The 88,825-nt window shown below is 43.8% G+C and carries 84 protein-coding genes and 1 tRNA gene; 48 read left to right on the top strand and 37 right to left on the bottom strand.

The features are described from left to right. The first annotated feature begins 327 nt into the window (after positions 1-327). The 3 genes from PHI47_RS11685 to PHI47_RS11675 are packed head-to-tail and all read left to right on the top strand — an operon-like array spanning position 328 to position 2,655. Positions 328-1,038 (top strand): Bax inhibitor-1/YccA family protein, encoded by a 711-nt coding sequence (locus tag PHI47_RS11685; RefSeq protein ID WP_299937551.1) that lies wholly within the window; start codon positions 328-330, stop codon positions 1,036-1,038. Next, entirely contained in the window at positions 1,019-1,450 is a 432-nt protein-coding gene (locus tag PHI47_RS11680) for a thiamine-phosphate pyrophosphorylase (protein WP_299937549.1), read from the top strand. The genes PHI47_RS11685 and PHI47_RS11680 overlap by 20 nt, the downstream gene beginning before the upstream one ends. Further along, entirely contained in the window at positions 1,447-2,655 is a 1,209-nt protein-coding gene (locus tag PHI47_RS11675; RefSeq protein ID WP_299937547.1) for a TIGR03862 family flavoprotein, read from the top strand. The genes PHI47_RS11680 and PHI47_RS11675 overlap by 4 nt, the downstream gene beginning before the upstream one ends. Positions 2,656-2,670: 15 nt before the next feature. Here the strand turns inward: PHI47_RS11675 and PHI47_RS11670 are convergent, their stop codons facing one another. Beyond that, complete coding sequence (locus tag PHI47_RS11670; protein ID WP_299937545.1) at positions 2,671-3,045, bottom strand: hypothetical protein; 375 nt, start codon at positions 3,043-3,045, stop codon at positions 2,671-2,673. 169 nt (positions 3,046-3,214) lie between these two features. Between PHI47_RS11670 and PHI47_RS11665 the strand changes: the two genes are divergently transcribed. Continuing rightward, entirely contained in the window at positions 3,215-4,468 is a 1,254-nt protein-coding gene (locus PHI47_RS11665; protein ID WP_299937541.1) for a protein kinase, read from the top strand. On the opposite strand, the gene PHI47_RS11660 is transcribed toward PHI47_RS11665, so the two are convergent. Genes PHI47_RS11660 through PHI47_RS11645 form a run of 4 tightly spaced genes read right to left on the bottom strand, consistent with a single transcriptional unit; the run spans position 4,449 to position 7,674 of the window. Beyond that, positions 4,449-5,144, bottom strand: coding sequence for a methyltransferase domain-containing protein (locus PHI47_RS11660; RefSeq protein ID WP_299937538.1), 696 nt, complete (start codon positions 5,142-5,144; stop codon positions 4,449-4,451). The two genes, PHI47_RS11665 and PHI47_RS11660, sit on opposite strands and share 20 nt — an antisense overlap. After that, positions 5,141-5,929: a metal ABC transporter permease gene (locus PHI47_RS11655; RefSeq protein WP_299937535.1), complete on the bottom strand. Its 789-nt coding sequence runs from the start codon at positions 5,927-5,929 to the stop codon at positions 5,141-5,143. The genes PHI47_RS11660 and PHI47_RS11655 overlap by 4 nt, the downstream gene beginning before the upstream one ends. Before the next feature lie 18 nt (positions 5,930-5,947). Then, positions 5,948-6,709, bottom strand: a complete 762-nt coding sequence (locus PHI47_RS11650; RefSeq protein WP_366882935.1) for a metal ABC transporter ATP-binding protein — start codon at positions 6,707-6,709, stop codon at positions 5,948-5,950. Further along, positions 6,700-7,674: a zinc ABC transporter substrate-binding protein gene (locus PHI47_RS11645; RefSeq protein WP_299937529.1), complete on the bottom strand. Its 975-nt coding sequence runs from the start codon at positions 7,672-7,674 to the stop codon at positions 6,700-6,702. Before PHI47_RS11645 ends, PHI47_RS11650 begins: the two co-directional genes overlap by 10 nt. 247 nt (positions 7,675-7,921) lie before the next feature. Between PHI47_RS11645 and secG the strand changes: the two genes are divergently transcribed. Genes secG through PHI47_RS11625 form a run of 4 tightly spaced genes read left to right on the top strand, consistent with a single transcriptional unit; the run spans position 7,922 to position 9,746 of the window. Further along, positions 7,922-8,242 (top strand): preprotein translocase subunit SecG, encoded by a 321-nt coding sequence (gene secG, locus PHI47_RS11640; RefSeq protein ID WP_299937526.1) that lies wholly within the window; start codon positions 7,922-7,924, stop codon positions 8,240-8,242. A 15-nt stretch (positions 8,243-8,257) separates the two neighbouring features. Continuing rightward, positions 8,258-8,815 carry a ribosome recycling factor gene (frr, locus tag PHI47_RS11635; RefSeq protein WP_299937523.1) on the top strand — a complete coding sequence of 186 codons (558 nt, stop codon included), beginning with the start codon at positions 8,258-8,260 and terminating at the stop codon, positions 8,813-8,815. 5 nt (positions 8,816-8,820) lie between these two features. Further along, positions 8,821-9,429, top strand: coding sequence for an orotate phosphoribosyltransferase (gene pyrE / locus PHI47_RS11630; protein WP_299937520.1), 609 nt, complete (start codon positions 8,821-8,823; stop codon positions 9,427-9,429). Continuing rightward, complete coding sequence (locus PHI47_RS11625) at positions 9,429-9,746, top strand: hypothetical protein (RefSeq protein ID WP_299937517.1); 318 nt, start codon at positions 9,429-9,431, stop codon at positions 9,744-9,746. Before pyrE ends, PHI47_RS11625 begins: the two co-directional genes overlap by 1 nt. Here PHI47_RS11625 and PHI47_RS11620 read toward each other — a convergent pair. Next, positions 9,741-11,348, bottom strand: coding sequence for a cation:proton antiporter (locus tag PHI47_RS11620; RefSeq protein WP_299937514.1), 1,608 nt, complete (start codon positions 11,346-11,348; stop codon positions 9,741-9,743). The two genes, PHI47_RS11625 and PHI47_RS11620, sit on opposite strands and share 6 nt — an antisense overlap. Before the next feature lie 142 nt (positions 11,349-11,490). On the opposite strand from PHI47_RS11620, the gene PHI47_RS11615 reads away from it, so the two are divergent. From PHI47_RS11615 to PHI47_RS11580, 8 genes are all read left to right on the top strand, one after another. Then, positions 11,491-13,119: a CTP synthase gene (locus PHI47_RS11615; protein WP_299937511.1), complete on the top strand. Its 1,629-nt coding sequence runs from the start codon at positions 11,491-11,493 to the stop codon at positions 13,117-13,119. Beyond that, on the top strand, positions 13,064-14,698 hold the full coding sequence (gene recJ, locus PHI47_RS11610; protein ID WP_299937508.1) for a single-stranded-DNA-specific exonuclease RecJ: 1,635 nt from the start codon (positions 13,064-13,066) through the stop codon (positions 14,696-14,698). The genes PHI47_RS11615 and recJ overlap by 56 nt, the downstream gene beginning before the upstream one ends. Beyond that, a complete protein-coding gene (locus PHI47_RS11605) occupies positions 14,695-15,162 on the top strand; it encodes a hypothetical protein (RefSeq protein WP_299937506.1) in 468 nt (155 codons plus the stop codon). Before recJ ends, PHI47_RS11605 begins: the two co-directional genes overlap by 4 nt. Before the next feature lie 6 nt (positions 15,163-15,168). Next, the gene (locus PHI47_RS11600; protein ID WP_299937503.1) at positions 15,169-16,212 is read left to right on the top strand and encodes a tetratricopeptide repeat protein; all 1,044 of its coding nucleotides are present in this window, start codon (positions 15,169-15,171) and stop codon (positions 16,210-16,212) included. Further along, entirely contained in the window at positions 16,187-16,621 is a 435-nt protein-coding gene (gene rnhA, locus PHI47_RS11595; protein ID WP_299937500.1) for a ribonuclease HI, read from the top strand. Before PHI47_RS11600 ends, rnhA begins: the two co-directional genes overlap by 26 nt. Further along, positions 16,621-17,301, top strand: a complete 681-nt coding sequence (gene rnc, locus PHI47_RS11590; RefSeq protein ID WP_299937497.1) for a ribonuclease III — start codon at positions 16,621-16,623, stop codon at positions 17,299-17,301. The genes rnhA and rnc overlap by 1 nt, the downstream gene beginning before the upstream one ends. Then, complete coding sequence (gene aroC, locus PHI47_RS11585; protein ID WP_299937494.1) at positions 17,298-18,371, top strand: chorismate synthase; 1,074 nt, start codon at positions 17,298-17,300, stop codon at positions 18,369-18,371. Before rnc ends, aroC begins: the two co-directional genes overlap by 4 nt. A gap of 62 nt (positions 18,372-18,433) precedes the next feature. Further along, complete coding sequence (locus PHI47_RS11580; RefSeq protein ID WP_299937491.1) at positions 18,434-19,897, top strand: PhoH family protein; 1,464 nt, start codon at positions 18,434-18,436, stop codon at positions 19,895-19,897. 92 nt (positions 19,898-19,989) lie between these two features. Here the strand turns inward: PHI47_RS11580 and PHI47_RS11575 are convergent, their stop codons facing one another. The 4 genes from PHI47_RS11575 to folE form a co-directional block, all read right to left on the bottom strand. After that, positions 19,990-20,964, bottom strand: a complete 975-nt coding sequence (locus PHI47_RS11575; RefSeq protein ID WP_299937487.1) for an iron-sulfur cluster assembly scaffold protein — start codon at positions 20,962-20,964, stop codon at positions 19,990-19,992. Positions 20,965-20,974: 10 nt separating this feature from the next. Further along, complete coding sequence (locus PHI47_RS11570) at positions 20,975-22,189, bottom strand: NifS family cysteine desulfurase (RefSeq protein WP_299937484.1); 1,215 nt, start codon at positions 22,187-22,189, stop codon at positions 20,975-20,977. 126 nt (positions 22,190-22,315) lie between these two features. Continuing rightward, positions 22,316-23,623: a flagellar protein export ATPase FliI gene (fliI, locus tag PHI47_RS11565; protein ID WP_299937481.1), complete on the bottom strand. Its 1,308-nt coding sequence runs from the start codon at positions 23,621-23,623 to the stop codon at positions 22,316-22,318. Between the two features lie 3 nt (positions 23,624-23,626). Next, a complete protein-coding gene (gene folE / locus PHI47_RS11560; protein WP_299937478.1) occupies positions 23,627-24,214 on the bottom strand; it encodes a GTP cyclohydrolase I FolE in 588 nt (195 codons plus the stop codon). 151 nt (positions 24,215-24,365) lie between these two features. Between folE and tig the strand changes: the two genes are divergently transcribed. From tig to PHI47_RS11530, 6 genes are all read left to right on the top strand, one after another. Then, entirely contained in the window at positions 24,366-25,661 is a 1,296-nt protein-coding gene (gene tig, locus PHI47_RS11555) for a trigger factor (protein ID WP_299937475.1), read from the top strand. Between the two features lie 5 nt (positions 25,662-25,666). Next, positions 25,667-26,263 carry an ATP-dependent Clp endopeptidase proteolytic subunit ClpP gene (clpP, locus tag PHI47_RS11550; protein ID WP_299937472.1) on the top strand — a complete coding sequence of 199 codons (597 nt, stop codon included), beginning with the start codon at positions 25,667-25,669 and terminating at the stop codon, positions 26,261-26,263. Between the two features lie 10 nt (positions 26,264-26,273). Then, entirely contained in the window at positions 26,274-27,311 is a 1,038-nt protein-coding gene (locus PHI47_RS11545) for a diguanylate cyclase (RefSeq protein WP_299937470.1), read from the top strand. Between the two features lie 7 nt (positions 27,312-27,318). Then, the gene (gene def, locus PHI47_RS11540) at positions 27,319-27,834 is read left to right on the top strand and encodes a peptide deformylase (protein WP_299937467.1); all 516 of its coding nucleotides are present in this window, start codon (positions 27,319-27,321) and stop codon (positions 27,832-27,834) included. 199 nt (positions 27,835-28,033) lie between these two features. Next, positions 28,034-28,273: a hypothetical protein gene (locus tag PHI47_RS11535; RefSeq protein ID WP_299937464.1), complete on the top strand. Its 240-nt coding sequence runs from the start codon at positions 28,034-28,036 to the stop codon at positions 28,271-28,273. A 72-nt stretch (positions 28,274-28,345) separates the two neighbouring features. Further along, positions 28,346-29,854, top strand: a complete 1,509-nt coding sequence (locus tag PHI47_RS11530) for a YifB family Mg chelatase-like AAA ATPase (protein WP_299937461.1) — start codon at positions 28,346-28,348, stop codon at positions 29,852-29,854. Positions 29,855-29,864: 10 nt separating this feature from the next. Here PHI47_RS11530 and PHI47_RS11525 read toward each other — a convergent pair whose 3' ends face one another. From PHI47_RS11525 to PHI47_RS11515, 3 genes are all read right to left on the bottom strand, one after another. After that, entirely contained in the window at positions 29,865-30,923 is a 1,059-nt protein-coding gene (locus tag PHI47_RS11525) for an acyltransferase (RefSeq protein ID WP_299937458.1), read from the bottom strand. Positions 30,924-31,165: 242 nt separating this feature from the next. Beyond that, the gene (locus PHI47_RS11520) at positions 31,166-32,269 is read right to left on the bottom strand and encodes a YeiH family protein (protein WP_299937455.1); all 1,104 of its coding nucleotides are present in this window, start codon (positions 32,267-32,269) and stop codon (positions 31,166-31,168) included. A gap of 86 nt (positions 32,270-32,355) precedes the next feature. Further along, positions 32,356-35,601, bottom strand: coding sequence for a DUF748 domain-containing protein (locus PHI47_RS11515; protein ID WP_299937452.1), 3,246 nt, complete (start codon positions 35,599-35,601; stop codon positions 32,356-32,358). Between the two features lie 97 nt (positions 35,602-35,698). Here PHI47_RS11515 and PHI47_RS11510 point away from each other — a divergent pair, with 97 nt between their 5' ends. Genes PHI47_RS11510 through PHI47_RS11490 form a run of 5 tightly spaced genes read left to right on the top strand, consistent with a single transcriptional unit; the run spans position 35,699 to position 39,476 of the window. Further along, positions 35,699-36,718, top strand: a complete 1,020-nt coding sequence (locus PHI47_RS11510; RefSeq protein ID WP_299937449.1) for a ribonucleotide-diphosphate reductase subunit beta — start codon at positions 35,699-35,701, stop codon at positions 36,716-36,718. Continuing rightward, positions 36,705-37,439, top strand: a complete 735-nt coding sequence (locus PHI47_RS11505) for a carbon-nitrogen hydrolase family protein (protein WP_299937446.1) — start codon at positions 36,705-36,707, stop codon at positions 37,437-37,439. The genes PHI47_RS11510 and PHI47_RS11505 overlap by 14 nt, the downstream gene beginning before the upstream one ends. Continuing rightward, positions 37,436-38,080, top strand: coding sequence for a protein-L-isoaspartate(D-aspartate) O-methyltransferase (locus tag PHI47_RS11500; protein ID WP_299937443.1), 645 nt, complete (start codon positions 37,436-37,438; stop codon positions 38,078-38,080). Before PHI47_RS11505 ends, PHI47_RS11500 begins: the two co-directional genes overlap by 4 nt. Further along, positions 38,077-39,021 (top strand): RsmB/NOP family class I SAM-dependent RNA methyltransferase, encoded by a 945-nt coding sequence (locus PHI47_RS11495; protein WP_299937440.1) that lies wholly within the window; start codon positions 38,077-38,079, stop codon positions 39,019-39,021. The genes PHI47_RS11500 and PHI47_RS11495 overlap by 4 nt, the downstream gene beginning before the upstream one ends. Further along, positions 39,018-39,476: a low molecular weight protein-tyrosine-phosphatase gene (locus PHI47_RS11490; RefSeq protein ID WP_299937437.1), complete on the top strand. Its 459-nt coding sequence runs from the start codon at positions 39,018-39,020 to the stop codon at positions 39,474-39,476. Before PHI47_RS11495 ends, PHI47_RS11490 begins: the two co-directional genes overlap by 4 nt. A gap of 39 nt (positions 39,477-39,515) precedes the next feature. Here the strand turns inward: PHI47_RS11490 and PHI47_RS11485 are convergent, their stop codons facing one another. The 3 genes from PHI47_RS11485 to purB all read right to left on the bottom strand — a co-directional run bounded on the left by PHI47_RS11485 (position 39,516) and on the right by purB (position 43,739). Further along, positions 39,516-39,887, bottom strand: coding sequence for a hypothetical protein (locus PHI47_RS11485; protein WP_299937434.1), 372 nt, complete (start codon positions 39,885-39,887; stop codon positions 39,516-39,518). Continuing rightward, the gene (locus PHI47_RS11480; protein WP_299937431.1) at positions 39,878-42,244 is read right to left on the bottom strand and encodes a ribonucleoside-diphosphate reductase subunit alpha; all 2,367 of its coding nucleotides are present in this window, start codon (positions 42,242-42,244) and stop codon (positions 39,878-39,880) included. Before PHI47_RS11480 ends, PHI47_RS11485 begins: the two co-directional genes overlap by 10 nt. A 166-nt stretch (positions 42,245-42,410) precedes the next feature. Beyond that, positions 42,411-43,739, bottom strand: a complete 1,329-nt coding sequence (purB, locus tag PHI47_RS11475; RefSeq protein ID WP_299937427.1) for an adenylosuccinate lyase — start codon at positions 43,737-43,739, stop codon at positions 42,411-42,413. Positions 43,740-43,819: 80 nt separating this feature from the next. Between purB and PHI47_RS11470 the strand changes: the two genes are divergently transcribed. Together PHI47_RS11470 and PHI47_RS11465 are read left to right on the top strand one after the other, a co-directional pair. Continuing rightward, on the top strand, positions 43,820-44,734 hold the full coding sequence (locus PHI47_RS11470) for an RluA family pseudouridine synthase (protein ID WP_299937424.1): 915 nt from the start codon (positions 43,820-43,822) through the stop codon (positions 44,732-44,734). Positions 44,735-44,739: 5 nt separating this feature from the next. Then, complete coding sequence (locus PHI47_RS11465; RefSeq protein ID WP_299937420.1) at positions 44,740-45,663, top strand: RluA family pseudouridine synthase; 924 nt, start codon at positions 44,740-44,742, stop codon at positions 45,661-45,663. Here the strand turns inward: PHI47_RS11465 and PHI47_RS11460 are convergent. Together PHI47_RS11460 and ruvC are read right to left on the bottom strand one after the other, a co-directional pair. Next, entirely contained in the window at positions 45,647-47,371 is a 1,725-nt protein-coding gene (locus PHI47_RS11460) for a lysophospholipid acyltransferase family protein (protein ID WP_299937417.1), read from the bottom strand. The genes PHI47_RS11465 and PHI47_RS11460 overlap by 17 nt on opposite strands. A 520-nt stretch (positions 47,372-47,891) precedes the next feature. Continuing rightward, complete coding sequence (gene ruvC / locus PHI47_RS11455; protein WP_299937413.1) at positions 47,892-48,395, bottom strand: crossover junction endodeoxyribonuclease RuvC; 504 nt, start codon at positions 48,393-48,395, stop codon at positions 47,892-47,894. Positions 48,396-48,504: 109 nt separating this feature from the next. Between ruvC and dnaA the strand changes: the two genes are divergently transcribed. From dnaA to queF, 5 genes are all read left to right on the top strand, one after another. Next, on the top strand, positions 48,505-49,833 hold the full coding sequence (gene dnaA / locus PHI47_RS11450; protein WP_299937410.1) for a chromosomal replication initiator protein DnaA: 1,329 nt from the start codon (positions 48,505-48,507) through the stop codon (positions 49,831-49,833). Positions 49,834-50,027: 194 nt separating this feature from the next. Then, positions 50,028-51,095: a DNA polymerase III subunit beta gene (gene dnaN / locus PHI47_RS11445; protein WP_299937407.1), complete on the top strand. Its 1,068-nt coding sequence runs from the start codon at positions 50,028-50,030 to the stop codon at positions 51,093-51,095. A gap of 118 nt (positions 51,096-51,213) precedes the next feature. Beyond that, positions 51,214-53,529: a DNA topoisomerase (ATP-hydrolyzing) subunit B gene (gene gyrB, locus PHI47_RS11440; protein ID WP_299937404.1), complete on the top strand. Its 2,316-nt coding sequence runs from the start codon at positions 51,214-51,216 to the stop codon at positions 53,527-53,529. A gap of 6 nt (positions 53,530-53,535) precedes the next feature. Then, positions 53,536-54,921 carry a GGDEF domain-containing protein gene (locus tag PHI47_RS11435; protein WP_299937401.1) on the top strand — a complete coding sequence of 462 codons (1,386 nt, stop codon included), beginning with the start codon at positions 53,536-53,538 and terminating at the stop codon, positions 54,919-54,921. A gap of 15 nt (positions 54,922-54,936) precedes the next feature. Next, positions 54,937-55,326 carry a preQ(1) synthase gene (gene queF, locus PHI47_RS11430; protein WP_299937397.1) on the top strand — a complete coding sequence of 130 codons (390 nt, stop codon included), beginning with the start codon at positions 54,937-54,939 and terminating at the stop codon, positions 55,324-55,326. A 116-nt stretch (positions 55,327-55,442) separates the two neighbouring features. On the opposite strand, the gene PHI47_RS11425 is transcribed toward queF, so the two are convergent. The 5 genes from PHI47_RS11425 to PHI47_RS11405 all read right to left on the bottom strand — a co-directional run bounded on the left by PHI47_RS11425 (position 55,443) and on the right by PHI47_RS11405 (position 63,221). Continuing rightward, positions 55,443-57,425, bottom strand: coding sequence for a TonB-dependent receptor (locus tag PHI47_RS11425; protein WP_299937394.1), 1,983 nt, complete (start codon positions 57,423-57,425; stop codon positions 55,443-55,445). Between the two features lie 56 nt (positions 57,426-57,481). After that, complete coding sequence (locus tag PHI47_RS11420) at positions 57,482-59,050, bottom strand: ATP-binding protein (RefSeq protein WP_299937391.1); 1,569 nt, start codon at positions 59,048-59,050, stop codon at positions 57,482-57,484. Beyond that, positions 59,047-59,583, bottom strand: coding sequence for a YfiR family protein (locus PHI47_RS11415; protein ID WP_299937389.1), 537 nt, complete (start codon positions 59,581-59,583; stop codon positions 59,047-59,049). Before PHI47_RS11415 ends, PHI47_RS11420 begins: the two co-directional genes overlap by 4 nt. Further along, the gene (locus PHI47_RS11410; protein WP_299937385.1) at positions 59,580-61,283 is read right to left on the bottom strand and encodes an EAL domain-containing protein; all 1,704 of its coding nucleotides are present in this window, start codon (positions 61,281-61,283) and stop codon (positions 59,580-59,582) included. The genes PHI47_RS11415 and PHI47_RS11410 overlap by 4 nt, the downstream gene beginning before the upstream one ends. A gap of 171 nt (positions 61,284-61,454) precedes the next feature. Beyond that, entirely contained in the window at positions 61,455-63,221 is a 1,767-nt protein-coding gene (locus PHI47_RS11405) for a GGDEF domain-containing protein (protein ID WP_299937382.1), read from the bottom strand. Between the two features lie 124 nt (positions 63,222-63,345). On the opposite strand from PHI47_RS11405, the gene PHI47_RS11400 reads away from it, so the two are divergent. Continuing rightward, complete coding sequence (locus tag PHI47_RS11400) at positions 63,346-64,065, top strand: hypothetical protein (protein WP_299937379.1); 720 nt, start codon at positions 63,346-63,348, stop codon at positions 64,063-64,065. A gap of 76 nt (positions 64,066-64,141) precedes the next feature. Here the strand turns inward: PHI47_RS11400 and pstB are convergent, their stop codons facing one another. Genes pstB through PHI47_RS11365 form a run of 7 tightly spaced genes read right to left on the bottom strand, consistent with a single transcriptional unit; the run spans position 64,142 to position 70,805 of the window. Then, positions 64,142-64,927 (bottom strand): phosphate ABC transporter ATP-binding protein PstB, encoded by a 786-nt coding sequence (gene pstB, locus PHI47_RS11395; RefSeq protein ID WP_299937376.1) that lies wholly within the window; start codon positions 64,925-64,927, stop codon positions 64,142-64,144. A 2-nt stretch (positions 64,928-64,929) separates the two neighbouring features. After that, positions 64,930-65,772 carry a phosphate ABC transporter permease PstA gene (gene pstA, locus PHI47_RS11390; RefSeq protein WP_299937374.1) on the bottom strand — a complete coding sequence of 281 codons (843 nt, stop codon included), beginning with the start codon at positions 65,770-65,772 and terminating at the stop codon, positions 64,930-64,932. Next, positions 65,769-66,620: a phosphate ABC transporter permease subunit PstC gene (gene pstC, locus PHI47_RS11385; protein ID WP_299937373.1), complete on the bottom strand. Its 852-nt coding sequence runs from the start codon at positions 66,618-66,620 to the stop codon at positions 65,769-65,771. The genes pstA and pstC overlap by 4 nt, the downstream gene beginning before the upstream one ends. 46 nt (positions 66,621-66,666) lie before the next feature. Continuing rightward, complete coding sequence (locus PHI47_RS11380; RefSeq protein WP_299937370.1) at positions 66,667-68,040, bottom strand: HD domain-containing protein; 1,374 nt, start codon at positions 68,038-68,040, stop codon at positions 66,667-66,669. Continuing rightward, positions 68,037-69,449, bottom strand: a complete 1,413-nt coding sequence (locus tag PHI47_RS11375; protein ID WP_299937367.1) for a HAMP domain-containing sensor histidine kinase — start codon at positions 69,447-69,449, stop codon at positions 68,037-68,039. The genes PHI47_RS11380 and PHI47_RS11375 overlap by 4 nt, the downstream gene beginning before the upstream one ends. Continuing rightward, positions 69,443-70,117 carry a response regulator transcription factor gene (locus PHI47_RS11370; protein ID WP_299937363.1) on the bottom strand — a complete coding sequence of 225 codons (675 nt, stop codon included), beginning with the start codon at positions 70,115-70,117 and terminating at the stop codon, positions 69,443-69,445. The genes PHI47_RS11375 and PHI47_RS11370 overlap by 7 nt, the downstream gene beginning before the upstream one ends. 16 nt (positions 70,118-70,133) lie before the next feature. Next, positions 70,134-70,805 (bottom strand): PhoU domain-containing protein, encoded by a 672-nt coding sequence (locus tag PHI47_RS11365; protein ID WP_299937360.1) that lies wholly within the window; start codon positions 70,803-70,805, stop codon positions 70,134-70,136. A gap of 149 nt (positions 70,806-70,954) precedes the next feature. On the opposite strand from PHI47_RS11365, the gene pstS reads away from it, so the two are divergent. The 3 genes from pstS to PHI47_RS11350 all read left to right on the top strand — a co-directional run bounded on the left by pstS (position 70,955) and on the right by PHI47_RS11350 (position 74,100). Beyond that, positions 70,955-71,953 (top strand): phosphate ABC transporter substrate-binding protein PstS, encoded by a 999-nt coding sequence (pstS, locus tag PHI47_RS11360; RefSeq protein WP_299937357.1) that lies wholly within the window; start codon positions 70,955-70,957, stop codon positions 71,951-71,953. 277 nt (positions 71,954-72,230) lie between these two features. Then, complete coding sequence (locus PHI47_RS11355; protein ID WP_299937354.1) at positions 72,231-73,592, top strand: hypothetical protein; 1,362 nt, start codon at positions 72,231-72,233, stop codon at positions 73,590-73,592. 112 nt (positions 73,593-73,704) lie between these two features. Then, complete coding sequence (locus PHI47_RS11350; protein WP_299937351.1) at positions 73,705-74,100, top strand: hypothetical protein; 396 nt, start codon at positions 73,705-73,707, stop codon at positions 74,098-74,100. Between the two features lie 2 nt (positions 74,101-74,102). Here PHI47_RS11350 and PHI47_RS11345 read toward each other — a convergent pair whose 3' ends face one another. From PHI47_RS11345 to PHI47_RS11335, 3 genes are all read right to left on the bottom strand, one after another. Beyond that, the gene (locus tag PHI47_RS11345; RefSeq protein WP_299937554.1) at positions 74,103-74,786 is read right to left on the bottom strand and encodes an energy transducer TonB; all 684 of its coding nucleotides are present in this window, start codon (positions 74,784-74,786) and stop codon (positions 74,103-74,105) included. 15 nt (positions 74,787-74,801) lie between these two features. Further along, on the bottom strand, positions 74,802-75,326 hold the full coding sequence (locus PHI47_RS11340) for a hypothetical protein (protein ID WP_299937348.1): 525 nt from the start codon (positions 75,324-75,326) through the stop codon (positions 74,802-74,804). A 78-nt stretch (positions 75,327-75,404) separates the two neighbouring features. Then, positions 75,405-75,480, bottom strand: a tRNA-Ala gene (locus tag PHI47_RS11335). Positions 75,481-75,589: 109 nt separating this feature from the next. On the opposite strand from PHI47_RS11335, the gene PHI47_RS11330 reads away from it, so the two are divergent. Beyond that, entirely contained in the window at positions 75,590-76,255 is a 666-nt protein-coding gene (locus tag PHI47_RS11330; RefSeq protein ID WP_299937345.1) for a hypothetical protein, read from the top strand. Positions 76,256-76,263: 8 nt separating this feature from the next. On the opposite strand, the gene PHI47_RS11325 is transcribed toward PHI47_RS11330, so the two are convergent. Next, positions 76,264-76,686: a hypothetical protein gene (locus PHI47_RS11325; protein ID WP_299937342.1), complete on the bottom strand. Its 423-nt coding sequence runs from the start codon at positions 76,684-76,686 to the stop codon at positions 76,264-76,266. A 116-nt stretch (positions 76,687-76,802) separates the two neighbouring features. Between PHI47_RS11325 and PHI47_RS11320 the strand changes: the two genes are divergently transcribed. Genes PHI47_RS11320 through PHI47_RS11295 form a run of 6 tightly spaced genes read left to right on the top strand, consistent with a single transcriptional unit; the run spans position 76,803 to position 84,263 of the window. After that, on the top strand, positions 76,803-77,909 hold the full coding sequence (locus PHI47_RS11320) for an HD domain-containing phosphohydrolase (protein ID WP_299937339.1): 1,107 nt from the start codon (positions 76,803-76,805) through the stop codon (positions 77,907-77,909). 7 nt (positions 77,910-77,916) lie between these two features. Then, positions 77,917-78,294, top strand: coding sequence for a response regulator (locus PHI47_RS11315; protein ID WP_299937337.1), 378 nt, complete (start codon positions 77,917-77,919; stop codon positions 78,292-78,294). Further along, a complete protein-coding gene (locus PHI47_RS11310; RefSeq protein WP_299937335.1) occupies positions 78,294-80,618 on the top strand; it encodes an ATP-binding protein in 2,325 nt (774 codons plus the stop codon). Before PHI47_RS11315 ends, PHI47_RS11310 begins: the two co-directional genes overlap by 1 nt. Before the next feature lie 11 nt (positions 80,619-80,629). Beyond that, positions 80,630-81,418 (top strand): HDOD domain-containing protein, encoded by a 789-nt coding sequence (locus PHI47_RS11305; RefSeq protein WP_299937332.1) that lies wholly within the window; start codon positions 80,630-80,632, stop codon positions 81,416-81,418. A gap of 35 nt (positions 81,419-81,453) precedes the next feature. Beyond that, complete coding sequence (locus PHI47_RS11300; RefSeq protein WP_299937329.1) at positions 81,454-82,578, top strand: FIST N-terminal domain-containing protein; 1,125 nt, start codon at positions 81,454-81,456, stop codon at positions 82,576-82,578. 8 nt (positions 82,579-82,586) lie between these two features. Next, positions 82,587-84,263 carry a PAS domain-containing sensor histidine kinase gene (locus PHI47_RS11295; RefSeq protein WP_299937326.1) on the top strand — a complete coding sequence of 559 codons (1,677 nt, stop codon included), beginning with the start codon at positions 82,587-82,589 and terminating at the stop codon, positions 84,261-84,263. Here PHI47_RS11295 and PHI47_RS11290 read toward each other — a convergent pair. After that, the gene (locus tag PHI47_RS11290; protein WP_299937324.1) at positions 84,260-84,949 is read right to left on the bottom strand and encodes a sulfite exporter TauE/SafE family protein; all 690 of its coding nucleotides are present in this window, start codon (positions 84,947-84,949) and stop codon (positions 84,260-84,262) included. The genes PHI47_RS11295 and PHI47_RS11290 overlap by 4 nt on opposite strands. A 121-nt stretch (positions 84,950-85,070) precedes the next feature. On the opposite strand from PHI47_RS11290, the gene PHI47_RS11285 reads away from it, so the two are divergent. Together PHI47_RS11285 and PHI47_RS11280 are read left to right on the top strand one after the other, a co-directional pair. Further along, positions 85,071-85,334: a cation transporter gene (locus PHI47_RS11285; RefSeq protein ID WP_299937321.1), complete on the top strand. Its 264-nt coding sequence runs from the start codon at positions 85,071-85,073 to the stop codon at positions 85,332-85,334. Positions 85,335-85,377: 43 nt separating this feature from the next. Next, entirely contained in the window at positions 85,378-85,734 is a 357-nt protein-coding gene (locus PHI47_RS11280) for a DUF805 domain-containing protein (RefSeq protein WP_299937318.1), read from the top strand. A 53-nt stretch (positions 85,735-85,787) separates the two neighbouring features. Here the strand turns inward: PHI47_RS11280 and PHI47_RS11275 are convergent, their stop codons facing one another. Then, a complete protein-coding gene (locus PHI47_RS11275) occupies positions 85,788-86,759 on the bottom strand; it encodes an argininosuccinate synthase domain-containing protein (protein WP_299937316.1) in 972 nt (323 codons plus the stop codon). Positions 86,760-86,863: 104 nt separating this feature from the next. Then, complete coding sequence (dnaG, locus tag PHI47_RS11270) at positions 86,864-88,507, bottom strand: DNA primase (RefSeq protein ID WP_299937314.1); 1,644 nt, start codon at positions 88,505-88,507, stop codon at positions 86,864-86,866. Positions 88,508-88,611: 104 nt separating this feature from the next. On the opposite strand from dnaG, the gene rpsU reads away from it, so the two are divergent. Continuing rightward, entirely contained in the window at positions 88,612-88,824 is a 213-nt protein-coding gene (gene rpsU / locus PHI47_RS11265; RefSeq protein ID WP_015652475.1) for a 30S ribosomal protein S21, read from the top strand. Position 88,825 lies beyond the last annotated feature (1 nt).

Below are 88,825 nucleotides of genomic sequence, written 5' to 3'. Positions count from 1 at the left end.
AAAGGTCAACGTCTTCGAGAAAGTCTCGAACCGTTTGACCTACTTAGTTTTCAATGATCTCAAACTCAAACTTAACTCTTCTTTCGAAGCGTCTCATCGTTTGTGGACGGGAATTATAGGGGATTTAACTGAGAATGTCAAGAGGTTTCTCGCCAAATATTAGAAATATGACAAAATAAATTTATTTTTTATTTCGCACTTGTAAATATGTAACATTATTACCCATTTTTGCACTCTGAAGTTCTACTTTTATCCCCATAATCAAATCAACGGTTAATCGAACTACTGTATAATCCCTTTTGTAAAAACCCTTATAAGGAAAAAGCAATGGCTTTATATGATCGCGAATACGCACGAGAAGGTGCTTTTGGTTACGAGAGCGCTTACAAAAGTGAAGCGCAGATCGTTTCGTTTGTTAAAGATACCTATAAATTGTTTGCCGCTTCTATGTTGGCAGGCGGTGTAGGTGCTTATGTCGGTATGCCGTTTGCGGGAATCGTTGCGGCGAATTATTGGTGGATTGCTATCCCGTGGATGCTCTTTGGAATGTTTGGTCTTCAAATGATCAAAAACAAACCGGGTATCAATATGATCGGATTGTTTACATTTACCTTTGCCAGCGGTGTTATTATCACTCCGCTTCTTAGCCATGTTCTTCACATGTCAGGTGGTGCGGCTCTCGTCGGAAATGCGTTTTTTATGACAGCGGCGTTGTTCGGTGGTCTGAGTTTCTTCGCTATTAAAAGCGCGAAGGACTTCACAACGTGGACAAAACCGATCATGATCGCTTTCTTTATTATATTGGCAGTCTCATTGATCAACGTCTTTTTCTTTAAAAGTCCGATGCTCTATGTGGCTATCCAAGGTATTTTCTTACTCGTTATCAGTGTAATGGTTTTGATTGATACTCAAAACGTCATTCGCGGTGCGTATGAAACACCTATGGATGGTGCGATTGCACTTTATCTTGATTTCTTTAACCTTTTTATCACTTTGCTCCAACTCTTCGGAATCTTCGGTGGCAGCAGCGACGAGTAACATCCTTCCTCCGGAGCTTCTCCGGGTGGTGGATGCCAACCTTAACCGTCTCAAAGAAGGAATCCGTGTGATTGAGGATATAGCGCGCTATGTTCACAATGACAAGGAACTTGCCACCACACTCAAAAAACTACGCCATTTATGCCGCATTGAACCCATAGAGGAACTCTTAGCATCACGAGATAGTGTCAATGATGTACTCCGCCCGACGATGCAAAGCGAAATGAACCGAACCGATCTACGTTCTATAGTAATAGCAAACTACAAACGGGGACAAGAGTCTTCGCGAGTTTTGGAAGAACTCTATAAAATAGTGGAACCTGCCTTGAGCGAACAATTTAAACAGATCCGCTACGAACTCTATACATTAGAAAAGAAAAACCTTTTAGACCTCGGTAATGAGCGTCGTTGAATCATAAGCATATCATTATCATTGGAGCAGGACCGGCTGGGTTAATGGCAGCAGATGTTTTATCTGCTGCGGGGATGAGTGTCGATGTTTATGAGTCGAAACCCTCGGTAGGTAGAAAGTTCCTCATGGCAGGCAAGGGGGGATTGAATATAACCCATAACGAGCCAATATGCGATTTTATCCGCCGCTATGATCAACCAGAGTGGCTAAAGCCTATGATCGACACATTTGATGCCACGATGATTAGAGCATGGATGGAAAGTTTAGGGGTCGATTCGTTCGTCGGGACATCGGGACGGGTCTTCCCCCTCGAGATGAAGGCGGCACCGCTGTTACGACGTTGGCTCTCTTCTTTGAAAAAACGAGGTGTTCGTGTCCATTGTCGCCACTATTGGCAAGGTTTTAACGATGATGGCAGTCTATACTTCAAGAGTGTTGATGGCGAAATAACCGCAACAGCCGATGCAACCATTTTAGCTTTGGGCGGCGGAAGTTGGGCCAGTTTGGGTTCAGATGGAGCGTGGGTAGATATTTTGGCAGCGAAAGGTGTAAAAATCAATCCTTTATCTCCATCCAACTGTGGGTTCAAGGCAACATGGTCTGAATTCATACAACCTCATTTAGGGAAACCGTTAAAAAATATATCGGGCTGGGTTGGGACCCCTGAAGAGGGTATCAGCTCTTCCGAAGCCGTTTTGACAACCTACGGTATCGAAGGGGGATTAGTCTATGCGCTGTCGCGTCCGCTTCGGGAGGAAGTGATCGCGAACGGCACGGCAACACTCTATTTAGACCTTTTACCCCATATCACTGAAGCCCAATTGGTGTCACGTCTCACCTCGTCCGGTAAACAATCTACCGATAACACGTGGCGCAAAGCAGGATTGGAGGGGGTTAAAGGAGCTATTATTCGGGAACTATTACCGAAAAATAAATGGTCTGACTCGTCCAGTGTTGCGGCATGTGTTAAGCAGTGCCCCATCGTCCTCACAGGAATGCAACCTATCGATGAAGCGATTAGTACCGCAGGAGGGGTGATGCGTGAGTCCATGAGCAAAGATCTTATGTTACATGCTCTGCCGAATGTGTATTGTGCAGGCGAAATGCTCGATTGGGATGCGCCGACGGGGGGTTATCTGTTAACCGCTTCCTTTGCCAGCGGAGTATTTGCGGCGAATGGTGTATTAAAAACACTCACGTCATAGCCGGAACAAGCACAATCAGTGACGGCACTCATTATCGATACAATGGCGTTCTTTTTCAATATATTCTTCAGAAACATGAAGATTACTGCATGAACCTAACAGTCCATAAAGCTCCATATCTGCTCCGGTGATGTGCCGAACGGTATTTCCTTCTCCGTCAATAAATACAAATATTTCATATTTATGCTCATTTTTTTTAATATGATGGGAAAAAATAACATATTCGGCCTTCTTAAGCTCAGGGAATTGTTCACAAGTGGCAATATATTTTTCACACTCTTTATCTATTTTTTTGATTTCCAAAAACTCTGACTGAATCGCATCTCGAAGCACAGGCATAAGATTTGGAATTACCTCTTTAAGGTTATCGTATTTTTCAATTCCTCGCATAATGTTCTCCTTCTAAAAATTCTATATTCGTTGAATACTATAACGCTTTACATGAAAAGTATACATTTTTTTTGATTTAACCTTTCCTGCTCAGCTTACAAATCACCCAAAAGCGCTGAAAGGTTCAGTTCGGTAAAATTTCGACAATAACCGATCTAAAAAGGGCTTTATGCAAACATTGGCACAACTTCGCTCCGGCAATCTCAAAGGGATTAAACGCTTAACACTCTGTGAAAACCTGAGCGTTTTCCCTGAAGAGATCTTTGATCTTGCCGATTCTTTGGAAATTTTGGATTTGAGTAACAATCTTCTCTCCTCGCTCCCCGAAGATATAAGCAGACTAACGAATCTGAAGATTGCCTTCTTCTCTAACAACCGCTTTACTTACGTCCCCTCTTTCAAAGGGTGCGAACACCTTTATATGGTAGGGTTTAAAAGCAATCAGATCGAAACGTTCGACGAAGAGGTTCTCCCTGAGACTATCAGCTGGCTTATCCTGACCGATAACAGACTCAAATCCCTCCCAAGGTCTATCGGGAAACTCCACAAACTGCAAAAATGCGCTCTGGCAGGAAACCGTCTCGAAACACTCCCTGACGAGATGGCGGCGTGCCGAAATCTCGAACTTCTCCGCCTATCCGCAAATAACCTCGAAACAATCCCCTCATGGCTGTGGAATCTGCCGAAACTCTCTTGGCTCGCCTTTTCAGGAAATCCGTGCAGCCCTAAAGCTCAGTTTGAGCTTCAAGAGACAGACTACGAATCATTAGAGATAAAAGAAAAACTGGGTTCAGGGGCTTCGGGAGATATTTACAAAGCCTATTCGAAATCTCACGAAGAGGAAGTGGCTCTGAAACTTTTCAAAGGCTCAATCACCAGTGACGGGTACGCGCACGATGAGATGAGTGCCTACATGAGTACGGGTGAGCATCCAAACCTCATCAAAGTCCTCTCGAAACTGCAAGGAGATGAGCGTCTAGGATTGGTACTCGAATACATCCCCAATGTTTACCGCAATCTGGGACTCCCTCCCGATTTTGAGACCTGCACGCGTGATACGTTCACTAAAGAAACCACCTTTACTCCTGAAACTATCTACGAAGTGGCAAAAGGGATCGCCTCCGCCGCCGCACATCTGCACGCGAGAGGACTCATGCACGGCGACCTCTACGCCCACAACATCCTCATCAACGACAATGACCACTGTTATCTGGGGGACTTCGGCGCGGCAAGTTTTTATGAACCACACCGCAAAGAGTTCGAGAGGATCGAAGTGCGAGCGTTCGGATGCCTGATTGAAGATATGCTCTCGCTCTGCTCTACCAAAGAGGGGTCTATCTATGAGATACTGGAAGAATTGAAAGAGAAATGTATGAATGAAAATGTGGAAGAGAGACCGCTTTTTAGTGAGCAGAGGTTGTAATAAACACAACCTCAAATTCGAGATAGTTTAACGGATAGGTTTCCATCAGTCGTTTCGTTTGTGCAAAATCGAGAACCCTGCGTCCACCACTCACACCGCTTCGTTTAATATAGCGAAACATCTCCCGTACCGAATCAAACTCTAACGTATAGTGAAGCACTTCAAAACGGGCATCCAAATGTTTCTCGGCGATAGCCATCACCTCATCAGAACTTCGAAGCAATGGAGTTACCTCAGCGCACTCGTGTAAGGTTTTAAACGTCCCTGCTGTGAAGATCGCCAGTGACATCGGGGTGTTCAGGGAAGCGAGAGACTCTATAACGCGATCCAAATCCTCCGCCCACTGCAATGCCGAAGCGGAGTAGATACGATCAAAGTGCTCACCACCCAGTCTCTCAAATAACGCTGGGTTGTTAAAATCTCCCAAGATTAACTCGACATTCGGGGATACAGGGTGATGTGAGAGCATGGAATCAGAGAAATCGACTCCGACGAAACGCTCAATCTCCCAATCGATCAATGAGAAGAGGGTTCCGTTTCCGCATCCCAAGTCCAAAATGCGACTCGGCTGATCGGAAGTGGAGGTGATCAGTTTATCCGCGACATGCCGCTGAATGACATTGCGGCTGCCGTACTCTGCCGCGTAGCGTGAAAACTCATGACAGGCACTGCTCATCGGCGGTTAACGACCAATGCGATAATAAAAATGAGCAAAAGGCACAAGACGATTGCCGCACCGCTGGGAAGCGAAAAAAGATACGATGCACTCAGTCCGATCACCACTGAAATCAAGGCAATAGCCATAGAGAGGAGCGTCGTCGGATAAAAACCCATCCCGAATCGGATCGCGGCAACCGGAGGGATCACCATTAATGCACCAATCAAGAGCGTCCCGACGACCCGAATCGAGAGAGCGATAATAATAGCTATCACGCTAACGAGCATAAAGTTCAACATCGTAACCCGAATTCCTCCCGCGCGGGCAACATCTTCATCAAAGGCGATAAAATAGAGTTCCTTGAAAAATACCAGCAGCAAGGCCATCGCTAATGAACCGAAAATTCCCATTACCCATAAATCTTCAACACTTACCGAGAGGATAGAGCCAAACAGGTAACTAAACAAAGAGGCATTAAACGATCCCGCCAACGAGACGATCACTATGGCAAGGGCAAGCGAACCCGATAAGAAAATTGCCAGTACCGAATCGGAGTACATCCCGTAAACGCTTCGCAAATACTCGATCAGCCATGATGCGACAAGGGATGCGATGACCGCCATCCATAAAGGGCTCATTCCGAATAAAAGTCCTACAGAGACTCCAACCAATGAGACATGGGCAAGTGTTTCACTCAGCAGTGAATAGCGGCGAAGGACAATGAATGATCCGCTCAGCGAAGCGAGAACGGCAATCATAAGCCCTGCGATAAAAGCACGCTGCATAAAGGGGTAATTTAGCATTTCCATCATCATTGATTCCTAATGGTTATGACACACGACATGAGCAGGGACGCCGTATAATCGGCTCATCTCATCACATCGGATCATTTCGGCAGGATTTTGGGAAACCAATAAAGTTTGGTTTACGAATAAGACACGGGTAATATCTTCTGCAATCACCCCGATGTCATGGGTTATAAAGAGGATAGAGAGTTTTTTGGTTCGGTTGAGAGTGCGAAGAAGCGTATAAAAACGGTGCTGAGATTCGACATCAACCCCCGTATTGGGTTCATCGACAATCAAAACTTCAGGGTTGGAAGCCAAAGCACGGGCAATCATCACCCGCTGGCGTTGACCGCCGGAGAGATTCCCGATAAGACGATCCGATAAATCACTCACACCCATCAGCTCCATTGCTTCGAGAATAGCGGTTTTGTCTTCGGCCGATTCAAATCCAAAAATTCCCCGTCTGGCATATCGTCCCATTCCGACGACTTCACGCACCGTAGCTGGGAAAGTACTGTCCACAAGAGCGGAACGCTGCGGAACGTAACCGATTCGGTTCCAATCGTGAAAGCGCTTTTGAGAAGTACCAAAAAGAGAAATCTCCCCCGATGTCGGTTTTTCCAGCCCCAGCAAAAGGCGGACAAGGGTCGTTTTCCCTCCGCCGTTGGGACCAATAATTGCGCAATATTCTCCCGGCAAAATACGAAAGGACACCCCTTTTAGGACTAAACTCCCTTGCCGCTCAAAGTTGAGGTTGTTCACTTCAAAAAGGCTAGGGGAAAATTTCAACGGCACTCCATCGCTTCTCGTAATTTTTTCAGATTCTCACGCATAATCGTAAGATAGGTTTGATGCGATTTTAACTCATCTTGGCTAATATTTTCCAGCGGTTGAAGCGGTAAGGCTTTTGCGCCTGTCTCTTTTGCAATGGTTTGGGAAACGTTATCGTTGATCAATTCTTCAAAAAAGATGGTTTTCATCCCGTGTTCTTTCACTACTTCGACAATATGCGCCATCACTTGTGCACTTGGCTGTTCATCGGATGAGAGACCGATCACCGAAATATTTTCGAGGTTATTGGCATGGGCGAGATATCCGAAGGCGTCATGATTGGAAATCAGCGTACGGTTTTTACACTCGGACAATCCTGAAGCATACTCTGATTTTAGTTTTTCGAGTTCGGTAATATAGACGGCTGAGTTTTTATGAAATTGTTCTGCTTTTGCAGGGACGAGCTTAGTGAACTCTGTATCCAGCGTTTGGGTCATTTTAATCATATTATCAATATCAAGCCAGTAGTGAGGGTCATACACTCCGTGATGGTGATGATCTTCATGAGTAATAGGTGCTTCATCGCCATGCTCATCGTGAAGTGCCTCTTCACCTTTTTGTAAAGCGACATGTTGACTCATATCGATTACCCCCGTCGTTGAAGGAAGGGTCGTTTTTAAATTCTCCGCCCATATCTCAAATCCCGCACCGTTAAAGACGAATAACGCTGATTTGGAGATGTCGGCTACTTGGGTAGGATTCGGGGAGAACATGTGGGCATCACTCCCCAAAGGGACGATGGAACGGACATCGATCGCATCACCTGCAACCGCATTGGCCGCTTCCAACAGCGAAAACGTACTCACAGAGACAACTACCCTATTGTCTGTTGGCGTCGTTGTTTTCTGAAGCTGCGGAGAAAAAAAACTCATCCCCATTACGATTGCGGCGATGATACTGCCAAAAACGATCAGTCGTTTCGTATCCATAAATTTATCTCTCTTTCACACGTAATACTATTCGTCTAAAATTACGAATACGTATAGTAATAGGCAATGGACGTCACAACAATACCGATAGCAAGCCCAAGCTTTTTCTTTAAAGTACATTTTGTACACACAGTGTTTCCTTTTCAAAAAGAGTATCTTAGTATCTCTCTTATTAAAAAAAGGCTTCATTCCTCTCTTATGAACACTATGCTATAATCGCGAACTTTTTAAAAACTCAAGGATAAACATGACAGGTATACTGCTCATCGTGCAGATCGTTTTGGTCGTTATGATCACCATCGCGGTACTGTTACAAAAAAGTTCAAGCATCGGGTTAGGTGCTTACAGCGGATCAAATGAATCGGTATTCGGGGCTAAAGGACCAGGAACTTTTTTAGCGAAAGTCACCTTCTTCCTCGGATTTATTTTCGTTGTCAATACAATCGCATTGGGCTATTTTTACGCTCAGCAAAAAAGTGCTTCCGTTGTGGATGCCATGGTAGAAAACAATGACGTTGCAGCTCCGACAATCAACGTCGTAAACGATATCAACAAAACCACTAAATAAGACAAGGGGGATTTCATGCTAAACGAAGTCTATCAATTTTGTGAAGAAAAAATGCAAGGGAGCTGCGAGCATCTCCTTAGTAACTTCCGCACTCTCCGAACCGGCAGAGTCACAACCAAAATTTTGGATAATGTTCGTATCGATAACTACGGGTCAATGACTCCTATCGATCAAGCGGCAAGCGTACTCGCAACCGATGCAACCACGATTACCATCTCTCCGTGGGACAAATCGATGCTCTCTGTCATCGAAAAAGCGATCATGAAAGCCGATATCGGGGTCAATCCGAACAATAACGGAACCGAAATCAAACTGTTTTTTCCTGCAATGACAGTCGATCAACGTCAAGATACTGCGAAAAAAGCACGCGGCATGGCGGAAGATGCCAAAGTAGCGGTACGCAATGACCGTAAAAAAGCAAACGATAAAATCAAAGTTCTCGAAAAAGATAAATTGGTAACTGCCGATGAGTCCAAAGGTGCTCAAGACAAAGTTCAAAAAATTACCGATAAATTTATCGCTAAAATCGAAGAATTGCTCAAAAGTAAAGAGCAAGATATCTTGACGGTATAATCACGATGGATATCAAACAAATCTATCTCGATGCGAGCGCGATGCTCGAAGGGCATTTTAAACTTAGCTCGGGCAATCACTCTGCTTATTACCTCCAATCGGCAAAAGTGTTGGAACAACCCAAAACGGCAAAGCTTCTTGCTGATGCACTGGCTGCCAATATTCAAGCAAACGGGATCGAAATTGATACCGTTTGTGCTCCGGCACTCGGTGGTTTGATCGCAGGTTTCGCTCTTGCAACCGCGCTTGATAAACGCTCTATTTTTGCGGAACGGGTAAACGGTGAGATGCAAATCCGTCGCGGCTTTGAAATCAGCGCGGGAGAGAGAGTCATCATTTGTGAAGACATCATCACTACCGGCGGTTCAGCAATGGAAGCGGCAAAGGCAATCGAAGCCCTCGGCGGAGTAGTCGTCGGATTTGCCGCACTTGCCAACCGTGGTTTTTGCAAACGGGAAGGTAGCGCATTGGAACGTAAAGTCAACTGTGCTTTACCAGACAATAAACCGCTTTTCGCTCTAGCCGATTTTGATTTTGAAATGTACGCACCGGACAATTGCCCGTTATGCGTCAATGGCTCTGAAGCAATCAAACCGGGTTCAAGAGGAAACTGATGTCCGCTAATCCTGATAATTTTAAAGTCGATATGCCGCATCTGCAAAAGGTGCAGCGAACACTTCGGAAAGCGGGAAATATTTTCCCGAATGAAAAACCTCTCATCGAGACGCTTGAAGATTTGATCATCAAAGCGCAAGATGACACCTCGCTCAATACATATTACTCTATGGCTCAATATTTGAAGCAACGCCTCAAAGAGCTAAAAGCGAATTTGGATCAGCCGCTCGAAGCGGTTGATACAGCATTGGAAGATTTGGATTGGTCAATCCGTTACCTCCAGTGGCTCGTTAACGAACAACCTTCACATTCATAACTCGCAGTGCAGTGCTTCGCTCACAAGGCGGGCTGCCACCTCACGTTTTCCATCTATCGTTACGCTGATGGGCAAATCACGCAACGTCCTTTTTTCCTCAAGACTGATTACTTTTACCACTACTTTTACTTTTGGCGCATGAGTCAAAACTGCTTCACAAATCAAACGCTTCTTTTCTAAATTATCCAGGGTAACAATGACACTTGCCGCCTCTGCTGCATGTATTTTATCGAGAATCGATATTTTCGACATATCGCCATAATAGGCTTTTTCCCCGTGGGATATCGCCTCTTGCACATGCTTATAGCTGTTATCGACAATGATGTAATTAACGCCTTGAGCGTGAAGCGCTTTTACCACAAAACGACCGACAACCCCATATCCGCACACGATGAAATGATTTTTCTCTTCGCTTAAGGTACTGAAATCCTCGATAGCACCCGGCTCTCGGAAGAAAAGGGAGCTGATTTTAGCAAGATTGGAGAGAATAAAAGGGGTAATCAACAAAGAGAGTACGATCGCTAATACCAACATTTGCGATAGCGACTCATCCAAAAGTTTATGATTGCTCGCCAATGCAAAAACCGCAAATGAAAATTCCCCCACCTGTGCCATCGCGATAGAAGCTTTGAACGCTGTTTTAGATTTAGAGTAGATATTGACGACACCGAATATAACGATCGCTTTTATCAGCATAATGGCAATTAATAATCCCATCACCTCCGCCGCATGGGATACAAAAAATGCCAAATCGATTTTCATCCCTACCGTAACAAAAAATGTCCCCAATAATAAATCTTTAAACGGAGCTATATCAGATTCGACTTTGTGATGGTAACGGGTTTCAGCAATAATCATCCCCGCGATAAATGCTCCCAGCGAATAGGTAAACCCAAAAGCATGAACCGCCAATGATGCCCCGACAACAATCAGAAGAACAGAACCCATAAACAGTTCGTCAACATTGCTCGATGAGGAGAAATGCAGCAGCCAAGCCATCACCTTTTTCCCGACAACAAAGAGCAAACTGACGATAACGATAGCACTCAGGGCCGTTTGAAGTAAAACCGACGCAATATCACCACCCGAACCTAAAAACCCGATCAATAAGAGGATCGGGATAACGGCGATATCTTGGTAAATTAGTATCCCCATCGACTTCTGCCCATAGGGACGGGTGATCTCTTTAGTCGATTTCAGATAACTCAAAACCACCGCTGTAGAGGAGAGAGCCAACGACATTGATACAATCAACGACGTCGCCAAATTGAGGTGAAAAACTCCGTAGGTTAGTGCTAAAAAAATAGCGGCAGTAATCGTCGTTTGTAAAAAACCGTTAAAAAATACATCGATCTTCATCAATGCAAGGCGCTGCAACGACATCTCCAGACCGATTGTGAACATTAAAAAAACAATTCCAAACTCTGCAATGGACTCAAGTGCATGCGTGTCAGCCATATGACGAAGATCAAACGCATACGCCACCACGACACCCGTCATGATGTAACCGATGATCTGTGAAATACCCAATCGCTTTAATATCAGATTAACAATAATCGATATTCCAAGAGCTGTTGTCACGTAATAAAGAGCTGATTCCACTAATTTCCATTTTCAAACGTTTTTATAAGTCTTAAAAGTATATAATACGTTCCTTAAGAAGAGCGGCAATTTGTCGACGTTTTGGATCATCACGACCCATTTAACCCCATCGTAAAAACGCTAAGCGCCAAGGAATGATTCAATGACCAAATATATTTTTGTAACCGGCGGAGTTCTGAGTTCACTCGGAAAAGGGATTACAGCAGCCAGTATCGGCGCCCTCCTCAAACACTCCGGCAAACAAGTCGGGATGCTTAAAATTGATCCGTATATCAATGTCGATCCAGGAACCATGAGTCCATTGGAACATGGTGAGGTATTCGTAACTCAAGACGGTGCCGAAACCGATCTCGACATTGGGAACTACGAGCGATTCCTCAATGATTCTTTTTTGCGCACCAGCAACTTTACAACGGGTCAGGTCTACAGCAGCGTTATCGAGCGTGAACGTACCGGCGGATACCTCGGACAAACCATTCAGGTCGTCCCTCATATCGTCGGTGAAATCGTCGATCGGATTAAAAAAGCGGGTGAGGGACACGAGATTCTCGTCGTTGAACTCGGCGGTACCGTTGGAGACATCGAAGGATTGCCGTTTATGGAAGCGATTCGTACCATGAAGCATGATGACGAGGTGGAGGGGACATTCTTTATCCACGTTACCCTCATCCCATTCATCAAAGCAGCCGGCGAGCACAAAAGCAAACCGACCCAACACTCCGTTCAAGAGCTTCGCCGTATCGGTATCACGCCTCAGATGATTATCGCCCGCAGCGAAGAAAAACTCCCGAAAACATTCAAGAAAAAACTTGCCCTCGCGTGTGACGTCAGCAACGACAGCATCATTGAAGCGATGGATGAGCAGACGATTTATGCCGTACCGCTCAGTTTTCTCCACCAAAATATCCTCGCACCGATCAGTAAAGAGCTAGGGTTGGGTGAGCTTAAACCCGATATGGAACAATGGGATACATTGGTCAAAAAAATCGTCTCCCCTAAATACCATGTCACCATCGGTTTTGTCGGTAAATATTTGGAACTTAAAGAGTCGTATAAATCACTTATCGAAGCCCTGATCCATTCGGGTGCCCATTTGGACACCCGCGTACAAATCAACTGGGTTGACAGTGAAAAGATCGAGAGCCAAGGAGCCGAAGCGCTCTTACGCGACTGTGATTCGGTTCTCGTTGCCGGCGGTTTCGGCAATCGAGGTGTCGAGGGTAAAATTCAGGCAATCCGTTATGCACGTGAAAACCGTATTCCATATCTTGGGATTTGTTTGGGGATGCAGCTCTCCATCGTTGAATATGCCCGTAATGTTTTAGGATTTGAAGATGCAAACTCAATCGAGTTTAACCCTACAACAACCCATCCTATGATTTATTTGATCGACAATTTTATCGACCAATCAGGCGAAAAGCAGTTGCGTACCCATCATTCTCCTATGGGAGGAACACTCCGTCTGGGCGAATATCCATGTGAAACCAAAGAGGGTTCCAACCTCCGTGCTGCGTATAACGGTGAAGCACTGATTCACGAGCGTCACCGCCACCGCTATGAAGCCAACCCAACGTACCGTGAAGCACTTGAAGCGGCAGGAATGACCGTTACCGGTGAATCACACGGCTTGATCGAAGCGGTTGAAATTCCGGCACACCCATGGTTTTTAGGTGTACAGTTCCATCCGGAATTTACTTCAAGGCTTCAAAGTCCGAATGCTTCTATCCTCGGATTTGTCAAAGCCAGTTGTTCTCATGCGAACCCTGCCTGAGGTACCCTTTCTCGACCATCATACGCTGGGGAATTTTTTAGCGCGCCGTTTTGAGGCGCAGAGCGAAAAACTCTCCGATATTCCCCATCCCAATCAGCTCAAAGATGCCCAAAAAGGTGCCGAACGTTTAGCCCGTGCAATCCGTAACGGTGAACGTATTGCGTTGGTAGGTGATTACGATGTGGACGGAGTCACCTCTACTGCTATCGTCAAACGCTTCTTTGACCTCATCCCCTATCCCCTATTCACCACCATACCGAACCGATTTACCGACGGATACGGTGTCTCTAAAAATGTTCTCGAACGGCTCGATGCAGATGTTATTTTTACGGTTGATAACGGTATCAATGCACTCGAAGCCGCAGAAGTATGTAAGAGCAGAGGGATTGATCTTATTATCACCGATCACCATACCCCCTCCGAGATTCTTCCTGATGCTTATGCCATCATCAACCCCAAACAGCTCGATTGCCCCTATCCGTTTAAAGAAATTTGCGGTGCACAGGTGGGATGGCTTCTCATGGGACTGCTCAAACAAGAGCTTGAACTCACCATTAATATGCGCCAGTTCTTCCCATTTCTCGCCCTCGCGATTATTGCCGATGTGATGCCGCTGGTGGGAATCAATCGCGCTATTGTCAAAACAGGGCTGGAGATGATGCAAAGTTCAACCCTCTCGCCCTTTGTCCTGATCCGCGATTTTCTGAACCGATCCAATGTCTCCTCAGAGGATATCGCCTTTCAAATCGCCCCCCGAATCAACTCGGCAGGACGGCTTGAAGACGCTAAAATCGCTTTGGATTTTCTCTTGGCTGACACCACTGAAAAAGCCTATCATCAGTTCGAACTCCTCACTGCCCTCAATACCCTGCGCAAAGAGACCGAAGCACAAACAACTGCCGAGGCGATGACACACGTCAATCCGAATGACACCGTTATCGTCGTAGCCGGCGAACACTGGAACGAGGGTGTTGTGGGTATCGTCGCATCACGCCTCGTAAACCATTTTCAAAAGCCTGCCATAGTTCTCAGCATCCATAACGGCATTGCCAAAGGCTCAGGGCGCAGTATCGGTGCGGTTGATCTTTATACCCTTATCAAAGCCCAAGAACATCTCCTCGCCAAATTCGGCGGTCATAAAATGGCGGCGGGGTTATCGATGAGCAGTGATATCGTCGAGCAATTTCGTCAAGGAATCAATGAAGCGGCAAAGCATGTCAATCCTGCTGATTTCATCCCCCATAACGAGATCGTCGGGGAGCTGGAACACGAGATGATCAATTTTCAGCTCTTGGAACTGCTGGAACGGTTTGAACCTTACGGCGAGGGAAATCCCCGCCCCCACTTTCTGATTCGCGATGCCGATGTTGTAGCGGTCAAACTTTTTGGAAGCGATCAATCCCACAGCCGTTTAGAACTGCGTCCCTCTCGGGTTAGTCAGAAAACACTTGAGCTGATCGCTTTTCGACGAACGTTGGAGTGCCCCGAAAATAAAAAAATGTCGTGCAGTTATACGGTGAATAAAAATGAGTGGAATGGGCGTGTCTCGATCCAGCTTATGATAGAGAGGGTATTTTGATCATCCGGTTCCTATCTCTGGCCATTTTTACCCTCATCATAAACGGTTGCGATGCTCCCAACGAGCCGCTACCGTATCCGCTTACCATCAGTGAAGAGGGTCTCGGTTCTATTCATCATAATACCCCTTTTGATCAGGTAAGCAGTTCCCTTAGCGGTTTTACGTTCGAAAAACTGAGTCAAATTTCCCCCGATCAGAATCAAATCATTTTTCAAATGAAACGGGGAAAGAGTTCCATAGCGGATATCGTCTCTGACCCGTCCGGCAAAAAAATTGCCGAAATTCAGGTGGTGTCGCCTCTTGTTAAAAACAAATACGCTCAAGGCATAGGAGATACCCTCCCTCTGAGCAAAACACTCCAATGCGACGATGATCTGTGTCACAACGAAAATGAACCCTCCGTGCACTACCGGATTGATCGAAATACGCGAACAATAAAAGAAATAACCTTTTCACGGCTATAATACGGTATGGACACATTTTTTATTGAATTTCGCGATCCTCTTTTCGGTGTCGTCGTTTTTTTTATTCTCCTTTTTATCCTCTCCTTCTTAAGCTATTGGTGGGGACGATATAAAGCAGCACGTGAGCATCGCAATCTCGAATCGTTTTTAGGCAAATTCGAATCGATCGGTGAGGGGGTCAAACTCACGGAGCAGGTACAACAAAACTCTCTTTCCAGCGAATCTTGGCTCCTTTTGGCACAGAGTTTTGAGCATCAGGGAAATTATGAAAAAAGCGTCGAGATCTATCACGCCCTCCTCTCCAAAAACCGTGACCCTATTTTCCAAAAAGATGCGCTGTTGCTGCTGGGAAAAAGCTTTTTCAAGGCAGGCTTTTTAGAGCGCTCCCGTCAAACGTTCCTTCAAATCCTCCAAAATCATCCCCGAACGCCGCAAGCCTTGCACTTTTTGATTTTGATTTACGAACATCTTCAACAATACGACAAAGCATTAGAAGTAACAGAATCTCTCCTTGAACTTTCTCCGGATACGATAAGCGAAAAGCTTTATCTCGAATGTCGTATCCTTATTGCTAATCATCGCATCGACATGGATGAGAAAGCCCAAAAACTGATCGAACTCTACACAACGCATCGTAAACTCGGCTACATGATTTTCGAATGGCTCTTTACCTATCGTCCACTGTTGGGATGGAAGCATTACGATCAATCTTTAAGCGCCCGGCTGAGCGATATTTTATGGCGTATTGGAGATGAAAATCTCGATTTGGATATAATTGCAAGCAACACCTATTTACGCGAACTGTTTAGCGCTAAAGGCTCAGTTAGTCTAGCGGAGGGGAGCTCGATTTTCGAACTCGATACTCTTATTGCACTACGCCGATGCGGTGCGGGAAAAGCTACATTGCAGTTTGAATATACGTGTGATAAATGTAATTCAATCTCATTTTTGCCGTTTCACCGCTGTCCACATTGCCATGCCATCGATTCCGTAAACGTGCTGATGAATCTCTCAAAGGAACGGTTTGAAGAAAATAACTCTCTTCAGTGACGGCTCGGCATTGGGTAATCCGGGACCGGGGGGATTTGGTGCGATTCTACGCTACGGTGATAAGGAACGGATCATAAGCGGCGGAGAAGCGCATACGACTAATAATCGTATGGAACTACTCGGGGTGATAGAAGGGCTGCGGGCACTCAAAGAGCCCTGCGATGTTACCATTATCTCAGACTCAAGCTATGTCATAAAAGGGATCAATGAGTGGCTGGACGGGTGGATAAAACGCAATTTTGCTAAAGTAAAAAATCCTGATCTGTGGCACGAATACATCACCGTTTCTGCTGGTCATCGCATCAACGGAGTATGGGTTCGGGGTCATAACGGTCATCCTGAAAACGAACAATGCGACCAAATCGCTCGTGAAGAAGCGGAAAAATTTAAAAAAGGAATAAAAGAGTAATGGATAACTTAACCACCCTGCAAGAACGTTTAGGGTACACATTTCAAAACCAAAAGCTCCTTATTGAAGCGCTGACGCACAAAAGCTACAAACAGCCCTACAATAATGAGCGCCTTGAGTTTTTGGGTGATGCGGTACTCGATTTGATCGTCGGCGAATATCTCTATGCCAAATTTCGAGATTTTGATGAAGGAAAACTCTCCAAAATGCGTGCTTCGCTCGTCAACGAAGGAGGATTTACCTCATTGGCCAACCATCTCGGACTCGGTGAATACATCTATCTCTCAAACGCCGAAGAGAATAACAGCGGCCGAACTAAAAGCTCGCTCCTTTCCAATGCATTTGAGGCACTCATGGGGGCTATCTACCTCGAAACCGGCTTGGGCAAAGTGCAAGAGATCACCATTTCTCTCCTCGAACATGTCCATCCCGATATTTCGCTTGATTCGCTCTTCAAAGATTATAAAACCTCTCTCCAAGAGCTAACCCAAGCCCACTACGGAACAACTCCGGAATATCAGCTCATCGCCGCACACGGACCGGATCATAAAAAAGAGTTCGAAGTCGCCGTCTTGATCGATGGAAAACGATACGCTGCCGCACAAGGAAAAAGTAAAAAACAAGCTCAGCAGGAAGCGGCGCAAATTGCCCTTGATATGCTGTCAAAGGAACTAAAATGAATCGGTTCGGGGAACGTTTTACCATCACCACGTTCGGTGAGTCACACGGAAAAGCGATCGGATGTGTACTTGACGGTGTCCCTGCAGGATTAGAGATCGATGAAGCCTTTATCCAAAGTGAACTTGATCGCCGCAAACCGGGACAAAACGAGTTCGCTACCGCGCGCAAAGAAAATGATAAAGTCGAAGTTCTCAGCGGTGTGTTCGAAGGGTTTAGCACCGGAACCCCGATAACCTTGGTAATCTATAACACCGATCAAAAAAGCGGCGATTACAGCAATGTCAAAGATATCTTTCGTCCGGGACACGCCGATTTTACCTATTTTCACAAATACGGTTTGCGTGATTATCGCGGCGGCGGACGCTCAAGCGCACGTGAAACGGCGGCACGCGTAGCAGGCGGTGCAGTCGCCAAGCTGATGCTCAAATCTCTGGGAATTGAATTTACCAGCGGTATCAGTGCAATTCACGGTATTGAAGCGCAAACCCTAGATTTTAGTTATCCAAAAAACAGCCCCATCTATGCTCTCGATAAAAACGTTGAAGAGGCTCAAAAAACAGCGATTTTAGAGGCGAAAAATGCTCATGACTCAGTTGGCGGTGTCGCTACTGTAAAAATCTCGAACCTTCCGATCGGATTAGGAGAGGGGCTCTACTACAAACTGGATGCCGTATTAGCCGAAGCAATGATGGGGATCAATGCCGTCAAAGCAGTCGAGATCGGCGAGGGAACTCACAGCGCTGAACTCCTTGCCAGCGAGAACAACGACCCTATCACCCCAAATGGCTTTAAGTCCAACCATGCGGGGGGTATTTTAGGCGGGATGAGCAATGGTGATGATATCCTCATTCGTGTCCATTTTAAACCGACCCCTTCAATCTTCATCGACCAAGAAAGTATCGATACCCATAACGAAAGCGTCCACGTCTCTCTTAAAGGTCGGCACGACCCTTGTGTTGCTGTGCGAGGGTCGGTCGTTGCCGAATCGATGGCGGCCCTTGTTATTGCGGATATGGTGTTACTCAATATGGGTCGTACTATGGATGGAATCAAAGGTTATTACCTATAATTTTTTATATTTAAGGTTTATTTCACTACCATAGAGAATTCCTACAAAAAGGGTTCTTTGTGATGAGTCCAACTCAAAACTGCTATCTCCTCGACACCTCAGTTATCCTTGATGATCCAACCAATATCTTACGAATCAGCGACGAAAACCAAAACGGTATTGTTATCACTAATATCGTTTTAGGCGAGCTTAACAGTAAAAAAGATGATATGCGCTCCGAAGCGGGTTTTCAGGCACGTGAATTTTTCCGTCTTGCCGACGCGGCATGGGGGGAACCGATCAGCTTTATAGAGCTTCCAGAATGCGTTCGTAATCATGTTGACATGGAAGAGTGCAAAAATGACCGTTACTACCGCTTAGCACTCAATTTTGACCGCTCTTTGCATGGCGGAGAGGCCAACCTTATCGATCTCTTTATCGTTCATCGTGAAAGCTACCGTGTTTCTCACAATTTCTCCGAACCCAAAGGGATCAATGATGCCAAAATCGCAGAAATCGCCGATGATTATGACCTCACGCTCCTCAGTAACGATATGTCGTTTCGAATTGCCGCCGAGATTCGGGGTATCCGAACGCAGAGCATCCGTAACAGCAGTGTCGAAGCACCGGAACAAATCGACTTTACTTATACCTATGAATACGAAGAGACACCCGTTCTTCCTACAGAAGTCGAGCATCATAATTTTGATCAAATCACTTTTGTCCAAAAAGCACTCAGCACCTCATCCGAGATGTACGAGACAGGGATACAACGACACGCATTTTGTTTCAATAACCAAATAGAATGGTGCGATTTCGATCGACGCTTCGGAGAACATTTCAGCGATGAACTCGTTCGTCCGCTGAATGTCGAACAAAAATTTTATTATGCAATGATGACCCATCCCCAAAACTACGTCACCGTCGTTGCCGGTTCAACCGGATCGGGGAAAACACTGGTCGCACTTCAAGCGGGATTGGAACTGGTCGAAGAGGGAATTGTAGAGGGGATCGTATACGCACGTAACACTGTCACGTCAAACGATCAGCAAGCCGAACTGGGATTTAGAAAAGGGGATGAGGAACAAAAACTCGGCTTTTTTATGTATCCTCTGTATGCCGCAGTTAACTTTACAATCGAGCACCAAAGCAAACGCTCTATCGATGCGCGAGTCGAGTACACAGGCAATACTAACTCCGTCAAACGGGAAAATGCGACCGAAGTGTTTATGAAAAAATACAATATCGAAGTCATGGATATTGCTCACATGCGAGGTACGACGATCTCACGTAAATTCGTTATCATTGACGAAGCGCAAAATATGACCAACGCCACCCTCAAACTCATCGGAACCCGTATGGGGGATGAGACTCGCCTCGTCGTCATGGGAGATCCGGGACAAATCGATCATCCGTTCCTCTCCAAGCGTCGCAATGCCCTCGTCAGTTTGCTGAACAAAGCACAGCATAATAATTTTATCGCGGGGATTCAGTTACGGCATACGATTCGTAGCCAAGTAGCCGATTGGTTTGATAAGAATTTTTAAGGATTTTTCCGTTCGCCCTGAGCACTTGTACCCTTTGGGTATGTCGAAGGGCAGTTCATGGTTCGACAAGCTCACCACGAACGGAAAGGGATTTAGATAGGTAATACTCGGATTTTCTGAGAAAGTTTCTCTTTGAGTGTCGCTTCGATCGCATACAATGTCCCCGTACTTGAACTAGCACAGCCGTTACACGCACCCAAATAGCGGATATAAACATCGATATAGTCCGGAGAATCTTTAATATCGATAACCTCCATATTTCCGCCGTCCATAACCAAAAACTGACGGATTGACTCATCCACAACACTATCAATCGCTTTGATCTTCTGAACCAGTGTCATCGCTTCGAAATCACCGTGACTTCCCGCATCAGCCGCTGAACGCATTTTCTCTTCATCCATCTCACGACGGACATCGGCCAAAATATCGACGAGATAGTACTCGCGTGCTTCATGCCCGCCCGGTTTGATACACGATTTACAGAATCCGCCCGCTTTGGTGTAATCGGTGATTTGCTCAACCGTTTTAAGGTCGTTGAGTTTAATCACTTCACGAAGTGTCCCCAAACTTACACGCGCACATTCACATACGATGATCTCATCTTCGAAACTTGATTCATCAACACCGAGATAAAGCCCTGCCGCTTTTTTGATAACGTCATATGCCATAACCGAACAGTGCATTTTTTGCGGTGGAACAGCAGGAGTTTCGGGATCATCTCGTAATGACTTTTCAACATCGATATTCGTGATTTTAACCGCTTCCTGAACTTTTTTACCAATGCACAACTCTGCCATCATATCTGAACTTGCGATTGCTGTACCACAGCCGAAACTTTTAAATTTCGATTTGACGATCGTATCCGTCGCTGGGTCAACTTCCCAGTATAAACGGACCGCATCACCACAGCTCTCCGCACCAAAATCGGCAACGATCAGCTTATGTCCGGCAGCGTCACACTCTTCTTGGGTAATTTCCCCTTGATTATTCGGGTTATTCATTAATGTGGTTACTTTGTTTGAGTACTGATCCCAAAGAGATCCGCCCAATAAATCATTCTTAGCCATAATTGTTTCCTTAGTGGTGAATTCCGCATGCGGTTGCTTCACCGCCCGCAGTAGGTTGTACGATCGCATACGAGCTCGAAATTGCTCGCAAGCGTTTTACCGCATTTTCAAATCGTTCAATAACGTAATCGATCTCTTCATCGGTTGTAAAACGACTCAGACTCAAACGGATCCCCGTATGTGCCAGTTCATTATCAGCACCGATCGCAAGCATAACGGTATTCGCTTCCAAATCTTCCGATGCACAGGCAGAACCGGTAGAAGCACCGATAAGAGCGTTATTAAGATCCCATAGCATCCCCTCGCCCTCAACACCGCGAATCGAGATCAAAATAGTATTAGGGGTACGGTTGTCACGATTACCGACCACCATTACATCACTTAGTCCTGCAAGCAGTGCATCTTCGAGACGATCACGCTTTGCACGAATAGAAGCCATTTTTGTTTCGATATTTTCGGTTGCAAGTTCAATCGCTTTGCCCATTCCAACGATATAAGGGACATTGAGGGTACCTGAACGGCGTCCCCCCATATGCTCTCCACCGTGAAGAAGGGGAGTAAGTATTTCAGAATTACGGATATAAAGAGCTCCGATCCCTTTTGGACCGTGAAATTTATGCGCCGACATCGACATAAAATCGACATGTACATCTTGCATATCAACAGGAATCTTTCCTACGGCTTGAACACCGTCGGTGTGGAAAAGAACCCCTTTTTCTTTACATATTTCACCGATCTCTTTAATCGGAAAAATCATTCCGGTTTCATTGTTTGCCCACATGACCGATACCAGCGCCGTTTTTTCAGTAATAAAACTGCGTAATGTATGCGCTTCCACAACCCCTTGATCATTTACTGGGAGATAGGTTACTTTAACCCCTTGCTCTTCGAGAAATTTACAGGTGGAAAGAACCGAAGGGTGTTCAATTTCCGTCGTAACGATATGATTTTTGTCACCGTTGAGGATCTTATCCACCCACACTGATTTGAGTACCCAATTATTTGACTCAGTTGCGCATGAGGTAAAAATAATATCATCTTTATCGCTTGCGTTGATCGCTTTATACATTTGGTTGATTGCTTTGGTGATCGCAGGATGTGAAGCGGTACCAAAACGGTGCAGTGAATTCGGATTACCGTAAATCTCACTGAAAAAAGGGACCATCGCCTCTACGACGGCTGGATCGACCATCGTTGTCGCGTTATTGTCCAAATAGACTTGCATTTCATGCTCCTCATGGGTTTCTAATAAAAGACTAAATTAGTCTTGTTTAACTTTTGGGATAATAGTGCAAACGATGTTATAGTAACCTTAAGGGGTTTTTATGTTTAACACTCTTTAAGGATTCGATCAACTCCCCATCAATGCGATCAGCTGATCCACCGTCTCTTGAAAGTGTGAGATACTCATTGACTCTTGGGAAAGAAATGCTTCCATTTTTGCTTTCTTAGCCATCGCTTCATCGAGTTCTCGGTCGGTTCCTTGGACATACGCACCGATACGGATTAACATCTCATTCTCTTTTAACAGTGTATAAAGGCGGCGAAATCGTCTTACGGCAGCAAGATGTTCCGGAGAGATAATATCATTCATAACACGCGAAGCGGAGTTGAGAATATGGATAGGAGGATAGATACCGAAATCGGTCAGTTCACGGGAAAGGACAATATGCCCGTCTAATATCGATCGCGACTGATCGGCAATCGGATCGCTCAAATCATCCCCTTCTACAAGGACGGTAAAAAAAGCGGTAATTGAGCCGTTCCCTTCTTCTTTACCTGCACGCTCCATCAACTGAGGTAACAGCGTCAGCGACGAAGGGGGATACCCTTTTGAGGTAGGGGGTTCTCCTAGCGCGAGACCAATTTCCCGCTGCGCCATCGCAAATCGGGTCACCGAGTCCATCATAAACAGAACATCATGTCCTTTTCCTTTGAAATACTCCGCCACACTCATCGCACTGAAGGCTCCGTATTTACGCATAAGCGGAGAATCATCACTCGTCGCAACGACTAAAACGGTATTTTCGAGATTGCCGCCGAGCGATTTTTCGATAAACTCGGGAACTTCACGCCCCCGCTCACCGATAAGGGCGACTACTTTGATCGGCGCATCGGCACCACGGACAATCATCCCCATCAAGGTCGATTTGCCCACACCGCTTCCGGCAAAAATGCCGAGTTTTTGCCCTTTTCCGCAGGTGAGCAATCCATCGATCGTTTTAACCCCGACACTAAAAGGCTCATCGATCATCCCACGCTTCATTGCCGCAATAGGTGCTTTGATGATCGCTTCCAAATGGGTACCCGCAACAGGACCCTTACCGTCGATCGGATTCATAAACGGATCAACCACGCGCCCCAATAGGGCATCACCTACCTCGATCATCATTCCGGTTTGATTGGGATAGACTTTATCTCCGGCACGAAATCCTTCGATAAACCGAAAAGGGGTGATAAAAAAGCGGTTCCGCTCTACTTCACTCACCATACCAAGAGCCTCTGCACCGTTGACCTCGGAGATCATCATCACGGTATCACCGATACTCACATGCAATCCCTCTGCGACAATGACGGTAGGGCTGATTTTGGTTACGGTGCCAAATACCGTCGTAAGCTTCTCAATACCCAAACGGCTGCGCAGTGCTTTTAGCGGCATAATTTAGTAACGATTCCCAGTAGAAGAGTTGATAAGACTAAAAAATTCCATCCGTGTCTTCTCGTCGCGTTTAAATAATCCCCGCAACGCACTTGACGTCGTCGTTGAACTGATTTTTTGGACACCGCGCATCTCCATGCACATGTGACGCGCCTGAATCACGACCGCTACCCCTTTGGGAGAAACCGCTTCCATTAACGCATCGGCGATTTGTTCCGTGAGCTGCTCTTGTATCTGCATCCGTCGCGCAAACACATCGACAACACGGGGAATTTTAGAGAGCCCGACCACTTTTCCATCGGGAATATAGGCGACATGAGCCCGTCCGATGATCGGAAGAAGATGATGTTCACACGTCGAATAAAACTCGATATCTTTGATCAAAACCATCTCATCGTTACTGCTCGCGAACATGGCTGAGTTTAAAATAATCTGCGGGTCTTCTTTATAACCGCCGAACATAAATTCATACGCTTTCAACACACGGCTCGGAGTTTTTTCCAGCCCCTCCCGGTTCACGTCTTCACCGACATAGCGCATCATGGTTTTGACGGCTTCTTCAAAGTTTTGCTGTTCATTTACTTGTGACATCGATTCTCTCATCATTCAAAATATTGGTCATTAAACTATCTTTATTACTCTATCACGACTTTGCTTTTATTTTAATTCAGCGTAGCGTTAACCCTTTTTGGATATTATTGCCACCATTTAGTCTAATACGAGACGTCATAAAAGGGATTCAATGCAAATTACAACGAACAAAATTGACTCAGCCAACGCGAAAATCAACGCGGCTATTACACGCGGTACCATCGATTCAAATATCGAAAAAATCGCCAATCAAATCTCAAAAGATGCAAAAATTGCCGGTTTCCGTAAAGGTAAAGTGCCTTTGAGTGCAGTGAAAAAACAATACGGTGACCGTTTGGTTCAAGATGCGGAAGCGCAAGCGTTACGTGATCTTTTAAGTGCTGCTCTCGTTGAGATGGAAATCGCCGCTGACAGTTTGATCGGTGAGCCTCAAATCGCTAAATTTGAAAAAAATGATAACGGGATTGATGTTGAAGTAATCATCGCTACCCGTCCTGCAATCGAACTCGGTGATTATGCGGCAATGGTTCCGGATGTTGAAAAACCTGCCGTCGATGATGCAGCGGTTATGGCACGTATCGAAGAATTGGCAAGCGCACAAGCAGCAATGGTCAACGTAGACGAAGACCGTGCATTGGTGAGCGGCGATACAGCACTCATCAATTTCGAAGGATTTGTAGACGGTGAAGCGTTCGAAGGCGGTAAAGCGGAAGATTTCGCGCTCCGTTTGGGCAGCGGTCAATTTATCCCTGGATTCGAAGACCAAGTGATCGGTATGAAAAAAGACGAAGAGAAAACTATCGATGTTACTTTCCCTGAGAACTACGGCGGAGCAAAACTCGCTGGCAAACCGGCACAATTCAAAGTAAAAGTAAACGCTATCCAAATGAAAGAAGCGGTTGTCGTTGATGAAGAATTGGCGAAAAAAATGCTTCCGGGTTATGACGATGCGAGCGTTGAAATGCTCAAAGAAAAAGTAAAAGAACAGCTTGAGAGCGAAGCAATGAGCGTTAAATACAACGACGAGCTCAAACCTGCCCTTATGGAAACTTTCGTAGCTGCATTTACGATCGATCTTCCTGAATTCATCGTAGAACAAGAGATGGATATGGCACTCAACAAAAAAGCGCGTGACTTAACTGAAGCACAACTCGAAGAACTTCGCAATGATGCTGAACAAGTAAAAGCAATGCGCGAAACATTCCGCGACGATGCATGCCGCGCCGTTAAAGCTACCTTTATCGTAGACGCATTGGCAAAAGCGGAAAATATTGCCGTCAACGAGCAAGAATTGATGCAAACGATCTATTACGAAGCAATGCAAATGGGTCAAGATCCTGCGGCAGTCTACAAACACTACCAAGAATCAGGATACCTCCCTGCGATCCAAATGGCGATGATTGAAGATCGCGTGTTGAGTAAATTACTTAACGACAAAATCAAGTAATCACGATGAGTTACATCCCTTACGTCATTGAAAAAACGGGGCGCGGTGAGCGCTCGTATGATATTTATTCACGTCTTCTCAAAGACCGTATCATTATGCTCAGCGGTGAAGTTAACGATCCTGTTGCTTCTTCGATCGTAGCACAAATGCTCTTTTTGGAAGCGGAAGATCCTCAAAAAGATATCTATTTCTATATTAACTCTCCGGGAGGTGTTATCACTTCCGGAATGGCGATTTACGATACAATGAATTACATCCGTCCCGACGTCAGTACGATCTGCATCGGACAAGCGGCATCGATGGGAGCATTCTTACTCAGTTCAGGCACAAAAGGGAAACGTTACGCCCTTCCGCATGCACGTATCATGATCCATCAGCCTCTCGGCGGTGCTCAAGGTCAGGCAACCGACATCGAGATCCAAGCCAAAGAGATTTTGCGTATGAAAGCAGAGCTGAATGAAATTTTGGCAAAAAACTGCGGACAAAGTGTTAAAAAATTGGAAAAAGATACTGACCGTGATAATTTCATGTCAGCCGCTGAAGCGGTAACCTATGGTATCATCGACGAAGTACTTGTTCAAAAAGAAAAAGAAGAGAAATAAAGGCTAATACATGGCAACTCTCGGTGATCCTAAACGTTCGCAACGCTCAAAAAGCAGTGAAGAAGGATTTATCAGTGCTAGCTCTTTAGGTGACCCTACCAGCGATCTTGAAATATTCGCTAAAGAGGTTCTCACCGCTCTTATCTCAGATAATCTCCCCCCTACTCCAAATAATTTTGCCCTCTATTTCGATCGTATTTTGGAAGAAAAAAGCGAAAGTCTCCGCCGCCAAATCGGCTCTATTTTAGAGCTTGAAGAGGATAACGAAGATGAAAAGAGCATTGAACTGGAAAAAACCCTCAAGCGCGGTTTTTCTTCCGTTAAAAGTATTCTACAGCTCAGCGCAACCCTCTACAAAAACATCTCCTTAATGGAGAAAATTTTGGACAAACGGAAAGAGGAGATCAAAAGTGTCCCCTCTTTGAGCGGAGCAAGCGATCTGCTTGCCTCGTTAGGGAATGATGTCGGAAAACTCAGCGGTATCCTGAAAAAACAGGTTACTCATATGAAAACTATCTATGAAGAAACTGCGACCATCGTCAAGCAAGTTGAAAATGAGACTATTTTCGACAACCAATACGGGGTTTACAATAAACGCTATCTTCTCACAAGACTCGAACAAGAACGCCATCTTATCGATGAATTCAAGCATAAAAGCTCTCTTATCACAGTACGCCTCTCTAAGGACACCGGAAGTGCGATTCAAAGTGAAAAAGCACAGCAGCTTATGGTACGTACTGTTGCGCGACTGCTTCTGAAAACGTCACGCCGAAGTGATATTGTCGCCCATTACGGTGAAGGTATTTTTGCAATGGTCTTGAAACATACCGATATCGATAGTGCGAAACGGGCGTCTGAGCGTCTGTTCGACCTCGTCGCCTCCAGTAACTTTTTCCTGGCTGAGCAGGAAATTCAACTGCGCATCGCCATCGGCGTCGCTGAACTCAACGTATCCGCAGGGGTTGAGCAAACCCTCGTATGTACACTAAATGCAATGGAAGCGGCAGACAAGGAACCTACCCTCCGCTACATGGTCTGCAATCCGTAAGGTTACTATGATTCTCCCGATTATCACTTATCCGAATAAACAACTCAAAACCCGTTCTCTCGAAGTCCTGAGTTTTGATGATGTTCTGCATCGCTTTTTAGACGATATGTATGAGACAATGATGAGCTCTAATGGGATAGGATTGGCCTCTATTCAAGTGGCAAATCCTATCCGTGCTATTATCCTCTGCATTCCTGATGAAGAGGGTCAACAATCCAAAGAGAACCTTCTCGAAGTTATCAATCCTATTATTCATACCCCCAGAGGGAATGTCCTGTATCAAGAGGGATGTCTAAGCGTTCCCGGTTTCTACGAAGACGTGGAACGGTATGAATCCCTTACCCTCCACTACCAAAACCGTCACGGTGAAGCCTGCGTTCTCCATGCAACCGATCTTCTTGCTATCGCAATTCAGCACGAAATCGATCATCTTGAGGGAAAACTCTTCATTGAAAAACTCTCCTATCATCGTCGCAAGAAATTTGAAAAAGAGTATAAAAAAGTTCTCAAAGAAAAAAAATAACCCTTCCATAAATATTGCATTACGCAATATTTACTTTTTCCCTCCCTACTTTTGATACAATTACCGCGTTAAATATAACTTTATCAGTTAACTGTAGTTATATTTAGAATCTTAAATTTTTTATTTGTACAGAAAAACAGTAATAGTATTTATTTTAAGGGCATTACAATATACCGATAATTCATTTTGGAGGTATGTTATGAAACTCCTGCTAAATCAAAAATACTACAACATCTATCTGGTTGCAGCTATTATCGCTGTCTGCTTTTTATTTATGGTTATCAGTACCGTTGTAGTTCTTAAAAATATCGGTGGTGGAAAAACAAGTGCAGACATAGCACTCGAAAAAGCCCAACAAAATTGCAATAGGAAAAAGGGCGAATTAGTACAATTGAGTAAACAAAACCCTCTCAATACGGTTTGTATAGCACAGAGGTAAGAAGGAATACTGAAAATTGGCCTACTCATTTGTTTCCAGCATCCTATTGTCCTCACAAGAAACGGAGTAGGAATGAAACAGCTGCAATGTGCAACATTTGAGGGGATTGACGCCAAAACGGTCGAAGTTCAATTCACCGCGACGAAAGGATTGCCGGCCTTTAGTATTGTCGGTATGGCCAATACCGCCATCACCGAATCCAAAGAACGGGTAAAATCAGCCCTTCTTAGCAATGGATTTACATTCCCACCCAAACGACTAACCGTCAACCTTGCACCTAGCGATTTACGCAAAGAAGGTTCTCATTTTGATCTCCCGATTGCAGCACTTATCGCTTTGGGTAATTATGAGGGGGATATAGATAATTGGTACGTATTCGGAGAGCTGGGATTGGATGGAAGCGTTACCGAGAATACCCTCCTCTACCCTATCATCCTCTCTTTGGCAAATCAAGGTTCGATAACTCGCGCCATTGTCCCTAAACTCAGCCTCCCTAAGCTCTCCAAAATACCGGGAATCGCTTTTTACGGTGTTGCCACCCTCACCGATGCTTTAAATCTTTTACGTGCTGAAGAAATTCCGGAAACGGCGTCCCATGTCAGCACCTTTGATTTTAATCACGTCACCCATAATAATAGAAACTACTACTATCATGAGCACTATCCTCTGGACTTTATCGAGATCAAGGGGCAAGAGCATGCTAAACGTTCCGCTTTGATAGCCGCGGCGGGGATGCATAATCTCCTACTTGAAGGATCTCCGGGAAGCGGAAAATCAATGATAGCCAAACGGCTTGTTCATATTCTCCCACCGCTTCATAACGATGAGATGCTTGAATGTGCCAAACTCGAAATACTCGAAGGGAAAGAGCCTACATTTACACCAATGAGACCCTTTCGATCACCGCACCACTCCAGTACCGGGGCAAGTATTTTCGGGGGGGGAACCCATAAAGCACAAATCGGAGAAGTCGGACTGGCAAATTCCGGAATTTTATTTTTTGATGAGCTTCCCCATTTTTCCAAAACCGTTCTTGAAGCGTTACGCGAGCCCTTAGAAGATCGCCATATCCGTATTTCACGGGTTAATACCAAAGTGACCTACGATGCCGATTTTCTATTTGTTGCAGCCATGAACCCCTGCCCCTGCGGAAATTTGTTCAGCACCTCAATCGCCTGCCGATGCAGTGATTTGGAGATCAACCGATACAAATCACGCCTCTCTGATCCCTTTTTGGATCGTATCGATCTCTATGTACAAATGCATGCGGTAAGTGCAGAGGACAAAGCAAGTGTCAGTTCCCACGAACTCCATGCAAAAGTACGTCAAGCTTTTTTACGGCAAAAACAGCGGGGGCAAAAGCGGCTTAACGGTGCGCTCAGCGATGCTGAAATTACACAATACTGTCCGTTAAATGCGGAGACTCAACCGATAATCGATCAAGCAATCGGGAGATATGGTTTATCGTTTCGAGCGGTGAGCCGTGTACTCAAGGTAGCACGAACGATCGCCGATATCGAAGGTGAAAAAGATCTCGGAAAAGCTCATCTTTTGGAAGCATTGAGCTATAGAAAGAGATAAAAACACTTTACTATGTTTGGCTATTATCGAGTCTCTTTCTCTTTAGATAGAAAGACTTTGCATAATTAATAATAGGAGTTTCAATATATTTATAACTAATCAATCCATACAACAAAGCTACAGTAATCATCACAGCCACCATCGTTAATTCGAAAATATGTCCATGAACCCAAAACTTAATAAATATTACTCCTATGGCATTTACAATAAAGAGATGAGATAAATAGATAGAGTATGAAGCATCCCCAAGTTTTATTAAAAATCTATGTAGAATAAATCCTTGTTGCTCAACTTCAATAGCAAAAAGTACGAGCAAGAAAGCAGGAATCCCGTATATAAGTATTCTGGGCCATCCTTCAATATCAAGCAAACTACCATGTTGATAATATGCTATAAAAAACAGTATTAAAAATGAAAAGAGAAGAAGTAATTTTGCAAAAGGGATTCGGTAATCATATTTAAGAAAATATATTCCTAATAAAATCCCTAATATAAATTCAACACCCCAAGGATCAGTGATGAAGTTTAGTAATAGATAATTGTCATTAAAAATAATACTTCCAATAGCTATAAAAGAAAACCAGAGCAGTGAATACATTAATAGTTTATTTTGAGTTCCGAAAAGGATAAATAATCCGAAAATAATATAAAAATAGACCTCATAGACTAAGGTCCATCCGACTAAAACCAAAGGCATCTTATCGGAGGGGAAGAGGAGGAATGAAGCTAACAAATTAAATTGTTGATGTATCCATTCAGGTTTTATAAACACGATTGGCAATAATAAAATTGTGTAAAGCCAATACAGAGGATAAATTCTTGTAAATCTGAAATAGACAAATTTATAAAACTTACTCCGATTTCCAAAATAATCTTTTGTAATAGTAGTCAAAATAAAACCACTAATTACAAAAAAAATATCTACTCCTATATAACCTACAGCAAAGAAATGGGGGATTACACAATATGGATAATTGTACTTATGTTCAATGCCTAACATATGATAAAAGATGACAAATAAAACTGCTATTCCGCGTAACGCTTGTAAATTATAGATTTTACTATTCATTGAGTCTCATTCTCATATTATTATTTAATACTATAATAGAATAGACTTATTGACTAAATTAAAAATATAGTTTACTTATAATTTCATTGAATAACTACAAAATACTTTTTTCAGTACCAAGAAGGATAAAACTGTACGCCTAGAGATGTTAAGATTGGGAAGAACATTGAGTGGAAGTGTTGTGCCATCGGATGAGATAAGTTTTTTGTCTCTTTTCTAGCAAAAAAAGAGACAAATTGACATTAAAATGTTGCCACAACCCATTGAGTAATGACAAAACCGCCTATAACCAACCAAATAAACATAGAACCAGCTGCATAAATAGGGGCCAATCCGAGTCCTTTGAATTTGGCGAAGCGTGTTCCCATTCCCAGTGCCGTCATAGCCATCGTCAACAAGAACGTATCTATGAGATTGATATTGCTGATCATGGATTTAATTATTGTGGTTATCGCCGCAGCAGCATGTGCATCGGTATATTGGAGTAAAAGTGAGTTAACGCCTGCCATGCCGACAAAGTAGACGGCAAACCAAGGGATAACGAGCTTAACACCACCTCCTGCTGTCCCGCTTTTCTTGGCAGTATACGAAAGATATATCCCTAATACGATCAACATAGGGGCGATCATAATAACCCGTGTCATTTTAACGATGACGGCGGTATTTGCCATATCGGCACTTGCACCCGGAATCGATGCCGGAACCGCGACCACTTGAGCTACTTCATGAATCGTACCCCCTACATACATCCCGAACGTTGTCGGAGCCATGTGTAAAAATCCGGTTGCGGGTTCAATAATCGCCGCATACAATACAGGGTACAAAAACATCGAAATCGTTCCAAAAAGGACAACCATTGAAACAGCGATGGCTGTTTTGTACTCTTCGCTTTTCAATACCGGCTCAGTTGCCAAAACAGCTGCCGCACCGCACACGGATGCTCCCGCAGCGGTCAACATAGAAGTATCACGGTCGAGTTTAAAAAACTTTTGAGCCAAATAAGTTCCAAGGATAAACGTACTAGAAAGCATGATTAAAGAGACCATGAATCCCTCTATACCTACTTGTTCAATCTGCTGAAATGTAATCCGGAAACCGTAAAAAACGATAGCGAATCGGAGGATTTTTTTGCCCGAGAAGGTAATCCCTCCCTCCCAAACGGAAGGGATACGATTATGAAGAGTATTGGCGAAAAAGATCCCCAGAACAATCCCCACAACCAAAGGAGATATTCCCAAATTTTTGACAACAGCCAAATCAGCGATCATTGTCGCGGCTGCGGCAAATATAGCGACAAACAAGATGCCGCTGAGGGTATCTTTGCGCTTTTGCGGTGAAAACGACATAATTGCTCCTATAAATTTTAATAATGACATTATAGGGTGAATCGAGCGAATTTAAAAATAAGCCTGATTGAACCAAATGTTAATCATTATGGAACAACAATTTCCATTCGCACCGGAATTTCTGCCGTTTTTGTTACTTTAATCATCTCCTCTGCTTTAACAATAATTCGTTTTTCAAATTCCGGTGTTCTCAGCAAATAGTTTCGAATCGCATCCGAGCGCTGATGTGCCAAAACCTGCAGTTCTTGTGGAGCAAGTGGCTGAAGCGGGATAAGCTTTTCAATCAATGCTTCAGAATAATGTCGCACAAATGCCGCCTCTTGCGGATACTGTTCTTCAAGTTTAGCTTTCAGCTCTTTACGCTCTTTTTTCTCCAAAGACTCCTCTGCCATATCTTCAAGAATTTCCATACTAATCGCTTGAGGAGAATCGATTTTAAGCCCTGCATTCATCTTCAATGCTGCCTGAACGAGTTTACGTGCTTTAAGTGCATGGGCGTCACTCGCTTCATCCCATCCGCCGTACACATCCAAAGAGAGCTTCGGACGTTTCGTGAGCATCTTGGTAATTTGATCCAGTTTTTCAACTTGAGGCGGTAGCAGCGTTGCGGATCCCGGCTCAAAATCGATTGAAGCGAGCGTATCACTCTCGATTCCCATAATAGAGCCTAACAGCCTAAAGGGAGAGGTAACCGCTTTGGTAAAGAGGTTTTTGATCACCTGCCATACCACCGTCCCGTATTTGAAATCGGGTTTATTGACATCCCCCTCGATCGGCAAATCGACATCGATAACTCCCTCAGAGTCTTCCAAAAGTGCTACCACAAACCGCATCGGCCAAGGTGACCCGCCCTCTTTTTCTGCACCCAGTTCGATTTGTTTTATCACGACTTGATTCGCACCGTTGAGTTTGCCCCCATCGATTTTATACCCGAGATTCAAAAAGAGTTTTCCGCCGTCAATCTTGTACCCTAAAAACTGAAGTGAATAAGGGGTGTAATGTTTAAGTTCGAGGTTATCAAACACCACCTTTATATCGGTGAATTTTTTAGGATCTTTGGTATTAAGCGATCCGTCAACTTTTGCTAAACCGTATTGGTCAACCCCACCGCGCAGCTTTACAAATGTCGTCACATCTTTGGTCGTCGAAATACCCAAAACCGACCCTTCCAAATCGTGGATGTAGGTTTTAAACGGCAAAGGAAGCGACTGATCGCTGAACGTAGCGCTGCTGTCTCGAACCAGCAGTTTTACAATGTCGATTCCAAAAGGGTTACTGCTTGGCTTGATCGTATTGGTCTCACCGGCTGTGCTTTTACTCAATGTTGTGTAGTTCAATACTTTTTTTGAGTCAATCAATGCATTGGTGTAAAGTCCGTCAATAGCCAATTGGTTGATTTTGAGACGATTATCAGGATAGGCGTAGACAAACGGTGTTGCACCAATATTCTGCCATCCCAGCAATACCGAATCATCCCGTGTATCGTTTACGACCCAGTCGCTGAGGGAGATTTTCCCTTTTACCCCTGTTTTGGAAGGATTATAATCATACTGTGCCGCCAATGTCACGTTCCCACGCCGCAATGAAACATACGTACTCGGTTCCAAATACGGATCAAACCAAGAGACATCCAGCCCTTTTAAAGCAAACGTACCGCTGCTGCGCACAGGGGAACGGGTAATATCTCCGTTTAGATCAAACGTACTTTTTTCATTGATTCGTGTCTGTACACTGATATGGCTTTTAAGGGCGGGATTACTCTCAAAAGCACGAAGATTGAGGTTCAGCTGATCCAGATTAAAATCCACTTTTTTCTTCGGAACCTCATCGCTAAACGCTACCGATCCGTCGTTCAAAGCAATCTCATCGACACGATACCCCCACGGTGCAGAAGGTTCTGACTCCGCTTTTGCCGGCGAAGCGTAAGCGTATTTCGACAAATCGATCGAACCGTCTTTTAATCGATTCAGCGCTGCCGAAGGATGGCGAATAGAGAGTTTTTGTACCTGTGCAAATTTTCCTGCGCGAGCGATCTCAATCCCATCTACATCTATACCCTCAATCCCAACGGTGAGTGCATTATCACTTTGACGTACCACACGGATCGCATCGGTTTTCAAAGAGAGTGTCAGCGGAGTTTTTTCATCACTGCTCACCGATCCCGTATGCATAGAGAGGTTATTCACGCTCGCATTATACGGTTCACGCGGAGCACGATCGCTCCATTGTAGCCCGACATTGTCGACATTCACACCTCCCAGAGCAAAACGCCACGGCACTTTGGTTTCATTCTCATCGTCGGGAAATGCTTTTTGAATCTGTTCGATGTAGTTGACCCAGTCAATCTCTCCTTGTGATGAGCGTTCCGCCGCAATATTGATCCCGTTTATCCCTATCATCTCGGCATTGAAAATCTTCCGAAGCGGCTGTACGGAACCTTTGGCAACTTTAAGTGAAGCAAGGGTGAGGAGATTACGATCTTCACCTTTAGGAATGACGCGAAGTTTGTTCATTTCGACGTGGAGGTTGGAGAGCTCGGTATCATTCACGTCATTGCTGTTAAAACGGTAATCAAACCCGAATGCCGCCGTACCGTCCGCTACTTCGATCGGAAATTTCTCTTTAAAATAACGCCACGGAGTATAAAGTTTCCCGGAATCAAACGCTATACTTCCCCCAATGCTCAGAGGAGAGAGGGAGTCTATTTTTCCGCTCAGATCGACAAATCCCCCCTCGTTGATCGTCGCATAGAGACGCATTTTCCCGTTTTCTTTAGAAAGATGGCGCAGATCGATATTGTCGAGATTGAACCCTATCGGTCCCAAGCCGACGTTATACGCTTTCCCGTCCGAATAATCGTTGTAATCCAACGTTCCCTCATTGAGGGCAAAATGGTTGATAATAAGCCCTAGAGGTTCCGAAGGTTTCTCTTGTGTTTTATTATCATCTCCCCCTAATTCGGTGAGCCATTTAAAATTAAAATCACCATTCTGCTCACGCCGGATCGTAATTTTAGGCTCGCTGAAGGTGATCTCTTTGACCGATAAAGCACCCCGCCACAAATAAGCAGTAGGATCGAGGTTGAGCGAAAAAGCCTTGAGTACGAATAGATCGGTGTTCTGAGGTGTTTTGAACGACAGATTTTTAAGTTTCAAATGGAAGCTAAAAGGGTTGAAGGAGACTGAATCTATAGAGAGTTTCCCCCCCTTCGTCGCTTCATCCACTTTTTGGGGAGCTACGTGTTTAAGGAGGTATGGAACCCCTACAAAACCTGCCATAGCGTAGATTGCCACACCTGCCGCTAACGATTTGAGGATAAGCCCTTTATTCATCTCATCACCCCTCTGTAAAAACTCATTTCATTTTATCATACTTAAATCTATATTTCGACATAATCATCTACTTTATCTGCACACAGGGATAGCCGAAATGAAGCGTAAACAAATTTACAATCCAACCTCCAATGAACATGTAAACGATCGTCAGATTTTCGGCGGTAATCCAACCGGTATTTTCGAACTCAACAACATCAAATATCAATGGGCCTATAACCTCTGGGAGATGATGCTCAACAACACATGGTTCCCCAAAGAGGTCGATATGACCCGTGATGCGGTCGACTACAAATACCTCACCGAGATGGAAAAAACGGCGTACGACAAAGCCCTCTCCCAGCTGATTTTTATGGACAGCCTCCAAACCAATAACCTCATGGACAATGTCAATCCGTACGTCACTGCCCCCGAAGTAAACCTTATCTTGGTACGCCAAAGTTTCGAGGAAGCCCTTCACTCCCAAAGCTATGCCGTTATGGTCGATTCGATCAGCCAAAACTCTGAAGAGATTTACGATCTTTGGCGTCGTGACATGATGCTCAAAACCAAAAACGACTCAATCGCGGCACGCTATAACGATTTGGCGAACGATCCTAGCGAAAGCGCGTTTGTCAAAGCGTGTTTTGCGAACCAAATTTTGGAAGGGATCTATTTTTACAGCGGATTTACCTACATCTACACCCTCGCCCGTTCCGGAAAAATGTTAGGAAGCGCGCAGATGATCCGCTTTATCCAGCGTGACGAAGTGACTCACCTCGTGCTGTTCCAAAACATCATCAACACCCTCCGACGCGAAAGAGCCGATCTCTTTACCGAAGAACTGCTCGAAGAGGTTTATGATATGTTCCGCAAAGCGGTCGAACTCGAAGTCGCATGGGGTCAGTACATCACCCAAGGGCAGATTTTAGGTCTAACAAACGAAATCGTGGAACAATACATCAAACATCTTGCCGATAACCGTCTCACCGCAGTCGGAATGAAACCTCTTTACAATGTCTCTAACCCGATCAAATGGGTCGATGATTTTTCCAAATTCAACGACCAAAAAACCAATTTCTTCGAAGGTACCGTTACGAACTATTCCAAAGGAAGCCTCAGCTTTGACGACTTCTAAAACCCGTTCCATCGTATCGCTGTGTTTTGAGACCGAGATAGATTTTCAAAAAAATCTCGACCGTCTCATCGCACTGATCGACCAATCCCCTGAAGATGCCGTTATTGTCGCCCCCGAAGTGTGTTTGAGCGGCTTTACCTATGAACGCTTCGACGAAGCGGCGGCATTTACCGTTCATGCTCTCGAAAAACTCTCACAGTATCTTGAACATCGTCTCCTGATTTTTACGGCAATTACCGAAGAAGAGGGGAATTTTTACAATATTGCCTATGCCCTTCATAACGGGGCAATCATCCACCGCCAAGCCAAAGCGAAACTTTTTGCATTGGGTGCCGAACATGAATATTTTTGTGCAGGGGAAGAGGGTGCAATAGTGCCTTTCGTCTTTGAGGGAATCACCATCGGAATCCTGATTTGCTTCGAACTTCGATTTAAAAGCCTTTGGCTGCAGCTGGAGGGGTGTGATATCATCGCCGTTCCGGCACAATGGGGGAAACTGCGCAGTGAGCATTTCGTCACCCTCACCAATGCCCTCGCCGTGATAAACCAGTGCTACGTTATCGCCTCCGATGCGAGTAATATCGATACCAGCGGCATGAGCGGTATTATTACCCCCTTCGGAGGAGAAATTCGCAACAGAGATTCCGAACTCCTCACATCCCATTATGAAAACCGTACCGTAGAGTCCATGAGACGCTACCTCAACGTAGGAATAAAATGAGCATTGATAAAATAACCGCGATCAAAACAACCCGTATGGCGGAAGAGATCGTCAAAAAGTTTCCCCTTCGTCCTATCGTCAAAAACGCAATCATCCACACCAACCGTGAAATGTTTGTCCCCATCGCCATGCGTCATAACGCCTACCGTCTAGACGCTCTCCCGATCGGAGCGCAGCAATACATCTCATCGCCTCTGACAGTCGCTAAAATGACCCAATACCTAAGCCCTGAGGGGTGCGACAGCGTTTTGGAGATCGGATGCGGCAGCGGATATCAAGCGGCCGTATTATCCAAAGTATTCCGACGTGTTTTTACCATCGAGCGGATTGAATCACTTCTTTTAGAAGCAAAAGATCGCTTTCGGCATCTCCATTTGGGAAATATTCACACCCGTACCGATGACGGACAAAACGGCTGGGAGCAATACGCTCCGTTTGATCGCATATTATTCTCCGCATCGGCACGTATGATTCCTCAAAAACTCTTCGATCAGCTCCGCGAAGGGGGTATTTTACTTGCACCGATGGAGCGGGGGCGTGAACAGATCATCACCCGTTTTACGAAGCAGGGGGGTAAAATCCATGAAGATGCACTGGAAGTGTGCGATTTCGTCCCCGTCCTCGATGGAGTAGTACGATGAGTCTCCCCGAAGCCTTTACCGAACGGCTGGAAAAGATTGTTCCACGTGAACAGTTTGAATCGATCATTCGCACGTTCGATGCACCCAAACGGGTCACTTTTCGTTTTAACCCACTCAAAACAAGTCCGGAAGAACTTGAAGCCGAACTGGCTCAGGAGGGAATCGCATACGAGAGAGTAGGGTGGGATATCCTATCAGGCGTTTATCGCATCAATCCCGAAGACAAACTCCGTCTCACCCAGAGCGCCGCCTTCTACGAAGGGCGTCTCTATATCCAAAACCTCTCTTCGATGGTCGCCCCCGTTTTGCTCGCTCCTCGCCCCGAAGAGACCATCCTCGATCTCGCCGCCGCACCGGGGGGTAAGACGCTCATGCTCGCGGGGATGATGGAAAATACCGGATGGCTCTCAGCCGTAGAGCTTCAGCGAGAGCGTTTTTTCCGTCTCTGTGACAACCTCAAACACCAAGGGGTCACCAATGCCCACACCTATATGACCGATGGACGAAGCGTCGGTAAAAAATGTCCTCTGATGTTTGACCGCATCCTCCTCGATGCCCCGTGTTCCTCTGAAGCACGTTTTAAAACCCATGAGCCCAAATCCATGAGCTACTGGAGCGTTCATAAAGTCAAAGAAACCTCTAAACTTCAACGCCGTTTACTCCTCTCTGCGTTTGATGCCCTCAAACCGGGCGGTAAATTGCTCTACAGTACATGTTCGTTCTCACCCGAAGAGAACGAAAGCCCTCTTCAGCACCTCTTAGAGCGCCATGGAGAGCATTTAAAGACCATACCCCTCACATTGCCCTTCGATAACGTCCAAAAGCCTCTAACGCGCTGGGGAAAAGAGATTTATGATGAACGGATCCAAAATGCTGTGCGGATTTTGCCTACCGACACGATTGATGGGTTCTTTATCTGTTTGTTGGAGAAATTAGAGTGAACTCCATTCTCTTCGTCTGTCTCGGTAATATCTGCCGCTCACCGATTGCGGAGGGGGTAGCGCGATCACTGATAGAAGAGGGTGGTCATTCCATTACCGTTGATTCGGCCGGGACAGGGCACTGGCACGTCGGCGAAGCACCGTGCAAACACTCTATCACTGTCGCCCGTAATCACGGCATCGATATTTCCCCTATTCGTGCCCGTCAGGTGAAAAAAGCCGATTTCCATGCCTTTGATCTTATTGTTGCACTCGATCAATGCAACTATAACGATCTCAAAACATTAGGTTGTAAAAACCTGGTCAAATTGGGAGATTACGGATATGGTGGGGAAGATGTCCCCGATCCGTACTTTTTTGAGGGGTTTGAGGGGTTTGAGCACGTCTATACGATGATCGAATCGTGCGTAAATAGATTACTTGACTCCGTTCGCCCTGAGCCTGTCGAAGGGTAAACGTTCATGGTTCGACAAGCTCACCACGAACGTTAATGATTACCCGCTAAAAGGGAGTTCTTCGTACCCGATAGAGGTTCCGAGGATGTAAAACGGCGCTTCATCACATCGTCCGCCATAACTACCGATGCCTAACGCAGCGCTGTTAGCCGTTAGCTCTACCGTTATCCCCTCAGACATATCCAATGCACGTAGAACATTATCGCTCACGAGTTTGGCATCATTCACACCATCCACGCGAAACAGCACATCGATCCAGTCATAACCGCGTGCGATATCCTGAACACTGAAACGGATTTCGATGGAAGTAGGGGATAGGGGAGTTAAAGAGCGAATTTCACCTTGGCGGGCAAAATCGATGCGTTCTAGTAGGTTTTTGAGCGTTGAGGCGCTCAGGGGCTTTACTGGCACCCTTCACACTCCATCGAGCGGTCTGCCGTATCTTGTTTTTGCTCCGGTGATTGAGAGCGGAGATAGTAGGTCGATTTGAGACCTAGTTTCCATGCGAGCATGTAGATATCGTTGAGATATTTACCGCTGGCACGATCGAGGGTGATAAAGATATTGAGACTTTGTCCCTGATCGATCCATTTTTGACGGATTGCCGCCGCTTTGACGAGGATCGTTTGATCGAGATCGTATGCAGGCGTATAATATCCCCACGTATCCGGGCTGAGTTTCGGTGCAACGACCGGAATCAATCCTGAGAGATTTTCTTCGAACCATTTGCGTTTGTAGATCGGCTCGATCGTTTGTGTCGTCCCCGTGAGGATCGAGATGGAAGAGGTCGGTGCGATCGCCATCAAATAGCCGTTACGCATCCCCTGTTTTTTAATCGTTTCACGAAGTTCATCCCACTCATAGTTCGGAGCAAACAATCCGCCGCGATCGACGAGGTTTTGAACCTCTGCCGTTGCGTGATCCATCGGAAGGATTCCACGGCTCCATTTGGAACCTTCATATTCAGCATATGCCCCTTTTTCGACGGCGAGGTTGCTGGAAGCGAGAATCGCGTTATAGCTCACCGATTCCATCACTTCGTCAACTTTGTCGAAATGCTCTTGGCTTCCCCACACGATTTTGTTTTCCGCAAGCATCTGCGCTTCACCCATCACACCCAAACCGATTGCACGGCTGCGCATGTTAGTCCGTTTGACTTTCTCCAACGGATAGAAGTTCAGATCGATAACGTTATCAAGAGCACGAATCGCAACCGGAACGATACGGTCGATATCCTCTTTCGTATGAACGCGGGAGAGGTTAACCGATGCGAGATTACACACCGCTGTTGCACCATCTACTTTCTCTTTTTCCACGATGTAGATCGGACGACCTCCGAGAGAATCAAGCGCCGTAACTTTGTTAGCCGGTTTTTCGATTCCGCTGTCTACACGGACGATCTCATCTTCTTCATACGTGACGAACGATCCGTCTTCGTATTTGATTTTGATCAGATAATGGTTCGGCTGCGTATTTTGGAAAATCTCCGTACAGAGGTTCGAGCTGCGGATAATTCCATAATGATCATTCGGGTTGGCACGGTTGGCACTGTCTTTGAAGCAGAGGAACGGACTTCCTGTCTCAAAATAGCTTGTCAAAATCTTTTTCCATAAGTCTTTGGCTTTGGTGTGCTCTTTCACGACACTCGGATCTTGTTCGAGTTCGAGATAACGTTTTTCAAACGCATCGCCGTAGAGTTCACTGAGCTCTTTCACATCGAACGGATCGAACATCGTCCAGATACCGTCTTCAACGACCCGTTTCATAAACATATCGTTGATCCATAGAGCAGGGAAGAGATCATGGGCACGTCGGCGCTCTTCCCCTGAGTTTTTCTTCACATCGAGGAAATCTTTGACGTCCATGTGCCACGGTTCGAGGTACACCGCGATAGCTCCCTTACGGGTTCCGAGTTGATCGACGGCAATCGCGATATCGTTGGTGATTTTCAAAAACGGTACGGTTCCGCCGGCTGCATTTTTATGACCGTCGATAAATGATCCCATAGCACGAACCTGTGTCCAGTCCCAGCCGATACCGCCGCCGAATTTAGAGAGCAATGCCATCTCTTTATAGGCATCGAAAATCCCTTCGATATTATCAGGGGCAGAACCGATATAACATGAGCTGAGCTGATGACGATTGGTGCGGGCATTGGAGAGGGTAGGGGTTGCCATCATCACTTCAAATTTGGACATCATGTCATAAAACTTTTTCGCCCATCCCTGACGGTCAGACTCATTTTGCGCCAAGAACATCGCAACCGCCATAAACATGTGCTGAGGAAGTTCGATCGGGTCACCGTTGCGGTCTTTGATCAAATAACGATCATAGAGTGTTTTAACGCCGAGGTAGTTAAACTCCAAATCACGTTCAGGGACGATATACGCATCCAATTCCGCCAAATCAAATTTATCTCGCAGACCGAGGAGAATACGTCCTTCGGCTTCACCGCGCTCAAAATAACTTTGCAAAGAGCCGTAACCGGTAAAACCGTTCACACGGTGATAAAGATCGTATAAAAAGAGACGGGATGCTACAAACGTCCAGTTGGGAGAATCGATGTCGATTTTATCAACGGCTGTTTTAATCAGGGTGTGCTGAATCTCATTACTGTTAATACCATCACGGAATTGGATCTGTGCATCGACCTCTAATTCGCTTTGCGATACGTTAATCAACCCTTTAACAGCAGCAGAAGTATATTTTTGTATTTTTGTAATATCCAACGGTTCACGACGACCGTTACGTTTAACAATGGTTAGCATCTCTCTCCCTTATACATTCTATTTTGAACACCAAGGGAATTCATCCCCTTGGTTACGCTTGCCGCTAAGGCTCTAAAGCTTGCCTCATTCGAGGCAGAGTTAGCGGTATTATAATCACTGAATATTGTATAGTTTCTTATACCGAAAAAAACTATTTTTATGATAATTATTTGAACACCCGTGCAAAAATTTTATCAACATTTTTGGTGTAATAATCAAAATTAAAACATTCGCGAATTGCCTCTTCGCTCAAACTTTGACGCAACTCTTCATCATCCAACAGATATTGAAGATAGAGGCTTTCCCCTTTCTCATTGACGGCACTTTTGCCTTGTTGGAGACCTTCCCATACTTTCATCGCATTGCGTTGAACGATACGGTACGCATCTTCACGGCTTACCCCTTTGAGAGGAAGTTCGAGTAAAACACGTTGAGAGAAAACCAAACCGCCGGTTAGGTTGAGATTGCGCATCATGTTCTCAGGATAGACGACGAGGTTAGCGATAACACTGTTAAAACGGTGTAGCATGAAATCAGAGGTTACGAAACTGTCCGGCAACCAGAAACGCTCGGTAGAGCTGTGAGAAATATCACGCTCATGCCATAACGCCACGTTTTCCATCGCTGGGATAACATAAGCACGAACCATACGTGCTAACCCTGTTATATTTTCGGTCAAGATTGGATTACGTTTGTGAGGCATCGCCGATGAGCCTTTTTGCCCTTTAGCAAAAAACTCTTCACACTCATACACTTCGGTGCGTTGCCAATGACGAACCTGTACCGCAAATTTTTCGATAGAGCTTGCCATCAATGCGAGCGCCGAAGCGAGACGCGCATAACGGTCACGTTGGATAACTTGGTTAGACGCAGGAGCGGATTTAAGCCCTAACGCTTCACACGTATACTCTTCGAGTTCTAACGGTGCGTGAGCAAAGTTACCCATCGCTCCTGAGACTTGACCGACGCAGATCACGTCCATCGTTTGTTCCAAGTTTGTTAGATGACGAGCCATCTCATCGTACCAAACCGCTAACACCAAACCAAACGTAATCGGCTCACCGTGAATTCCGTGAGAGCGTCCCACCATCAATGTCATCTTGTGTTCTTCGGCTCTTGTTTTAATCGAAGCCATAACCATTTTGACATCTTCGATAATCAATGCCAATGAATCACGCATTTGTAATGCGACAGCCGTATCAACGGTATCGGAAGAGGTCATACCGTAATGGAACCAGCGACTCTCTTCTCCGAGGGTTTCGGATACCGATGTCGTGAATGCGATCAAATCATGACGAGTGATCGCTTCGATCTCATCGATACGCTCAACACTGAATCCTGCATTCTTAACAATCTTCTGGGCATCCTCATCGGGAATAAGACCTAATTTATTCCACGCAACGACAACCGCTTTTTCAACATCGAGCCATGCTTGATATTTTGCTTGGATACTCCATTTGGATTTCATCTCTTCTCTGGCGTAACGATCTACCATATCTGCTTCCTTACTATGCTAAAATGCGCATCTTATTATATAAATAGAGTTTATCCTAGCCTCCCTAAAAAGGAATTAAATTGCCCTTCGTCATCAAAAAGCTTCACGCTCCTACTCGCCAAAAAGCATTTCTCTTTTTAATGCACGAATTAGGGATTGCCCAAAGCGAAGCACAGCGCCTTATTTCCAAAGGGAGACTTTTTCAAAACGGTGTTGCCATGTCTAATAACGCTGGATTTATTGAAGGGGACTTTGACTTCGTCTGTTTTGAGCCTCTCTCAATGGGTCTTAATCCGACGTTTGTTGCTGAAGAGTTTGCCGTCTATGACAAACCCAGCGGTTTACTGGTTCACCCGCAAAACCGTCATACTCCCTATTCGCTCAATGATGAGATCAAACACCGTTTCGGACATGATGCCAATATCGCCCACCGTATCGATCAAGAGACGAGTGGTTTGGTTTTAGCGGCACGTAATAAAACGAGTGAGCGTGTTTTAAAAATGATGTTTGAAGAGCGCGAGATCACCAAACGTTATTTAGCAATGGTTAAAGGTCATCTCAAAGAGCCTCTCGACATTCAAGAACCTCTGTTGCGCAGAGAAGATGAAAGTTCTATCGTACGAATGATTGTACGGGTTCATCCAGAAGGAAAACCTTCCCGTACCTTTATCACACCTCTGCGTTATTTCCCGGATACGGATACAACCCTCGTCGAAGCTTCTCCCTATACGGGGCGTCAGCATCAAATACGGGTTCATTTGTTCCACGTGAAACATCCTATTGTCGGTGATCCTATCTATAATCAGGATGAAAATGATGCCGTTCGCTTTTTAGATCGAGAGATGTCATTGGAAGAACGATTTAATAATACCGGTGCTTCCCGTCTTTTACTTCATGCCCATTCTCTCGAATTTGTGTATGGAGAAAATCCCTATCATATCGTTTCACGAGAAGATTTTCTTACCCAATGTTTTGAAGCCATGAAAGCGAAATAATCACTATGCCTTTCATTACCAAAAAACTACACGCTCCTGTCAGCCAAATGGCACTAACCTTTTTAATGGAAGAGTTAGGACTATCACGAAGTGAAGGACAGCGTCTCATTGCCAGAGGTCGTTTATCTCAAAACGGTATCGTTATGTGTGACCAATTCGGATTCATTGAGGGGGATTGCGAGTTCATTTGTTTTGAGCCGTTATCACGTGGATTCAAACCGATGTTTGTCACTAACGACTTTGCGATTTACGACAAACCCAGTGGTTTGAGTGTTCACCCACATAGCCGTCTTTCCCCCTATACACTGAATGACGAGATCAAACATACGTTTGGTGACGATGCTAACGCCACACACCGTATCGATCAAGAGACGAGCGGTTTAGTTTTAGTATCTCGAAACAAAAAGAGTGAGACTGTTTTAAAGAAGTTATTCTCTGAGCGTGCCATTAGCAAACAATATCTTGCTATGGTAAAGGGTCACGTAGAAGACGTTATCGATATACACGAACCTCTATTTCGAATAGACCATCCCAATCTTTTAATCAGTATGGTGGTAAAAGTTGACCCAAAAGGAAAACCCGCCCATACCGTTATTAGACCTCTACGGTACTTTCCTGAGCATGATATGACGCTTGTAGAGGCATCTCCATTGACCGGACGCACTCACCAGATACGGGTTCATTTGTTCCACGTGAAACATCCGATCATCGGTGATCCGGTGTACGGCCCGGAGGAACAAGATGTTGTCCGATTCATAAAAAAAGAATTATCACCTGATGAACGATTGGAAATAGGAGGATCAACACGCCTGCTGCTTCACGCGCAGTCGCTTGAATTTACCTATGAAAATGAGAAATATACGATTGTGTCCGAGAAAGATTTTGTCCAAGAATGTTTTGAGGCGATGGGTTTTACTCCACCCCTCTAATATAACGCTGGCGTTTTGACTCTTTTATTTTTCGAATATCAACGAGAATATAGCCGTCAATACAGTTGTTAAAATCAGCATCTATCCCGAAATCCATGAATTCTACGCCCCCTTCTTCACATAACTCACTGTACTGTTTATAGAGAGTAGGGACAGAGACATCGAGCGCTTTTAGATAATCTTTGAGCCGTTTGAAATCTTCAGCGTAGTTGTCTCCATCAAACAATTCTTTAAATTCTGAGCGGACATAATCAGAGAGAAAATGGGGGGATTTTGCTCTCACCATCGTGTGTTCGGCACCGAAGTAAAGGGTATAAAAATAGACCAATGCTTCCTGAGCATGTTTAGGGAAACTCCCCGAAATACTCACCGGTCCCATCATATATTTTACTTGAGGGTTATGGCTAAGATAGGCACCGATCCCTTGCCACAGATAATCCAGCGCCCGACTTCCCCAGTATTTTGGTTGCACAAAGCTGCGTCCAAGTTCGATTGCATCTTCCAATACAGAATCAAACTGATCGTTCATATCACACAAATCAGACATATAAAGACCTTCTTTGCCCAACCATGAAAGAATCCATTCACATTCACCGATACGATAGGCTCCTGCAATTTCCAGTGCCTCATCATCCCAGAGTACCAAATGATGGTAATAACGGTCATACGCATCGATATCGCGTGCATGACCGCTCCCTTCACCAACTTTGCGAAATGAATATTCACGGAGCCGTCCGATCTCGTTTATGATGTTAGGGGCATTCTCATACTCAATAAGATAGATTTGTTTGTTATCACTGGTCAATCCCAGCAATTCACCCTGACGAAGTTCACTTCTAAGCTCCTGACGTGACACAGGGTGCGCGATAGAACATTCTGTCGGGTAAATACCTTTTTTCCCTTTTGCGATGCGTAGAAGATGTTTACGGAATAATCTCGCATGACGTTTTTCACTCAAATTAAAATCGCTGAGTGCTTTCTCGCTCACCATCTGACCGATCGTAAAATCAAATACACGGTTGCGTGCCGCAAAAACTTCGTGGCTCAGTAACAATGCTCCAAGCGGTTTATAAATCCATGAGACTGCGTAAAAGAGAGGGCTGTTCTTTCCCTTGATATGTACAGGAAGTATCGGAGCTGCATTGCGTTTAGCAAATTTTACAAATCCCCCTTTCCATGAACCCTCTTTAACACCAAATAATCCTGCGCGGGAAACTTCTCCGGAAGGGAAAAAGATAACCGCCTCTTCCGCTTGTAACGCACTATCGATTTGCCGGAGGGCATGTTTGGAGAGTTTATCGTTAATATTATCCACGCCGATCATAAACTCTTTGAGTTGTGTGATCTCTCCGAGGAGATGATTAGCCACAATCTTTACTTTTTTATCTTGACGCACCGAACATACCATCTGAATTAAACAAAGAGCATCTAACGCCCCTAAAGGATGATTGGCAACAATTATCACTTTACCCATTGTGGGAATATTCTCGATTTGACGATGAATCGTTTTATACGATACATTCAGGTATTCCAATACAGCATTTACAAACTCCAATCCACTTTTCTCCTGATGATTCTCCATAAATCGATTGATCGATTTTTCATGGAGAAGTAACCGTGTCATTCCAACAATTGTTTTATTGATGATTGTCGGATACTGAAATACTTTAGGATGTTCTTTACGTAAAATGAATTCAGCGCTAACCATGGTATTAACCTTTATTAAGATATATCTATTTCTTATAGATATTCTGATTTCTGAAACGGTAATGGATATGCATTTCAAAGCGGTTACATTTAGATTACTATGGGATTACGCACTCATAGAAGAAAAAAAATCTTATTAAATGTGAATAACTTTTTATAACATTGGCTTAATTATTATTTAAAGGGTTAAAATTCATTGCAAGTCCCTAAAATAGGCACTTTAAGGTGGGTTAAAGAAAGGGTGATTCAGGGTATATTTAGATAAATAATTTCTTAATTCAATACAATTTTTCTCTCATTTCGATCAAAAAATAGAGTGACTTATTCACAACACTCTCACAGTGTGAATATTACACATTTTCAAAAAAAAATGACAATTTTTTTGTAATTCAGAAATCTTTTAGGAGGATAACAAAGATAAACGCTTAAGTAGACTATCAAACAAAAATTATTAAGGTTGTCTAAGACTCTTTGGATACACTTCTGACTTAGCGACTTTCCTGGTGTGTTGGTCGCTATGACTATATTCTTTTTTCTCTGCTCTTTTGATTTATCTCTAACTTTACTCTTTGCGCATGAGTGATCGCTACTGCCATCGCATCCGTGATATCCAACGGCTTAATCTCTTTTGTTATCCCCAAAATTTGTTTTACCATATATGCCACTTGTTCTTTTGCCGCTTTTGCTTTTCCCGTCAACGCCTTTTTTACCTGAAGCGGTGTATATTCGGCAAACATACCGAATTCTTGCAAGAGCTTAAGGGTGATAGCTCCCCGAAATTGTGCAAGTTTTAAAACGGTTTTAGGATTATGGGCAAAAAAGATATCTTCCATCGCCACTTCATCAATCGTGTGCGCGTGAAACAATTGTTCAATCGCTTCAGCCACTTGGGGAATTTGGTATTGGAGTTCTTCCGCTTTTATTTTGATAAGTCCCGCTTCAATGAGTCGTAGTTTTTGTCCCTCGATCGCTATGATTGCGTATCCACAGTTTCGCGTTCCCGGATCGATTCCTAAAATATTCATAATATTTCCTATTCACAGGGTGAAGAAATTCTATTCACCTCTTCTTTGAGGCTAATTATAGGCAAATATCGCTATTATTCACATCACTATTCACAGGGTAAGGGAAAAGATGAATTCTATCGGTAAACAAGTTTTAAGTGCACTCAAAAGCGAAATCAACGATATTGACTATCAGCGCTATATAAAACAACTCAGTTACGATGAAGCCGAATCCAAAAGCAATTTAGCTGTCTTTCGAGCTCCAAACGCCCTTATCGCTAACTGGGTACGTACTAAATTTGCCGATAAAATAGCCCATCTTTTTGAAATCAAAACCAATATCAAACCCACTGTATCGATTTTGGTTCAATCTTCAGCTGCTCCGTCATCAACTCAGAATACTGCTGTTGTAACCAATACAGAACGTCCCAGCGGTTCTTTGCTCAATCCATCCTATACTTTCCAAAACTTTGTTGTGGGTGATTCCAATAATTTTGCCTTTATCGCCGCTAAAAACGTAAGTGAAAAACCCGGTGTGGTTTATAACCCTCTCTTTATCTACGGCGGTGTAGGATTGGGTAAAACCCACCTCATGCAGTCGGTGGGAAATGTAATGCTTGCTCAGGGCAAAACCGTCATCTATACTTCAGTCGAACAATTTTTAAATGATTTTACCCGTCATCTGAGCAATCGAACCATGGACCGTTTTAAAGATAAATACCGTAAATGTGATTTACTCCTCATCGACGATATCCAGTTTTTGAGCAATAAAAACCAAATTCAAGAAGAGTTCTTTCACACGTTTGACGCTCTGCGTAATGAAAATAAGCAAATCATTATCACCTCCGACAAACCTCCGAAAAAAATCGGAGGACTGGAAGAGCGTCTCAAAAGCCGCTTCGAGTCGGGGCTTGTTGCCGATATTCAGCCTCCAGAACTCGAAACCAAAATCGAAATCATCAAGAAAAAGTGTGAAATCAACCGTGTTAAACTCGATCGTGATGTGATCAACTATGTTGCAACCATCATCGAGAACAACACCCGCGAAATCGAAGGTATCCTTTCCAAACTCAATGCCTATTCACAATTAATGGGGGTTGATATCACGATTGAATTTGCCCGCAATGTTCTCAAAGAACAAATGGCTGAAAAACGCAGCAACATTACTACCGATCTCATCATGGATACAGTGGCAAAAGAGCTCAATATCAAACCCAGTGAAATCCGTTCCAAAAGTCGAAACAGTAATATCGTATACGCACGTCGTATCGCTATTTATCTTGCCCGTTCCCTCACTCCCAACTCAATGCCGCAGCTCGCTCAGTATTTTGGGATGAAAGATCACACCGCCGTCAGTCATACTATGAAAAAAATTCAAGAGCTTATGAAAAATGATGAAGATTTCCGAGTTAAAGTCGAAGAGCTCTCCAATAAAGTCTCTATGGCCACATCTGAATAAAATTTGTGATTGTAAAGCGGTTTTAAAAAAGCTATAATTCGTACACAAGTGAATAACTGTGAATGAAAGAGAATCAGTTCATCACATGTTTAAAGCAGGAGAGATGGGAGTTTATGGCGTGTTTTCACCCATTCACACCCCCTTATTACTAACTACTATAACTATTGCTATATAAATAATAAAGGGAGTCTTTTATGAAAATTACCGTTGACAAGCCGGTTTTGGAAAATATCCTTCTACACCTACAACCTTTTTTAGAAAAAAAAGACACGTCACAAATCACTTCTCATATAATGCTCTCCACAGACGGCAGAACCCTTACGGCTAAAGCAACCGATTACGAAATAGGACTTGTCATTCAGACCAACTCGGTCAGTGTTGAAGAACCCGGTTCTCTTACTGCTAACGGTAAGAAGCTTCTTGATATTATCCGTATTCTCAAAGATGAAGAAATTGAACTTACGTTAGATAAAGATACTCTCCATATTCGTCAAAAACGTTCAAACTTCAAACTCCCCACGTATAAAAGCTCAGAATTTCCAACTTTCCCGACAACCGATGGAAAACCCAATATCGTTATTAACTCACATGTTTTGATTGAATCGCTTAAAAAAATTACTCCGGCTGCCGATACCAATAATCCTAAATTTGAACTCAACGGAGCACTGATTGATATCAAATCCAATCAGATCAATTTTGTTGCTACGGATACACGTCGTCTTGCACTGGTTCATATCGACAGTCAAAATGATGCTGAGCTCTCTATCATTGTCCCAAAAAAAGCAATTATTGAAATTCAAAAACTCTTTTCTGAGAACATTGAGATTTATTACGATAATACTCATCTCATTATCAAATCCGAAGACTCTCTCTTTTATACCAAACTGATCAACGGTAAATTCCCTGATTACAGCCGTATCATCCCAAGAGAAGCTCAGCGCACAATTGTCTTACCTAAAAGCGCTATAGTGACCGCTATTAAGCAGATTACGACTATTTCCAATGATCTCAAACTCACTTTCCAAAGTGATGCTATTTTGTTTGAAAGTTTAAGTGATGACAACATCGAAGCAAAAACAGCCGTTGAAATCGAAAATGGATTTGATACACCGTTTATTCTGGCTATCAACAGCCGTTATATCTTAGACTTTTTGTCTCAAGTTAACGGAACCGAATTTACCCTCGAAGCCAATGAATCGAATCAACCGTTTGTTTTAAAAGATCAAAATTTTAAAACCATCGTCATGCCGATTGTTATTTAACTTTACGCTTCTATACCTCTTTTAAACCCTCACTGAGGGTTATATCCTCACAAAACCTATTTTTTAGTTTATCTACGGTAAAATAAAGCATTAAACACGCTTAAAAGCTGGAGCAACTATGGAAAATTACGGTGCTAGTAATATTAAAGTCCTAAAAGGTCTCGAAGCCGTTCGAAAACGACCGGGTATGTATATCGGTGATACCGGTCATCGCGGACTTCACCACTTGATCTACGAAGTCGTTGACAACTCGATCGATGAAGCGATGGCAGGACATTGTGATACCATCACCGTAACATTAACCAAAAGCGGTACGGCAATGGTTAGCGATAACGGTCGCGGTATTCCAACTGATATCCATCCGGGTGAAGGTATATCTGCGGCTACGGTTGTTTTGACCGTATTGCACGCCGGAGGAAAATTCGATAAAGATACCTATAAAGTCTCGGGCGGTTTGCACGGGGTTGGGGTATCAGTTGTAAATGCACTTTCATCTGATTTGAAAATGACCATTTTCCGTGAAGGTCAATCGTTTGAACAAAATTTTAAATGCGGTATTCCTCAAGAACCATTGGCAGTAACGGGTAATACACGTAAACGTGGAACAACCATTGAATTTTTCCCGGATCCTTCGATCTTTACTGAAACCATTATTTTCGATTACGACTACTTGGCAAAACGGTTCCGTGAACTCGCTTACCTCAATCCACGCATTACCATCGTTTTCAAAGACGATCGTAACGGCGCAAGCAATACTTATCACTTCGAGGGCGGTATTAGCCAGTTTGTTACCGATGTGAATAAAAAAACGGTTGTAGCAACTCCGTTTGCCTTCAGTGAAAAAATCGAAGATATCGAGATGGATATTGCCGTAATGTATAACGACAGTTACGACGAAAAAATGTTCACCTTCGTCAATAATATCAATACGCCTAACGGTGGTACCCACGAAGCCGGTTTCCGTGCGGGACTTACCCGTGTTATCTCCAACTACAACAAACAAAACGGTAATGCCAAAGAAAAAGATATCCCTCTATCAGGTGAAGATGTTTCTGAAGGGCTTATTTGTGTTGTTTCTGTTCGTGTTCCGGAACCTCAATTTGAAGGTCAAACCAAAGGGAAACTCGGAAATACCTACGTTCGACCGTTGGTTCAAAAAGTAACGTATGAAAAGCTGACCAAATATTTCGAAGAAAACCCTATTCAAGCGAAAGCCATTATCCAAAAAGCGCTTATGGCGGCACGCGGACGCGAAGCGGCTAAAAAAGCGCGTGAACTAACCCGTCGTAAAGATGCGATGACCGTTGGGACATTGCCGGGTAAACTGTCAGACTGCCAAAGCAAAGACCCTGCAATCAGCGAATTGTATCTGGTGGAAGGGGACTCTGCGGGCGGTTCGGCGAAACAAGGGCGTGACCGTGTTTTCCAAGCAATTTTGCCGCTCAAAGGTAAAATTCTCAACGTTGAAAAAGCCCGTTTGGACAAAATCCTAAAATCCGAAGAGATTACAAACATGATCACCGCGTTGGGTTGCGGAATCGGTGAAGAATTTAACGAAGACAAACTCCGTTACCACAAAGTTATCATCATGACCGATGCCGACGTCGATGGCAGTCATATTCAGACATTGTTATTAACTTTCTTTTTCCGATATCTTCCGAAAATCGTTGAAAACGGCTATCTCTATTTGGCGCAACCCCCATTGTTCCGATACAAAAAAGGGAAAAAAGAGATCTATTTTAAAGACGATAGCGCTTTGAATGCCTTTTTGATCGAAAACGGGATAGAAGCGTTAGAAGCTGAAGATTTAAATGTCGGTGTGAATGATCTCGTATCGTTCTTTAAAATGGTTGATCACTATCGTAGTACACTCGATGCATTAGAACGTCGTTATGCATTGGTTGAATTGATCCGATTTTTCATTGAAAATCCGGATTTGATTTCATTGTCATTGAGTGAACTTTATACCCATGTAGAAACATTCTTGAATGCTCAGGGCAATAACATCCTTAGCAAAAGCGTTAATGATGAAAATATGCATTTATTTGTTCAAACCAAAGAAGGACTTGAAGAACTTCATGTCAACGATGAACTGTTCGCATCACCGCATTTTGCCGAAGCAAACTACATCTATCAAAAAATCCAAGATTGGAATTTGCCTCTGAAGGGTGATTTATTAGAAACTCTTACCCAAATTACCGATTATGCAAAGAAAGGTTCTTACATTCAACGCTATAAAGGTCTCGGGGAGATGAATCCTGAGCAACTTTGGGAAACGACAATGACACCTGAAAATCGTGTGTTACTGCGTGTTACGATCGAAGATTCTGAAGCAGCTGGAGAAGCGTTTAACCTCTTTATGGGTGATGATGTCGAACCGCGTCGTAATTACATTGAAACGCACGCTAAAGACGTCAAACATCTGGATATTTAATAATTTATGACCTATACCGAACAAAAAGAGAGGGAATACCGTTTTGCGTTAGCATTACGTATGGGGTTACCGATCTTTTTTCTCAGTGCTATCACTTTATTTGCACTTTTAACACGTAATTACACCACATTATCCTCTCTTATTGTTTTATCGATTGCATTGCTGGGGATAATGATTTATTTCATTTTTTATCTGATTTATCAGAGCACCCATGAAAATATTACCGATACGATCACCCATACGTTCACTCCGGAATATTTTTTCCGTTTGCTTAGCAAAGCACTTTCCAAAAAAACGCAAACCCTTGTCCTGATCAGTGTTGAAAATTTATGGTCGATCAATGAACGTTACGGCGTCAAAAACGGCGATATCGCTTTACAAAATATGGTGATAAAATTAGACCATTTTTTTCGGGACAAAAAAATAGAAAAACTACCTGTTAACCGCTATAAAGGGGGTGATTTTTTACTCTTTTTACCGGGCGAAAAAGGGCAATATATTTCTCTTATCGAATTATTCCTCAGTAAATATCAAAATCATGTCGACAATGAGATTGAAATACGGGTTGAGGCGGTGATGCTCGATTCACGACTTTCGGATAATGTTGAGTTGCTGGTAAGCCGTTTGTATGAGCTGCATAATGATCGGATCAGTTCAGAAAAAGAGGAATTTTATTCGATCAATGAATTGGAAAATGAAATTGTGGATGCATTGGAACAGAAACACTTTTCGGTTGGATTTTGGCCGGTATGCTGTGACGAATATCCGACATTTGATACGACAATCAAACTCATTGATTCAGAGGGGCGGTTTATTCATCAAAGCCGCTATATTCCTGTTCTAAACCGTCTCAATATAATGCGTCGTCTTGAGAGTGATGTCTTGGATACAATAGCTGCTTTATGCGATGAACGAAATCGGAATTTCGTCATAAATGTTTCTCCGGTTACGTTGCGTAATCCTCATTTTTTCGAACATGCCATGACGTTGTTTGAGCGTTATCCGATGTCTCGAAATAAAATAACGCTGATGTTTGAAGAGAAAGAGTATTGTCATCAGTTAGAACGGTTTGTTCACCAAATTGCCCAATACCGAAAGGCAGGGTATCAAATCGCTTTGGATCGTTTGGGCGGGTACCATACGACACTCCTTTATCTCAAAGAGATGCAAGTAGATATGGTCCGTTTTGATCCTCTCTATATACGCCATATTAAAGAAGCAGGCTATCAGAATATTATCCAAGGTTTAAATCTCAGTGCCCATTTGTGCGGAGCTAAAACGTGGATATCGATGGTTGAGGATGCGTATACGAATAATCTCGTCCAATCATTAAAAATCAACTACCGACAGGGTAACTATCTAGGTAGAATTTTGAGCGCAGAACAATTATAAAAGAAGGAAGTAGCAATGAAATACGGAGAACAAATAGTTGAAAATTTCGATATCGAAAAAGATTTTGAGATTTGGCCGAATCAGCATGAGCGTGATTATGTCATTAAAGTGACCTTGCCGGAGTTTACCTGTCTTTGTCCACGCAGCGGATATCCCGATTTTGCAACGATTTACGTCGAATATACGCCGGATAAATGGGTAGCCGAACTCAAAGCTATCAAACTGTACATTAATTCGTTCAGAAACCGCCATATTTCGCACGAAAACAGCGCAAATGAGATCTATAGCACTTTCGAGTCAAAAATCGCTCCTAAGCGCTTAAAAGTAGTTGCAGACTACTATCCGCGCGGAAATGTTCATACGGTAGTTGAGATCGACAGCGAAAAAATGGAACTTTCACGTTAGAAACGGTGGAGTTTTCTCCCGCATCCGGAAGATGTGGGTAGCTTTAGGGGATTGCAAAGGACAAGCTTGTCCTTGCCTCCCAAACAGGCTTTGCCGGTTTGGGTGCGTAACATCAATTAAAATTTATAGGTATAGGTAAGATTGGCACTTCGTCCCCAGTATTGAGGAATCGTGTTGGTGCCGTTGGTGTAATTAAGATTAGGAGTCCAGACCTGTTTATCCAGTATGTTATCCAGATAAACGGATAGCAAAGATTTACCAGATTTTCCAATTCCCCACATTTGAGCCGTATCAATGGTTATATTGGCAGTTAAAAAATTGTAAGCATCCGCATTTGGGTTAAAAGCTTCTGGTTGAAGCGTTGAATTTGCCACACTTTGATATGTCGATTTTCCGATATAGCTGTTGAAAACAGCAATATTCATACCGTGTATGCCAGCATATGAACCACCCAATTTCGCCATCATATTGGGGGCAAACGTACTATCCTTAACTCCTGCATCTGTTTTGTTGACCTGATAACTGAAATTTCCGAGAATGCTGAAGTCCTCATTTAATTCTACGCGCCCTTCAATTTCTATCCCCTGAAAATGGACATTTCCCCGATTTTCAAATGTTGACTTAGAAGGATTAGGCAAATAGGGGATTCTCACGATTAAATTATTAAGGACTGTATCATATAGGGCAATCGAATAGTATTGTTTCGATGTTTGATAGATAAGCTGTGCATCATATGTTGCTACTTTTTCGGGATCTAACGAAGGATTACCAATCAGTGTAGAGGCATTGATCTTTGCTTCTTGGAGATTCGGTGATCGATACGCTTCACTATAGAGGAGTTTAAGCCACCAGTTATCACCGAATCCCTGAATAAAACCTGCACGTGAAGAGAGATCGGACTGAGTATCTTCCGGCTTGTTTAATTGGACACCGGCGATGATTTTTTGTTTCGGGGAGAGCATGTAGTCGACTTGGGTATAAGCGCTTTTATTGTTCATCTTGGAATATGGGAACCCCGTTGCGAATTCTGTTTCATAATTGGAGGTATTGGCACCGAAGAGGAGATTGAGATCGGTGGCAACATTGCCGCGAACGATGACCTCTGTCATATCGTAGCGGTCATTATAGTGATTGCGCTTTCCCGCTTCGTTGATTTGCCAATCAAATTCGCCTAAATTGACAGTATAGTTGAGGGATACGTCCCATCCGCTTGTAATATCATAAAGATACCCAATGTCAAGATATTTTCTTTTCTTTTTCATCGGGGATGAGGGGAGGGCAAAGGTGGAAGCACCGCTGTCCGCATTATTATTCATTACCATAGAGTTAAGTGTGAACCCTTTGTATTTAGCGTTAATGACGAGATTATCACTGTTTTGACCCATATCATAGGTTCCAGTATCGTAGACTGCCGGGGTAGTGGTAGTTGCAGGGGTATGTATAGCGGCAACTCCATTTACGCTATCGCCATTGGCTCGAATAGAATTTAGACCGATATTCAAACTGTAATCGGTTCCCCCTATCAGAGTTGTAGCTTGAAGTTGGCGACGATTAAAACTTCCTCCGCTGATATCAACGCTAGTTTCGTTGATCGATTTTTGTGCGTCTTTAGTAACAATATTAATAACACCTGCCATCGCGTTGGTGCCGTAAATAACCGATCCGGGTCCCCGAATTACTTCGATATGATCGATCATATCCAGCGGAAAGCCGAGATAAATATCGAAGTTAAAGCCGCCGTCAGTTCCGTCGTGTATAGGACGGCCGTTGAGCAGAACAACTTCCCATCCTTCCTGATGGGCACCGTTCATCGCTCTGATAGAAGTTTTGTTATGGGGACGTTGATGAGAACTCAGCACTTCCATCCCCACGAGACGATCGATGACATCACCCAGCGTTTTTGCTCCGAATTGTTGAATTTCTTGGGACGATACGACCGTAACGACACCGGCTGCCAATTGTTGGCTTTCATCGCGGCGTGAAGTACTGGTGACTTGAATATTGAGAAGATCTTCCAGAGAAAGGGGTGCTAACTCGGATTGGTCATCTGCTTGGAGAAGAGAGCAAGAAATCATTGCCGCTAAAAAAACATTTTTCATGACCAACCTTTGTTTGATAATTTAATCTAATAGTAACATTGATATCTTAAAATTTATTAAGTATCTAAAATTTCACCTGATACTGTTGGTTCCAGAGGGAGGGTAAGGGTGAATAACACCCCCTTTTGAATCTCAGTATTCAGGATGATTTTTCCCAGAAGTTTTTGGGTGATAAGATTGTAGACGATATTTAGTCCAAGCCCCGTTCCTCCGGCATTGCGTTTGGTGGTGGTAAACGGCTCAAAGGCGATTTTTTTAATTTTTTCGTCCATTCCGGTGCCGTTGTCGGCATACGTTAAAACAAGATTTTTCCCCTCTATGTTAAAACAAATAGTGATGGTAGCATCCGGTGTAGACGGGCTGAATCCATGCAGCAATGAATTTTGAATGAAGTTGCTGATGATTTGGGCATATACGCCGGGATAGGATTTGATAACAAGATCACGATCCCCTTTTATGTTTACGGTTACCGGTATTTTTTTAAGTTTGTTATGGAACGTGAGGAGGATTTCCTCTAGGTACTCATAGAGGTTAAATTCCTGTTTATCCTCCACACTTTGGTCGACGGAAATACGTTTGAAACTGCGAATAAGGCTGGCTGCTTGATTAACGCTTTTTAGCAGCAGAGTGGAGGTCTCGTTTAATATGTTGAGTTTTTGTTCCATAAACGATTTTTTGAGGGTTCCTTCTTCCATTTGCCGTAGAAGCTGCTGAGTCTCTCTGACGATAATAGATCCTCCGGTGATTGCATTGCCTAAAGGGGTATTGACCTCATGGGCAACACCGCTGACAAGATTTCCCAGAGCAGCCATTTTTTCAGATTCTACCAGTTGAAGTTGCGCTTTTTTAAGTGTTTCAAGAGAGTCTTGAAGTTCTTGAGTTCGTGATTCCACTCGCGATTCCAAATGGTTTGTTAACGATTCGGTGTCACTCAAGAGATGGTTAAACGCATCGTATAAATAAGCGATTTCATCATTTTTGTCATGGGTAACACGAAGCGAATAGTTGCTTTTTTGCGCTACTTCTTTGGCCGCTTCGGTTAGTGTGAGTATCGGCTGTAGGATTTTTTTACTCAACACATGTGAGATCATGTACACAAAAAGAATTAAACCGAATGAAAAAACGGTAACCGATTTCAATAAATCCATCATAAATGAGGTGATACGATCTGTTTTTCTCTCGATATAAAGATAGCCCAAGAGTTGAGAATTTTGTTTGATTTCAAGCGTGGTTGATAGTTTTTCAACTTCCCATGGGAACCAGCCGATGTTCTCGTATCGTGTTCCCAAGGGGGAATTGATTTTTGTAATAGGTTGGCCGCTTGGATTAAAAGAGGCAAGTGGGGTTTTATCAGGATTGTAAATAACAGCCAGAATAATATTGCTGTTTTTTCGGAGTTGGTTTATATTGGTATTGACCCCCTGAACATCAAAAAATGCCAAAGGAGCGGTTACCAAATCGGCGACCAAATCAGCCTGTAATTGGCTTTCATGGAGATAGGATTCTTTTTCATGGTTAATGTTGTACCACGATAGAAATATAGTTCCGAAAATAATGATGAAAAGACTAGTGATAACCAAAGAGCGAGTCATCTGAGACGCAATGGAGCTGTTGATTATTCTCATTTTGATCCTCCGGTCGGCTCGATAACGGTAGCGAAGTTGAGAAGTTTATAGCTGACGTTCAAATTGGCATTTTCGAGGTTGCGTTGATTGATAACAAAGCGAAAGGTATTGTTTTGCAAATAAAACCCGATCATTGCTCCGCGCTTTGCATCGTCATCATCATCGCTGATCATTAAAACATTGTTTTTGCGCAAAGTATTTAACAGAGCTTCATTCTGATGAGGCTTAGAACCGCGAAAATAGAGAATATGGCACTTAAGCATCTCTTCGGAAGGGGTTCCGACCTTAAGAGGAATAACTTTTAGAGGGCGGTTGTTAAAGAGACGTGCTGAATAGCTTTTTTGCAGGGTCTGGGCAAATGAATCATCATCATAGACACAGATGGTATAGGAGTCGATCGGTTTCGGCCACTGGATAAACATTGTAAAACGCTCCAAAAAAGCGGCTTTAATGCTTTCTTCCGAAATGGCGAGCAACGAGGTGGCATAGCAAAGGTAAAAAAAGGCGACAGCAAAAAGCTTTATTCGTTTCATTGAACCAAATCGGGCTTCGGTTCACCCAAGAAGTACCCCTGCGCATAATCGATTCCCATCGCTTTGACAATTTCGTACACCTGTGCACTGTGGACGAATTCTGCAACGGTTTTTACCCCTATTTTGTGGGTAAAAAAGAGGATTGATTCGGTCACTACTTGGGATTTTTTATTGACGTCGATATCTTTGATATAGATACCGTCGATCTTGACAATATCGAGATCCAGATTCCCGAGCTGGGCGAAATTCGAACACTGAACCCCGAAATCATCCAGACACAGATGATATCCAAGTGCCGTGAGTTCGTTGAGATGTTTTTCGGCGATGGGGTTGGCCAAAATACTGCTGTCTTCAAGAATTTCGAAATAGATTCGATCGGCTTCGATTCCGTAGCGGGTGCGCGTTAGTTCGATGAAGTCGACAAAACTCGATTCGACGAGATCCTGATCGGTAATATTGATTGTAAAGCCGAGGGTATTGCTAGCAAATTTTGCGCACGCCTGATCAAACATTCGCTGTGTTATTTGATAGAGCAATCCTGCATAGCGGGCGGTTGCGAGGAAGAGATAGGGGGTATATATGACCCCATCATGTTCCAAGCGGACAAGGGTTTCATATTTGATGATACTGCCGGTTTTACACTCGACTATAGGTTGAAAATAGGCAATCAGTTTATCGTGGTCAAGGGCATCTTTGAGCCATTTCGTCCATTTGGTATTCTCTTTAATCTGCGCGATAACCGCCAGCGTATCAGAGTAAACCTGTACCCGGTTTCGGCTCATTTTCCGCGCTTCACGCAGCGCTATTTCGGCTTTTTGGATCATGTTTCCGATGTCGTGTTCGACAACTCCCATGGTAACATTGATCCGGTGCTCTATCCCGTTAATGAGGAACGAGTTTTTGGTGATACTGCTTTGGATCCGAAAGACCTCTTTTTGCACATCCTGAATCTCTTTATGGTTGGTTAATACAGCGAAGATATCGGCTTCGAGACGATAAACGGTACACGTAGGTCCGGAGGTATCACGCAGAATTTTGCCAAACTGCAACAGCATCTGATCCCCCACCTCAAATCCGTACACATCGTTGATCATACTGAACGCATCAATATTCAGTAGAACCAGAGACATTGGTTTATCGGTGTCCAGATCGTAGTTGAGCTTGACCCGATTGCCAAGCCCGGTCAAGCTGTCAGTTATCAGGGTCGCGTAGATCTCATTTTTTTTATTGAGGAGTTCAACAATTTGTTTGTATTGCGAAAGGGCACTACGGATGGTCGTATAGAGCCGGTCGGTTGTGAGCTCCGTTTTTTCTTTGTAGTCATTAATGTCGTAATGATCGATAACATACCGCTCCGGAGCCACTCCGGGTTGACCTGTTCGGATGATAATCCGTACCGTCGTATTATTGAAATGATAGCGGATGGTTTCAACAAGATCCAGACCGGCTGTTTCGCTCTCCATGACGACATCAAGCAAGATAACCGCGATATCATCATGCTTTTGCAGTATTTCAGTTGCTTCGGCGGCACTGTAGGCGGAGAGAAAGCGCAAGGATTTGCGTTCAAAAGTAAAATCGTGAAGAGCAAGTTTGGTAAAGGAGTGAACTTCGGCATCGTCATCAACGATCATCACTGTCCATGGAGTTTCAGCAGATGCTTCTTTCTCCTCGGGTGCGAATAAAAGCTCATCATCCGACATTTTTGTTCCTCTTTCTTTGATTTATTGATTATCCAATAATAGCACATTATAATACAGAAATAAAGAAAGCGAGGTATAAAGCATAATAAAGGTATCAACCAAATTTTCCGGAAATACTTATAGGGTAGTTGAAACCGATAGTGAAAAGATGCTGACAGAGAGATACTTCTTTTAAATCTCGCGCGTGTGAACCACGCTTATATGGGTGGGTGATTTTTTTGCCCTCTTTTTTTCTTGTGCAAATAACTGTTGCAGGTGTTCCCCTGTTAGAAGTGTAGACCCTTTTCCGATACGAATTATAACGGCACTAACGCTAAGAAGTTTAAACTCTTTGATATTTCCATCACGATCTTCAGAGAGGATGGAACCTCGTTCACGATCTTCAGTCTCGTAAAAGTCTTGTACTTCGTCGATAAACTTTTGGATTAGATAGGTGATTTGGGAACATACCGATTCAAATGTTACCTCACCATGCAAAAATGTCCCCATAAAAAAATCATCTCCTCCGATATGCCCTTTGAAAAACTCTGAGGAAAGGCATTTGTGCATTAATTCGGTGAAAAGCAAGATGACACGATCTCCCTTTCGAAATCCGTAATAATCGTTATACGGTTTAAAATGGTCAAAATCAAAATAGGCAACAACCGCATCATCATTATTTTCGAGAATTTGGGCAATAAATGCGTTGATCCTAAAATTCCCGGGCAATCGGGTGAGAGGATTTTGGTCACGGGCAGAGATAAGATTGCGTTCATGCACAACTTCAATCATTTCACGTGCACTGAGATAACCGATATAACGGGAAGATTCGATAACTAAAACCCCAGGAGCATTTTCAGAAAGAGAGAAGAGTTCTATGATGGTTTCCAGGGGCATTTTGATATCAACGACGGGAATCGGTTCGATATAGGTATCCAGTACGGAGAGGTTGGAAGAGCGGTTTTGGATGAGTGATCGTCCATAAGGGGAATAAATAACCGATTTGAGACGATGTTCGTGGATAATACCTTTGGGGTAAGAGGCTGAATCAACGACAGGAACCAAAAAAAGCTCATCGTCGGCTTTGAGAAGATCAAGGAGGGATTCCATCGAATCGCCAATCACGATGGGCTTGAGAGTTTCGAGGCGTTTGAGGATAATATTATGATCGTCTTTAAAGCGTTGTTCGCGTATTGTTGTGCCTATAATATCGGGGTATTTTGATTCGATTTGCGTAATATTGATTGTAGGATATGCGACATAATAACCCTGAACCATATGGGCACCGATCTCTTTGCAAACAAAGAGTTCGTTTTCACTTTCTATCCCCTCGGCAATCACTCTGCATCCCATAAGTGTTGCTAATTGAACCATATTCCTAGCGAGAAGTTTCTTTTTAGGATCTTTATCAATCGAACTCAAAAAAAAGCGGTCGATTTTGATGATATTCGGAGTAGAGTGATAGAGGAGTTTGTATCCGGATTGACCGATCCCGAAATCATCGATCGCAATACAAAAACCTTCATCCGCATAATGACTCATTAATCGATTGAAATGTTCTATATTGGTAATTTCATTGTGCTCGGAAAGTTCAAACACGATACGTTTATGATCGAGTCCGTAGCGTCTGAGGATTCGGGACGTATTCCCTTTTGAAAAGTCGGTCATTTCCAAAACACGATTATCGAGATTGTAAAAAAGCTTCAGGTTTTCATAGCCCTCAATTCTACAAAATTTTTCAATCACCACTTCGCGTAGACGAATATCGAAAGTGTAGAGAATATTCTGTTCATAAAGATGATCAAAAAATGCTTCGATACTGATATATCCTAAAACATCGCTTCCCCGTAAGAGGGCTTCAACGCCGAAAGTAATTCCCGAATGGATATCGACAATCGGTTGAAAAGCGATGTCCAAAACATCAAAATAACGTTCATAAAAAGGGTGTAAAGGTTCCATAAATCGAGTATAGGATGTATCGATTGCAAATCGGTTACAAACAGGGGATATAGGCCGTTTAAACTGTAGCTTTTCAGTAATCAGAATGATTTATAGTGTGCAAAAATCTCTTTTAGGATTGAAAATGAAAAAAATGTTTTTGCTTATACCCGTCGGTTTGATTGCAGCGAGTGGTTTGTTATGGATCGATGCTCAAAATAACGTACAGCAAAGCACACCCAAAGCGGTGAACCTACCTTCTAAAACACCGGATCAATTGTTCACATTGAGCCAAGAGTCATTACGATTGATTTTACGGCATGGGAATAGAGAATCGATTCCTATGTTGGAGTCATCGGTGGCGGAGTTGGAAAAAGTATTTCCAAAATATGAAAAGCAAGGGCTTAATGTCGATAAAGTTGAGCGCTTGCTTACTCAATATAAAGAAGACAGTGCCGTTTTGAGCCAAACGGCGCAACCGTTTTTAGAACAACTTAAAGAGTATGATAGCTATGAAGAAAAGGAAGAACCGAAATTTATACAATCAATCAAACAAATCGGTTTACACGAACTTAAAGCAGCGTACGAACAATTATCCAGAACACGTCTCAATTATCTCAAAGAGCCTTCTCCCGCATTAGAAGAAGAATATCGCGCAAGCGCATCAACATTGGCGCAAACGATAAAAGAACTTTATCTTGACAATAACATCGAAGATCCCCTTTATGCGTATCTTGATAATCATAAAAAGTATTTTGAAACATCAGCTGCGTATTATAAAAAAGCGGGAATAGATCGAGTTCATCGTTTACGTGAAAACACTTATGCGATTAAAACAGAGATTCAAATGCTTCCGAGTTTGTAAGAGGGTTGTGAAAATAGATTTATAAAATAGAGAAGAAAGAAAGGAAAATCGGCAGGGCTCAGTGCCCTAGTGCCGATCAACCAAACTTACCGGTGATATATTCTTGTGTCAATTTTTCTTTCGGGGTAACGAACAGTTCTTCGGTGTGACCCAATTCGATAAGCTCTCCCAAATACATAAATCCGGTGTAATCACTGACCCGTGCCGCTTGCTGCATATTGTGCGTGACAATGATGATACTGACTTTCTCTTTGAGCTCGATAACCAGCTTTTCGATCCCCTGAGTAGAGATCGGGTCAAGTGCGGAGGTCGGTTCATCAAACAAAAGAACTTCCGGCTCCACCGCAATCGCACGGGCAATACACAGACGCTGCTGCTGACCGCCGGAGAGGCCATTTGCATCGTTTTTAAGGCGGTCGCTTACCTCTTTCCAGATGGCGGCATCTTGAAGTGCTTTTTCGACACGGTCGCGCAGTTCCGTTTTGTTTTTAATTCCTTGAAGACGCATACCGTAAGCAACATTATCAAAAATCGACATCGGAAACGCCGTCGGTTTTTGAAAGATCATTCCGATTTTTGTACGGAGGTGAATCAAATCCTCTTTTGCGCCGAGGATATTGCGTCCTTCGAACTCTATCTCACCGTTGTAGGTGTTTCCCGGATACAAATCGTGCATTCGGTTAAAGGATCGCAATAGAGTTGTTTTACCGCAACCGGATGGTCCGATGAGGGCGGTGATCGAATGTTTAGCGATCGGCATCGTCACTTTTTTCAAACTTGGAGCAGGTGCACCCTTATAAGTAAATTCAAAATCACGCACATGAAGCGCACATTCGTCTTTGATATCGATAATACTTGCCATAGTTATTTCCTTTTACCGGCGAATAAAATAAGTCGTCCCACAATATTGAGACCCAAAATAAACATCGAAAGGATAAAGGCGGCGGCCCATCCCAACTGCTGCCAATCTTCATACGGGCTGATCGCATAGTTAAACATTGTAACTGTGAGTGAAGGCATCGCTTCGTTCAGATCGGTCGTGAAAAAATTATCATTGAATGAGGTAAAGAGCAAGGGTGCCGTCTCACCGCCGACACGTGCGATACCGAGTAATACTCCGGTCAAAATACCTGCTTTTGCTCCACGATAGACGACATCCATAATAACTTTGTATTTGGGTGCACCGAGGGCGAATGCCGCTTCGCGAAGCGTCCCGGGGACAAGCTGGAGCATGTCGTCGGTCGTACGTAAAATGATCGGGATCATAATGATCGCCAACGCAATTGCACCTGCCCATGCGCTGAAGTGCCCCATCGGCATAACGACGATTGCATAGACAAATGCACCGATGACGATCGAAGGTGCGGACATCATAATATCCGAAATATCTCGAATGGCATGCGCTAGCTTTGAGTTCTTACCATATTCGCTTAGGTAAGTTCCTGCCAAAATCCCGAACGGAACCCCGATGAAGGTTGCCAATGATACTAAAATCAGTTGACCCACAAGGGCGTGTTTCAAACCGCTTTCGGCATATCCCGGAGGGGAGCCTTCGAAAATAAAGATATCCCAGTTAAGAGCACCGACCCCTTTCATCACCAAAACACCCAAAATCCAGAATAAAAAGGCAATGGCGATAATTGCACTCAGGGTTGAGAGACCGAGAACGATTTTATTGATTAAAACCCGTTTTTGAACCGCAGTCATACACCTCTCCTTTCTTTACGTAAAAAGTAAAATTTGGCGATGGCGATAACGACGAAACTCATTGCTAACAGCAACAGCGCTAATTCAAACAAGCTGGAGAAATAGAGTGAACTGTCCGCTTCGGCAAATTCGTTTGCGAGCGTCACCGGAATCGATGTTGTCGGATCAGTAATGGCACTTGGAGTATGATGAACATTTCCCATTACAAAGGTAACTGCCATCGTCTCACCGATTGCACGTCCTAACGCCAAAATGATTGAACCGATAATACCGGCTCGTGCGTAAGGGATGATAACGTCTTTGATAACATCCCATTGTGTCCCGCCGAGAGCGTAAGCCGATTCTTTGAGGATATCGGGGGTGGTGTTCATCGCATCACGGGTAACCGCTGCCATAAACGGCAAAATCATGATAGAGAGGACGATACCTGCACTAAGCAGCCCGATTCCCATTCCTCCGAAAAGATCACGAATAATAGGGACGAAATAAAATAATCCCCACATTCCGTAGATGACAGAAGGAATCGCCGCTAGGAGTTCCACGCTGACACCGAAAAATCCTTTGATCTTGTCGTGGGCGATTTCACTGAGGAAAATGGCGACACCGATTGCGATAGGGATGGCAAACAGCATGGCTAAAAATGTCGAAGCAACGGAGCCGAAAATAGCGGCATATGCTCCGAACTTATCAACATTTGGCGCCCATTCGTCTTTGGTAATGAAATCAAACCCGAACGCATTAATCGCTTCAAGCGACTGGTTATAGAGTTCCACGAAGATCCACGCAACGATGACGAGGATCAGCAGGGCACTAAAACGGGTTAGGTTGGAGAAGATCTTATCAATCATGCCGAGCCTTGAGTCAAAAAATATAGGCAATTTTATTGCAATATGGTTACAGACACGTTACGAGCCACGCTAATGCCGTATCTTTGGTGGTAAACTCCTGCTCCAGTTGCGCTTCATAAGCGCGATCCAAGAGGGTTTTGAATGCTTCAGAAGGCTTCATCCCCAGAGCGATCAGATCACGTCCCAGTATCAATGCTTTAGGGGCTTCGAATAATACACCAAGAGCATTTGCGCGTCTATACAGCCACTCTCCCGCTTCAAAGTGTTCCGGTGTTTCTGTGACAAACGCACGTCCGAAAAAATCAGCTTCAGCAATACGGATTAAATCATTGATGCATACGTGTGTGCTTAATCGGAGAATGTCGCTGTCCTTTGCATTTGAGCGGTACAGTTTACGAGGCCATCCGTGATAACGGATAAGTGGAAGAATCCGCTCGATGAGGTCTTTATCCTCCGTTATACGGTTGAGCCACGTGCGTGCAATTTCAACACCTGTTTCGGCATGTTTTGGGGCATTAAGAACCTGATTTTCTATAAAAGTAGTGTCAGGTTTACCAATGTCGTGTAATAACATCGTAAGCATTAATACCATGTCATCTCTCCATACTCCGCTGCGCATGGTAGCCATGACGTCAAGGCTCATCAGAGTGTGGTTCCAAACGGAACCTTCAGGATGTGAAACCGTATCTTGGAGGGTGTTTTCAAGCAATTCAAGGGGGGTGAAAAATGAGAGACCTCCCATTTCTTGCAGTAAGGTCATCCCGATGGAGGGGCGGGCGCTTAAGAGGAGGAGTTTTTTAAACTCTTCGAATATTCTCTCTTTCGGGAGATCGGCGAGAGCCCCTGCACAGATCATATCCCGACATAGCGCTAACAGTTGTTTGTCACATGTTAGATCAAACCGGGCGGCAAACTGAACCGCTCGAAGCACCCTCAGCGGGTCATCTATAAAGGTGTCAGGATCGACACACACCAGTCTTCTAGCATCTAAATCTGCTATCCCGCCGTAGGGGTCTAACAGCTTTTTCTCCAGCGGGTCGTAACCGATGGCATTGATCGTGAAATCGCGACGGCGGGCAGCGGCGGTGAAATCGATATCACTTTGCCATGATACATTGAACCCTTTATGACCGAACCCTGACTTGGACTCGGTACGGGGCGGGGCAAAATCGATGGCGTACCCCGCATAGGAGAGTTTGAGAACACCGAAGCTCTTACCGATGAGATTCAGTTTGCCATACGGTCGAATGAGACTCTCGAGTGCCTCGATAGAGGTTACGCCATAGAGCTCGATATCCAGATCGTTGGTTTTGTGCCCGGTGAAATGATCGCGGACGAATCCTCCGACGAGGATCGGTTTTATCCCGGCAGTGAAAAGATGTTCGACGAGTTCCTGCAGGAGAGGAGGGAGGAGAATCATTTTTTGGATGATCGGTTTTTTTGGATTAAATGCTCAAGTGAAAAGTGGAAGGTTGAGCCGATTCCCAATGTGCTTTCGATTTGGAGAACAGAATCATGAAGTTTGAGAATATAGCTGACGATAGAGAGCCCAAGCCCCATGGAGTTGTCCCAACGGTTTTTTTGGACGCGGTAAAATTTGGAGGTGATTTTATCGAGCTCCGCAGGGGCGATTCCAATCCCTTTGTCGGTGATGCTGAGCCTATTGCTGCTAAGGGTGACGTTCACCTCTTCTTCAGAGTATTTGAGCGCATTGTCGATGAGGTTGGTTATGACCAGTTCAATCATCGTTTTATCAGCGTATACGGTTTTTTGGATTCCGTTATAGCGGATGATGCGTGTGGGATATTTGGCTTGTAAAATTGAAATGGACTCGGTGCATACATCGGATAGATCAAATAATGTCGGTTTGATAGAAAGATCGTTGTTTTCGAGTTTGACCGATAGAGCCAGACGATCCAGCATCAACGTGACACGTTGCGTATTGGCGAGAATTTTAGAGAGAAATTTTTCCCTGATTTTAGGGTCAATATTCAAATCATCGTGAAGTGTTTCGGCGTATCCCATGATGGCGGCAATCGGATTTTTGAACTCGTGACTGATGGCTGAGAGGATATCGTTTTGCTGCTTGTTGATCAGGCGGAGTTTGGCGGTATGCTTTCGCTTTTGTTTGTCGCGGTTATGGAGTTTTTTGACCAAATTTTTAAGCATTATCGAGATTTGCAAGAACTCGCGGAAATATTCGGGTTTGAGGACGGCACGATAATTTTTAGCCGATATCTGATCCAAATAATGAGTGATTTGGAGAATATCGTAATGGGCTTTTTTAGAGATTTTATAGGCGATCATCAGAGCAATTGCGAGCAAAAGTGTAAAAGCGATAAAAAGTTTGATCCATAGCGCGTAAAAGTGATTCATGACATTTCTCAAACTCATCGAAAGACGAAAGTAGAGGACCCCTTTCGGGGTAGAGATTTTTTTGGCGACGTACACGAAATCAGTTTTTAAAGTTTTGGAATAGCGAATCGTGATACCGTAGGGGTTTTGCATCGCTTCCATGATTTCAATACGATTGGAGTGGTTTTCCATTTTATTTTTATCGGTGTCACTCTCAGCGATTACGACACCGTTTTCAGCAACAACTGTTACCCTCAAATGTGCTTTTTGGGAAATGGAGTGAGCGAGAGAATCGAGGTTGCCGGATAGGGTAATTTGAGGTTGAAGGAGCTCGATACTTTGTATCAACCTCTCTTTACCGTCTTCGATAATCATTGTTTTTAAGGTGAAAAAACTGATCAGTGAAGCAACCAAAAGGGCGGCACTAAAGAGACCTAATACATTGAGGAAAAAAAGCTGGTGTATCCTTAGCACAGTGTGTATCCGACTCCCCGTACCGTTTTGATATACTCTTTGGTCTTATCGGGGTCGATTTTCTCTTTGAGACGGTTAATAGCGACGTTAACGGTACGGTCTTGAAATACTTCTTCGCTTCCCCATACGTGTTCGAGGAGATAGTCACGATCAAGTACGACATTTTGGTTAACGATCAACGCATGAAGCAGATCAAACTCAAGCTTTGTCAGTTCGATGGCTTTTCCCTCTATATCCACGGAACGTGCCGCGAGATTGAGGGAAATGTCACGGTAGATGAGGTTCCCTTCGCTGGAGAGTTTTTTGGTGCGGCGGAGCATCGCTTTGACCCGTAATACGAGTTCTTTCATACTGAAAGGTTTGGTGATATAATCATCACCTCCACGCTCAAACCCTTGTTCAATCTCTTCGTCTTTGTGTTTGGCACTGACAAAGATAACAGGCGTTTGAATCCCTTTTTTACGAAGTGATTCGACGAATTCAGATCCCTCTGCACCGGGAAGATTACGATCCATCAACATCAAGTCGACGCTCTCCTCTTCCAAAACCTCTAACACATGTTTGGTCGTTAAAAAACCGATCGTTTCGAAACCCTCTTTGGCGAGATGATACTCCATCAGCTCCAAAATGTCTTTTTCATCTTCAACGATCACGATTAGCGTCCCCACGGTTGGTCCCTTTTTCTTAATTGTAGAGTTGAATCTCTCCGCCTTTTTGTGCGTAGAGCATTAACGAGGCGATATTGACCGTACGATCACCGATGCGCTCAAGTTTTCGGAGGGTTCCTAAAACTCTCACATATTCAACAGCGAGTTCATTGGCATCAATGATCAAATTTAAGAGCTCTTTTTCCATGATAGAAAAAAGATCGTCATTTTTCGACTCTTCGACCATAACTTTGCGATAGATATCATCCGCATCGCAAGTATCAATATTTTTCAAACATTCAGCGATGTATTGTAACGCATTGAGGGTCGTTTTGTGCAGTTGAACGATCGCATTGGTTAAAACAGACATATCACATCCGCCCATGCAGTGATCATGCAGACGTTTACTGTATTTTTTAATCCCGTCACCGATACGGTCGATCTCATTGGTCATTTTTAAATAGGCTACCAATAAGCGTAATTCATCTGCTTCAGGACCGAATAGAGCAAATGTTTTAATAATTTCATTGTCGATTTTATTGGCATCCGTTTGAAGATTTTTGAGATGAGAGCGTGATGTCTCGTACAAATCAAGATTGTCATTTTCAAATGCTTGAAGGGTCTCTTCGCTCGAAAGTATGATTTGAGAAAGCAATGTCGAGATCATCCCACGGATTTCGTTGAGTTTGTTTTCATAGCGTGGTAGCATTAATAGCCTTTATTTAGTTTAGTAATGATGGTGCGCGATTATAACGTTGCTTTATAACCGTGAGATTACAAAAGGGGGAAATAGCTTGTAATCATTTCGTTACCCGATGCTTTTACAATGTCGCCATCAAATACCAAGGACAAACCCACATGCTAACCAAAGTAACTAAAGGCTTCGTAATCGCTGCAATCGCTGCAACGTCGATCATGGCGGCAGATAAAATCAACGGCGCGGGTGCTACGTTCCCTGCTCCAGTGTACTATGACTGGGCGTATAACTACCAAAAAGCGACTCACACTCGTGTTAACTATCAATCCATCGGTTCAGGCGGCGGTATCAAACAAATTTCTGAGCGCGTTGTCGATTTCGGTGCAACAGATGCTCCATTGACTTCAAAAGAGCTTGCTAAAGCAGGGTTGACTCAGTTTCCTGCGGTTATCGGTTCGATCGTTGTTGCCCATAACCTTCCGGGTGTTGCGGATGAAAAATTGAAACTCAAAAACAGTGTTGTAGCAGATATCTTCGCAGGTAAAATCACAATGTGGAATGATCCTGCTATCGCTGCTGACAATGCCGGCGTTAAACTTCCTGCAGAAAAAATCGTTGTAGCGCACCGTTCAGACGGATCAGGAACTACGTATGTATTTACTGACTTCTTGAGCGATTCATCTAGCAACTGGAAAAGCAAGTTCGGTATCGGTAAAGCGATCGGCTGGGCGACCGGTGTCGGCGGAAAAGGAAACGAGGGTGTAACTAACATCATCAAACAAACTCCGTACTCTATCGGATATATCGAAAACGCGTATAAAGAGAAAAATAATCTTTCAGCAGCAACGCTTCAAACAGCTAGCGGTAAATGGGTAGCAGCTACAACACCAAACTTTATGGCAGCGGTTAAACAAGCTTCTTGGAAAAAATCAGAAGGTTTCTACGGTTCATTGGTCTCTCAAAAAGGGGACACTGCGTATCCGATCGTAGCGGCAACGTATATCCTTTTGCCAAAAGAGAAAGCAGAAATAAATGCTGAAGTTATCAAATTTTTTGACTATGCATTCAAAAACGGTGACAAAGCCGCAGTCAAATTGGGTTACATCCCACTTCCGGTTGAAACAACAAACCTTGTTCGCGAATATTGGGCTGGTAAATAAGTTTCATATTCTATTGCCCCTCCCTATGGGGCGGTACCTCTAAGTGTATAGTGTACATTTAAAGGTGCCCCTGTGGCACATTTAATTCTCTCTTCTTCTTCTTCTTCAATTCCTTAAGTTTTTCAAGCCGGTCCTTGCGTATGCGTTCAGGCTTGAGTTTTTAGCTATTTTTCCTCTATTAATTATTTATTTTCCTTATCGTAATCATTTTGTAATGTAACACGCACGTAATCTATTTTTTCTACAATGACGCCACTAAATAACAGGAGTGAATCTTATGAAAAAAGTAGCGTTATCTGCCCTTGCTGCGGCAATGATGAGTGGTGCAGTTTATGCCGAAACATTAACACTTTATACGGATGCCAAAACAGGCCAAGTATTTACAACAGCCGGTGAAGGCCGTGTTGAAATGGGTGATTTCGTTGACGCAAAAAGTGTTGATATGTCTCAACGTGAGAGTGAGTCTTCATTTTCTGAATACAAAGATGCGATGAAAAAATACGTAAACGTAAAATCTCATGCAAAAACACTTGATTTCAGTGGCACACATTACTTTGGTTTGAGCAGCAATACATATGGTGCTAACAATGCAAAAGGTAATGATACCTCTAGAGGTTTTGAATTCCGCCGTAACTACCTTCAAGCAAAAGCATTTTTTACTGATAAAGACTATTTCCGTGTAACCATGGATACAACGGATGAGCTTGAATCATCAACCGGTAATGCAAATATGTATGTTAAATACGCTTACTTGTATCTTGATAAAGTTCTTCCATACACAGGCGTTGAAATCGGGGTTGCTCACCGCCCATGGATTGACTATGAGGAACACAACTCATGGTACTACCGTTCAATCAATAAAGTTATTATGGAAGATAAATTCAGTGTGAATCCAACGACGGGTGCAAGTCTTGCGGTTGATACTATGAACTCTGCTGATATGGGTGTTAACTTCCAAACAAAAACACCGTATTTTTCAAGTGAATTAGGGATTTTTGACGGAGAAGGATACCACCCAGCTACAAATCAAAAGTTGAGTACTGGATTGTCAGAAGAATGGCGTTTGACAGCTCACTTGATGGGTAACGGTGAAAAAGTCGGTAAATATAAATTGGATAAAGACACCTATGCGAATATCTCATTTGCAGGTATCATGAGTCAAGATGAAAAGTATGACGGTTCAACGCAGACTGATAGCCAAACGTATGATAAAAACGCTTATTGGTTCCACGCAGTTTATAGCCAACCGGAATTCTTGATCGCTGCACAATATGATGTAACTAAATATGAATATGCTACTGCAAATGCAAATGATCGTAAACTCAAAACTTGGTCAGTGAATGGTGAAATCCGCCCGGCACAAGATTGGACAGTTTTGGCACGATATGACAGTGTGAAAACAGAATATACAAATAGTCTAGGTGCGGCTACTAATGCAAATAATACCAATGATGGTACACAAATCATTTACGGTGTAGCATATGACTATAACAAAAATGTTAAATTCATTGCTTCTGGTAAAACAGTAAACGCTAAACAATCAACTGCAGCTCTCGCGTTATCAACTGATACCGGTGCAACTGTCGGTGATATGATCGATAAACAAAGCTGGATGCTTACTACCGAAGTTAACTGGTAATCCTTTAACGATTTACTCTTTCTTCTTTAATTCCCGCATTTGCGGGAACCATTTTCCTTCATTGATTTTCCGCTACAATACTCCTCATACCAATTTAAGAGCAAAGACAATTATGATCACGGTAAATTTAATCTTCACTATTGCGGGGTTATTGTTTGTTTTAATCGCGTTAGTCGGAATCTATGTCTGGAGTGCTAAGAGCAAAACGGTTCCTGCATCTTCTCCGGAATCTATCGAAACATTTGAATCGCTTAGCACTGTGATCCAAAATCGCGCTTCAAGCCATGCACAACTGCATCATGCCGTTGAGATGATTGTGAATCATTTCGGAGCGATCTCGCCCGCTACTATTGCAACGTATAAAAGTCTTGTGGAATCATTATGTGTTCATCCTCATACCGACTCCAAACTCGTTTTGCGGTTTGAAAAAGCACTTCGTCAGACCAATCCCAAGTATGCTCACGATATTGAGCACGCACTTTCGATAGGGCTTGCGGCGAGGGGATGATTTTAGCGGAGCTTATACCCGATAGGGAGGGTGATACGGACTGTTTTGGAGGGTTTTGGAAATTCGGCAGCAGTTGTTTCGATTAACGTACGTGCGGCATCATCGAGGATTTCGAATCCGGAACTTTGGGTGATGCTGATTTGACTCACGGTACGATCAGGGCTAAGGGTAAACGCGACACTCACATCCCCTTGTTGTTTTAATCGGAGTGCGTTTTTAGGATATTTTAGCCGATCAGCCAAAATGTTTCGAATTTTTCCCAGATTTTCCTCTTCATAATTCTCCACCGCTTTTGCTGCAGGTGGCGGCGCTGGAGGAGCTTTTACCACGCTCACGACAGGGGCTGCTTCGGGAGCTTTGGATACGACTGTGGTTGCTGTGATAACGGGCGCCGGAGATACCTGCGTCGGTTTTGTTGGTTTGATCATAGGGATGATAGGTGTTTTGGGCGGTATTATTACCTGGGGTTGGATGGGTTCAGGCACTTGGGGGGGTGCTGCCGTTAGTGGCGGCGTTTGAATCGGATGAGTTTGGGTAGGAGTGCTCGGCTGAAGTAATATCTTGAGCGATATTTTTTCTTCGATCGGCGGTTCTTTTTTTTGCATCACACTCAGCCCTCCGATGAGAAGAGCGATCAGTGCGGTGTGAATACCGACCGAGAATAGAAAAGGTTTAGGGTTATGCACGTATTCCAAGGGATATTAGAGTTTAACTTCTACTTTTGACGAAGCACGCAGCGATTCCGTCGTTTTGTTCATATAGGCTTTAAACTTTTCAACTTTGAGAAATTGTGCAATCTCTTTTTGTACTTTTTCGTATGGGAGCTTTTTATCCCCCTGTTTCATTTTATCGCCGTTAGCATCATAAAACGCTTTTGTCTCTTTATCGGAAACGGTGATTTTTGCCATTTGCTGTTTCATCCACATATCAACGGCGAGGTCATCTTTGATTGCCGCGTATTGGGCTTTAAACGCAGGAGTATTTTGCATACCGCTTTGGACTACTTGGTTTTTGATCAAACTTTGGTTAACGAGCTGATCAACCACTTGACGTTTCATTTTAGGATCGAGTTTATCGAAGCTCATTCCCGGGATCGCTTTGGCTAAAAATGCGTTTGCATCGGTAGAGGTAATAGCTTTTCCGTTAACGGTAGCGAGTGTAACAGGTGCTGCAAAGGCAAAAGAAGAGGTTAAAACCAGTGAAGCTAAGAGGTGAGAGAATCTCATGAAGTTCCTTTTGAACATAAAAATTATGTAATTATAGTGAGTATTTGGTTACGAAAGTGTAAATGCAAGGGAATTGTATGGTGGACCCTAGCGGGATCGAACCGCTGACCTCGTCGCTGCCAGCGACGCGCTCTCCCAGCTGAGCTAAGGGCCCAAAGAAGTTTGGGAGGTGAATTATACGATGCGAGCTCTTAAATGTCAATGAGAAGGAAAAAAGGGTGTTTAGTGTAAAGTTTTTTTATCATCGTGTCGATATAGAGAACATGAAAAACTTAACCTTGATTTTACTATGCGGTGTCGCAAGCATGGCGTTGAGCGCGGATGAATATACGATTCAGACGATCAGTGCTCTTAAAGAGAGCTCGATTACTCCGGCTTTTGAAAAAAAAGTGCATAAAAGCGCACTCCCTGTCACAAAGAAAAAAGAGGGTGAGTGTAACATAGTAACGGTAGGGGGATATCCTAGTGCAAAAAAAGCGCATACGGATCTCTCAAAAGCAAAAAAGATTGCGAAAGATGCTTTTATCCGTCCTGTAAACCGAAATACCCCTAAAGCATGTGAAGGTAAAGAGGGTGCTAAAGCGGCTATGGTTGAGAATAATGCATCGATCGTCAGTGCAAAAGCGGCAGAAGCTAAAAAAGAAGTGATAGTTGCAAAAAAAGAGGTATCTGACCATCCGACTGTAGTTAAGCCGATGACAAAAGAGGTAGTGACTCCATCGCCAAGTGTCGCTATAGCTGAAATAGCCGCAGCTGAAAAAAGCGTTGATAATGCAGAACCGTGCAAAGCTCAGCCGTGCAAAAATGTATCTTCAGCGGTTTACATTTATGACCGTAATATTGGCCGAAAAAGCGATATTTCTGAAGCCATTGAATTTTACAAAAACTCACCTTACTACTCTTTTCGTCCGGTAGCCCTACAGCGCTAAAAAGCGGTTCAGGGTTCCCGATTTACCGCACTGTAGAGACAATCCAAATCAATCTTATGTATTTTTTTCGCTTCGACATGGAGCGATTCAAACAATTCGAGGGCAGTTTCACCGTTTGAAGGGTAGCATACTGCTGCAGAAGGGATAGGGGTTGCGAACAGTTCCTCGATCATCCGTTTTACGATTCCGCACCCGTATCGATCGGTATAGGGCATCACGAAAAAGTAATAGTGTTCCCAGTGAACGATTGAATCGGACGTACGAAGCAAACTCGGAAGATTGGCATCAATTAACGCTTGTGAAATTTTTGAAAAGTCACAGAACAAAATGGTAAAACTCTCTGAACGGTTTTCATCGAGTCGGTCGGATATACCTATGTTGAGGTCGACTAACGCCGAAAAGTTATAAAATGAAAACATCACACCCGCCATTTCCACTCCTTAAATCATTTGAGTATAGTATAACGTTAATTTACTCAAACTAATAATCCTTTAAAAATACAAAGAGTACACTCACTATAAGATAGGGTAAGGTGGGGAGATAGATAATGCCATTAGTCAAGATACTTGCTGTCGATGATCAGGAGTTTAATCTTGATTTGATTGAACTCGCATTTATGGAATCTACGGACGTAGAGATCACACGAACGACCAACGGTAAAGAAGCTCTGGATGTACTGGAAAAAGATCCGAATTATCATGTTATCTTACTGGATTTGGCAATGCCGATAATGAATGGATTTGAAGCGCTGCAGGGGATTAGAGCACATCCGGTTTGGTCTCAAATCCCTACGATTGTCGTGACAGCGAATTCTGAAGAGAAACATCGGGCCCTTAGGGATGGCGCGAGCGATTTTTTGAGTAAGCCGATCGACGTAGAAGAATTGAAACTTCGAACGTTCAATTACGCCAAAATCAAAGAGTATCAAGACAATCTAGCCGATATTAACCGTCTGCTGGAAGAGAAGGTATGTGAACGAACCGCAGAACTTCAAGATGCGCTGATATTTGCCAAAAAAACCGAATACGAAATTTCAGCGCGATTGGGAAAAGCTTCAGAATATCGTGATTTAGAGACGGGAATGCATATTAAACGGATGAGCCACTATTCGGCTAAATTAGCTGAGTTGGCAGGACTCGACGAGGCAGAAATTGAACTGGTCCTTTATGCATCTCCGTTACATGATATCGGCAAAGTAGGGATACCGGATCGAATATTGCTCAAACCGGGACGGTTTACCCCTGAAGAGTTTGAGATTATGAAACTCCATTCCGTTATCGGGGGGAAGATGCTCGAAACGGATGAAAGTTATCCTGTTATCGATGCCGGACGGATTATCGCCCTCCAGCATCACGAAAAAATTGACGGAACCGGATATCCAAAAGGGCTTAAAGGCGGTGAGATTCATATTCATGCAAGGATTGTATCGATAGCCGATGTATTTGATGCGTTGAGTTCGGAACGGGTATATAAAAAAGCATTTACTATAGAACAGACCATAAATATCATTTCTGAGGGGAAAGGGAGCCATTTTGATGCACATTTGGTTGATTTACTGGTTGAAAATCTGGAACAGTTTCTGGAAATAAAAGCGCGGTTCCCCGATGAAGTAGAGACTCCGTCAATTATGCATCTGATCGATCAGTTACAATAAGGAAAAAATGATGCGTATTTTAATAGCCGAGGATGAAGAATACAACCAAATGGTTGTGCAGACGATGATTGAGCTACTTTATCCGGAAGTAGAAGTGTTAATGGTTTCCAACGGCGCAGAAGCGCTGGACAAGCTTAAAACCGAGGCGTTCGATCTGGTTCTTTCCGATGTAGATATGCCGTTGATGAATGGATATGAATTGGTAAGCGAGGTCAAGGCTCTGGGGTTGAATGTACCGATGATTTGCGTTACCGCATTTGCAATCAGCGGGGACAAAGAAAAATTGCTGATGCACGGTTTTGAACGTTACATCTCAAAGCCGATCGATATGGATGATATGAAATTGATCTTAGACCCGTATTTATTACCGGCGGGTATTGAATAATGTACAAATCCATAGATATTGCTTCCATTACTGCTATTTTTGGTATGAACCAAGAGGAGATGGAGAAACGGGAAAAAGTGGGGAGGTATATCCACTCTTTTGCAGCATTGGTATATGACCGGATGTATAATCATTATCTCTTAAAAGACCCGATCTATCATAATATTATTTCATCTTCTGACGTTCCTCGGCTTATACGGATGCAGTCGGAATATTTGAGTTCACTGTTTATTCATCCGTTCGATGAGCGTCTTCTTGAACGTACCCGTCAAATCGGGGATATCCATATTTCTGTCGGACTGCAGTCTATCCATGTATCCCGGGGATTTCATATCTTAACGGAGATTATCATTCAGTTGAGTGAAGTCAATACGCAGATTCGTGAAGATTTGATCATCATTCTTAAAATGCTTCGTATATCCGAGGTCGTGATGAATGAAAGTTATTTTGAGCGTTACGCCGAGCACCAAGAAGATTTAAAAAAAGAGAATGAGATTCTTAATCTTTTTGATAAACTTTATGCCGCTTTGACCATTCATAAACAAAATCAGAAAAAAGCGCTGAAATATTGCAAAGAAGAGAGCGGAGATAGCAGACCGTTTAGTAAGGAAGAAAACTGTCCGTTCACGTCATTGATGAACGAACTTGCGGACAAACAGATGCTGCTTGAAGGATTTGGGATCGATTTAGGCGAAGTGCGTGCTTTGCATCACGAATATCATGAAGCAATTGAGTGTCTGATTGCACCTGGAAGAAAAGATGAGAATGAATTAAGCGCTATTATGGAGAAAATCATGGAGACTTCTTCGGCGTTATACACTGTCATCGACAAGCCGTTGGAAGAAGTATCGGCGACATCCTATCTCGGGGTGCATTCGGGGATCGCATTTTTGGAAGCATGTACTCAGTCCATTCATGATGGACTGGCCAGCCGGGATACGGATGATATTGTCGAAAATATGCGAGAGAAACTGTATGTGCAACTGCATCAGATATTAGGATGGTGTATTGAAGATCTTTACATCGAATTTGAAGCTCTTCCGGATGAGATCGCATGGGATGTAAGCACAAAATTTATTTTAAAAAGCAAACGTATCAATATTGGTGTCGCGATTAAACCGATACCGAATAAAGTTTTCATGGTAGAAATTATTAAAATCCTCCTTGAAATCATTCGTCAAAATTCTCATAATCGTGAACGCGAATATGCTCTGATACAGCTTGTTGATCAGGTAGAGAGAGCTAGCCAGTCCAAGGACATGTTTTTAGCCAATATGAGTCATGAACTGCGAACGCCGCTCAATGCGATTATAGGATTTTCGCAGATTTTAGGGATGAATCAGGCGCTTCCTCAAAATCTCAAACCGTATATCGATAAAATCGGTATAGCCGGAAATAATTTGTTGACACTGGTCAATACGATTCTTGATTTTGCCAAACTTGAAGCCGGAAAATTGACGTTTAAGCCCGAGGTAACAATCGTATCGGGAATATTACGGGATGTGGCGACTATTATTGAACCGATGGCACTCAAAAAGTCGATTGGGTTCGTTTATCCTGAACTGATCTCCTTGGGACTCTATTTGGATCGCCAACTGATCTATCAAGTGCTCTTAAATTTACTCAGTAATGCGGTTAAATTTACCCCTGAAGGGGGAGAAATAAAAATGTTGGTTGATTTTGACGATGAGAAGAGGGTGTACCGATTTGGTGTATGTGATACCGGGATCGGAATTGATGCGAAAGATATCGTTACACTATTTGATCCGTTCACACAAGTTGAAAGCCCGTTTCAAAAATCGGCAAAAGGGACCGGATTGGGGCTGGCGATTTCAAAACGTATTATCGAAGATTTGCATGGAGGACGACTGTGGGTCGAGAGTGAACCGGGAGTCGGATCATGTTTTTATTTTACGATACCGGTATCACAAACACAAAATACAGTGGAACGCTATGTCTCTAGCAATGAAAAAGCTAAACGAATGCTTATTGTCGAAGATGCTCCGGAATATCAAAGAATGCTTCTTGATCGATTGGGGGATCACTATCATCTTGCGTTGACCAACTCCGTCAATAAAGCCAAGGAACTTCTTGAAGGGGAGAAATTTGATTACATTGTTCTTGACTTTTTTCTCGTAGACGGGATCAGTTCGGAAGTATTGCAGTTTATGGAACACAATCAAATCAGAACCCCCGTCATCATCATATCAGCCGAAGATGACAGCAAACTGATCGCACATCTTCCGGATACAGAGAGTGTCGAGGGGATATTTAACAAAGCGCATATTCAAGAGATTTGCGATTATTTGACAAAACGAGTTTAGGAGACCACATCATGATAAACGATATTAAAAGCCTACCCCCTCTTCCTGCGTCTATTGCGCAAATTCAAGCCCTGTGTATGCAAAATGATACGGATATCGAAGCGCTATCTCGGGTGATCGAGGGAGATCCGATGCTCAGTGCCAATATTCTTAAATCGGTCAATTCTCCCTTATACGGAATGAGTAAAGAGATATCGTCGATTCCTCAAGCGATTATGCTTTTCGGCATATCAATGATACGGGGATTTGCTGCCGCAAACGCGATCAAAAAAGCAATCCCGGTTGATTTGGCTCCGTATGGTAAAACGGTCGATGAGTTGACCGACATATCGACACTGCAAAGCCGATTGGCACGAGAGTGGTATCGTAATGTCGATAAAACGATGCTCCCTTTGCTGCAAAGCGGTGCTTTTTTAATGGAATTGGGAAAATTTGTGGCCGCACGCCGCATTATTGCATCCGGGGAATTAGACCGGTTTTCCCAAGAGGTAGATCAAGGTAAGCCGCTTATTGAGATTGAACGGTGCTATTTGGGCTTCAGCAGCTATGAAATTGCGGCAATGATGTTTGAACATTGGAATTTTGAACCTGCTTTGATTGCAGCGTTAAGGGAGATTACCGATCCTTTAACCACTAATCCGTATGCGCAGGTTTTGAATGTCCTTTCCAAAGCAGTCAATTTCCGTAACCCTTTAAGCGAAGAAGGGATTCGGGATGCACATATGGCCATCGAGGGATTTGGGCTGAACCGCGCGGCATTTGATGAAGCGCTTCTCTTGCTAAAAACATGTGAAAAATAGGAAAATGGATTGAGCAATGCCACAAGGAGAAAAACATGGTAAGTGAACAAATACGTTGGAGTGCTAAAGCGGGATGGAGCGGCTATGATGCAGAGAAAGGTAAAACCCGTGATTTGGTACTTGTTTTCTTTGACAACGATGCCTGTTTGGAACCTCAGTGGTATGAAATGCTGAAACAGATGTATCCTAATGCAATGATAGCAGGAGCCAGCAGTTCCGGAAATGTATTGAACACGACGATTAGTGATCAAGATGCAGTAGCGACGGCAATAACATTTGATCGTTCAAAGGTTCGATGTATTGCGAAAAAAATTGTCGATTATGATGATGCAGAAACATTAGGTGCAGCATTGGGGGAAGAACTTCTGGGAGAGTCTCTTCGTCATGTTTTGATCCTCTCCGATGGTTTGGCAGTGAACGGGAGTGAGTTGGCACGTGGGTTTTCTCATATATTACCTGAAGGGATTACGATTACCGGCGGATTAGCCGGTGATGGAACCCGCTTTGGTGCAACCTATGTAATAGCTCAATCTCCGGCACAGAGTGGGATTGTCGCGGCAGTTGGGCTGTACGGTGAGACTTTGAGAGCTAAAAGCGGATGTTTTGCCGGATGGGAAGAATTCGGGCCCGAAAGAATTGTCACCAAATCGAAAGGCAATGTCCTTTATATCATCGATGATAAACCGGCTCTGGCATTGTATAAGAGTTATTTGGGAGAATTTGCCGTTGATTTGCCTGGCAGCGGCCTGCGGTTCCCTATGAGTGTCCGAAAGGACGGCAATGCTACGCCGCTTATTCGAACGTTGTTGGCCGTAGATGAAGAGGCGCAAAGCCTGACATTTGCCGGAGATGTACCGGAGGGGTATTTGTGTCGATTGCTTAAAACCAATATGGATCTTTTGATCGAAAATGCGGGATTGGCGGCAAAATCATCTAAATTAGATCAAAGTGAAGAGTTTTTAGTCATAGCGGTCAGTTGCGTAGGTCGCCGTTTAGTATTAGGGCAGCTGTGCGAAGAAGAGATAGAAATTATTCGTGAAACACTCGGCAATAAAGCGGTAATCACCGGATTTTATTCGTACGGAGAATTATCTGAGGATGGTGAATCACGTTGCTCACTTCATAATCAGACGATGACGTTAGTAAGTATCTACGAATAGGAATCGGGATGTCTGAACAACCGTATCATCGTTTATTAGTTCGACAAATGCGACGGTTCGTTCGACCGGAATTGATTGAGGAATTAGCCCCTTTTTTAGAGAGTATCAATGCGTTTTATGAGGAAGCGGGAAAAGAGAGACGCTTGCTTGAACACACGCTCGATGTGAGTTCCAAAGAACTCGAAGATGCAAACCGATCATTGATGCAGCGGCATAAGGAGATGCACGATTCTATTTTAAATGCATTGAGTGTAGGACTGTTTGCTGTAAATATAGAAGGAAACGTAATTTTTGCCAATGAAAGTGCGTATTCTATGTTGGGGCGTGACGAAGCACAATTGATCGGTAATAATATAGAAACCTTTTTACATGGCAAAGAAATTGCCGAGATAATCGAACACGGTGCCGGTTTTGGACGGAAAGAGGGAGAAACAGAGATATGTGATGCAGGGGGACATGTTATCCCTATCCGTTTTTCTGCTTATCCTATTATGGAAGGAAATGCACCGCAAGGGACTGTTTTTTCATTTTCTGATATTTCAATGGACCAAAAACGTCAAGAATTGATTGATTTACAGAAGCTTGCTCTTGAATCAACCGCTACGATGATGCTGATTGCCGATAGCGATGGAAATATTCAGTATGCCAATGCCGAATTTTTACGTTTTAGCGGATATGAGCAAGAAGAGATTGTGGGAGAAAAATCTCATTTTATTGCAGACGAGCAGATTAATGACCCTGCTATAATCCAGGAATGTTGGAAAACGGTTAAAAGTGGATATGTCTGGGATGGTGAACTCCTTGCGCAAGTAAAATCAGGGGGGATCTATTTCGAGGAGTTAACGGTTACACCATTGATTGAACGGGGGAAAGTAACCCATGTTGTTGCCGTCAAAAAGAATATTAGCGAGCGTATACGAGCTCAAGAAGAATTAAAATTGGCCCGTGATGAAGCGATTACGGCAATGAATCAGGCTAAAGAGGCAAATTCGGCCAAAGATACCTTCCTATCAAATATGAGCCATGAGCTGCGTACACCTCTTAATGCTATTTTGGGATTTTCACAGATTTTGATGGCAAAGCCGGATACGCCGAGTGCGGCGAAAATGTTTATAGAAAAAATTCTCATTTCGGGGAAAAACCTTCTATCCCTTGTTAATACAATCCTTGACTTTTCAAAAATAGAAGCAGGAAAGATGGAGGTGCATAAAAGTGCATTTCACTTGTATGATCTGATTGATGAAGTGAACATTATGATTGAACCAATGGCTGAAAAAAAGGGTTTAAAGCGTTCGTTTCAAATCGATATCGGCGCTTCGATTTATGCCGATCGTCAGCTAATCAAGCAGGTTTTGATCAATCTTCTTAGTAATGCAATTAAGTTTTCACCAGAAAATGAAACGATTACGCTTGAGTTCGCCCATGAAAAAGATCAGGAGGTATTTTGCGTCAGTGATCATGGTCACGGGATTGCACAGGAGAAGATTTCCACATTGTTTGATCCCTTTGTGCAGCTTCGTGAGCATCAAAATGATGCTATAAAAGGGACAGGGCTTGGTTTGACGATCGTTAAAAAGATCATTGAACTGCATGAAGGGAGAATCTGGGTTGAGAGTACGATGGGTAAAGGGAGCCGATTTTACTTTGCACTCCCTAAAGCTGAGGCGTTAACCTATCAAAATTAAATGGGTAGGTCAAAGAAGTACGCGAGCCCGTAATACACACTGTAAAGACCATAAATGAGGATCGCTAAAGCTGCGATACGATTCATGGTTTGACGAAATGCGATCTCTTTGAAAAAACTCACGGACTGTCCGAGTGCGAGGAGCGTCGGTATGGTTGCGAGACCGAATGCCGCCATAATAAGTCCTCCATTGATGATGGAAGCTGATGCAGCCGCTTTCGCGGCGAAGAAAAAGACAAATCCGCAGGGGAAAAAGCCGTTCATTACCCCTAATGCAAAAAAGCTTCCGATGCTTTTACTTTTGATAAGACGTGAAAAAAGGGTTTTAAAAAGAGCGTTGCTTGAAAATCCCCGTTCCAATACATGAATCAGTTTGGAAAGTCCGAACATTCCCAGTGCCGTGATAATCATGATGATTCCGGCAAAGATAAACAATACCCCGTGCATCTCCATACTCAGACTCACCAGTGCTCCGATCCCGCCGAAAATCATTCCTAAGATGACATAGGAGCTGACGCGACCGATATTGTAAGCGCTGTGACGGATGAGTTGCGCACTTTTACTCATGGATGCATCAATCTTGGTTGAACTGTAGGCGACGATAAACCCACCGCACATCCCGATACAGTGGCCAAAACTTCCTGCGAATGCAATCGATATTATTAACCACCATTCGATACCGTGCATAATCAAACCTTTTAGTAAATATCATTAGCTTAAATGATTTTTGTTACAACAGTGTTAAGACTTAACACAAATTTAACAGTTCTATGAAACAATAGCACGAAAATATTTAAAGGATTCGCGAATGAAAAAAGTTCTCCTCTCTTTGTGTACATTGGTAGCCGTTGCAAGTGCAGATCAGCTGGTTAATCTCAAGATCGACGGAATGATGTGTCCGGCGTGTGTGAAAAACGTTAAAGGTTCTTTGAACGATGTTACTGGAGTAAAAGAGTCTACGATTTATCTCAAAGAGGGTAAAGCGGAAGTAAAAGCAGCGGATGGTACTAAACCAGAAGCAATGTGCGCAGCAGTTAAAAAAGCGGGTTATGGCTGCGCGGTAGCAAAATAACAAAAAAGGTGATATACTAATCAAAAATAATTTTGGAGGGTATATGACATTCAAAGAGTCCATTACAACGTGTTTAACGAAATACGCAGTTTTCACAGGTAGAGCGCCACGTTCGGAATATTGGTGGTTTGTACTTGCACAACTTTTAATAGGCTTTGGTATAGGGTTTATCGGTGGATTTCTGGGGATAGATATGGGAGGCTTGTCTCTTATAGCTATGCTTGTTATGTTTTTACCCGGTTTAGCCGTTGCTATACGACGATTGCACGATTTAGGTAAAAGCGGATGGTTCTATCTGTTGATTTTTATCCCTATTATCGGAGCATTAGTATTACTCTACTGGTTTGTACAGCCCTCAGCTCCCGAGACAAACGAGTATGGTGCAGCACCCGTCCTTTAAGCTTTTATCATTCCCGACTTAACCGGGAATGATATTATGCGACGAAACAAGGTTTAGATAAAATACTTTTGAGCATCATGGCGGCTCAGGTCGCTCACGGTCGTTAGTCCTACATCTCCAAACATCAATGTTTGTTCCCCTTCAAAGTCCTGTTTGCAATACGCTAACATCAGTTTTGCCGCTAACACTTTATCGTTGTCATTTGCATTGGCGGATAGGAGGCAGTGGGGACCGAAAAGTTCAGTTGTGATGTGAATAAATTTTTTGTTTTGGATGGCTTCGAGGATATCGTTATCTTCGGCATTACGTCCGATGATCAGTTTTGCACCCTCGGGAAGACGTAGTTGCCGACCGTATTTCAGCGTCGGAATATCCTCTACGGTAAAGGTATCGTGAGCGATAAAATCGCGGATTTTATTAGAGAACTTTTCATCGGTGAGGAGACATCCGCCACCTGGTGCTTCATAATCTTTCAATCCGAATAATTCGGCTAGCTCCATTTGCCGGTCGCGGTTACGTCCGACGATATTTTCGAGTTTGTCACGGTCTACCCACCCTTCTAGTTCCGGGGTTGTCGGTTCGAGCGATTGTGCGCACATAGGACGTAGCAATAAGCCGTCACAATTGCTGAGGTTGAGTACTTTATCAAGAGATTCTCGGTTTTGGCTCATTGGGCGTTGTCCCAGTACTTCGCCGCTTATGAGAAAACTCGCACCCCACTCCTCCATTTTCCGTTTGGCGACTTCGAACATTTTAGCGTGGCAGTCAATACAGGGATTGAAGTTTTTGCCATAGCCGTATTTAGGGGAAAAGAGGACCTCTTTGATGTATTCATCACGGATATCGACACTTCGAAACTCGGCACCGACTTGTTCGCACATATTTTTCATATGTGCTAGACGGTCTTTTGTGGAACCGAATCCGGTATTGATATTGCAGGCGATTACCTCAATTCCTTGATCGATGATAAGTTTCATAGCGAGCGTTGAATCAAGTCCGCCGCTGAATAATGCGATAGCTTTCATTTATGTTCCTAACGCAATCGGAATAAAATCCCGATTACTACGCTAACGCTGTGTTTGCCTCGGCGGCAAGCCCACGTACGCTTGCGTACTTTTTAATTTTGATATTATGTGAGTGGTACTAACTCGCCTTTTTTTAGGCGTTCAATTTTCTCACGAAATTGACGTATTAAATACGATTTTTGATCGAATGATACCGTATTTTGAGTGGTGAGTTTCTTGAGTTCACGATTATAATGGGCAGTTAAAAAGGTAATAAGCTCCTGTTTCAGTCCCTCGTCTCCGTCAAATATTCGAATCCGATCATCCATCATCAAAGCACTTAGCCGAGGGTCGTTTATCTCTCCCCGTAGAGCGGCTTCAAATTCGCTTCCATGGTATTGTAAGAGTGAGCCGTCGATAAAATCGAGGATAGAATCCGTAATATGTGGACGTTCAATCAGAGTTTTAATAAAACTGAGCTCCCAAATATCGTGATGGGAAAGCTGAAGTGGCTTATGCTGGGCATTTTGGGTATTTCCTAAGCGGATAAGCGAGGGGGAGATACCCAGCTTTGAAGCGGTGAGAGGGCGATATTCTTCTTGCAGCAGCGGGGAAAGAGTCTTGAGATATCCGAGACTCTCATGTAATGCACTCTCTTTGGCTTTTGGATCTTGCAGATCATAGCCATCGATGGTTTCGGAGATAACAAATTCGATAAAGGGGATCGGACGATGCAGGAGTGCATTGAGCTGCTCAATTTGTCCGGTTTTGATCATATCGGCCGGATCAAGCCCTCCCTCGAACAAGATAACACCTCCGTCAAACCCTGAACTGCTGAGAAGCTTTGCGGCTTTGAATGCGGCGGCGCGTCCTGCCTTGTCTCCGTCATACGCAACGAATACTTTAGGTTCTCCTTTGCGCAGCAGCGGTAAGTGCTCGCTCGTCAATGCGGTTCCCAGTGTTGCTACGGCATGGGTGAAGCCTGCTTGATGGAGCATTACGACATCGAGGTAACCTTCGGTGACGATGATCTCTCGACGGCGATAAACGCTGTCACGAGCTAGGTGGTATGCGTAGAGGAGGCGTGATTTGTTGAAAATGGCGCTTTGAGAAGAGTTGACGTACTTTGCCTGATGCCCTGTGATCGTTCGTCCGCCGAATCCGACGATAGCACCGCTGGTTGAGTGAATCGGAAAGGTTATCCGTTCGATAAAGCGGGCAAATAGCCGTCCCTCTTCTCCACGTCCGATGGCACCTTGCTCTATCGCTTCGGCGGTCGGGAGGCGGCGTTGATCTAAAAAACGGAGGGTTTCGGGTGACGTCGGAGCATATCCGATGCCGAATCGCTCGATACTGGAAGCATAGATGCCTCGCTCATGAAGGTAATCAAGCGCCGTTTTATTTTGCTCTAGGAGCTTTTGATACCATTCATTCAGCGTTTCTAAGAGGGTGGAACGTTTTTTTTGTTGGGCATTGTCGGTGTAATGAAGGGTAAAATTGGTGGAAGCCGCAAGTTTTTCGATTGCCTCAGGATAACTGAGTTTTTCGTACTCCATGACGAAGTTAATGGAATCTCCCCCCGCGCCGCATCCGAAGCAGTGATATTTCTGGCGGCTCGGATTAACGGTGAAGCTGGGAGATTTCTCATCATGAAACGGGCAGGGCGCTTTGAAACTGCTTCCTGCACGTTTGAGCTCGACGTACGAGCCGACGACATCGACAATGTCAAGTCGGGCTTTGAGAGCCTCGATGGAGTCTTGGGTTATCATACAGCTATTTTAGCGTAACGGTGCTTTGGTTTTGATGGCATTTCGGATACATCTATGCTATAATTCCAATTCGAAAAATTTTAAATAGAAAGTAGGTGATGTGAATGCCTGGTATCGTTCTTAGACAAGATGATAACTTTGATGCTGCTTACCGCCGTTTCAAGAAACAAACAGATCGTAATCTGATTGTTACTGAAGCTCGTGCTCGTCGTAACCATGTTACAGAGACTGAAAAACGTAAACAGTTCAAAATCAGCGCTCGCAAAAAGATGTTAAAACGTTTGTATATGATGCGACGTTACGAATCTCGCCTGTAAT

The organism is Sulfuricurvum sp., from assembly GCF_028713855.1.
Classification (GTDB): Bacteria; Campylobacterota; Campylobacteria; order Campylobacterales; family Sulfurimonadaceae; genus Sulfuricurvum.
Note: the sequence above shows the minus strand (reverse complement) of the source record. Positions and strands in the feature narration are given on the sequence as shown.

Bases quoted from the DNA above. Each gene is read 5' to 3' on its own strand.
- PHI47_RS11520 (WP_299937455.1), bottom strand. From the start codon at position 32,269: ATGTCGTTTTCACCGCAAAAGCGCAAAGATACCCTCAGCGGCATCTTG.
- PHI47_RS11525 (WP_299937458.1), bottom strand. From the start codon at position 30,923: ATGAATAGTAAAATCTATAATTTACAAGCGTTACGCGGAATAGCAGTT.
- PHI47_RS11655 (WP_299937535.1), bottom strand. From the start codon at position 5,929: ATGCTAAATTACCCCTTTATGCAGCGTGCTTTTATCGCAGGGCTTATG.
- PHI47_RS11340 (WP_299937348.1), bottom strand. From the start codon at position 75,326: ATGAGATTCTCTCACCTCTTAGCTTCACTGGTTTTAACCTCTTCTTTT.
- folE (WP_299937478.1), bottom strand. From the start codon at position 24,214: ATGTCACAAGTAAATGAACAGCAAAACTTTGAAGAAGCCGTCAAAACC.
- PHI47_RS11685 (WP_299937551.1), top strand. From the start codon at position 328: ATGGCTTTATATGATCGCGAATACGCACGAGAAGGTGCTTTTGGTTAC.
- PHI47_RS11535 (WP_299937464.1), top strand. From the start codon at position 28,034: ATGAAACTCCTGCTAAATCAAAAATACTACAACATCTATCTGGTTGCA.
- clpP (WP_299937472.1), top strand. From the start codon at position 25,667: ATGAGTTACATCCCTTACGTCATTGAAAAAACGGGGCGCGGTGAGCGC.
- PHI47_RS11515 (WP_299937452.1), bottom strand. From the start codon at position 35,601: ATGAATAAAGGGCTTATCCTCAAATCGTTAGCGGCAGGTGTGGCAATC.
- PHI47_RS11625 (WP_299937517.1), top strand. From the start codon at position 9,429: ATGTCCGCTAATCCTGATAATTTTAAAGTCGATATGCCGCATCTGCAA.
- PHI47_RS11575 (WP_299937487.1), bottom strand. From the start codon at position 20,964: ATGGCTAAGAATGATTTATTGGGCGGATCTCTTTGGGATCAGTACTCA.
- tig (WP_299937475.1), top strand. From the start codon at position 24,366: ATGCAAATTACAACGAACAAAATTGACTCAGCCAACGCGAAAATCAAC.
- PHI47_RS11300 (WP_299937329.1), top strand. From the start codon at position 81,454: ATGGTAAGTGAACAAATACGTTGGAGTGCTAAAGCGGGATGGAGCGGC.
- frr (WP_299937523.1), top strand. From the start codon at position 8,258: ATGCTAAACGAAGTCTATCAATTTTGTGAAGAAAAAATGCAAGGGAGC.
- recJ (WP_299937508.1), top strand. From the start codon at position 13,064: ATGCTTCTATCCTCGGATTTGTCAAAGCCAGTTGTTCTCATGCGAACC.
- PHI47_RS11600 (WP_299937503.1), top strand. From the start codon at position 15,169: ATGGACACATTTTTTATTGAATTTCGCGATCCTCTTTTCGGTGTCGTC.
- PHI47_RS11380 (WP_299937370.1), bottom strand. From the start codon at position 68,040: ATGATTCTCCTCCCTCCTCTCCTGCAGGAACTCGTCGAACATCTTTTC.
- pstB (WP_299937376.1), bottom strand. From the start codon at position 64,927: ATGGCAAGTATTATCGATATCAAAGACGAATGTGCGCTTCATGTGCGT.
- aroC (WP_299937494.1), top strand. From the start codon at position 17,298: ATGAATCGGTTCGGGGAACGTTTTACCATCACCACGTTCGGTGAGTCA.
- PHI47_RS11310 (WP_299937335.1), top strand. From the start codon at position 78,294: ATGTACAAATCCATAGATATTGCTTCCATTACTGCTATTTTTGGTATG.
- PHI47_RS11365 (WP_299937360.1), bottom strand. From the start codon at position 70,805: ATGCTACCACGCTATGAAAACAAACTCAACGAAATCCGTGGGATGATC.
- PHI47_RS11320 (WP_299937339.1), top strand. From the start codon at position 76,803: ATGCCATTAGTCAAGATACTTGCTGTCGATGATCAGGAGTTTAATCTT.
- PHI47_RS11545 (WP_299937470.1), top strand. From the start codon at position 26,274: ATGGCAACTCTCGGTGATCCTAAACGTTCGCAACGCTCAAAAAGCAGT.
- PHI47_RS11315 (WP_299937337.1), top strand. From the start codon at position 77,917: ATGATGCGTATTTTAATAGCCGAGGATGAAGAATACAACCAAATGGTT.
- PHI47_RS11285 (WP_299937321.1), top strand. From the start codon at position 85,071: ATGAAAAAAGTTCTCCTCTCTTTGTGTACATTGGTAGCCGTTGCAAGT.
- secG (WP_299937526.1), top strand. From the start codon at position 7,922: ATGACAGGTATACTGCTCATCGTGCAGATCGTTTTGGTCGTTATGATC.
- def (WP_299937467.1), top strand. From the start codon at position 27,319: ATGATTCTCCCGATTATCACTTATCCGAATAAACAACTCAAAACCCGT.
- PHI47_RS11510 (WP_299937449.1), top strand. From the start codon at position 35,699: ATGAAGCGTAAACAAATTTACAATCCAACCTCCAATGAACATGTAAAC.
- PHI47_RS11275 (WP_299937316.1), bottom strand. From the start codon at position 86,759: ATGAAAGCTATCGCATTATTCAGCGGCGGACTTGATTCAACGCTCGCT.
- PHI47_RS11435 (WP_299937401.1), top strand. From the start codon at position 53,536: ATGACCTATACCGAACAAAAAGAGAGGGAATACCGTTTTGCGTTAGCA.
- fliI (WP_299937481.1), bottom strand. From the start codon at position 23,623: ATGCCGCTAAAAGCACTGCGCAGCCGTTTGGGTATTGAGAAGCTTACG.
- PHI47_RS11495 (WP_299937440.1), top strand. From the start codon at position 38,077: ATGAGTCTCCCCGAAGCCTTTACCGAACGGCTGGAAAAGATTGTTCCA.
- PHI47_RS11415 (WP_299937389.1), bottom strand. From the start codon at position 59,583: ATGAAACGAATAAAGCTTTTTGCTGTCGCCTTTTTTTACCTTTGCTAT.
- purB (WP_299937427.1), bottom strand. From the start codon at position 43,739: ATGGTAGATCGTTACGCCAGAGAAGAGATGAAATCCAAATGGAGTATC.
- PHI47_RS11290 (WP_299937324.1), bottom strand. From the start codon at position 84,949: ATGCACGGTATCGAATGGTGGTTAATAATATCGATTGCATTCGCAGGA.
- rpsU (WP_015652475.1), top strand. From the start codon at position 88,612: ATGCCTGGTATCGTTCTTAGACAAGATGATAACTTTGATGCTGCTTAC.
- PHI47_RS11460 (WP_299937417.1), bottom strand. From the start codon at position 47,371: ATGGTTAGCGCTGAATTCATTTTACGTAAAGAACATCCTAAAGTATTT.
- pstC (WP_299937373.1), bottom strand. From the start codon at position 66,620: ATGATTGATAAGATCTTCTCCAACCTAACCCGTTTTAGTGCCCTGCTG.
- PHI47_RS11570 (WP_299937484.1), bottom strand. From the start codon at position 22,189: ATGCAAGTCTATTTGGACAATAACGCGACAACGATGGTCGATCCAGCC.
- PHI47_RS11530 (WP_299937461.1), top strand. From the start codon at position 28,346: ATGAAACAGCTGCAATGTGCAACATTTGAGGGGATTGACGCCAAAACG.
- PHI47_RS11305 (WP_299937332.1), top strand. From the start codon at position 80,630: ATGATAAACGATATTAAAAGCCTACCCCCTCTTCCTGCGTCTATTGCG.
- PHI47_RS11465 (WP_299937420.1), top strand. From the start codon at position 44,740: ATGCCTTTCATTACCAAAAAACTACACGCTCCTGTCAGCCAAATGGCA.
- PHI47_RS11580 (WP_299937491.1), top strand. From the start codon at position 18,434: ATGAGTCCAACTCAAAACTGCTATCTCCTCGACACCTCAGTTATCCTT.
- PHI47_RS11400 (WP_299937379.1), top strand. From the start codon at position 63,346: ATGAAAAAAATGTTTTTGCTTATACCCGTCGGTTTGATTGCAGCGAGT.
- PHI47_RS11325 (WP_299937342.1), bottom strand. From the start codon at position 76,686: ATGGCGGGTGTGATGTTTTCATTTTATAACTTTTCGGCGTTAGTCGAC.
- dnaA (WP_299937410.1), top strand. From the start codon at position 48,505: ATGAATTCTATCGGTAAACAAGTTTTAAGTGCACTCAAAAGCGAAATC.
- PHI47_RS11500 (WP_299937443.1), top strand. From the start codon at position 37,436: ATGAGCATTGATAAAATAACCGCGATCAAAACAACCCGTATGGCGGAA.
- dnaN (WP_299937407.1), top strand. From the start codon at position 50,028: ATGAAAATTACCGTTGACAAGCCGGTTTTGGAAAATATCCTTCTACAC.
- ruvC (WP_299937413.1), bottom strand. From the start codon at position 48,395: ATGAATATTTTAGGAATCGATCCGGGAACGCGAAACTGTGGATACGCA.
- dnaG (WP_299937314.1), bottom strand. From the start codon at position 88,507: ATGATAACCCAAGACTCCATCGAGGCTCTCAAAGCCCGACTTGACATT.
- PHI47_RS11280 (WP_299937318.1), top strand. From the start codon at position 85,378: ATGACATTCAAAGAGTCCATTACAACGTGTTTAACGAAATACGCAGTT.
- PHI47_RS11405 (WP_299937382.1), bottom strand. From the start codon at position 63,221: ATGGAACCTTTACACCCTTTTTATGAACGTTATTTTGATGTTTTGGAC.
- PHI47_RS11295 (WP_299937326.1), top strand. From the start codon at position 82,587: ATGTCTGAACAACCGTATCATCGTTTATTAGTTCGACAAATGCGACGG.
- pstS (WP_299937357.1), top strand. From the start codon at position 70,955: ATGCTAACCAAAGTAACTAAAGGCTTCGTAATCGCTGCAATCGCTGCA.
- PHI47_RS11645 (WP_299937529.1), bottom strand. From the start codon at position 7,674: ATGGATACGAAACGACTGATCGTTTTTGGCAGTATCATCGCCGCAATC.
- PHI47_RS11350 (WP_299937351.1), top strand. From the start codon at position 73,705: ATGATCACGGTAAATTTAATCTTCACTATTGCGGGGTTATTGTTTGTT.
- pstA (WP_299937374.1), bottom strand. From the start codon at position 65,772: ATGACTGCGGTTCAAAAACGGGTTTTAATCAATAAAATCGTTCTCGGT.
- PHI47_RS11670 (WP_299937545.1), bottom strand. From the start codon at position 3,045: ATGCGAGGAATTGAAAAATACGATAACCTTAAAGAGGTAATTCCAAAT.
- PHI47_RS11410 (WP_299937385.1), bottom strand. From the start codon at position 61,283: ATGTCGGATGATGAGCTTTTATTCGCACCCGAGGAGAAAGAAGCATCT.
- gyrB (WP_299937404.1), top strand. From the start codon at position 51,214: ATGGAAAATTACGGTGCTAGTAATATTAAAGTCCTAAAAGGTCTCGAA.
- rnc (WP_299937497.1), top strand. From the start codon at position 16,621: ATGGATAACTTAACCACCCTGCAAGAACGTTTAGGGTACACATTTCAA.
- PHI47_RS11355 (WP_299937354.1), top strand. From the start codon at position 72,231: ATGAAAAAAGTAGCGTTATCTGCCCTTGCTGCGGCAATGATGAGTGGT.
- PHI47_RS11660 (WP_299937538.1), bottom strand. From the start codon at position 5,144: ATGAGCAGTGCCTGTCATGAGTTTTCACGCTACGCGGCAGAGTACGGC.
- pyrE (WP_299937520.1), top strand. From the start codon at position 8,821: ATGGATATCAAACAAATCTATCTCGATGCGAGCGCGATGCTCGAAGGG.
- PHI47_RS11425 (WP_299937394.1), bottom strand. From the start codon at position 57,425: ATGAAAAATGTTTTTTTAGCGGCAATGATTTCTTGCTCTCTTCTCCAA.
- PHI47_RS11615 (WP_299937511.1), top strand. From the start codon at position 11,491: ATGACCAAATATATTTTTGTAACCGGCGGAGTTCTGAGTTCACTCGGA.
- queF (WP_299937397.1), top strand. From the start codon at position 54,937: ATGAAATACGGAGAACAAATAGTTGAAAATTTCGATATCGAAAAAGAT.
- PHI47_RS11480 (WP_299937431.1), bottom strand. From the start codon at position 42,244: ATGCTAACCATTGTTAAACGTAACGGTCGTCGTGAACCGTTGGATATT.
- PHI47_RS11330 (WP_299937345.1), top strand. From the start codon at position 75,590: ATGAAAAACTTAACCTTGATTTTACTATGCGGTGTCGCAAGCATGGCG.
- PHI47_RS11420 (WP_299937391.1), bottom strand. From the start codon at position 59,050: ATGAGAATAATCAACAGCTCCATTGCGTCTCAGATGACTCGCTCTTTG.
- PHI47_RS11665 (WP_299937541.1), top strand. From the start codon at position 3,215: ATGCAAACATTGGCACAACTTCGCTCCGGCAATCTCAAAGGGATTAAA.